This window comes from Paraburkholderia nodosa (assembly GCF_001718195.1).
Classification (GTDB): Bacteria; Pseudomonadota; Gammaproteobacteria; order Burkholderiales; family Burkholderiaceae; genus Paraburkholderia; species Paraburkholderia nodosa_A.
In genome coordinates, this window is record NZ_MCNV01000024.1 from 1 (window position 1) to 114,734 (window position 114,734).

The window sequence follows — 114,734 nt, forward strand, 5'->3', positions numbered from 1 at the left end:
GCAAAGAAAGTAGGTGCCGCCCCGCACAGGGGCAACGCATGCAGACCAGCGCGAAAGCAAGTTTCAAATATGAACAACAGGCGAAGGCACAACAACAGCCGCCGCCACAGGCGAATCAGCACCAGAAAGCGGTGCAATCCGCTTCCGCCTCTCCCCAGTAGGCGCACTCCCAAAAGCATCCCGATAGCTCTTGCTAAAGTGACAAGCCGACTGAAACCCGCAGGCCATCGTAATCTGCATGATCGACATATCGGTCTGCAGCAGCAGCTCACGCGCGCGCCGCAAGCGCAGCGTTAAATAGTAATGCGTAGGCGTCATGCCAAGATGCTCGTGAAAGAGCCGTTGCAATTGCCGCTGTGACATATTCGCAAGCCGTGCGAGCTCCTCCCGTGAAAGCGGCTCTTCGATATTGTTCTCCATAAGAGAGATGACCTCGAAGAGCGACTTGTTCGCGGACCCGAGCCGCGCGACGAGCGGCATGCGCTGCTGGGCAGACGTATCGCGCACATGCTCGACAACGAACTGCTCGGCGATCTGCGTCACGCGCGCAGTGCCCACACGTGCCGTGATGAGATGCAGCATCATGTCGAGCGGCGCGACGCCGCCGGTGCAAGTCACCCGGTCACGGTCGATGACGAAGAGCTCCTTGAGAAAACGCGTCGAAGGAAACTCCTCCTTCAGCGCCGACATGTTCTCCCAATGGATCGCGCAAGCATACCCAGCCAGCAACCCAGACTTCGCCAGCGCATAGGTACCCGTGCAAAGGCTGCCCAGCGCAACACCCATGCGCGCAAAGCGGCGCAGCGCAGCGAGATGGCCGGGCGTGGTGGCCCGCTGCACGTCGATGCCGCCGCAGACGAACACGATATCGGGTTGCCCCACGCATTCTGCCGGGCCGGTGTCGATGGAAAGCCCGTTGCTCGACGCGACCGGGCCGCCCTCCGGGCTGATGATCGACCACCTGTAAAGCGGCTGTCCGCTCAGGTAGTTAGCCATACGAAGAACTTCGATGGCGTTCGTGAACGCGATCATCGTGAAGTCGGGCAGCGGCATGAACGCGAAGTGCGCTAACGACGCTGTGCGATCCGGCAGCATGGGGGACGATTCCTTGTGATCGGTAGCCTGATGCCCAATGGAGGCCCGGTGAGGCCCGGGGGGCCGGCTACGCTACCGCAATTTTCGAATTTGGCGGGTCCAGTGTGCCATGCGGCAAAACCCTGAGTCATCTGGTCAATAAAGCCGGACGCGGGAAATAGGACGAGAGTGCGGGATTGGTGCACTGCGATGCACGATAAATAATCTGGATTGGGAAACATGGGGCACGGCGCACCGTTAGCGGGCGCTCTAACGTAGCCACTTGTGAAAAATGGACGCGAATGGCGGAAAAGGAAAAGAACGCGTCTGAATTTCGACGTTGAGCGCCAATTCGAACGACAAGAATAGAACCGTCGGTCCCCAGCCGGTCAAGCGGGTTCAAAGCCGCTCTCAAGCCAGTCGCGACGGGGCCTCCAGCCTTGCAGGAAGTCCTTCATTCATCGTCACGGAAGCCCTATGTCGAACACTCAACCTTTCTTCTCGCAAACGCTGGCGCAGCGCGATTCGGCAATCCGCAGCAGCATCCTGAAAGAACTCGAGCGGCAGCAGTCGCAGGTCGAAATGATCGCGTCGGAAAACATCGTGTCGCGCGCCGTGCTCGAGGCCCAAGGCTCGGTGCTGACCAACAAGTACGCGGAAGGTTATCCGGGCAAGCGTTATTACGGCGGCTGCGAATTCGCCGACGAGGTGGAAGCGCTTGCCATCAGCCGCATCAAGCAACTGTTCAACGCCGGCTTCGCCAACGTGCAGCCGCATTCGGGCGCGCAGGCCAACGGCTCGGTCATGCTCGCGCTCGCCAAACCGGGCGATACGGTGCTCGGCATGTCGCTCGACGCGGGCGGCCACCTGACGCACGGCGCCAGGCCGGCGCTTTCCGGCAAGTGGTTCAACGCCGTGCAGTACGGCGTGAACCGCGAAACCATGCTGATTGACTACGACCAGGTCGAAGAACTCGCGCAGCAGCACAAACCCAGCCTCATCATCGCGGGCTTTTCCGCATACCCGCGCGCACTCGACTTCGCGCGCTTTCGCGCCATTGCCGACTCGGTCGGCGCGAAGCTGATGGTGGATATGGCGCATATCGCGGGCATCATCGCGGCAGGACGCCATCAGAACCCCGTCGAGCACGCGCACGTCGTCACCTCCACCACGCACAAGACACTGCGCGGCCCGCGCGGCGGCTTCGTGCTGACCAACGACGAGGAGATCGCGAAGAAGATCAACTCGGCCGTGTTTCCCGGCCTGCAGGGCGGGCCGCTCATGCACGTGATCGCGGGCAAGGCGGTGGCGTTCGGCGAAGCGCTCGAAGCCAGCTTCAAGACCTATATCGACAGCGTGCTCGCCAATGCGAAGGCACTGGGCGAGGTGCTGAAGGCTGGCGGTGTCGACCTCGTCACGGGCGGCACCGACAACCATCTGCTGCTAGTCGATCTGCGGCCCAAGGGCCTCAAGGGCAATCAGGTCGAGCAGGCGCTGGAGCGCGCCGGCATCACCTGCAACAAGAACGGCATTCCGTTCGACGCCGAAAAGCCCACGGTGACTTCGGGCATTCGCCTCGGTACGCCCGCGGGTACGACACGCGGTTTCGGCGTGGACGAATTCCGCGAGATCGGGCGACTGATTCTCGAAGTGTTCGACGCACTGCGCACGCATCCCGAAGGCGACGCCGCCACGGAGCAGCGCGTGCGCCGCGAGATCTTCGCGCTGTGCGAACGCTTCCCGATCTATACGCAAGCCTGATTCTTCACACCACCGCCTTTCAATTCCATTCGCGAGTTTCGGAGCGGCTAATGAGCACTCTGCACGACAACAGCATCATCATCGACGGCCTGAACATTTCGAAGTTCGAACGCTCGGTGTTCGAAGACATGCGCAAGGGCGGCGTCACCGCCGTCAACTGCACGGTTTCCGTCTGGGAGGACTTCCAGAAGACCGTGGACAACATTGCGCAGATGAAGCAGCAGATTCGCGAGTACAGCGAGATCCTCACGCTCGTGCGCACGACCGACGACATTCTGCGCGCGAAGAAAGAGAACAAGACCGGCATCATCTTCGGCTTCCAGAACTCGTATGCGTTCGAGGACAACCTCGGCTATATCGAGGTGTTCAAGGAACTCGGCGTGAACGTCGTGCAACTTTGCTACAACACGCAGAATCTCGTCGGCACGGGCTGCTATGAGCCGGACGGCGGCCTCTCCGGCTACGGGCGCGAAGTGATCCAGGAAATGAACCGCGTGGGGATTCTCGTCGATCTTTCGCACGTGGGCGGCAAGACGTCGTCGGATGCGATCGCGTGCTCGAAGAAGCCGGTGACGTACTCGCACTGCTGTCCGTCGGGTCTCAAGGAACACCCGCGCAACAAGACCGACGAGCAGTTGAAGGAGATTGCCGACGCGAACGGCTTCGTGGGCGTGACGATGTTCGCACCGTTCCTCAAGAAAGGCCCGGATTCGACCGTCGAGGATTATCTGGAGGCGATCGAATACGTGGTCGATCTGATCGGCGAAGACCGCGTAGGCATCGGCACGGATTTCACGCAAGGCTACAGCACCGAATTCTTCGACTGGATCACGCACGACAAGGGCCGTTATCGTCGCCTCACGAATTTCGGCAAGGTTGTGAACCCGGAAGGCATCCGCACGATCGGCGAATTTCCGAATCTCACGGCGGCCATGCAAAAAGCCGGCTGGAGCGAGACGCGCATCAAGAAGGTCATGGGCGAGAACTGGATGCGCGTGTTCGGCGAAGTCTGGGGCGGTTGATCGCCGGGCCTGACCGTGCAGCATGGAAAGGCCATCATTACCAATAAGAAACCCTAACTAAAAACGCTCGTTGAGTCATTGGAGCCCCACGAAATGCAACCGCAACTGCCGATCGATGTCGATCCTGCCACCGGTGTCTGGACCACGGACGCGCTGCCGATGCTGTACGTGCCGCGTCACTTCTTCACTAACAACCACACAGCCGTGGAAGAGGCGCTTGGCCGCGATGCGTACGCCGAGATTCTCTACAAGGCCGGCTACAAGTCCGCGTACCACTGGTGCGCGAAGGAAGCCGAGAAGCACAGCATTGCCGGCATGGCCGTGTTCGAGCATTACCTGAAGCGTCTTTCGCAGCGCGGCTGGGGCCTCTTCACGATACGCGAAGCCGACCCGGCCACCGCGCGCGCGAAGATCGAATTGCGTCATTCGTCGTTCGTGCTCGCGCAACCGGGCAAGGAAGGCAAGCTTTGCTACATGTTCGCGGGCTGGTTCGCGGGCGCGATGGACTGGGTGAACGACACGACGGAAGGCGGAAAGAACGCGCCGCGTTCGCAATCGAAAGAAGTGCAATGCGCCGCCGAAGGCCACGCGCACTGCGTATTCGAAGTCTCGCCGATCGCCGCCTGAACGGCCGCGCGCCCCCCGCAATACAGGTCACACCGAAAGACTCGAACGCCAGAGGTCGTCTGCGATGCGCTACCCGAATCTGTTCAAACCCTTGACGCTCAATCAGCTCACGCTGCGCAACCGCATCGTCAGCACGGCCCACGCCGAGGTCTATGCGGAGCCGGGCGGCCTGCCGGGCGACCGCTATATCCGCTATTACGAAGAAAAAGCCAAGGGGGGCGTGGGCCTGGCCGTATGCGGCGGCTCGAGCCCGGTGTCGATCGACAGCCCGCAGGGCTGGTGGAAGTCGGTGAATCTCGCCACCGACAAGATCATCGATCCGCTCGCGCGTCTGGCCGAGGCCATGCACCGCCATGGCGCGAAGATCATGATCCAGGCCACCCACATGGGCCGCCGCTCCGCCTTTCACGGCGAACATTGGCCGCATTTGATGTCGCCTTCGGGTGTACGCGAGCCCGTGCACCGCGGCAACGCGAAGATCATCGAGGTGGAGGAGATCCGCCGCATCATCGGCGACTTCGCGGCGGCTGCCAAGCGCGTGAAGGACGCCGGCATGGACGGCATCGAAATCTCCGCCGCGCACCAGCATCTGATCGACCAGTTCTGGAGCCCGCGCACGAACTTCCGCACCGACGAATGGGGCGGCTCGCTCGAAAACCGTCTGCGTTTCGGCGTGGAAGTACTCAAGGCCGTGCGTGAAGCGGTGGGCAAGGACTTTTGCGTCGGCCTGCGCATGTGCGGCGACGAATTCCACGAAGACGGCCTCGATCACGAGCAGCTCAAGGAAATCGCGCAGGCGATGTCGGAAACGGGTCTCATCGATTATCTCGGCGTGATCGGCTCAGGCGCGGATACGCACAACACGCTCGCGAACTGCATGCCGCCTATGGCGCTGCCGCCGGAGCCGTTCGTGCATCTCGCGGCGGGCATCAAGTCGGTGGTCAAGCTGCCGGTCATGCATGCGCAGAGCATTCGCGACGCGGGCCAGGCCGAGCGTCTGCTCGCGAGCGGCATGGTCGATCTCGTAGGCATGACGCGCGCGCAGATCGCCGACCCGCACATGGTCATCAAGATTCGCGACGGCCGCGAAGACGAGATCAAGCAGTGCGTGGGCGCGAACTATTGCATCGACCGCCAGTACAACGGGCTCGACGTGCTGTGCGTGCAGAACGCGGCAACGTCGCGCGAAGCGACCATGCCGCACGTGATCGAAAAATCGCGCGGCCCCAAGCGCAAGGTCGTGGTGGTCGGCGCGGGCCCGGCGGGCCTGGAGGCCGCACGCGTGGCGCGGCTGCGCGGCCATGACGTCGTGCTGTTCGAGAAGAACGAGGCCGTGGGCGGCCAGATTCTGCTCGCTGCAAAAGCGCCCCAGCGCGAGCAGATGGCTGGCATCGTGCGCTGGTTCGACATGGAGACGAAACGCCTGGGCATGGATCGCCGCCTTGGCGTGACGGCCGACGAGAAAACCATCCTCGCGGAAAAGCCCGACATCATCGTGCTCGCCACGGGCGGCTCGAGCTTCACGCAGCAGGTTCCGGCCTGGGGCGTGGAAGAGGGGCTCGCCGTGAGCGCATGGGACATCCTCAGCGGCAAGGTCGAGCCGAAGCAGAACGTGCTCGTCTACGACGGCGTGAGCACGCATGCGGGCGCAGGCGTCGCCGATTTCATTTCGAGCCGCGGCTCGAAGGTCGAGATCGTGACGCCGGACGTGAAGGTCGCCGACGACGTGGGCGGCACCACGTTCCCGATCTTCTATCGCCGCCTCTATGCGCAAGGCGTGATTCACACGCCGAATTACTGGCTCGACCGTGTGTACGAAGAAGACGGCAAGAAGATCGCCGTGCTGCGCAACGAGTACACGGAGGAACAGGAAGAGCGCGCCGTCGATCAGGTGGTGATCGAAAACGGCAGCACGCCCAACGACGCCCTGTACTGGAAGCTCAAACCTGAGTCAGTCAATCGCGGGCAGGTGGACGTGCACAAGCTCTTCGCGGCCGAGGCGCAGCCTTGCCTTTCCGAAGAACTCGGCAATGGCCGCTTCCTGCTCTTCCGCGTGGGCGACTGCATCTCCCTGCACAACATTCACGGCGCGATCTACGACGCGCTGCGGCTCGCCAAGGACTTCTGAACCATGAATCCGACCTGGCTCATTACCGCGCTGCTATGGGTGTCGATGGCGGGGCTCGCATTCGCGGTCGCGAAGCGGGCCGCTTTCTGGCGGATGGGGCGTGCCGCCGCGCCTGGCTCCGTCGGCGTCGGCAAGCTGTTCAGTATCCCGAAACGTTATTTCGTCGATCTGCACCACGTGGTGGCGCGCGACCCGTACATCGCCAGGACGCACGTCGCCACCGCGGGCGGCGCCATCGCGGCGCTCGCGCTCGTGTTCGTCAACTACGGATTCGCGATCTATTCGCCATGGCTCGACAAACTGGTTTTTCTCGCGGCCCTCGCCATGCTGATCGGCGTGGTGTTCGTGTGGCGCCGCCGTCACGCGAAGGCGGTGCCGGCACGCCTCTCGCGCGGGCCCTGGAATACGCTGCCGTGGCTGCTCGGTTCGTTCGCGCTGGGCGTGGCGCTCTTCACGGTCGTACCGGCGGGCGCCATGTCGGGCGGCTTCGCGGTGCTCTGCGCGGTGCTGATCGCCGTGGGCGCGTTCGCGATGACGTTCGGCGCGGCGCGCGGCGGCCCGATGAAGCATGCCGTGGCGGGGCTGTTGCACCTCGCGTTCCATCCACGCCAGGAGCGTTTTTCGGCCACGCGCGAGGGCTGGACCGGCAACGGCACGGCCACGCCGCCCACGGCGCTGAAGCCCCCCGACATCGAAGAGAAGCAGGAATACGGCGTGGCGAAGCCCGTCGAGTTTCGCTGGAACCAGTTGCTGAGCTTCGACGCGTGCGTGCAGTGCGGCAAATGCGAGGCCGCGTGCCCCGCGTTCGCCTCGGGCCAGCCGCTCAACCCCAAGAAGCTGATTCAGGATCTCGTGGTCGGCATGGCGGGCGGCACCGATGCGGCCTATGCAGGCAGCCCCACGCCCGGCATCAAGGTCGGCCAGCATGCCGGCGCGCCGAATGCCCCGATCGTTTCAGGCCTGATCGAAGCGCAAACGCTGTGGTCCTGCACGACCTGCCGCGCCTGCGTACAGGAGTGCCCGATGCTGATCGAGCACGTGGACGCCATCGTCGATATGCGCCGCAACCAGACGCTGGTGCACGGCGAGGTACCGGGCAAAGGACCTGAGGTGCTTGCCAATCTGCGCGAAACGGGCACGGCAGGCGGCTACGACAAGGCCGCGCGCTACGACTGGTCGGTCGATCTCAACGCGCCCGTGGCGCAACCGGGCAAGCGCGTGGACGTCCTCGTGGTGGCGGGCGAGGGTGCATTCGACATGCGCTATCAGCGCACGCTGCGCGCACTCGTGACGGTGCTCAACAAGGCGGGCGTGAACTACGCGGTGCTGGGCGCGCGCGAAACCGACACAGGCGACGTAGCACGTCGCCTCGGCGACGAAGCCACATTCCAGCAGATGGCGAAGCAAATGATGACGACGCTCGCGTCGCTCAACTTCGCGCGCATCGTCACTGCCGATCCGCACGTCATGCATAGCCTGCGCAACGAGTATCGCGCGCTTGGCGGGCGTTACGAGGTGCTGCATCACACGACCTACCTCGCGGAACTCGCCGCGACCGGACGCATCGCGCCCAAGGCCGTGCAGGCGCTCGCGGAAAAGCGCACGACGTACCACGATCCCTGCTATCTGGGCCGCTACAACGGCGAGACCGAAGCACCGCGCAAGCTGCTCAGGACCATCGGCATCAAGATCGTGGAAATGGAGCGCCACGGCATGCGTGCACGCTGCTGCGGCGGTGGCGGCGGCGCGCCGCTCACCGATATCCCCGGCAAGCAGCGCATTCCCGACATCCGCATCGCCGACGCGCGCGCCGTCAATGCCGAAGTCGTCGCCGTGGGCTGCCCGCAGTGCACGGCGATGCTCGAAGGCGTCGTGGGTCCGCGCCCCGACGTGCTCGACGTGGCCGAACTCGTCGCCGCCTCGCTGGAGTGAATCGATGAATACCCTCAAACGAATCGATCCGCGCCGCCCCTTCGTCATTACGGCCGCGGGCCTCAGGCGCATCACGCTGGGCGAAGCCGGCAGCGCGGACACGAGCGATGCGCAGTGGCTCGCGCAGCACGCGCACGCAAGCGCAGCGAAGCCACGCCGCGTGGTGAGTCATCCCGATCATGTTCTGCTCGTCGTTGCGCACGCCGAACGCGGCGCGCTCGACGATCACGCGTGCCAGGCCATTGCCGCCGCCGCGCTGCTGGCCGATGCGCATACCGAAGTCGCGCTGCTCGTGTTCGGCGAGCTGAAGGACGATGCCGGGGCGCTCGGCGTGGACAAGCTGATCGAACTGCCTGGTTTCGAGCGCCGCACCTTCGCGCCGGAGAGTGCGTTGCGTGCGCTGCAGGCCTGCGCGGCGGCGCTCGCGCCGAAGCACGTGTTCCTGCCGGACAACGCCAGCGGCGACGGCGACCTCGGCCGCCGCTATGCGGCCGCCGCGGGTGCGAGCGTGGCAACTCACGTGGTCGAGATCGATGCGAAGCATGTGGGCGTGTATGAGCAGGCGAAGCGCGCGTGGGCCGCACGCTCGCTGCCGGAAGTGATCCTGCTCGCGCCGAACGCCGTCGAGGCGAAACTGCCTTTCGTCGGCGCCGGCGAACGCCTCGCGGGCGATTTCATCCGGCCGGCTACCGACCTCGCGTCGCCATACAAGGACCTCGGGCTCGAATCCATCGACGCCGCCCAGGTCGCACTCGAAGAAGCCGATTTCATCGTCTCGGCGGGCAACGGCGTGACTGACATCGCCGCGTTCGGGCGGCTCGCGGGCGCGTTCGGCGCGGCGATCGGCGCGAGCCGCGTGGCGGTGGACAACGGTCACTTCACGCGCGACAAACAGGTCGGCGCAACGGGCAAGACGGTCGAGGCGAGCGTGTATATCGCGTTCGGCATTTCGGGCGCCGTGCAGCACTTGCAGGGCATCAAGGACTGCCGCCATGTGATTGCCGTGAATCTCGACGGCAGCGCGCCGATAGCGAAGCGCGCCAACTTGACCGTGGTCGGCGACGCGCAGGGCACGATCGCCGCGCTGATCGAGCAGGTGCAAGCCGCACGCGCAAAGCGTGGCGAGGCGAGCGCCAACCGTGACGAAACGCATTCTGCAGGAGTCGCCGCATGAACGCACGCCATGATCCTCAACGTGGAATCGAGCGCATTGCGGTGCTCGTTTCGGTGGGGCGGCACCCCGTGAGCGGCGCGCCGCGTTACAGCCGCAACGACGCGCTCGCGCTCGACCTCGCGCGCACGCTGGCCGAGCGGCATCGCGCGCGTCTCGACGTGCTGCACGCAGGCGACGCCGCCGATGCCGCGCTCGCCGAATACCTCGCGCTGGGCGCGCACGAAGTGGAGGTGCTGGCCTGCACGCCTTCCGGCGACGCGGCACGGGTGCTCGCCGAGCGCGTGCGCGGCTACGACCTCGTGCTGACCGGCACGCGCGCCGAGGGCGCGCACGACAGCGGTATGCTGCCGTACGGTGTGGCGGCTGCGCTGGGCCTGCCGATCGTGGGCGGCGCGGTCGATATCGACGTCGACGTCACGACGCGCGCCGCCGTGGTGCGCCAGTTTCTGCCCAAAGGTCTGCGGCGCCGCGTGCAGACGGCGCTGCCCGCGCTGATCGCCGTGCATCCGCTCGCGAATGCCCAGCCCCGGTACGCCTATGCGCGGCTGCGCGCGGGCGCGGTACGGCCCGCGAGCGCAATGCGCGTCAGCGCAGCTGAATCGACTGACGCTTCCGCATGGACGGTTGGCCCGATCGAGCGTAAACCCGTGCGACTGGCCGCGGCGGAAAAACGCTCGGGCCACGCGCGCATGCTTTCGGCGACCACGACCGAAAGCCGGGGCGGCAACGTCGTAATTGAAGGGAGTTCGGTCGAAAAAGCACAAGTGATCCTCGCGTATTTGCGGGAGCATCAACTCATCGATTACTGATTTTGCTGGCCTGTCGGCAACGAACTGGGATGAAAAATCCGGAGCACACATGAAAGTAACGGCAGAGATTCGCGCGCTGATCGAGCGCCGCCAAGCGGGTTACAGCCTGGAGGCGCCTTTCTACCTGAGCGAGGAGATTTTTGCGCTCGATATGGAGACGATTTTCCGGCAACACTGGATCGAGGTCGCCACGGAAGCGGAAATTCCCGAACCGGGCGACTACGTGACCGTCGATCTGGCGGGCGACTCGATCCTGATCGTGCGCGACGACGACATGGAGGTACGCGCGTTCCACAACGTCTGCCGCCACCGCGGCGCGCGGCTGTGTAACGAAGAGAAGGGGTCGGTGGGCAATATCGTGTGCCCGTATCACAGCTGGACCTACAACCTCACGGGCGCGCTGATGTTCGCGGAGCACATGGGCGAGCAGTTCGACCGCTGCAAGCACAGCCTCAAGAACGTGCATGTGGAAAATCTCGCGGGCCTGATCTTCGTGTGTCTCGCCGAAGAGCCGCCCGCCGACTTCGCGGCGATGCGCGCCGAGATGGAGCCGTATCTGCGGCCGCACGACCTGGCTAGCTGCAAGGTCGCCGCGCAGGTGGACATCATCGAGAAGGGCAACTGGAAGCTCGTGATGGAAAACAATCGCGAGTGCTATCACTGCGTGGCGAATCATCCCGAGCTGACGATTTCGCTCTACGAATACGGCTTCGGCTACGCGCGCACGGACGCCAACGCGGAAGGCATGGACGCGTTCGAGCGCACCTGCAACGAGCGCGCGAAGCAGTGGGAAGCGATGGACCTGCCGTCGGTCGAAATCGAAAAGCTGCTGGATGTCACGGGTTTTCGCACGCAGCGCCTGCCGCTCGACCGCTGCGGCGAGTCCCAAACGCTGGACGCGAAGGTCGCTTCGAAGAAGCTGCTCGGCGAATTCCGCACGGCCGATCTCGGCGGCCTCTCGTTCTGGACGCAGCCGAACTCGTGGCATCACTTCATGAGCGATCACATCGTGTCGTTTTCCGTGATTCCGCTTTCCGCCGGCGAAACGCTCGTGCGCACGCGCTGGCTCGTTCACAAGGACGCGCGCGAAGGCATCGATTACGACGTGGAGAACCTCACCGCCGTGTGGAACGCGACCAACAACCAGGACCGCACGCTCGTGGAGTACTCGCAGCGCGGCGCGACGAGCAGTGCGTATGAACCGGGTCCATATTCGCCGTACACAGAAGGACTCGTTGAAAAGTTCTCGGCCTGGTATATCGGCCGCCTCGCCAGGCAGATTGGCGCATAACGCACACGCGTAAAGCAAAGAGAGCGGAGTTTGACATGATGCGAGACGCGGCCCAATTCAATCCACTCGACGCCAGCGACAGCCGGGTGACGCGCCCGGCGTTCTGGGGCGCGCTGCCCGAGCGATGGACGAGCGAGGTCGAGGAGACCCTCGTGTGCTGCCACGTATGGCAGGAAACGCACGATGTGAAGAGCTTTTTCCTGCGCTCGCCGCAGGGCCGCACGTTCTCGTTCGAGCCGGGGCAGTTCCTCACGCTCGAACTCGAGATCGACGGCGAGGCCATCAACCGGTGCTATACGATTTCGTCTTCGCCCGCACGGCCTCATACCATTTCCATTACGGTCAAGCGCGTCCCGGGCGGCAAGGTGTCGAACTGGCTGCACGACAACCTGCGGCCTGGCGTGTCGCTGCGCGTGCTCGGACCGGCCGGCGAATTCACCTGTGCGCGCCACCCCGCGCCGAAGTATCTATTCCTTTCCGCAGGGTCCGGCGTCACGCCGCTGATGTCGATGAGCCGCGCGCACCACGATCTCGCGGAGGACCGCGATATCATTTTCGTGCATAGCGCCCGCACGCCCGACGACATCATCTTCGCGCGCGAACTGGAACTGATCGCTTCGAGCCGCGCGAATTTCCGCACGTCGTTCGTTTGTGAGCGGGTGGGCGCACGCACCGATTGGTCAGGCGTGACGGGTTTTCTCTCGCTGCCGCTCCTGAAGTTGATTGCACCGGACTTCATGGAGCGCGAAATCTTCACCTGTGGGCCCGCGCCCTACATGAAAGCCGTGCGCGATCTGCTCGACGAAGCGGGTTTCGCGCGCGAACGCTATCACGAAGAGAGTTTTTCATTCGAAACGCTTACGGCGCAAGCCGAGGCGCCGGTGGAACAGCCCCCGGCGGAATCGTCGGTCGAAACGGCCAGCTTCACGGTGACCTTCGCGAAGAGCCGCCGCGAGATTCAATGCGGTGCACGACAGACCGTGCTCGATGCTGCGCGTCAGGCCGGCGTGCGCCTCGCTTCGTCGTGCAGCCAGGGCATGTGCGGAACCTGTAAGGTCAAGCTCGTTTCCGGGCAAGTGGAGATGAAGCACAGCGGCGGCATACGCCAGCGCGAAATCGATCAGGGCATGGCGCTGCTGTGCTGCTCGAAGCCGCTGTCCGACCTCGTCGTCGACAAATAGCGCGCACGTCGCGCAACGACAAGAACACGTCGTAAATCGACGTTAGCGGCAGATTGTGGCGGGCGAATCTGCATAGGCACGGGGCGCTTGCCCATATCACAGGAGATCGACCATGAAGCTGGCTGGAAAACTCTTTTGGACCGGTGTGTTATCGGCGATGGTGAGCTTGAACGCCCCGGCGTTTGCCGACGGCAAGCCGACCTTGAAGATCGGTTATGTCGAAGGCTGGGACGACAGCGTCGCGACGTCCAACGTGGCCGCACGCATCATCGAGAAACGCTACGGCTATCCGGTGCAACTCGTGCCGGTGGCCGCGGGCATCATGTGGCAAGGCGTGGCGCGTGGCGACCTCGACGCGACGCTTTCCGCCTGGCTGCCCGTCACACAGGGCGCGTACTGGGCGCAATTCAAGGACAAGGTGGTCGACCTCGGCACGAATTTCACGGGCGCGAAGATCGGCCTCGTGGTGCCCGACTACGTGAGCGCGAAGAGCATTACCGATCTCAACGCGGACAAGTCGGCGTTCGGCGGTCGCATCGTCGGCATCGACGCCGGCGCGGGCGTGATGCGCAAGACCGACGAGGCCGTCAAGCAATACGACCTCAGCTACAGCGTGATGCCGAGTTCGGGCAGCGCGATGACGGCCGAGCTGGCGCGTTCGGTGGGGACGAAGAAGCCTGTGATCGTCACGGGCTGGACGCCGCACTGGATGTTCGCCAAGTACAAGCTGCGCTTCCTCGACGATCCGAAGAACGTCTACGGCGCGGCCGAGCACGTGGACAACGTGGCCAACCCCGAGCTCGAGAAGAAGGCTCCGCAGGTGGTGACGTTCCTGAAGAACTTCCAGTGGAAGCCGGGTGAGATCGACAGCGTGATGCTTGCGATCCAGAACGGCGAAAAGCCCGACGCAGCCGCCGACACGTGGATCGCCGCGCATGGCGACCGTGTGAATGCCTGGGCGGGTACGCAGTAATCGCAGCAATCAAACGGCAGGGGGCCCGCCGCGGCCCCGCCAGATCAGCGCCCATCACGGGCCGCGCGCAGTGCGATTGTGCGCATGCAGCATGTGACCTTTCTGATGCGGCGCCGTGTCGCTTTTGCGCAAGCGTCTGTCGCAATTCGCCATCCCGGCAGGGATTTTTCTGGCAACTATGTAGACATACCGTGCGGGCCGGCGCCTGCCGTTCGAGGAGACGGAGTCGATGAAATCCCCCAAGATCGTGGTCGATGGATTATGCAAGGTGTTCGGGCCCAACCCGAAGCTTGCCCGTGAACTGCTCGCGAAGGGCGCGACGAAAGACGAGTTGTTCGCGAAGACCGGCTATGTGCTCGGCGTGAACAATGCGTCGTTCGAGGTGCACGAGGGCGAGATTTTCGTGCTGATGGGCCTGTCCGGCTCGGGCAAGTCCACGCTGATCCGGCTCATCAACCGGCTCGTGGAACCCACCGCCGGCAAGGTCGTCATCGACGGGCGCGATATCGCGGCCGTGCGCCGCTCTGAGCTGGTCTCGCTGCGCCGCACCGACATGAGCATGGTGTTCCAGTCGTTCGCGCTCATGCCGCAGCGCAGTGTGCTTGCGAATGCCGCGTTCGGCCTCGAAGTGGCGGGCGTGGGCCGCAAGGAGCGCGAGCGGCGCGCGCTGGCCGTGCTGGAACAGGTCGGCCTCGCGGCGTTTGCGCAGAAGCTGCCCGCCGAGCTTTCGGGCGGCATGCAGCAGCGCGTGGGCCTCGCTCGCGCGCTCGCGGTGAATCCTTCGCTCATGATCATGGACGAAGCATTCTCCGCGCTCGATCCGCTCAAGCGCAAGGAAATGCAGAACGTGCTGCTGCAACTGCAGAAAGAGCAGCGCCGCACGATCATGTTCGTTTCGCACGACCTCGAAGAGGCGCTGCGCATCGGCAGCCGTATCGCCATCATGGAAGGCGGACGCATCGTGCAGATCGGCACGCCGCAGGAAATCATCAGCAACCCCGCCGATGATTATGTGCGCGCGTTCTTCGACGGCGTGGACACGAGCCGCTACCTCACCGCCGGCGACCTCATGCAGCGCGAAGCCGTGCCGGTCATCCGCACGCTCGACGCGAAGAGCGTGGCCTCGTCGCTCAACGGCAGCGCCAACTATGCGTTCGTGCTGGACGCCCAGCGCCGCATCAGCGGTTGCGTCACGCGCGATGCGATCGGCGCCGCGCAGCCGTCGCTGAAGAAAGTCGAATGCATCACGCTTGGCACGCCGCTGGAGCAGGTGGTCTCGCGCGTGTGCGCGAACACGACGGCGCTGCCCGTGGTCGACGACGAAGGACGCTATTGCGGCTCCATCGATCAGGCCGCCGTGCTGAAGGTCATTACGCGAAATCGAGGTGCCGCCCATGTCTGAGATCATTCCCGTCGGCCAGTGGGTCGATCAGTCGGTTCACTATCTGCTCGACCACGACGCCAACAGCTTCGACGCCGTCGGCAAGGCAATCGAGGGCTTCGCGGCGTTCGTCGAGCACGGCCTGCAGGCCATTCCCATGTGGGCGCTCATGGCGTTCTTCATCGCGATCGGCCTGTGGCGCGTGGGCTGGCGCTTCGCGATCTTCGCCACCTGCTCGCTATTGCTGATCTACGCAACCGGCTTTTGGGATCAGACCGTCGTGACGCTCGGCCTCACGCTCTCGTCAACGGTGATCAGCCTCGTGATCGGTATTCCGCTTGGCATCTGGACGGCGAAGAGCAAGCTCGTGCAAACCATCGTGCGGCCCATTCTCGACCTGATGCAGACCATGCCGGCCTTCGTCTATCTGATTCCCGCCGCGATGCTGTTCGGTCTCGGCCGCGTGCCGGGCATTCTGTCCACGGTGATCTTCGCCATGCCGCCTGCCGTTCGTCTCACGAGTCTCGGCATCAAGCACGTGAACCGCGAGATCGTCGAAGCAGGGCAGGCGTTCGGCTGCACGCCGTGGCAGCTGCTGTACAAGGTGCAGTTTCCGAACGCGCTGCCGTCCATTATGCAGGGCGTGAACCAGACCATCATGATGGCGCTTTCCATGGTCATCATCGCTTCGATGGTGGGCGCGGGCGGTCTCGGCAACGACGTGCTCGCAAGCATTCAGCGGCTGGATATTGGCCTCGGCTTCGAAAGCGGACTTTCCGTCGTGCTGCTCGCCATCATCCTTGACCGGATTACGGAGAGCTTTGGCCGGGCGCCGGGCGCGGTGAAAGCGCCGCTGTTCTCCGGACTGAAGCAACTGATGCGAGTGCGTCCCGCAGTCGTAGAGGCGTAAGCGTTGAAGTAACACGATCAACCGTCGTTCCCGAGGAGCGCAATGTGACGATCGACATCGCCGTGCCCGAGCCCGAAACGCGCACGGCATCGTCTCTCAGACATTTCGGTTTCCTGACGTTGCAGAACTTCTCGATGATCGCGTTTTCGAGTGCGGTCGAGGTTCTGCGCATGGCGAACTACGTGGGGCGCGCGGACCATTACCGCTGGTCGATCTACTCGCTCGATGGCGCACCGGCCCGAGCAAGCAACGGCATCACCGTGCGCCCCGCGCAGGCGCTCGACCCGGCGTGCCTGCCCGACGTGCTGATTGTGTGCGGCGGCATACGCATACGCGAAATCATGAGCGACGGCGTGTGCGCCACGCTCGCCATGGTGGCGCAGCAGGGCGTGCCGCTCGGCGGCATCTGCACCGGTGCTTATGCGCTGATGGCGAGCGGGTTGCTGGATGGCTATCGTTGCGCCGTGCATTGGGAGGATCTTACGGTCCTGCATGAAGAGTTTCCGCGTGTGCGTTTCGCCGATGAGCTGTTTGTGGTCGATCGCGACCGCCTTACTTGCACGGGCGGCACCGCGCCGCTTGATCTGATGCTCGAACTCGTTGGTGCGAGTCTTGGGCAGAGTCTTGCCGCTAAGGTGTCCGAACAGTTCATTCTCGAGCGGATTCGCAGCTCGACGGATCTGCAGCCTATTCCCGTGGATGCGCGTGTGGGTTTTTCGCGTGCCGAGTTGGTGGAGGTCGTGCGGTTGATGGAGGCTAATATCAAGGAGCCTCTGTCGCTGGAGGAACTCGCGCGGCTCGTTCGGCTTTCGCAACGGCATTTGCAGCGGATGTTCAAGGCGTATCTCAACGTTTCGCCGACGCATTATTACTTGACGTTGCGCCTGAAGCGCGCGCGAGAGCTGTTGCGGACTACCGATACTTCGATTTCTCGTGTGACCGCTATTTGTGGGTTTAATTCACCCTGCCATTTTAGTAAGGCGTATCGGGTGCAGTTTGGGCATGCGCCGAGTCATGAGCGGCGCGGCGCTGATTGATCGGATTTTTTTGTTTTTTGGGCCTTTCCTTGTTTTCGCGGCGGTATGCCTGGGTTGCCCCTGTGCGGGGCGGCACCTACTTTCTTTGCGGCGGCAAAGAAAGTAGGCAAAGAAAGCCGCTCAAACCGCCAGCGCCTGCCACAGTTCACATCTCGACGTACATGGTGAATGGCTCCGGAGCGTCTGTCACCTCTCGCCCCCAAACGGAGTGACAAGGCGCTCATCCTTCCGGCGGCGCTGCGCGCGCCGAAGGGCATAACCTAAAACCAGTGGGGCACATGAGTTCTCGCGAATGCTCACGCGTGCCCGCTGGTTTCCCATGCAAACCACACCGCAGCGCGCGTAGCGAGCAGCGGGATGAATGAGCGCCTTGTCACCAACTTGGGTGGTGCGAGGTGACAGACGCTCCGGAGCCATTCACCATGTACGGCGAGATGTGAACTGTGGCAGGCATTAGCGGTTTGAGCGGCTTTCTTTGCCTACTTTCTTTGCCGCCGCAAAGAAAGTAGGTGCCGCCCCGCACAGGGGCAACCCAGGCATACCGCCGCGAAAACAAGGAAAGGCCCAAAAAAGCGCCCAACCGGCAAAAAAAGTCAATGCAACGAACCACTAACACCCACCTCGGCAAGCGCAGCACCCCCCTGCAATAGCGCATCGAGATCCGCCAACTGCACCGCATCCTGCCCACTACGTTGCGCACGAAACATAACCGGCGGCACCCCGAACTGCTTGCGAAACTCACGCCCAAGATGCGAAGCATCCGAAAACCCGCAACTAGAAGCAATATCAGCAACGGTGCGATCCGAACTCGTGAGTAACCAGGCGGCCGTCCGCAGACGCAACGCATTGGCAAACGCGCGCGGACTCTTCCCCGTCTCCGCCTTGAAAAGGCGTTCGAGTTGCCGCGGCGAGAGGTTCAGCTTGCAGGCCAGTTCTTCCAGCGGCACGTTGCGGCCAACCTGCTGCTCCATCAGCAGTACGGCGCGCTTCACCTTCGGGTGCGTGGCAGGCTCGAGACCGGGCGGATGAGGCTGAGGTGCATTGCCCTTTTGCATTTCGCCGACCAGCAAAATGCGCAGCGCCTTCTGCACAGTCGCATGATCGAAGTGGCGCAGCAAAATGGCAGCGGCGACGTCGATCGACGCGCGGCCGCCCGAGCAGGTAATGCGGCGCCGGTCGATCGCGAACAGACGGTCGGCGACGATGGCATCGGCATTGACGTTGGGGAAGCGCTCGATGAAGTCCCAATAGTGGAACCAGCTCACGCAAATACGGTGACCATCGAGCACGCCGGCGCGCATGAGCGCGAAAACGCCTGTGCAGATCCCGACGACTGTCGTCTCGCCGCCGGCCGCGCGACGGATGTACTGAAGCGTCGCTTCGCTGGCGTGCGGGCCGGAGTGCAGCAGTCCGCCCACGACCACGAGATAGTCGACCGGTTCGGCTTCGGCGAAGGTTTCCCAAGGCGCGATCTGGATGCCGCAACTCGCACGCACGGGTGCGAGCGTTTCGCCGATCACGCGCCACGAGCAGCGCACGGGCTTGCTGTAGTCGCCTTCGTCGGCAGACAGACGCAGCATGTCGACGAAACCCGAGAACGCGGTCAGCGTGAAGTTCGGCAGCAGCACGATGCCGAAACGGATGCGCTCCTTGGGAGCGGCGTCGATGGAAACGGCGGTGGCGAGTGTGTCGGACATGGAGGCACAGGAAAGCGACGATGCGGTTTTAGCCAAGCTTCCCCGATAAGGCCCCGAGGCGCTTGTCCGTTTCCGACATCGATCTTCGCAAAAGCGAAGTTTTGAAGGAATACACGCAGCATGGCGGGGCGGTTCCGCCGCTCTGGCGCGTTCATTCTAGCGGCGGCGCCGCCGCTTTGGTCAACTCCCTAGCGGGCACACGCCCCACGCTGCCCCTGTCCACGAGGCCTGCTGTCATGCCGCGCACCGCAACCGTCGAACTCAACAAACGCGCCTGTCACGGCGACGCCGAAGCCGCGCTCGCCCTGCTGGAGCAGAGCATGGCGCGCGGACACGGGCGTATCGGGCTGCTGCGCTATCTGCAGGCGCGTTGCGTGGGCGCGCCGCTCGCGCAGCGGCATCACGACTATGCAGAGCGGGTGGCGAGCAGGATGAGCGAGGGCGCGTTCGCGGCGCTGGCGGCACAGGCGCAGCGCCGCTACAGCATGGCGGCGTGAACGCTCATACGCTTGCTTACAGTACGACGGTGCGGCCGTCGTTGATGAAGACCCGGCGCTCGAGAAATACGCGCACGGCGCGCGCGAGCGTCACGCATTCCACGTCTCGGCCGACGGCCAGCAGGCGCTCGGGGTTCAGCGAGTGGTCCACCCGCTGCACTTCCTGCTCGATGATCGGGCCTTCGTCGAGATCGTCGGTGACGAAGTGCGCCGTCGCGCCGATCAGCTTGACCCCGCGCACGTGCGCCTGGTGATACGGGCGCGCGCCCTTGAAGCCGGGCAGGAAGGAATGGTGGATGTTGATGGCGCGGCCGGCCAGCCTCCGACTCGTTTCGTCTGAAAGAATCTGCATGTAGCGCGCGAGAATCAGCAGTTCCGAACCGGTCGAATCGAACAAGTCGAGGATGGCGGCTTCCTGTTCACGCCGCGTTTCAGGCGTGACGGGGAGATAGTGAAACGGCAGGTCATGCTGTTTTGCGAGCGGCTCGAAATCGCGGTGATTCGAGGCAATGCCCGCAATGTCCATCTGCAGCTCGCCCATGCGCCAGCGAAACAGCAGGTCGGCGAGGCAGTGTTCGAGCTTGGACACCATGATGAGCACTTTGGGACGCACCCGCAGGTCGTGAATGGCCCAGGTCATTTCGTGCTTGCGCGCGACGCTCGCGAACTCGTCCCGCAGGCCCGCGAGATCGAAGCGCTCGCCCGCGCCGGGCTGCATGACCTCGTGAAAGACGCAGCGCAGGAAGAAGCGCGTGCTGATGTCGTCGTCGAACACCGTGAGCTCGTCGATATAGCCGCGGTGCGCGTCGAGAAAGCCGGCGACCGCGGCAACCTGCCCCGCGGCGGCGGGGCAGGATAGCGTGAGCACGTAGCGGTGCTGCGGGTCTTCGGTGGGCATGCGCGTTCTCCTCGTGTCGTGGTGCGCCCGCTGCATCTTGCGCGTCGTGCGGGGGCGCTGGCTTGATGGCGCAAGTAAGCCACCAATCGGCATGCCGCACATAGAACCCACGCGCTGTATCGAGAGAATGAATACGCCAACCCAACGCCAAACCTGCACCAGCAACAAGAAGGTCGTTTTTGCCCCTATGGCTGTCGCGTTCCTCCTATCCGCCGCTTTTTTCTCCGGCAAGCATGGGCTGCGGCGATACGGGAGCGGAGATGGAGAGTTATCTGGGTCTGCAGGCTAGGGCGTTGAACGGGCAGTGTGCCGCGCTTTTTCGCGTGCGCACATCGGTCACCGATGTGTATATGTCGGTGAGCCGCTCAAACTACGGCAACGACGAACGGGCCGTGGTCGAAGTCGACTGCGCGCGCTTCCTGAGGCTCTGGCGTGCCGACCCGCGCAGCGAGCACGCCGGGCTCGCAGACGGCAATCCGCAAATATGGCGTGCCGACCCGCGCTTCGAACTGGCGGCCGAAGGTTTCAGTTTCGGCGAAGAAGATCCGGTGCCGCTTGCGGAAGTCAGTTGCCCGGCGAGCGCCGCCGTGCCGTATGTTGCGTTCACCGATGGCGTGATGCGGACCCTCTGGCTAGCCGCTTACTCAGCGAAGTCCTTTCCGGTGGAATGCGGCGTGAAAGACGCCGAGGCGCTGCAGCGCCTGGCTGGCACGCCTGGCAGCCGCTGGTTCAGCGTTGCCGAACTCGTTCCGCCGCAAGCCGCTCGAGCCCGTAAATGACGCGATAGCGTCAGTGTGCGAGCGCCCACATGAGCGACACGGAGAAGGCGCCCACCACGACGGACGCGCAGCGCTGGAAGAACGCGGGACGAATGAACGGTGCACGACCGTTGCGCGGCGCGGCGCCAATGGCGATCCACGTCAGGCCGATGGGAATCAGCAAGACCGCGAAGATCGCCATGGCCTGGGACCACGTCATGACGCTCGCGAACGCCGCGGGCGGGAAAATCGAGCCCGCGAACAAAATGGCCTTGGGATTGAGCACCGTGGCGCTGAACAGCGTGCGCGTGCTCACTACGCCCCTGGCCGAGGTTTCGATCGAGTTGGCCGTGAACCAGAGGCGCAAGGCGAGCCACGCCAGATAGAGGCTGCTGGCCACACGCAGCACCTTCGGCAGCCAGCCCAGCGAATGCGATGCATGGGTGAAGCAAAGCCCCCAGACGGTAATCGACACCAGGTAGCCGGCCAGTTCGGCTGCGGTCAGATGCGCGGAGCGGCGCAGGCCCTGCCGCAACCCGGCGGCAGCGAGCAGCGTGTTGGTCGGCCCCGGCATGAGCAGCACGATCGCACAGCCCGAGACCATCAGCCCGATGGTGGAAATGGAAAGCATGGGAGCGACTGGGGAATAGGGTGTTCGGATGATTGAAAGCCGACTGTAGGGCGTTATGGCAGCCAGTGACGAAAACTGTCCTGCGGCGCCCGCATTCTACGGCTTGCGCCGATATATGCCTATTTCAGCCGGGTTCGATGCGCTAAACCATCGGCCGATATTCGTGATGTTGAGAGCGGCATCTGCTTTGTCCAAATGCGTGCTTATGCCACGCGCCTAAATTATTGATTTCAATGCATCTCTTGATGCGTAACAAATCATTTCAAAATATTTCTTGTTTCACCCTAAATAATTCGCGACGCCCGCCGTTAAAGCACGCACGAGAACTTTGCCCAGAAAATTTTGCGGGTCGAGGAAAAATAAACATACGCCGTTCGGGGTCGAGAGCCCGCACGCTGCGGCCGCTATCGTCAACCCCTATGCCTGATTTGTCGTGGACCATGCCCGTGGCGCGCTGGTCCTTCTGGTCTTCCGCATCGGAAAGTGTGCCTGAGGTTGCGTTCGTCGATCCGATGATGCGCCGCCGCCTGAGCGCGCTTTCGCGGATGGCGCTGAAGGTGGCGGGCGACTGCGTCGATGCGCAAACCAGGCCGCGCCTGGTCTTCGCATCACGGCACGGCGAGTTGCGCCGCACGACGGACATTCTGCGCGACATCGAAGCACACAAGCCCGTTTCACCGAACGCCTTCAGCCTTTCCGTGCTCAATGCGATGACGGGGCTGTTCGGCATCGTGCGCGGCGACCGTTCGCCGGCTACGGCCCTCTCGGCAGGGGCACAGACGCTGGGCTACGCGCTGCTCGAAGGCCATGCGCTGCATACGGAAGACCCCGAAAGCCCGGTCCTGGTCGTCTACGCCGACGAACCCGCCGACGCGCGCTACGGCACGGTCGAGCAGGAAGTGCAGCGCGGCGCGTTCGCGTTGCTGCTCGATGCGAGCGAGGCGCCGCAAGGCCGGCTCGCGTGCTCCATCGCGGAAAACAAGCCGGGCTCGGCAGCACAGGCACGCCAATTCGCTACGCAAAGTGAAGCGCTGCATCACTGCCTGAGCGGCGGCGAAAGCGCCGCGTGGCAGGGCAGCGGCGGCACATGGCAATGGAGCTGGCATGTCGGCTCGGCTTGATTATGGCTGGCGGCTCTTCGCCACCGGCTTCAGTCTCGCGTTTTTCGGCGCGTGCGGGCTGCTCTTCTCGGTGATCGTCTTTCCGCTCGCAGCGGTCTGGCCGCATCGCGCTTCGCGGCAGCGCGCGGTTACCACCGTCATTCACTGGTTTTTCCGCTCGCTCGTGGCCGCCTTGCAGCGCGCGGGCGTCATGAAGCTCGACGTGGCCGGCGCGAACGCGCTGCGCTCGGGCGCACCCGCCATCGTTGTCGCGAACCATCCCACCTATCTCGATGTGGTGGTGCTGCTCGCGCTCACGCCTTCGGCCTGTTGCGTCGTGAAGAACGCGCACTGGCGCAACCCGTGCTTCTGGGGCATCGTGCGCGCGGCCGAGTACGTGAGCAACGCCGATCCCACAGGCTTCGTGCAGGACTGCGCGCGCCAGCTCGCGAACGGCTACAGCATGATCATTTTTCCCGAAGGCTCACGCAGCCCCGCGCCGAATCGCCTGCATGCGTTCTCGCGCGGCTTCGCGCATACGGCGCTCGAGGCCGGCGCGCCGGTTCTGCCTGTGCTCATGCACTGCGATCCGCCCGCCTTCACCAAGCAGATGCGCTGGTATCACGTTCCGCAGCGGCCCTTCCGCATGAGCGTGAACGTGCTGGCGCCCATCGGCATCCAGCCGCTCGCGCCGCGCGACATGCCTTCCGCACTCGCCGCGCGCAACGTTACGCGCACCATCGAGGCGCAAATCACACAGCACCTGTTTGACTATGGATACTTTAAAACTGGAAATTAAGCGGCTCCTGATCGAGGCGCTCGATCTCGAGCATCTCACGCCCGCCGATATCGACGACGACGCGCCGCTGTTCGACACCGACGGCGTGGGGCTCGACTCGATCGACGCACTGGAGATCGGCATCGTGCTGCGCCAGCGCTATCAACTGACCATCAACGCCGACGACGAAAACGTGCGCGGCTACTTCCGGTCGATCAACACGCTCGCGGCGCTCGTCGCGGGGCACACAAACGAAAACGAGGCGCTGGAAGCCACTGCAGGGAAAGGGGATTGAATCATGAACGAAGCTGAAATTCTCGACCGTATCCGCGAGATCTTTCACGAGAACTTCGATATCGATCCGGCGCGCGTCACGCCGGAGGCGCACCTGTTCGAGGAACTGGATCTGGACAGCATCGATGCCGTCGATCTGGCCATCAAGCTCCAGGAAATGACGGGCCGCCGCATCAAGCCGGAAGAGTTCAAGCAGGTGCGCACCGTGGGCGACGTGATCGTCGCGGTCGAGACGCTGCTCGTGACCCAGGCTTGAGGCGATTCGTGACGGTTCTTCGCGGGCAAGGCGCGGCTGAGCCTGCCGGTGCAGGTGAAAGCGACGCAGCAGCTGGCCGGGCACGCAGCAAGTGGCGGTTGCTGGCCAGTCTCGCCTACCCGGTCGTGATCCTCTGCGCGTGGCGCTGGGATTCGCCGCGCTTCGTGGGCTTGCTGCTGCTCGTTCTGCTCTGGATGCAGCGCGTGGCCGGCACGGGCGCGCTCGCGGCAACGCTGCGCAAGCTCACGCCGGTGGACTGGGCCGTTGCCGTCATGCTCAATGTCGCCTCGGTGGCGATCGTCATTACCAATAGCGAACGGCTCATGCGCCTGTATCCTTCGCTCGTGAATATCGGGCTGCTCGTCGCCTTCGGCGCGACCCTCGTGAAGGGCCCGTCGATGGTCGAAAAATTCGCACGCCTGACCTATCCCGATCCGCCCGCGCACATCGTGCGCTATACGCACCGCGTCACGCAGCTCTGGTGTATTTTCTTCGCTTTGAACAGTGCGTTTTCTGCCTGGACGGCGCTTGCCTGGCCCACGCGCGCCTGGTCGCTCTACAACGGCATGCTCTCCTATCTGATCATCGGTGCGCTGCTCGCCGGCGAGTTCGTCTGGCGCAAATGGATCATGCTGCCGCGTGCTGCGCGACGGGAGGCGGTGTGATCGCATTGCACGAGCTTCTCGTGACGCGTTGCCGCGCGCCGCGCAGCGTCGTTTGCGTCGATGGCGCGAACGTAACGGACTTCGATACGTTCCGTGCGCATGCGCTCGGCATCGCTGAGCGCCTGCGCACGCGGCCGGGCCTGCGCTTCGCGCTCTGGAGCGACGACCCGTATCTGTTCGCCTGCGCTTTGTTCGGTCTGCTTGCGGTCGGCAAGGTGCCCGTGATTCCGGCGAACGCGACGCCGGGCTATCTCGCCGAACTGAGCGACGCGTACGACGCGGTGCTCGACGAAAACGAGCTTGCCGCCTGGTGTGCCGATACCCCTGCGGTTCAACCCGTCGAGCCCGGCATGGCGATCGACGCGAACGCATTGCTCACGCTCTTCACGTCGGGCAGCAGCGGCACGCCGAAGCCCGTACACAAGACGCTCGCGCAGTTCGACGCGGAAGTGCATACGCTCGAAGCCGCGTGGGGCACGCTGCTGGGCGACGCGGCCGTGCTCGCGAGCGTGCCGCATCACCACATTTACGGGTTACTGTTCCGCGTCTTCTGGCCGCTGGCCGCGGGCAGGCCGTTCGCCCGCGCGACCTGTGCCGACCCGGCTCAATTGCAGGCGCGTATCGCCGAATGTTCGGCGCACTGTGCCGCGACTGTCGTCGTCTCGACGCCTGCACAGCTCTCGCGCTGGCCCGATCTGCCGGGGTTCGCGACGCTCGCTGCGCAGCCGCGCGCGTTTTTCTCGTCGGGCGGCCCGCTGCCGCTCGACACGGCGAAGCAATATGCCGCCACGTTCGGCGCCGCGCCGCTGGAGATCTACGGCAGTACGGAAACGGGCGGCATCGCCTGGCGCAGACAAACCGAAGCGCAAGCGTGGACGCCCATGCCGGGCATCGCCGTGCGCGCGGCCGCAGCGGAAGAGGGCGGCGCGCTCGAAGTGCGCTCGCCGCACCTCGGCCACGACGGCTGGCATCGCACCGACGACAAGGCCGCGTTCGATGAATACGGCCGCTTCGTGCTGCAAGGGCGGCTCGACCGCGTGGTCAAGCTCGACGGCAAGCGTGTGTCGCTCAGCGAGATGGAGAGCAAACTGCTGCTGCATCCCGGCGTTGCCGAAGTGAGGGCGGTACTGCTCGAAGGCGGCTCGCGCGAGCGCATCGGCGCGCTCGTGGTGCTCACCGCAGAGGGCCGCGAAACGCTGCGCCGCGACGGCCGCGTTCTGCTCCTGAAAGCATTGCGCCGCCATCTCGCCGCCTGGTTCGACACTGTCGTTCTGCCGCGCCACTGGCGCATTCATCGCGCGCTGCCAGCCGACTCGCGCGGCAAGGTTCAGGCACAAGCGGTTGCCCGCGCGTTCGCGGCCAGCGAAGAAGGGTTCGAGCTGCTCGCTCAATGGGACGACGCAGAAGGGCGGGCATTCGAATTACGCGTGCCGCACACGCTCGTTCATTTCGCGGGCCACTTTCCGGGCCTGCCGATTCTGCCGGGTGTCGTGCAGGTGGACTGGGCGATGCGTTTCGCACGCGACTGGGTGCCCGGCGTGCGCGCGCTCGCCTCGATCGATCAACTGAAATTCACCATGCCGGTGCCGCCGGGCGCGCTGCTCAAGCTCGTGCTCAAGCACGACGCCGCGCGCCGGCGCATAGCGTTCGCGTGGGGCGTCGGCGAGCGTGACTGCGCGTCCGGCGCTTTCGTATACAGGGAGCCCGCATGAGCCTCGCGGCCTGTATCGTCATTCCGATCTACAACCACAAGGACGCGATCGGCGGCACCGTGGCGAACCTGATCGTCCACGGCCTGCCGCTCATCGTCGTGGACGACGGCAGCGACGAAGCCACCCAGCAGGTGCTGGCGGACCTCGCGCGCCGCTACGCCGGCAAGCTCACGCTGCGGCGCCTGCCCGTGAACGGCGGCAAGGGCGCGGCGGTGATGGCGGGGCTGCGCGTCGCGCGCGACGCCGGCTATACGCACGCGCTGCAGATCGACGCCGACGGCCAGCACGACGCCGCGGACGTCCCGCGCTTTCTCGCCGCCGCGCAGGCCAATCCGCGCGCGGTCGTGATCGGCCAGCCCGTGTACGACGAGAGTGTGCCGAAAGCGCGCCTCTATGGGCGCTATCTGACCCACGTCTGGGTGTGGATCGAGACGCTCTCGTTCACGATTCGCGATTCGATGTGCGGCTTTCGCCTCTATCCGCTCGACCTCGCGTGCGCGCTGATCGACAGCGTGAAGCTGCCCGAGCGCATGGACTTCGACATCGAGATTCTCGTGCGCCTGCACTGGCGGCGCGTGGCGTTCGTCTCGATTCCGACCGCCGTCACCTACGCGGCCGATGGCGTCTCGCATTTCGACGTGCTGTGGGACAACGTGCGTATCAGTCGCAGCCATACGCGGCTCGTCGCAGGCATGCTCGCGCGTCTGCCGCTGCTGCTCGTGCATAAGGTCTTGCCGCAGGTTCTGGCACGGACGGCGGCTGCGGGCGACGGCAACGACCCGTGGTGGCGCACTGCCGAACGCGGCAGCCGGCTCGGCATGGCGCTGCTCGCCTGGAGTTGCGGCCTGTTCGGGCGGCGCTTCACCGCGCTTTGGCTGCATCCGATCGTCGCGTACTTCCTCGTGACGGGCCGCCCCGCACGGGACGCCTCGCGGCGCTATTTCGACCGGCTGCAGCAGTGTTCTCCGGAGCGCGAGACGCCGCGCCCCGGCTGGTTCACGGCCTACCGCCATATGCTCTCGTTCGCGCAATCGGGCTTCGACAAGCTGGCCGCCTGGACGGGGCGCGTCGGTCCGGCCGACGTGGAGATCGACGACCCACGCGCGTTCGACGCGTTGATCGCGAGCGGCCGCGGCGCGCTCGTGATCGGCTCGCATCACGGCAACCTCGAAATGGCGCGGGCGCTGGCCGTGCGCGGCGCGCAGACGAAGGTGACGGCCATCGTCTACACGGAGCACGCGAAACGCTTCAACAGCGTGCTGGCTACCGCCCATCACGATTTCGCGCAGCATCTCGTGCCGGTGAGCGACTTCGGCCCGCAAACGGCGCTGATGATGCAGGAGCGCATCGAGCGCGGCGAGCTGCTCGTCATCGTCGGCGACCGCACGCCTGCGCGCGAAACGGGCCGTACCACCGAGGCGCAATTCCTCGGCGAGACCGCCGCGTTTGCTCAGGGACCCTATGTATTGGCGCATGCGCTCGCGTGCCCCGTTTATCTGTTGTTCTGCCTGAAAGAGCGCACGGGCTACCGGCTTTACTTCGAGCCGTTCGCCGAGCGTATCGAGCTGCCGCGGCGTGGCCGCGCCGAGCATATTGCGGCATGGGCGCAGCGCTTCGCGTCGCGCCTCGAACACTATTGCCGCAAGGCGCCTTACCAATGGTTCAACTTCTACGATTTCTGGGCGCGCCCCAGTGGGGGAGCGAATGGCAGAGACTGACCTGAAGGATGCCGGAGTCAAGGCGGATGCCGTGGTATTCGGCGGCCGCCATTTGACGATCGAGGACGTCGTGGCGGTGGCGCGTGGCGGCGCCGCCGTGCGGCTCAACGATGACCCGGCCTGGCGCGAACGCATCGCGCGCGGCGCGGAGTTTTTGCGCCGCCATCTCGAAGCCGGTGCGACCGTGTACGGTGTCAATACGGGCTACGGCGACGCCTGCGTCGTCGACGTGCCGATGGCGCTCGTCGAGGCCCTGCCGCTGCAGCTCACGCGCTATCACGGCTGCGGCATGGGCGAGTATCTCGACGACGCCTCGGCGCTCGCCGTGATCGCCGCGCGTCTGAATTCGCTGGCGTTCGGGCTTTCGGGCGTGCGACCGGTGCTGCTCGAACGTCTCGCCGATCTCATCAATCATCGCGTGTTGCCGCGGATTCCCGCCGAAGGCTCGGTGGGCGCAAGCGGCGACCTCACGCCGCTTTCGTATGTCGCAGCGGCGCTGGTTGGCGAGCGCGGCGTGCAGTTTCGCGGCGCGCCCTGCGAGGCACGCGACGCGTGGTTCGCGCTTGGCCGCGAACCGCTCACGCTCGCGCCCAAGGAAGGCCTCGCGCTGATGAACGGCACGGCGGTCATGACGGGCCTCGCCTGTCTCGCGTTCACGCGCGCGGCGCAGCTCTCGCGCCTCGCCGCGCGCCTCACCGCGCTCGCAACTGTAGCGCTCGACGGGCGAGCCGCGCATTTCGACGCGTTCATCTTCGAAGCCAAGCCGCACGCCGGGCAGGGCGAAGCGGCGGCCTGGATCCGCGCTGACCTGGCCGGCCGACCGGACACGCCGGGCCACCGCTTGCAGGACCGCTATTCGATCCGTTGCGCGCCGCATGTAATCGGCGTCGCGAACGACGCGCTCACGTGGATGCGCCGCGACATCGAGAACGAACTGAACAGCGCCAACGACAATCCGCTGATCGATCCCGACGGCGAGCGCGTGCTGCACGGCGGCAACTTCTACGGCGGCCATATTGCGTTCGCCATGGACGGCCTCAAGACGGCCGTGGCGAATCTTGCCGACCTGATGGACCGGCAGTTCGCCTTGCTCGTCGACGACAAGTTCAACAACGGCCTGCCGCGCAACCTCACGGGCGCGACGAGTGCGCGCGCGCCGATCAATCACGGCTTCAAGGCCGTGCAGATTTCGTCGTCGGCGTGGACGGCGGAGGCGCTCAAGCACACGATGCCCGCGAGCGTGTTCTCCCGTTCGACGGAAGCACACAATCAGGACAAGGTGAGCATGGGGACGATCGCGGCGCGCGACTGCTTGCGCGTGCTGCAACTCACGGAGCAGGTCGCGGCTGCCCACGCGCTCGCCACCGTGCAGGCCGCGCGACTGCGTCTGCGCGGCAATGCCGAGACCGTCATTCCCGAGCCGCTTGCCGCATTCATGGAAGACGTGGCCGCGACGTCGCCATTCGTCGACGAGGACCGTGCGCTCGAACACGAACTGCGCGCCATGACGGAGCGAATCGCAACCGGCGAATTCCTCGGGCCGAACGCGGAGGGCAGGCCATGAGCGAATCACGCAAGGTTGCGCCGATGTTGAGCGCGAGCGCGAATGTGGAAGTTCCGTTCCATGACGTGGACGCGATGAATGTCTGCTGGCACGGCCACTATCTGAAGTATTTCGAGTTCGGCCGCGCGGCGCTGCTGCGCAAGTTCGACTACGACTATCGCGAGATGCAGGCGTCCGGCTACGTGTGGCCCGTGGTCGAAGCGCATCTGAAGTATGTGCGGCCCGCCGTTTATGGGCAGCAGCTCGAAGTCTGCGCACATCTGCTCGAGTACGAAAATCGCCTGAAAATCGGCTACGAAGTCTACGATCGCGATTCGCGCACGCGGCTCACGAAGGGCTACACGATCCAGGTCGCCGTGAGCGCCGCCACGCAGGAGCTGCAGTTCGTCTCGCCGCCTGTCGTGTTCGAAAAGCTGGAGCGTGCATGGGCGCGTTGAAACGATGCGCGGCGGTGGCCGCACTGCTTGCGCTTCAGTCGATGTGGATGCCGGCGCAGGCCGCGACGGTACCTGCGAACGTGAGCACGGACGCCGGCGACGCGGCACTCGTCTCGCAGATCGCGTCGCGTCTTGCGCGCGCGAACGGCGTGCGTGCGCATTTCACGCAAACGCAGACGCTTGCCGCGATGAAAGCCCCGCTCGTCAGCACGGGCTCGCTGCTGTTCTTTCGCGAGCGCGGCGTGATCTGGCAGGTCGAAACGCCGTACAGGAAAACGTGGGTCATGCGCGACAGCGGTGTCACCGTGATCGATGCCAACGGTCAACCCGATCAGCGCACCCGGAACGGCGGCGCGCAGGGCGCGCGCGGTGCGGCAGAGATTGCGAAGATGATGCGGGCGATGCTCGGCGGCGACCTGAGCGGGTTGTACTCGCAATTCGACGTAGCGGCGCGCGGCACGCCTTCGCAATGGCAGATGCGCCTCGTGCCGCGCCAGCCGCAGATCGCGCAGGCGCTGCGCGGCATCGAGATGGAAGGCGGCGACTTCCTGCGCAGCTTGCGCATCACGTTCGCCAACGGCGACGTCACGCAGTATGACTTTAGCGGCAGCGCGCAGGTGTCCGAACTCTTGCCCGCCGACCAGAAACTTTTCGGAACGCCATAGTGAGTTCCTCGGAGCTTCGCACCGCAACCCAGCCGTGGCGGCAGTGGACGCTGCGCGCCATGTGGCTGCTGCTCTCGCTCGCGGCGGCGCTGTATTGCGCCTGGCGCTTTGCGGGGCCGACGCCCCTGCAGACGAACCTGCTCGCACTGCTGCCGGCAACCGAGGCCGACCCCGTGGCCGAAGAGGCCGTGGACCAGCTCGCGAGCGCGCTCGGCAACCGCGCCGTGCTGCTCGTGTCGAGCAGCGACGCGGCGCACGCGAAAGCGGCAGCGGGCCAACTGGGCGCGGTGCTGAGCGCGAGCCACGCGTTCGCTTCGGTGACGGCACAAGTTCCGCCATTCGACTTCGGCCGCATTGCGCGTTTCTACCTGCCATACCGCTTTGGCCTGCTCACGGCGCAAGACCGTGTGCTTGCGTCCGGGAGCACCGAAACGCTGCGCGGCGCGCTCGCCGAGCGCCTCTATGGCCTGCCGAACACGGGTCTCGCAACGTCGCTCGCCGACGATCCGTTCGGCTGGCTTCAGCACTGGCTCGCAGGGCTGCCGCTCGCGGCATCGAATCTCAGCATCGAGGACGGTTTCCTCGTTGCGCATCGCGGCAACACCACGAGCGTGCTCGTGATCGGCACGCTGCCTGGGTCTGCCTACGAATCCGACGTTCAACGGGGCGTGCTGCTTGCCGTCGCAAACGGCGAAGCGGCGCTCAAGACGTCGTGGCCCGACGTCACGGTCGCGCGCACGGGCGCCGTGTTCTATGCCGAGTCTGCGCGGCGCGCTTCGGAGCGCGATGTGCATGTGATCGGCATCGTTTCGGCCGTGGGCATCGCGCTGCTCATGCTCCGGATCTTCCGCTCGCCTCGGCTGATCCTGCTCGGTTTCGTTTCCACCGCGCTCGGCATCGTGTGCGCGCTCGCGGCCACGATGCTCGTCTTCGGCAAGCTGCATCTGCTGACGCTCGTGTTCGGCGCGAGCCTGATCGGCGAGGCGGTCGATTACTCCATTCAGTACTTCGTCGTCTACCTCGGCACGCGGCACGGCTGGGATTCGCGGCGCGGCGCGCGGGAGGTGCTGCCCGCGCTCACGGTGGCGCTCAGCACGAGCCTGCTTGGCTACGCCATTCTGACGTTCGCGCCGTTTCCGGCGCTCAGGCAGATCGCGTGCTTCGCCATCGTCGGCATCTTCACGGCTTTCGCTTCTGTTGTCTGGCTGCTGCCGAGCCTCTTGACGCAGCCCGCGCGCCGCAGTCCGCATACGCTCTTCGCGGTGGCCGCGGCCTCGCTCGCGAAATGGCAGGCGCTGATCGGCGGCCGTCGCGCGTGGGGCGTCGCGCTGGCGCTCGTTGTCATCGCCGTGCCGGGCTGGCTGCAACTGCGCAGCGATGACGACATTCATCTACTGATCCAACGGGATCCGGCGCTCGTCGCGCAGGAGCGCGTGGTGTCTAGCGCGGTGGGGGCCGACAACAGCGCGCAGTTCTTCGTCGTGCGCGGCGCGTCGCCCGAGGCCGTGCTCGAGCGCACCGACGCGTTGTGCGCGCGGCTCGGCACGCTCACGGGCGCGTCCGCGCTGAGCGGCTGGCAATCGGTGACATCGTTCGTGCCGTCCGAAGCGCGGCAGCGGGCCGATCGCGCGCTGCTCGGCGCGCATGTGTTCGCCGATCCCGCCGCCTTGCGCTCGCTGCTGGGCGCAGCGGGCTTTCGTGACGAGGTGGCGCAAACGTGGCTCGATGCCTGGGCGCACTCGCGCGCTTCCATGCTGCACGTGGACGACTGGCTTGCCGAACCCTGGTCGCAGCCGTTCCGCCACTTGTGGCTCGGCCGTTCCGCGAGCACGCCCGGTGCATTCGCGGCGATCGTGATTCCGCAGGGTGTGTCCGCTGCGAACGCACCTGCGCTGCTCGACGTCGCGCACGCGTTGCCCGGCGTGAGCTTCGTCGACAAGGCGGCGAGCGTGTCGCGGCTCTTCGGCGTGTATCGACAGGACGGCGCGATCTGGCTCGCGGGCGCGCTCACGCTCGTGCTCGCGCTGCTGATGTTCCGCTATGGCTGGCGCGGGGCCATCGCGGTCGCGCTGCCGGTGTGGCTCGCCATCGGCGTCACGCTCGCAGCGTTCGGCTATGCGCACGTGCGCATCAATCTCTTCAACATGCTGGCGCTGATGCTCGTGCTCGGCGTGGGTGCGAACTATGCCGTCTTTCTGCGCGAAGGCGCGATGCGCGCTGCCGCCGATCGCGGCGCCGTATGGACGGGGGTGCTGCTGTCCGCCGCGACCACGCTGCTCTCGTTCGGCATGCTCGGCATGAGTTCCATGCCCGCGCTCAAGAGCTTCGGCGCCACCCTGTCGCTCGGCATCATGGTGTCCGTCATGCTCGCGCCTATCGGCATAAGCGGAACAAGCGGCATGCCCACGAATCAACGGAGAAAGGCCTGATGGCGCTCCCTGTCTATTTGCATGCGCTCGGCATGGTCAACGCGCTAGGCGACGATGTACCTGCGATCGTCGCAGCGCTCGCGCGCGGCGAGGCGCCCGGCATGGGGCCGATCGCGACACGCACCGGTACGGCGTTCGCGGGCAGCGTGAAGGCGCCGCTCGACATCGCGCCGCCCGCATCGCTCGCCTGCTACGACTGCCGCAATAACCGGCTTCTGCTCGCCGCACTGGCACAGGTCCGCAGCGCCATCGAAGCCGCGCGCGAACGCTTTGGCGCGGGCCGTATCGGCGTCGTGCTGGGTACGAGCACGTCGGGCATCAGCGCCGCGGAAACGATGTTCACGCAGCCTGCGCATCAAGAAGCCGCTTCGACGTTCGACTACCGCCAGATGGAGATCGGCACGGCCGCGCCATTCGCCGCCGCGGCGCTCGATCTGCGCGGCCCGGCGTACACGATCTCCACGGCGTGCACGTCGAGCGCGAAGGCATTCGTCGCAGCGCGCCGTCTGCTGCGGGCGAACCTGTGCGATGCCGTCGTCGTGGGCGGCGTCGATTCGCTTTGCGAGCTCACGCTGCAAGGCTTCGCCTCGCTCGAATCGACGAGCCCCGTGCGAACCAACCCGATGAGCGCGCAGCGTCGCGGCATCAACATCGGCGAAGGCGCGGCGGTGTTCCTGATGACCCGCGAGGAAGGGCCGGTGATGCTCGCGGGCGCGGGCGAGTCGAGCGACGCCCACCATATTTCCGCGCCCGACCCGCAGGGCACGGGCGGCGAACTCGCATTGCGCGCGGCCCTCGCCGACGCGGGCATCGGCGCGGCCGCGATCGGCTACGTCAACCTGCACGCAACGGCCACGATCAAGAACGACCAGATGGAAGCGCATCTGATGGCGCGCGTGTTCCCCGACGGCGTGGCCGCGAGCGGCACGAAGCCGCTCACGGGCCATACGCTCGGCGCGGCGGGCGCGAGCGAACTGGGCCTGGCATGGCTCGCGCTCGCTCGCGACGACGTCGCGCTGCCGCGCCATCTGTGGGACGGACAAGCCGACCCGGCGCTGCCCGCGCTCGACCTGATCGAAGACGTGCGGCATTTGCCGCGCAACGGCGTGCGCCAATACGTGATGAGCAACTCTTTCGCGTTTGGCGGCAGCAACGTTTCACTCATACTCGGACGGTGATCGAGGCCATGAATTCCGGTCTTTCCTCCCCGACGGATGCGTTCCCGCCGATCGAGGCGATCATCCCGCACCGTGGCACGATGCTGCTGCTCGACTCGGTCGCCGCCTGCAGCGACGAATCGCTCACGGCGCTCGCCCGCGTGCGCGCCGATGCATGGTATGCCGACGAGCAGGGCGCGATGCCCGCGTGGATCGGCATCGAACTGATGGCGCAGGCGATCGCGGCCCACGTCGGCCTGTTGTCGATGCGCGATGGCAAGCCCGCGCGCCCAGGCGTGCTGCTCGGCACGCGCCGCTATGAGGCGGCGCAAGGGGCTTTCGCAGGCGGCGCGCCGCTCAGCGTGACCGTCAACGAACTGCTGCGCAGCGAAGAAGGCCACGGCGCGTACGGCTGCACCATCAGTCAGGATGGCAAACTATTCGCCGAGGCCACCGTGAAGGTGTATCAGCCGCGCGATTTTCAGACTTTCATCGAGGAGAATTCCAGATCATGAGCCGGCGTGTTCTTGTCACCGGCGCGAGCCGCGGCATTGGTCGCGCGATCGCCTATCATCTCGCCGCGGACGGCTTTGCCGTCACCGTGCATTGCCGCACGGGCCGCAACGAAGCGGATGCCGTCACGGCGGGCATCGTCGCACAGGGCGGCGCGGCCAGCGTGCTGCAGTTCGACGTGCGCGACCGCACCGCATGCCGCGCGGCGCTCGAAGAAGACGTGGCGGCACACGGCGCCTACTACGGCATCGTCTGCTGCGCGGGCGTGACGCGCGACGCCGCGTTCCCCGCACTGACCGACGAAGACTGGGACATCGTGCTCGAAACTGGCCTCGACGCGTTCTACAACGTCGTCCATCCGCTCGTCATGCCGATGGTGCGTGCGCGCAAGGGCGGCCGGATCGTGACGGTGGCGTCCGTGTCGGGCGTGACAGGCAATCGCGGGCAGGTCAACTACAGTGCCGCCAAGGCGGGGCTGATCGGCGCGACGAAGGCGCTCGCGGTGGAACTGGCCACCCGCAACATCACAGTCAACAGCGTCGCGCCCGGGCTCGTCGATACGGGCATGCTCGACGACGTGCCGCTCGAACACGCGCTCAAGGCCGTGCCGATGAATCGCGTGGGGCAGCCCGCCGAAGTCGCGGCCGTGGTCGGCTTCCTCATGTCCGACGCGGCGTCTTATGTCACGCGCCAGGTCATCGGCGTCAACGGCGGGATGGTCTGATGAAGCGCGTCGTCATTACCGGCATGGGCGGCGTGACCGCGCTCGGCGATCAGTGGGCGCAGGTCGAAGCCGCGCTCAAGGGCGGCGTCAACGCCGTCAAGCGCGTGCACGACTGGGACTATATCGAGGCGCTGCATACGCGCCTCGCGTGCCCGCTGCCGGCGTTCACTGCGCCTGACTATTACCCGCGCAAGAAAACGCGTTCGATGGGCCCGGTCTCGCTCTACGCCGTGCGTGCGAGCGAGCACGCGCTGGCCGACGCGGGCCTGCTCGACGATGCGTCGATCAAGGACGGCCGCATGGGGGTGGCGTACGGGTCCTCGGCGGGCTCGGTCGAGCCGGTGCGCGCGTTCGGCAAGATGCTCGAAACGGGCTCGATGAGCGATGTGACGTCGAACAGCTACGTGCAGATGATGCCGCACACCACGGCCGTGAACGTGAGCCTCTTCTGGGACCTCAAGGGGCGCATCGTGCCGACGTCGTGCGCGTGCGCTTCGGGCAGCCAGGCAATCGGCTACGCCTACGAGATGATCGCGAACGGCAAACAGACGCTGATGCTCGCGGGCGGCGCCGAGGAACTCTCGGGGCCCGGCGTGGCGGTGTTCGACATGCTCTATGCCACGAGCACGCGCAACGACGAGCCGCAACTCACGCCACGTCCGTTCGATGCCGCGCGCGACGGGCTCGTGGTGGGCGAGGGCGCGGCGACGCTCGTGCTCGAGGAATACGAGCATGCCGTGGCGCGCGGCGCGCGCATTCATGCGGAAGTGGTGGGCTTCGGCTGCAATTCGGATGGCGCGCATATCACGCAGCCCACGGCGGCGACGATGGCGGTCGCGATGCGTCAGGCACTCGACGACGCGCAGTTGGCCCCCGAAGCGATCGCGTATGTGAATGCGCACGGCACCTCCACGGATCGCGGCGACGTGGCCGAAAGCCAGGCCACGGCGGAGACCTTCGGCGCGCGCATGCCGATCAGCTCGCTCAAGAGCTATATCGGCCATACGCTCGGTGCCTGCGGCGCGATCGAGGCGTGGTGGACGATCGAGATGATGAAGCGCAACTGGTACGCGCCCACGCTCAACCTGACCCAGGTCGATCCGGCCTGCGCGCCGCTCGACTACATCCGGGGCGAGCCGCGCACGATAGACGCCGAACACGTCATGAGCAACAATTTCGCGTTCGGTGGCGTTAACACGTCGCTGATCTTCCGGCGCGCGCGTTGAGCATGCGGACATCGCTATCAGCGCGCTGCTTGCAGCGCGTCGTCGTGACGGGCATGGGCATCGTCTCGTGCCTCGGCAATACGCTCGACGGCGTTTCCTCGCGCTTGCGCGACGGACGCGGCGGCATCACGCGCGTTCAGGCGTGGCGCGACCGTGGTTTCGCGAGCCAGGTGGCGGCCGTGGCTTCGGTTGCGGGCGAAACGCCGTTCGAGCGCAAGGCCGAACGCTTCATGGGCGACACGGCGCGCTTCGCCTGCCACGCCGCACACAGCGCCATCGCCGATGCCGCTCTCGACGCACACGCGCTGCTCAGCCCTCGGGCCGGCGCGGTGGTGGGCTCGGGCGTCGGAACGATGTCCGCGTACGACGCGGCCATGGAAAGCGCGAACACCCGAGGTGTCGACCGCGTGCCGCCCTATACGGTGCCGCAGGCGATGAGCAGCACGACATCGGCGAATCTTGCGCACGTGTTCGGAATGGAAGGCGTCACGTATTCGCCTTCGTCGGCGTGCACGACTTCCGCGCTCGCGATCGGCCAGGCCATGCAGCTGATCCAGACGGGCCGCCAGGACATCGTGCTCGCGGGCGGCGCCGAAGGCTTGCACGACAACATGACGCTGATGTTCGACGCGATGGGCGCACTCTCGCGCGGGTTCAACGACACGCCCGAACGGGCGTCGAGGCCTTATGACGCGCAGCGCGACGGCTTCGTGATCGGCTCGGGCGCAGGCATCCTCGTGCTCGAATCGCTCGCGCATGCGCAGGCGCGCAACGCGCGCATCTACGCGGAGCTGACCGGCTACGGCCAGTGCACCGACGGTGCGCGGATGGTCGCGCCGCAGGCGGCCGGCATTGCGCGCGCAATGCGCGAGGCGCTCGCCGAGGCCGGCTGCCGCCCGGACTACATCAACACTCATGCGCCTTCGACGCCATCGGGCGATATCGAGGAGCTGCTCGCGTTGCGCACCGTGTTTGGCGGCGAGGTGCCTGCGTTCTCCTCGACGAAGGCGCTCAGCGGCCATCCGCTCGGCGCGTGCGGTGCGCACGAAGCCATTTACACGCTGCTGATGATGCGCGATCGCCGGATTGCGGGTGCCGTGGGCATCGAAGCGCTCGATGCGGCTGCCGCCGGCATGCCGCTCGTGCGTGAAACGCGCGACGCACGCATCGATACGGCGATGTCGGTTTCATTCGGGTTCGGCGGCAGTTGCGCCAGCCTGGTGTTTCGCGCCTGGAATGCAGTCTGAAGTTTCGGGCAACCCTGAAGATAATGAGGATTCCAATGAAAAAGACTTACCTCACGCTGAGCATGGCCGCGATCGTCAGCCTGACGTTGGCCGCTTGCGGATCGCAGCGCCTCACGCTGCCGATCCAGCCCGCAGCTTCGCTCTCGACGGCGAAAGCCGCGTCCAGCGCGGACCCCGCCGCGAAAATCGCCGTGTATTTCGGTGCGCAGCCGCATCCGGAAGTGGTGCGCCACGTCGGTGATGCCTCGCACTCCTTGCGTGTCGCCCGCGCGACCGACGGCGCCGAGGCCAGCTGCAACAAGGTGCTCGCCATGGCACTCGACAAGCTGCGCGCGGACGCCCACAACAAGGGCGCCAACGCCGTCATCAACGTGACCACGCGCTTTCACGGCAGCGAAACCGGGTCGGCCACCGAATACACATGCGGCGTGAGCCAGAGTGCAGCGGCCATCGCCGTCACAGGCGACCTCGTGGTGCTGCAAGCGAACTGAACCAACGGAGAAAAGCAATGAAGAAACTGTGGATGTTCGCCGCGCTGTGCGCGGCCTTCGCGACGTCGCACGCCTACGCACGCAATACCGTCGACACCTATTCGGTGGATGTGGCGCTGCAGAGCGAGCCCGGCAAGGTGAGCGACGACATTGCGTTGTACTTTGCGGGCCAACCGCATCCGGCGGTGAAGAAGACGCTGGGTCAGTTCTCCACGAACAAGAAGACGAACGCATTTGGCAAGAGCGACGAAGCGGCCTGCCAGCACGTGTTCCTTTCGGCCGTGCAGGAGCTGCAGGAACGCGCGCGCAAGGAAGGCGGCAACGCGGTCATCAACATCAAGAGCAACTACAAGAACGAACTGCGCGAGAGTGCCACGGAGTTCACCTGCGGCGCGGGCGCGATGATCGCCGGCGTGGCGCTCGTCGGCGACGTGGTGACGCTCAAGGGCGGCAAGTAACCCGCAGCAGGCGGCGGCGGGCGACCCGGCTCACGCCGCCTTCATGCCGCCTTCACGGCGGCTACGTTGACCAGGGTTTCGCGCCGCTTCCCGGGCTTGGGATGATGCAGGCCGAGGCGCTCGAAGAGACCGAAATCGGCGGCACGGCTCCACCACAGATAGGGCAGCGAAACATTGCGCTCCGAAAAACGGAAACCCGCTGCGCGAATCATTTCGAGGTAGCCGTTGGCGCTCTTCTGCACGTGCATGGGATGGCGGAACAGCAGGCGGATGACCCACGAGCGGATATAAGCCTCAGTGGATTCGGCGAAGAGCAGCACGCCGCCCGGCTTGAGCACGCGGTGGAATTCCGCGAGCGCGCGTTCCTGCTCGACGAGGTGATGGAAAGTCTGGTGGCAGAAGACGATGTCCGCGCTGGCCGTGGGTAACGGCAGGCTCGCGCAATCGCCGTGCAGCAGTTCGAACGCGGTTTGCGTCTGCAATTCGTCCTGACAGGTGCGCGCGGCACGCGCCGCCAGTTCGAGCGACGCCTCGTGATAGTCGACCCCGACGATGCGGCGCGGGCGGAAAGCCTCGGCCAGCAGGCGGAACGACTTGCCCTGGCCGCAGCCGACATCGACGATTTCGGGCGCGTCGGGCAACGGCACGTCGACGAGCCGCTTGAGGTCGTTGATCGCCACGCGCAGCACGTGGTGCTCCCACGTATGGGTGCGGAGAAACCAGATACCGAAGGCCGTTTCCGGGACGAACGGCACGTAATTTGATTCGGAAACCGACATATTTTTTCACCCGTTGCGAATGCGGTCATGGACGCGAATGGGCATTGTAAATGCAAGGGCGCAGCGAGGGGTGTCAGAATCACGGTTTCGCGCAGCAAAGTGCGCTTGCATTGGGCATACAGTCGTAACAGGACGTGACAGGACGTAACAGAGCGCGTCAGGACGCAGAGAAGGGAAAGGACTATGGAAAAGAGCATTGGAGAAGCCGTTACGCCGTCCACGCGACGCGAAACCGTCGACGTGGCGATCATCGGCGCGGGCCCCTCGGGCGCGGTCGCTGCGGCCCTATTGCGCAAGGCCGGACGCTCGGTGCTCGTACTGGAGCGCCAGCATTTCCCGCGCTTTTCGATCGGCGAGAGCCTCTTGCCGCAAAGCATGGCGTACCTGGAAGAGGCCGGCATGCTGCAGGCGGTGGTGGAAGCCGGCTTTCAGTACAAGAATGGCGCGCATTTCGTGTGGCGCGACGAGGTATCGTCGTACGACTTCCGCGACAAACACTCAGAGGGCTGGGGCACGACCTACCAGGTCGAGCGCGCGAAGTTCGACGATCTGTTGATCGGCTGCGCCGCGAAGCAGGGCGCCGAGGTGCGCTTCGGCCACACGGTGACGGGCATGCGCACGGGCGACGCGCCGGTGCTGGAGGCGATCGACGAAAACCAGGCGCGCTATGAAGTGCACGCGCGTTTCGTGCTCGACGCGAGCGGATTTGGCCGCGTGCTACCGCGCCTCCTGGATTTGGAGGCGCCCACCGGCATGCCGACGCGTGCCGCGATCTTCAGCCACGTGCGCGACGGGCTGCCGCTTGACGTCTTCGACCGCAACAAGATTTGCATCGCGACACACCCCGAGCACCGCGACGTCTGGTTCTGGATGATCCCGCTCGCGGGCGGGCGCTCGTCGGTGGGCTGTGTTGCCGATGCCGCTTTCCTCGACATGCCGCAAGCGGAACGCGAGGCGCGGCTGCGCGCGCTCATTCGCGAGGAGCCGACACTGAACCGTCTGATCGGCGACGCGCCGTTTCTCATGCCGGTGAACCAGATTGGCGGTTATTCGGCCAACGTCGAACGATTGCATGGCCCGGGCTTCGCGCTGCTCGGCAACGCGGGCGAGTTTCTTGACCCGGTGTTTTCTTCGGGCGTCACCATCGCGCTGCGTTCGGCGCACCTGGCCGTGAAGGTACTCGAGCGCGCGCTCGGCGGCGCGGCCGTGGACTGGCAGGCCGAATACGACGTGCCGCTGCGCAAGGGGATCGACACGTTCCGCGCCTTCGTCGAGCGCTGGTACACGGGCGAGCTGCAGGACATCATTTACTACCCGCGCCAAACACCCTTGATCCGTCGGATGATCAGCTCGGTGCTGGCGGGCTACGCGTGGGACGAGAGCAACCCTTATGTAGCGGAGCCCGTGCGCAGACTCACTTCGCTGCATGAGGCGTGCAAGCTGTCGTTGTAACGAGCGAAGAGGGGCGCACTGGGTTGGTCCTGCAGCGGGACGCGGGACCAACCAGGTTATCGCGGTTTCACTGGCCCGGTGGAGGAACCGCGCCTAGCTGGATCATCAGCCCGAGCGTGTCCATGAGGAGGCGGGTTTCCTTGATCCTGCCGTCCTGAAAACGGTCGATGACCATGCCCCAGACCTTGACGGCGCGCCCCGTAGCGTCCACGCCGAGGAACGCTCCCCTGTGCGTGCCCGTCCACTCGAAGCGGGTCAGCACGCGGTCGCCTTCCGTGAGTTGTTCCTCGACGCGCCAATGCATGTCCGGGAACGCGGCTCGCATCCCTCGTACGACCTCCTTGAGGCCCTCGATACCGGGACCCTGGCTGGGGAACGGCACCTGCTCGACCATGTCCTCCCAGAAAAACCGCTCTGCGGCGTCGATCTGCCCTTGATTCAGGACTTCCTCGATAAACGCGCGAACCCTATCGCTTGTTTCATGCATGGAATGAACGTCTCCTGGTTGGCGAAATTGGGAAGTGAAAGCCGGTTGCTGCAGAGTAGACGGCCAAGCGCGACGACGTGCGTCGGAGTCACGCGAGAACGTGCGGTGGCGCACATTTCCAGGTTTGACTGTCAATGACTTTCATCAGGCTACGTGGCCGATGGCTGTGTTGCCTGTGAGCTTCGCGCGCCGGCGGATGGCATTCACCTCTTTGGGCGTCAGCCCGAGCGAAGCCAGAAACGCTGCATGCGAGTCGGGGTTTTCTGCCTCGAACTCTGCATGCCACCTGTCCATCTCCGCATCGTCGAAGCCGGCGCTACGCAGCATCGCAACCCACGCGTCTTTGCCACGCTTCTTTCCTCTCCGACGAAACGATGGTTGCGCGAGCAACGTCGCAATTGCGTTCTGACGCTGTTTGAGACGCGCGATTTCCTCCGTTAGCACCATCAAATGCGTTTCAAGGATCTGGGCGGCTGCGTCTGCCTCGTTCGCGAGGACGTCGCGTATTGCGGCTAGTGGTAATCCGGCGGCCCGGTACGCGCAGATTGCGCGTAGACGTTCGCGTTGCGTCTCATCGTAGAGCCGGTAGCCCGCGGTGCTGCGTGCGACCGGCACTAGCAAGCCCAGCGTTTCATAGTGCAGCAGCGAGGAACGCGAGAGTCCCGCCTCGCGTGCCAGTCGTCCGAGAGTGAAACGAGCGAGACGTGTCATGACGGCAAGGGAAGTCTATCGGGTGAGAGAAAGAACAAGCGCGCTTCGGGCCGGTTCAGCTTGGCGGGCGAATAGTACGCGGCGACAAGCGCGCGGCAATCGCCGGAAAAGGCTGGTGCGTGTGCGAGAAACTCATCGAACGTGTGCAATGAATCCGATGCGCCCGCATGCGCCATCAGCCGGACCAAGGCTTCCGTAATTGTACGGTGGTATCGGCCCGGCGCGCCGAGATGCGTGGCGTATTGCGCGATACCGGCACAGGTGCGCTCGATCGCCTGGTCCAGCGGGAAGCGCTGCAGGTGTATCCACGCCACGCGCAGATGATTGCGATGATTGAACGCGGCCGGTGGCAACCTGCAGCTTAGAAAGGCTTCGAGGAAGGCGTCGTCGGTGAGATCGCGGGCGGTTTCCATTTCGATCGATACCCTGTCCGTTGAACAGGGTATCGATCGTGAAGGTGACTACGGTAGTCGAGTCAAGCGCCTTCGTGCCGCTTCGGCTCACTGGTGCCGTCGAACGCTCAGGCTCAATGTGTTGCATGAGGCGTGAAAGGCCTTCTAGCCCATCGAAAGGGGCGCATGGCGGCTTGTTGGTTGCAAGCGCCTCATGTCTGGTCTGAGGGAGCGATGAAGCATTATGTCAAGCGGCTCTCGACTAAAAATCGGTATAGGTCTCGCCAAGAATGTCGGCCTCAACGGCACCACTATATTTAACGCCGGAGACTGAAACGGTTTCGTGCTTTTTCGAGTCATGCCAATTCGTACCCGCAAAGCGATGGACCTTGGCGTTTTGACTATGCTCCCCCTTATGAGGCTTGAACGCCGGATTGCCCTTGATCGCGTTCTCGATCGCGGCCGCCAATCAAAAATTGCCGAAGAACCCGCGCGCCGCGACCATGCAGAACGGCGCGACGATGTCGGCGTGGTAGACCTGAAGCACTGCGGAAAGCCCACCATCCGTTGCACCACCCTGAACCGCCTGCGCGGCGACTGCCGCCTTGGCCTGAGCGAAGCCAGCTTTGACCGCGGCAAACGGATCGTTCGCGCCTGGCGCCGAGTCGACGTCGAGCACGCTGGTCAGGCCCGGCGCGACGTTGGCGTGCTTCCAGTAGGCCTGCTCGATCGCCGCATTGAAAAAGAACACCATCGGGTCGAGGTGGCCGCCGCATAGCAGCACGGGCGAGTGCGGCACCCAGTTGCGCAGATCGTTGCGCCTGAACGCCTGGCGCAGCGGCTGGGCCGGGCTCGCAGCGGGGGCCATCGCGGCGGTCGGCGTGGGAAAGGCGCCATCGGGATTGGCGATGGCGTCTTCGAGCATGCTCAGGCGATAGGCATTGCGCACGAGATTCGCGGTGCCGAATCCCATCGCGAAGAGCGGCGTCAATTCAGCGGGCGCCAGGGGCGGCGCGAGAGGCGGCGTCAACGAAGCGAACTGTGGCGCAGGCGGCGTGCTGCTGAAGAGCTGCGTTGCGGGCAGTTTGCCTTTGGCGAATAGCGTGTCCATTGACGTGACGCTCGGCAGCAGGTTCTCTATCCCAGGGGCATAGGGCGCCTCAAAAAAGTCGCCCGGCTTGCGATAGATATTGCCGTAGGCGTGCTGGTAGCTCGTGGTCACCAGCACCGTAAAGATCGTCGAGCCGAGGTCGACCTCGCCCTGGACGAGGGCATCCGCCATGGCGCCCAGCGCATACGGACCCGAGCCCGGCGCGGAAGCCGTGACGTTGATGCCGGCCGCCTGCAGCGCGCGGTGGGTCGCGAGCGCCACGTAGCCGCCTTGCGAATATCCAGTGACGAACAGCTTGCCGTTCTCACGCGTCTTGTTTGCCGGGTCGGGAAGGGCCATGGCGAATCGGGCCGCGCGCAATGAGTCGATCATGTCGGCGGATTGCTGGTCGCCGTTCAGATAGGGGTGATACGGCAAGGGGGAGCCCGAGTAGCCGGCATAGTTGCTAGCCACGACGAGATAACCTTGCGCCGCGTAGATCGCCGCCACCGCAATGCCTTCGCCCGCGCCGTCACCGTTGGCCGGGTCCGCTTGAGTAATGTCGGCGATGTTGTAGTTCCGGTAGGTCGTAGTGCCGTGTGCGTACAGCATGAGCGGACGCGGCCCCGTACACGAGGCGCCGCCGCCGGGGATCATCAGCGCGGCGCTCGACATGGTGGGTTCGCCTGCGCCGCCTATCGTGAGGTAGCGGAAGTACTTGATTTCGATGTCGCAGCGCGGCGTGCCGGCGACTTGCAGCAATTGCTGACCCGTTGCGTTCGTGTTTAGCAGTTTCGTGAAGTCGCTTGCGCTCAGGCGCAAGCTTGTTCTCTGCTCGACTAGCTGGCCGCGGAAAAAACAACTCAAGCCGCTGCATGTCGAGGCGGCCTGCACGACAACACTGGCACTCGACAAAAGGAAAGTCAGCAGTAGCCAACCCGTCTTAAGCATCGCTCCTCGCATTTCACGCTCCGTTTTTGCTGGTGTTCGGAAAATGGGGCTGCCTTGCAGAGTGAAACGAGTATAGGTAAACGAATTCGGCATTTGCTACTGGTTGTGGGAACAATTTTCCAGTGAAGTGCTTGATGAAGAGTGTGCGCAGGTGTTTTCCGGATGATTGGGATCCTATGTAATAAAACGTCTATTGTTCATAAAATAAAAGGCGAATTGCGATCCGACGGGCTACTATCTACTCAGAAGGATCACACATTCAACTACCAGGAGATTGGCAATGCCTCTCGTTTTCTCGAACATCAAGACAGACTGGGACAATGCGGTCGCATTAGGCGGAATCCTCCCCGCGGCAGCTACCTACGATGACGCGACAGACGAAGGCGGCACCCTTATTTACTTGCCATTCGAGATTCAGAACGAGGAATATCACATCACCGTACCGCTTGCGAATGGTGGCGTGGCGAATTCCTGCCACGTAACCGCAGAGCGGCCGGCACCCATTCATCTCGATACCAAAAAAGGGAAGAAAGCCGGGACGACATACACCGTGAAGAACAAGCCGAGCGCGTATTACGATTTTGTTATTAGTGGGGGGGCGGTGCCGAATGTCGTGTTTTCGCACACAAGCAAAGTCGAGATCCTCGGAAAGGGGCCTCAGAAAGTCTTCAGTGCTAGTTTTACAGGCGTCCTGACCAACGCGGTGCAGGATATCATGCGCGCCTTTGCGCTACATATGCTCAGCCTCGGATCGGCGCACGCAACGCCGGGCTGACATTCAGATCGAAGCGAGCGATTTCGGACGTATCGCTTTCCCTTTGGCGTAGCGCCGGGCGTCCTTGCGTCGCCGACCGCGCCCTACGGCACAAGCGTAGTTACCTGCCCCGGCTGCACCACTTTGATCACGCCGCCCCAAATGCAAACGAGCGTACCTTGAGCATCCAGCGCCGGCATGGCGCCCAGCGTAACGGTTGGCGCGCCGCCGGGAATCCACGGCGACGGTGTAGCCGGAACGCAGGGCATCGGCGTAAACACACCCGGCGCCGCGGCGGTCGCGGCGATCACTGTGGGATTCGCCGGGCTTTGGCACAGCGCGAACGGCGTGATATTGGCGATGGGAATCGAGTCGGCAATCGTCGCGGCGGGCACGCCGCTCACTAGCACGCGATTGACGGGGAGAACGTTCAGCGTGCCCGGCGCGCCGCCGAACGAGCATTGCAATGTGGCACCGGCGCAGACTTGCGGACTGGTCATGATGTACCTCCTTGTGCGTTGCCTGCGCGAGAATCAGGCCGAAGACGGATTGGCGAGCGACTGCCACCATTGTTTCCAGCGCGGCAGCGGCTTGCCGTCCGCCGCTAGCGGGCGGTTGTCGTCGGTATAACGTTTCGCCGCTTCGAGCGGTTTTCCGGCACTGAACGGCTGCCGCAGAGCGAGGCAACCATTCGGATGGAATCGTTGCAAGACCCCATGCAGCTTGCCGTTGCGGTAATGCGCTTCTTCGAGCAGCGTGCCGTCGGCCAGCCAGGTGCGCGATACGCCGTGCAGCACGCCGTTCGCGTAGTGCTCCTCGCGCTGGATCTTTCCATCGGGGTGGTAGAAAAGCGCCTTGCCGTCGAGCTTTCCGTTCGCATACTGCACTTGCGCTGAGGAATTGCCCTCAGGATAGAAATAGGTAGCCGGGCCGCTGAGCACGCCGTTAGCGTAACGCATCATCGCGACGGGGCGTCCTTCCGTCTCGATGCGCACGGGGCCGTGCAGCGCGCCGCCCAGCGTCGCGCCTTCAATGCGCGTGTCGTCGCGTTCTATCGTGACCGGTCGAATCGTCTCCATGCTCGCCTCAGTTGATCTTCACGATGCCGCCCTTGACCACCAGCATGCCGCCGCCGTCCACCGTCTGCTGTACGGCGCCCTTGTTCGTCACGCTCTGCGCCTCGTTCGAAAGCGTGCCGTCCGACTTGTTGGTCAGCGACGTCCCGGCCTGATTCGTGAGCGACACGGCGGCCTGATTCGTCAGCGACGCGTCGCTCTTCGCCGTGAGGTTGCCCGTGCTCTGCAGCGTTAGCGTGCCGCTCACCTTGATGGTGAGGTTGCCGTCCACAGTGAGCGTCATGTTGCCCGTCACTGTCTGATCGAGATTGCCGCCCACGGTCCGCGTCTCGTTGCCGCCGGCTTTCACAGTGCGTGCGCCTTTGATGTCGACGGTTTCGTCGCCCGTCTTGACGGTCGTGATGCGGTTGCCCTGTTCGACCGTGAGCGTATCGTTGCCTTCCTTGATCGTATGCGCGCGGTCGTTCTTGATCGTGCTCGTTTCGTTGTGGTCTATGGTCCACGTCGCGTCGTTGATCACCTTGGCGTTCAGGTCCTTTTGCGCCTGCAGGAAGATTTCCTCGCTGTCCTGTTTGTCTTCGAAACGCAATTCGTTGAAACCGTTGCCGCCTTTCGAGGTATTCGTCTTGATGCCGGATTGCGTCTGGTTGTCGGGCAGCGTATAAGGCGGCAGGTTCGCGCCGTTATACACGCTGCCCGTAATGAGCGGCCGGTCTGGATCGCCGTCGATGAAAGTCACCACGACTTCGTCGCCCACGCGCGGCATGAACTGCATGCCAAAGCGCTTGCTCGCCCATGGCTGTGCCACGCGAATCCAGCACGAACTCTGTTCGTCGTTCTGGCCGTCGCGGTCCCAGTGAAACTGAACCTTCACGCGGCCGTACTGATCCGTCCACAACTCCTCGCCGCTCTTGCCCACCACCGTCGCGGTCTGCGTGGGCATGAAGGGGCGCGGCGTCATACGCGCGGGCCGCCATGTCGTCGCGAACGGAAACGCTTCGAAGCGGTTGCGATAACGGTTGTGGTCGGCTTCGTGAATCACGCTGCGTACGACCCATTCGATGTTGGCGTCGCTCGATTCGTGATCGGCCAGCGTAAAGCGGCAACCCGGCGCCAGCGCGCGGCAGTCGCTTTCGCCAATGAGGATTCGTGTGGGTGCACGCAGCGCGTCTACGCGGTGCCTGGAGAGCGTGGAGCCATCGCCACTGGTGGCATAGCGCCCTGGGTACTCGTACACGCTATGCCCGTTCGACGCCGCCTGTGCCTGCGAATAGAGCTGCGCGGTCGGCGTCTCCCACGCGTAGTCGGTATGCGAGAAGAGCCCGGTGGCCGTCTCTTCGACGACCTCGCAATGGACGATCTGCGTCGATTCGCGTGTGCCGCTCGTGCCGCCTGTGTAGTGCAGTGTTGCGTCGCCGGGCAAGGGCGTGAAGGCGTCGTTGCTGTCGGCAATGACGAGCGTATGGCTGCCCGTATCGTGGCGGAAGAAATAGAACCAGCCTTCCTCTTCGCAAAGGCGGCTCACGAACGCAAAATCCGATTCCGCGTACTGCACGCACCATTCGCGCGTAGCCGGCGTGCCCGTGATGGAGATGGAGTAGTCCGTCAAGCTGTGCCCCCCGAATACGGCCTGGATGATCTCCTGCGCGTTTTTGCCCTGAAATATGCGGTTGTTTCGCGAGAGGGTGAGCAGCCACAACCACGAACGCAGTTCCAGGGTGAAGTGGCTGGCATCTATCGTCGAGGGCAGCTGCGCGGCGCGCGTGCAAACGGCGTCGATGAGCCGAGGCGATTCGCCCCACGCGAGCGAGAGCGTTGCATGGTTGGCCGTCATGCCCGAGAGCGCGGGCGGCGGCAATCCGCCGTGAGCGTGCAGCGTCAGCGTGGTGGGAGCGTCCAGTGCCTCGCGCGCTTCGAAGCTGGCGGGAAAGAGGGTGCTGAACGCGTTGCCGGTGAGGCTGATGCGCGCATCGGTGTCGGCGGAGATGGGGCGGTTCATCGCGAGGGTAGTGTTTCGTGGCCGGTGGTGTGCATCGTCATTCGAGCGCCCACTGCGCGAGCGTGCCGACCAGCTCGTTCATCAGCACGTTGTCGATCTCGCGCGCACCACCCGCGGCGCGGCAGCGCGCGAGCACGGCGTCGATGATCCTGCTGTCGAAGGCGAACTGTTTGCCCGTTGCATCGCGGTACCGCATGCGCAGTTGTTCGAGCTTCTTTTCGATGATGGCGCGCAGCACCGTGTCGTCGAGCGCCGCATAAGGCACGGCGGTCATGCGCGCGAGAAACGCCGGGCGAAACGCGTGCAGCAGTTCTTCGTGCAGCCGCCGCGCAAAGGCGTCGGTGGCAAGCGTTGCGGCAGGCGTATTGAGCAGCAATTCGGCGCCGACGTTGCTGGTGGCGAGGATCACCGTGTTGCGAAAATCCACCACGAGCCCGGTGCCGTCTTCCATGACGCCCTTGTCGAAGACGTTGTAGAAGGCTTCGAGCACGTCGACATGCGCTTTTTCGATTTCGTCGAGCAGGACGACGCTATAAGGGCGCCTGCGCACCGCCTCGGTGAGCTGGCCGCCGCTCGCATAGCCCACATAGCCCGGCGGCGCGCCGCGCAGCTGCGAGACGGCATGCGCTTCCTGATACGCGGCGAGGTCGATCACGATGAGATTGCGCTCGCCGCCATAGAGTGCATCCGCAAGGGCGTAGGCCGTCTCTGTCTTGCCGACCCCCGTTGGTCCCACGAGCAGGAAAACGCCTACCGGGCGCAACGGGTCGGCGAGCCCCGCGCGCCAGGCCTGGATGCGCATGGCGATGCGGTCGAGCGCCCCGTCTTGCCCCACGATACGCTGCGCGAGACGGCCCTTGAGCGTGCGCACGGCGTGCGCTTCGTCGGCGAGCATCTTGCCCACGGGAATGCCGGTCCAGCTTGCGATCACGGCGGCGATGGTTTTCGAGTCCACGCAAACCGGCACCATGGGGTCGTCGTCGCGAATCGCTTCGAGGCCGCTTTCGAGGCGCGCCAGTTCGGCGGCGAGGTCTTCGCGCGGGTCCGCGGCCTCGTTGTTCTCGTTCGCGTCCGCGTTCTCTGGCGGTTCGTGCGTGCCTTCGTTGAAAGCATCGCGAGGCGCCGCGTCGAGGGCGGCCAGACTCGCGCGTACCGCGAGAATCTCACGCACGGTAGCGGCTTCGTCACGCCAGCGTCCCTCAAGCGTCTCGACGAGCGTGGCGTTGTGCGCATGTTCGGCTTCGAGCGCGGCGAGACGCTGCGTGTGATTCGCGCCGAGTACCGTTTCCGTGCGCAGGCGCAGCAGCTCGTCGTCGAGCGCGCGCTGCCGGTGCCTGGCCGCTTCGAGTTGCGGCGGCGTGTCGTGCTGCGCCAGCGCCACGCGCGCGCAAGCGGTATCGAGCACGGCGATCGCCTTGTCGGGCAACTGGCGCGCGGAGATGTACCGGTGCGAGAGTTTCACCGCATCGACGATGGCGGCGTCGAGGATCGTCACGTTGTGATGCGCTTCGAACTTTTGCGCCAGCGCGCGCAGCATCGCGATGGCCGTCGGCTCGTCGGGCGCCTCGATCTGCACGAGCTGGAAGCGCCGCGCGAGCGCGGGGTCGCGCTCGAAGTACTTCTTGTATTCGAGCCACGTCGTGGCCGCGATCGTGCGCAGCTCGCCGCGCGCAAGGGCGGGCTTGAGCAGATTGGCGGCGTCGCTGCCGCCTTCCGCGCCGCCTGCGCCGATCATCGTATGTGCCTCGTCGATGAAGAGCACCACCGGTCGTGGCGAGTGCCGCGCTTCATCGATCACGGCGCGCAGACGCCGCTCGAACTCGCCTTTCAGGCCCGCACCCGCCTGCAGCAGCGCGAGGTCGAGCATGCGCAGCGAGACTTCCGCAAGCGGCGGCGGCACGTCGCCCGCCGCGATGCGCAGCGCGAGACCTTCGACCACGGCCGTCTTGCCCACGCCCGGCGCGCCCACGAGCAACGGGTTGTTCTGTCGCCGCCGCAACAGGATGTCGAGCGTTTGGCGAATCTCCGCATTGCGTCCGATGATCGGGTCGATGCGTCCGGCCCGCGCTTCGGCGGTGAGGTCGAGCGTGTATTGGTCGAGCAGGGCGGGCGCTGGCGCCTCGGGCTTGAGGGCACCGGTCAGCACGGGAAGGCTCGCGCTGTCGTCCATGGCCGCTTCGAGCGGTGCGATCGGCAATGTCGACGCAAGCGGCGACATCGCTTCGATAGGCGCGAGCCAGACACTCATATTGGCGCGCAGCGCGGCGCTCGCCACGCGCAGCAGCGTGGGCGCCCCATGCACGGCGCGTGCGCGCAGCGTGTCGTTTTCGAGCAGGGCGATAAACAGCGTCGCCGCGCGCACGCGCGGTTGCTGGAGCACGACGGTGGATTGCACGAGCGCGTCCTGGAGCCACACGAGCAGGTCGGGCGAGAACGACGGCATGCCCGTGTTGCCGCGCTTGAAGCGCGCGATCGTCATGCGGATCTCGGCGCCGAGCGCGGCGCGGTCCACGCCGAAGTGCGGCAGCACGCACGCGAGATCGCCGCCCTCGGGTTCGGCGAGCGCGAGCAGCCAGTGTTCGATTTCGACCACGAAATGTGTTTCGCGCAGGCATTGCTGCGCGGCGCGTTCGAGGGCTTCGCGCGGCTCGCGCTCGAGGCGCGCAACGAGCGTCTTGAGATCGAGCGTCACGGCCCGGTACGCCCCGGAACGTCTTCGGGCGCGAGGCGCGTGAGGCGCGCGGGCGCCGATTCCGCGGCGCCGGCCCAGGCGGTCCAGCCGAGCCTCGGCGGCGCGTGCCGCGAGAGGCGCGCGCGCGGCAATTCGCCCGCGGCGAGCTGCAGTTCGAGATGCACCTTGAGTTCGGCGCCGAACCATTCGGCGGCCAGCGAATTCAGTGCTTCGTGAGCGGGCGCGCTGGGCAGGAAGGCTTCGTACTGCGCACGCCTGAGCGGACCCAGCCGCACGCGTATGCCCTGGTGTTCGTCCCAGATCCTCGTGCCCGCGACGGCATCCTGACCGAGCCGCCGGTTGCGTCCACCGGAGCCGATCGCCGTGCGGCTCGCCGGAGGCAGCGTGCGCCAGCCGCCTTCGAACGGCGTCGAGCGCACGTGCACGCGGAAATGATGCAGCACCATGACGTCGAAACCCGCGATCGAGCGTCGACGGTTCGCGAAGAGGCCCGCGCGCGCCAGCACGGCGCGCAGGTCGAGCGGCTCGGGCGGTATTGCGGCTTCCTGCCCCGCGCGGTTGTACGAGGCGCGCGAGTTCAGCGAGGCGTTGCCCGTCAGCGCGCGCAGCACGACATCGGCCGAGCGCTGCATCGTGGCGGGCAGCGGCTCGGCGCTGCGGTACTTGCGCTGTGCACGATAGAGCAGCGCCAGCAGCCGGTGCTGGAAGATGTCGAGATACGCCGCCGCCGAGCGGTCCTTGCGGCGCAGACGGTCCTGCAGCCATTCCTGCCATGCACCGGGTAAGGGGCCGTTCGGGCCGCCGAGCGCGAACGCGTTGACCTGGAGCTGGGGCGGTCCCGCATGTCCGGAGTGTGCGGATGCTTCTTCGCCCGCCTGAGGCGCAAAGGCGAGCGAGCGCGGTAAGCCGCGCCGCAATGGCCCGAGCGCGCTCGCCGGAAACGCGGGAGACAGATTGCCGCTCAACGCGAGCGCTTCCTGGCCGGGGTCGAGCCCGGTGCCGAGCGGCTGCGCGTGCGGCTGCAACAACTCGAGCAGGCGCACGGCCTGCGTGAATTCGAACGCGTGCGGTTCGTCGAACAGCCGCTGCGTCAGAGAACGAGCGGGCTGCCCATCGTCGGCCGCCATGTGCGGATCTCCCGACCGTCGCGCACGAGCGAGGTCTGTACGAAACGGTTGACGCTCGCATAGAGCGAGAAAAATTGCGCGAGCACGCCGGAAAAGAGCACGGTGCTCGCGCCGACAAAGCTCGCTTCGTCGAGTTCGATTCGCACGCCGAGTCCGTTGCGCCAGCCGCGCCAACGGTCCGTACCGACATGCGCGACGATGGGTTCGCTCGACACGGCCACGAGCCCCGCGATCTGGCGCTGCGACGGGGCATGCGCGCCGAGATTGTGGAGCATCAGCATTTCGCGCAGCGACTGCAGCGCCTGCGGGCCTTCCACGATCGACGTGTGATTGAGCACGAGTTGCGACACGAGGCGCCAGCGCGACGTGCCGTCGAGCGCGGCCACGATCTGCGGCGTGGGCCGATGCGCAATGCGCACGCTCGCCACGGGGCCCGGCACTTCGAACGACAGCGCGGCGCCCGGGGCGAGCCGGTGGGCCAGATGACGATTGGTACACAGTAGATCCGCAGTGAGCGTGCGCGCTGCGGGCGCGGAGGGATTGAAGCGCGTATCGACGAATGTGAGCATGACATCGCTGCCGGGACGTGACGGATGCAGCCCGCTCACGCGCCGCGCGTACCAGTACACAGCCGAATCCGCGCCGTGCATCGAGCCGTACCAGGGCGGCACGTCCGTGACCGTGCGGCCCGCCACGGCGCGCACGTTGCGCACGGCGTAGATCTCGGTGCTCGATTCGCGGTGCGCGTCGGGGCTCACGCGCATTTCACGCGCCGTCCCGTCGGGCCGCAAGGGTTCGGAGGTGCGCGCGAACAGATTGAGCGCGCTCGCGCAGCCGAGCTGGATATCCTGCGTATGCAGCGTGAAGCGCCCGCGCGGGGCGGCCGTGAAGCCGATCACGAGATCGAGGCTGTCGAGTGCATCCGCAGGCGGCTTGAACGGCAGATCGAAGAACGCGAACTTCTCGGGAAAGGCGAAGTACTCGACGAGCAGTCGGCAGGCCGGATGCGCACCGTCTTCGAGCGGCAGCAGCGCGTCTTCCTCGTCGAAGCCAACCGGGGAGGGCAGGCCGCGTTGCGCCTGCAACGTACCCTCGGGGGTCTGCAGCCAGGTGGCGGCGCTGTGTGCGCCGAGCAGGTCGTAGAGCGCGGCGGAGGTGACGGGCGACCCCGTGAGGCGCACGCGCAAGCGCTCGATCGGCAGCGCGCCCAGCTTGTGCGGCCCGATGCCCCGCAGCGTGAGCCGCAGCGCCGACTGCAGCGACGCATTGCCGGTGAGCGCCTGGGCTTCCTCCGCGTCGAGCAACTGGGCGGCGGCGAGGGTGATCGGCCAGAGCGTCACGTCGCTGCACGTGCGCCAGTGGATCGTCGCGCCGCTCGCGTCCACGTGCATGAGGGTCGTGTCGCGCGGCACGCGATAGCCCGCGGCGATGCTGCCTTGCGTCGGATCGGGCTCGAACTGCACGATCGTCATGGAAGGCACCGGCCGCGACGCGTAGGGATAAAACTGTTCGAGAAGGCCGTCCGTGAGCGTGGTGTATTCGTCGTCGAGCGTGCGCTGGAGGCGAGCGGTTAGCACCGCGAAGCTTTCGATCAGGCGTTCGACGTTCGGATCGGCGCTCTCGCCGGGGCCGAGTTCGAGCCGCCGGGCGATCTTCGGATAACGCTGCGCAAAGCCTTCGCTCGCGCGGCGCAGATAAGTCAGCTCGCGCTGGTAGTAGTCGAGCAGTTGCGCATCAAGCGAGTCGTTCATCGACGATCCCGATGGACTGCGTTTCGCCATCCTGCCCGGCGACATAGGTGACGACGTGCTCCACGCCGTCGCTGCCGCGCAGCGTTCCCCGAATGCGCAGGCACAGCCGCCATGGCGCGGCGGCGTCCGCTTCGATTTTCACGCGCGGCTCGCGAAGGCGCGGCTCGAACGCGCGGATCGCCTCGACCACTTCGCGCTCGATCACCGCCCGGTCCTCCGCGCGTGCCGCGCTTTGGCCGCTCCAGTCGGGCAGGCCGTAAAGCAGGACGTCCGGCGCGCGCGGCAGGCGTGGCGTGCCGCGGCGCGTGTTGAGAAGGCGCAGCAACTCCGCGCGCACCGACGCGCGCAAGCCGGCCGCGTCCAGTGTGCGCGCGGCGAGCTCGTCGACGGACTCGTGCGCGTCGAAGGGCGCGTCGTCGGCCAGCCGCTCGAAGAGCGGCATGGGCGCGATGGCGATGAAGGCGCGGACGTTCGCCATAGGCGGTGCGCGCTAGGCTGCTGCCTTCACGACCTTGTTCGCGGCCAGGTCCCACGTCGTGGCCGCGGTGCCTTCCTTGGTGGCGTCGTCCTTCTGCGCGGTGAGTTCCCACTTGATCTTCGTGAAGTTCAGCGAGAGGGTTTCCACGGGCTTGCCACCCGCGCCGCCCGACACGCTCACGTTGCTCAGCACGACGTTGTTCAGCGTATAGGTGATGAACGGCATGATCTTGCCGTCGCTTTCGGCGGCGTTGCGGCCCACCACGATGGTCGCGCTCGCGATGGCCTTGCCGGAGCAGCAATATTCGTTGAGCGTGGGCGTGGCGACGTCGACGAACTTCGTCACGGTGAATTCGCCGAGATGGGGCTTGCCCGAGGTGCGCTCCGAGTTGCTGACGTCGTTGGTGACCTGCATCGCCACGTTGTGGCTGTACGACATCAACTCGATCTTGTCGGTATAGCCTTCCAGCGTGCACTCGCCTTTGATGTCGCTGCCGAGGTCGAGAATGATCGAATCCATGGTTTGCTGCTCCCGAAGCAGTAAAGAACCGCGCGGGCCGCGTGCGCGGCGCCAGGCGCGTTCAGGGACCAGGGGCGCTCATGCGCCGCCTGGCCGTCGTCTGTTCATCGAATCGCTTTTTTGCGGGTGGATCAGGCGGCCGCCGGCGGCGGCAGCGTCGCCACGAGCCGTATCGAGGCAGTGAGTTCCTCGAGCTGGAAGTGCGGCCGCAGGAATACCGTCGCGCGGTACGCGCCGGGTTTGCCCGGCACATCTGTCACGTCCACGCGCGCCTCGCGCAGCGGATACTGGGCCTTGATTTCCTGTGGCGCGTTGTCGTTCACGAGCACGTAGTCGGCAATCCACGTGTTGAGATAGGCGCGCACGTTATCGCGCGTCATGAAACTGCCGACCTTGTCGCGCATGATCGCCTTGATGTAGTGCGCAAAGCGCGACGCCGCGAGGATATACGGCAGCATGGCCGAAATGCGCGCGTTTGCCGTGGCCTCGGGCGTGTTGTAGAGCGCCGGCTTGCAGGCAGTCTGGCCGCCGAAGAACACCGCGAGCCCTTCGTTCTTCTTGTGCACGAGTGCAATGAAGCCGAGCGAATCGAGCTCCTTTTCGCGGCGGTCGGTGATTGCCACTTCCGTGGGGCACTTCATGGCCTTGTCGCCCGAAGCCGTCTGGAAGATATGGTCCGGCAGGCGCTCGACCGCGCCGCCGCCTTCCACGCCGCGAATCGCGGCGCACCAGCTGTACTGCGCGAACGCGTTGGTGATCCGTTGCGCGAGGGCATAGGCGGAGTTGCCCCACAGGTACTTCGAGTGGTCGGTGCCGTCGACATCTTCGAAGAAGTTCATGCCCTCCACCGGATTGCTGTCCGGATGATAAGGACGCCGCATCAGGATGTGCGGGAGCGTGAGCGCAACATAGCGCGAGTCTTCGCTCTTGCGGAATTCGCGCCAGCGGGCCATGTCGATCGTCTCGAAGACCTTCGAGAGATCGCGCGGCACGCCCAGCTCCGTGAAGCTCGACATGTCGAACAGCTGCGGGTGTGCCGCCGAAATGAACGGCGCGTGCGCGGCAGCGGCCACGGAGGCGAGCTTTTCGAGCAGGCTCACGTCAGGCGTCTGGCGCGTGAAGTAGTAGTCGCCCACCAGCACGCTGAAGGGAAAACCGCCGAACGTGCCGTATTCCTCTTCGTAGATCTTCTTGAAGAGCGCGCTCGTGTCGACGTCGATGGCCTTCTCGAGATCGTTCTGCAGGTCTTTCTTCGAAGCGTTCAACAGGCGCAGTTTCAGGCGCGTGCCCGTTTCGGAGCCCTTCACCAGAAAATGCAGTCCGCGCCACGACGACTCCAGCGCCTGCATGTCGGGGTGATGCAGCACCTCGTTGAGTTGCTCGCTGATCAGCTCGTCGATCTTGCGGATGTGATCGTTGATCATCGCCACCGTGTCGCGGCTGATGGTCATGTTCTTGTCGAGCACCTGCAGCGCGAACTCGGCGAGCAGCTCGCGCGCGTGCTGCTGCTGCTCCTCGTATTGCGCCATGCGTCCTTCGTGCACGATGCGGTCGAGCAGCGTGACCGTACCCGCCTGCGCGGTCGCGGCGGCCTGTATATCGGACATGATTGTCTCCTCGCGTTGGGCTTAGCTGGCCGGCGTGTCACTGGAAGGGCTGGCGGGTGCAGCGGCGTCGCCCGCGGGCGGCGGCAGCTGCGCAGTCGGCGTGTCCAGCGGGTGGGCCGAGCGGATTTCGCTCAACCCCTTCGGGTCATGGACCACTTCCTGGAGCAGCTTGTCCAGTTCGTCGTTGCCGTCGAGCTTGGTGAGGAGGTCGCGCAGGCGCAGCCGCGCGTCGTAGAGCTGTTTGAGCGGGCCGATCTGCTGGACGATGCTCACAGGATCGAAGTCGTCGATATGCTCGAACTTCAGGTCGACGTTGATCTTGCTGCTGTCGGCAGCGAGCGTGTTGTCGACCTGCAGCGTCACGCGCGGCCCGATCGACTTCATCACGTCGTTGAAATTGTCGCGGTCGATGTCGACGAAGCGGCGCTCCGTCATTTTCGGCAACGGCTCGACAGGCTTGCCGGACAAGTCGGCAAGGATGCCCACGACGAGCGGCAGTTCACGCTTTTCGATGGCATTGCCCGTTTCGACGTCGTACGTGATCTGGACACGCGGCGGTCGGTTCCGTTCGAACCAGTGCTGGGTACTGTCGGCCATGGTCACCTCGGTGGCGGTCGTTCTTCTATTGCATTGTGTAACGGGAGAGATGCACGTTTGTCGTCAATCTAGCCTTTTCATGATGCGTTTTCTTTAAGACGACAATGCCCCGCAAAACGTAATTAAACGATTGCCAGGTGTATTCCCGGTCCTTCAGAAAAAGCACAGCTAAAGCATGCCCCGGATTCGTCAGACGAGAGCATTCACGGCGTCAGGCGTTCGCGCTGCGTGCGGCTTAACCTTGTCCTTCGTCGCGCACGTCGTGAAGATAGACGGTCACGACTTTAGGACAGTAAACGCGGAATTTCAAAGTATATTTACGGCGCATAGACTCATTTCCTTTCAAGTTTATTTGCGCATTGTTTTTGAATTGATCGATTAGAAAATCGTTATTGCAATTTTGCGTGGGGCGCTTGTAGACTACGCGCGAAACAGCTTGCGCTGCAGAACATGCGCCTTGATTAGAAATACGAACTAGCATGAGCTATCCTGCGCGCGGGCAGGAGGCATCGCGGACAAGAGGCGACGCACACAATGGGGATTGCGCAGTGATCACCACGTTATTCGCCGGCGCGTCGCGCGCCGCGAAGCCGTGCGGCTGGCGTGCCGCCGCGCTGGCGTTCGCGCTCGCGCAGGTGCTCGCGGCGTGTTCGTCGCTGCCCAAGGTACAGGTAGATACCCTGGCCATTGCCGTCTCCACTCAGGCGAATCAGGACACGCCCATTGCCGTGGACGCCGTGCTCGTGCGCAATCAGCAACTGCTCGACGCGTTGCTCGGCCTGCCTTCGGCGAAGTGGTTCGCTCAGCGCGATCAATGGCGCCGCGATCATCCCGAAGACATCACGGTCGTGTCGTTCGAAGTCGTGCCGGGTCAACAGATCGCAGCGGCGCCGTTTCCGTTTGGCGGCAAGCGGGGCGCAGGCGTGGTGGTGTTCGCCGACTACCAGACTCCGGGCGCGCACCGCGTGAGGCTCGATACGGGGCCCGCTCACGCGCTGCTGCTGCTCGGCGACCAGGATCTGAGCGTGCAGGCCGCACATTGAGCAGCCAAACGGTGTGACGCAACGGTGTCATGTAGTGGCGCGCCAACACTGAACGACGAAACGTTTAGCGATAGAAAGCAAACACATCATGCGTACTTCGTTTCCCGATCCGGTCTGCTGGTTCGACGGCATGCCCTTGCTGCCGCAACATTTCCAGACCCAGGCGCTGCACGCGTCGGGGCACGCCGCCTTGCTCGCCGGCGCCGCGCGCGCGCATTACTGGGGCGTGCTCTCTCTGGAGCACGACGCCGCGGGGCTCGCCCAGGGGCTCGTGCGCATCAGCGCGCTCGAGGCGATTCTGGCCGACGGCCTCGCCATTCGCCACACGCCGCACGATCCCGTGCTGGAGATCGACGTAAGCCACGCGTTCAGCGCGCCGGACGAGGAAGTCACGATCTATCTCGCGGTACCACCGCTGTATCGCGGCGGGCAGCTCGATCCGCAGGCCGGGCGCTACACCCAGCGCGAGAGTCCGGATGTTCCCGATCTTGTCTCGGGTGGCGAGCCGGCTTCGATCACGACGTGGACGCCGCGGCTGCATCTCATGACGGATCTCGGCCGTCACGAATTCGACCGCCTGCCGGTCATGCGCGTGAGGCAGCAGGGCGGCGGCGTGGCGATTGCGGACTACGCGCCGCCTTGTCCGTTCGTGCGCGCCGACTCGGTGCTCGGGCAACGCGTCATGCAGCTGCTGCTGCGCGTGCGCGAAAAGTGCGTGTTCCTGGCCGGACGTCTGCAGGCCGCGCAACGCGCGGAAGAGCGCGACGATTCGGCCCAGATCGAGCGCCAGCTTTGCGCGCTCTGGAGCCGTCTGCCCGAAGTGGAGGCGACGCTCGTCACCGGCATCGCGCATCCCGCCGAACTGTATCGCGCCGTTGCGGGCATGACAGGCGCGCTCGCGGCGCTGCGTCCCGCGCGCGGCGTGCCCGCCTTCGCGACGTTCGATTACATGGCGCTGCTCGCGTCGTTCGAGCCGCTGCTCGCGTGGGCGGACGAAGCGCTCGCGACAATCCGCCAGGGGTATCGCGTACGCGCGTTCACCGAGGAAGGCGGCAGTTTCTGGATTGCGCCGCCGTTCGAAAGTGGCGGCAACGTGGCGCGCGAACTCGTGATCGGTTTGCGCATGCCGCCCGACGCGGGCGAGCACGACGCGAGCGTGTGGCTCGATCATGCCGTCGTCGCGTCGCGGCCCTACGTGCCCACGCTCGCGCGCCAACGCATGCGCGGCCTCGCGCGCCGGCGGCTCGCGCGCGAGGAGCGCGCGGCCTACGCGACGGGCGACGACACGACGCTCTTCGCGGTGGCCGTGGAGGATGCGTGGTTCGACCGCGCCCAGCCGTTGTGCATCGAAGTCCGTACGACCGTACCGGGTCGCGCGCCCTGGGCGGTGCAACTCTTCACGCCCACGGGCGACGCCGCCGACGACGCACGCCAGGGGGGAGCCGATCATGCTTGATGCCAGCGACCCGACCGACGAGCGCCTGCCGCTCATGCGCGCGTTCGTCGTGGCGTTCGCGTTTGCGGAGAACGCGCGCTTGCGCGCGGTTGCGCAGGCGGCGAATGCAGCCAGCGCCGCGAATGCCGCGAGCGCAGAGACGCCCGCCGATCCCCAGCGCGATGCCGACGCGCTCGCCACGCAACTGCAGTCCGCCACACGCAAGCTCGCGCGCGATGCGATGGCCTGGACCGGCGCGGCGGCCGAAGCGGACATCGCCGCCGCGCAGTACGCCTATGTCGCGCTGCTCGACGAATTGCTGCTGTTTTCGGCGTGGAATGGCGCGAGCGCATGGGAAACGCATCCGCTCGAAGCGCGCATTTTCGGCACGCGTGCGGCGGGCGAGCGCATTCCGGCCGCCATCGAAACCTTGCTTGCGCAGCGCGATCCGGCGCAGCGCGATCTCGCCAACGTCTATCTCGCCTGCCTCACGCTAGGCTTTCGTGGCCGCCTGCGCGGCGAGGCGGGCGCCTTGCGTCACGACCAGTTGCGCCACGCGCTGTTCGCGTTCGCCATGCAGCGCGACCCCGAGCCCGACCGGCTTGGCGCGCCGCTCGAACGCGCCGCGCTGGCGCCGCGCGAAACCCGTCTGCTCACGCAGATGTTTCCAGACCGCGCACGGCTCGCGCTATTCGTGGGCGGCGGATTCGCGGTGCTGCTCGGTATCTCACAGTTGCTGTGGCTCTACGCGACGGCGCCCGTGCGGCCATCGCTCGAACAGTTCGAAACGGTCTCGTTGGCGCAAGGGCGTCCGGCGCAGGCGAGCCATACGAGTACCACGGGCATGGTGCTGCCGCGCGCACGGACGGTGCGCAGGCTGCGTCCGGCGGTTCCGCCAGGCGACGTTCAGGCTGCCATGCCGCAAAGTCAGGACATGCCCGCGGCGGCTACGGTCTCCACGACGCCGCCCGCCACGCTCGCACTCGCCGCACGGCGCATCGTCACGGTGAGCGCGCAGAACGCCGACGAAGGCAGCGAAGACAGCGAAGACAGCCCGGACGCCACGCCACGCGGAGCACGGCCATGACGACCACACTCGTAGTCGTCCTGATCGTCCTCATCGCGCTGTTGATCGTGGGGCTCGCGGCCGTGCTCGTCATGCGCTGGCTGCGTGGGCGCGACGAACGCAGGCCACTGCGCAACTTCTCCGCGATGATGCGCACGGCGCACAACGCGATGGGCGTGCACGATCCATACTCGGTGCCGCGCGTGCTGGCCACGGGCGCACCGGCGGCGCTCGACGCGCTGGCGCTCAGCTGGCGCCTCACGCCCGTTGGCGAGCCGGCGTGGTTCGGCAGGCTTTGGCACGACGCCGAAGGCATTCTGATCGCCGAGCCGGGCGAGTCGCTCGGTGCGCGTGCGGCCGCCGAACGCCGGCGCGGCTCGACCGGCGGGCGCTTGCTGCGCGGTCTGCTGCGCAACCGGCCGGGCCGGCCGCTCGACGCGCTCGTGTGGGTGATCGCGCTCGATACGCTCATCGACGAAAACGGGACCGCGCGCGCGGACACCGACGCGGCGCTCGAAGCCTCGCGCACAGTGCTCGCGCTGCAGCGTCAACTGGGCCAGATGCTGCCGCTCTACGTGGTGGTGACGGGCTGCGACGCGCTGCCGGGCTTCGATGCGCTCGCGGCCAGGCTGCGCCGCGAACGCATCGAAACGCCGCTGGGCTGGGCCTCGCCGTATGCGCCGCGGCGCGCCTTCGAAGCCGCGTGGGTGGACGAAGCCTTCGCCGACATGAGCCGCGCGCTCGCGGCGACGGTCACCGAAATGGGCACGCTCGACGGCGCGCTGGACGGCGACGTCTTCCTGTTGCCGCAGCGCATCGACACCCTGCGCGAGCCGTTGCGCGAGCACATCGAGCCCACCTTGCGCGGCGCAGCCGACGGCACCGCGCCGCTCCTGCGCGGCATCTGGTGCGTGGGTGCGATGCCGCAGGCGCAGGAGCGCGAGGAGCCCGCCATCACGAACGCGGCGCGCAGGGAGGCGCGCGCCGCAGCGGCGCCGGCATTCGCGTCGCGCCTGTGGCACGACTTGCTGATGCCGGGGCAGGGGCTCGCGCTCGCCATTCCGCGCGTGCTGGCGCTGCGCATGCGTCGCTACCGTATCGCCACGTTCGCAGCGATCGCGTTGGGCGTGTGCTGGTGCGTGGGCCTGGGCGTCGCCACCTGGCACGTGCGCAGCGACGCACGTTTGCTCGCGAGCAGTTACGACGCGCTCGCGCTCGCCAGCGTCGCCTGGCACGAAACGGGCACGAGCAGCAGCGAAACGGCGGCGGCGAACGCGCTGGGCAGCGCGGCGAACGCCTTCGTCAAGGTGCCGCGTTGGCAGCTCGCCACGCCGTTCATGCCGCTGTCGTATTTCGGCCTGCGCCGCCGGCTCGACGACGCGCAATACCACGTGCTGAGCGGGCTCGTGTTCTCGCCGCTGCGCGCGCGGCTCGTCAGCCGTCTCGCAGAACTGAACTGCGACGGCGCCAACGAGTCGGGCGACAACGCGAGCCTCGTGGCCGCCGCGCGGCGTCCCCAGGACCTGCCCGAGTACACGCAGGGCACACGGCTCGTCACGAACGCGGCGCAGACCGAGCGGCTGATCACGAACTACAACGAACTAGTGGAACGCGATTCGGGCAACACCGTGATGCTCGCTCAACTCATGCGCGGTGCGGTGGGCGTGAGCTTTTCCCCCGATCATGTGGCCGACCGTGCGGGGCTGGACGACGCCATACGTGCGACTGCAGTGGAAGGCGGCGAACTGTCGTTCGACGGCACCGAGGCGCGCGCCGCGCACGCACGGGCGAGCGTGTGCTTCGAGGAGACCTTCGATCGCTGGTTCGACGACATCTATCAGGACTCCTCGCTCACGACGAACGCCGCGCAAATCCAGGCCATGCTCGCCGATCTCAAGGCGCCCGGCGCCGTGCCGACCACCGCCTCGCTCTCCGAACTGGCCACGCGCATCGACACGCTCGCAACCCAGGTCGACACCGCGGACCACGGCTGGGCGGGCACACATGGCCAGGAACTCGTGCCGGGGCTCACGGCGACCTTCGACACGGCAAAGGGGCTGCGCCTGATCGGCGCGACGCCGGTGGCGAGCGTGCTGGAGCACGAACAGAGCGAACAAAGCGCGTTCGCGGCGCGCTGGCTCGCGAGCGGCAACCTGCCTGGCGTGCTGGCCTCCAATCCCACCACAGGGCTGCAACTGGCGCCGGACCTGCTGCCGCTGCGCGACGCGTTGCGCACGCTGCTCGGCCAGTCGTTCGTCGCGGGCGAAGGCAGCGCGACGGCCGAAATTCGCGGCGTGGATGCCGGCTCGGCGCAGCGCGCGCTGGCGATCCTGCCCGCCTACAAGCAATACTCCGCAGGGCTTCTTGCGCAGGCGCCCGAAGCGTGGCGCGGCGCGCTGCTCGCCGCGGCGGGCAATGCGACCGTGCACAGCATGGTGGCCGCACTGTCGGCACCCGTTGCAACAGCGGCAACATCGGGCGGCGGCGCGCGCAACGTCGCCTACGCGCCGCAGACGCAGGGCGCGTCCTTCGACATGCTGCGCAAGAATGCGACCGATCTCGTGGAAGCGTTCGACTCGCTCGGCCGCGCCGATCTCGCGCAAGCCGTCGCCCTGCGCGTGAGCGATGCCGCGCTCGATGTGCTGCGCTCGACCGATGTCCAGTTGCAATCGCTCGAACCGTTCCGCCCGCTGCGCGGCGACTTCTCGGCGTGGAACGGCAACGCCGGCGGGTCGATGCGCGCATTCGGCGCCGCTACGCCCGAAGCGCTGCAAACCTACCTTGCCGCGCAGTCGAGTGCGGTGGCGGACACGGCCACGTTAGCGTCGAGCGCGCTCGACTGGCTGACCACGCAGAATCCGCCGCTCTCCGCTGCGGACGCTCGGCTCGTGGCGCGCTGGAAGGCGCTCTTCGCGGACCTCGCGCAATACCGCGCGCGCAGCCCGGCGAGCGCACTGGTGGCGGTGCCGTCGATCATCTCCAACCAGCTCGACAAGATGGACCTCGACACCTGCAGCGCTTCGCTCGCGCAGGTGGACGTGCCGGGCTCGGGCGATATCGTTGCGAGCGCGGGCATGCGGCTCGTCTCGTCGGCGCGCGAACGCTGCTACCGGCTGCAGATCGGCACCGGCGGGGAGGCCTACGAACAGTTGCGCAACTATTTTGCGCGCTACCTGGCCGGCCGCTTCCCGTTCTCAGCGGATGCAAACGCCCAGGCCGCCGACCTGCGCCAGACGGCGGCCTTCGTGGCGCTGCTCGACGCGAAGCTCGCGGACGCGCAACGCGGCATGAGCGCCGCGGTGGCGAGCGGCGGCCCGCAAGCGGGCGCGCAGCAGTTTCTGGCGAAGCTCGCGCGCGCTAAGCCCTGGCTCGACGCGCTGGTGGCGCGCGGCGCTGACGGGGCGCTCGTGGGTGTGGACGTGGCGGTGGATTGGCGTATCGATCGCGCCGACGAAGCCGGTGCGGACCAGGTCATCCAGTGGTCGCTCGCGAGCGGCAGCCAGACGCTCGCCTGGCCCGCCGCGGCGGGAACGCCGCTGCGCTGGGCGCCGGGCCAGCCCGCCGCGCTGAGCCTGCGCTGGGCGAAAGACGGCCCGTGGCGGCCCATGCAGGACGCGTCGCAGCCGACGCTCTCGGTCGACGGCGAAGCGGCCACATGGGCGGCAAACGACACGTGGTCGCTATTGCGCCTCGTGCGCCTGCATGCGGTGCCGGACGACGGCGTCGATACCGGCACGGGCGCGGGCAACGCGCCTATGGTGCTGAGCGTGCCGGTGCGCGACCGCAACGGCGGCACGCAAACGGCGCGCATGTTCATGCGTGTGGGCATGACGGGCGCGTCGAAAACGGCGCTCGCGTGGCCTGACCTGCCGTATGCGGCGCCGGGCTACAGCGCATACGGCAGCCCAGCGTTCACCTATGGACCGTATCCGTCGAGCACACAAGCGGGGCGCGGATGAACCCGGCATTCGACATCGAAGCACTCGTTCAACCGATACCGGGGGGCGCGCCGGCCGGCGTTTCGCTCCTGCACGACGCCGCCTTCGACGCGATCAAGGCGGCGCGACGCGAGGACGATCCGGCATTGCCTGCGGGCATCTGGCAAACCGCGCTCAAGGTCGCGGACTGGGCCGCCGTGGAAGCGGGCTGCGAGGACCTCCTCGCGCGCCGTAGCAAGGATTTGACGCTCGCTGCATGGCTGGGCGAGAGCTGGCTGCATCGATACGGATGTGTTGCCTTGCCGGATTGCTTCGTCTTGCTGAGTGAATTGTGTGTGCGCTATTGGGACGACATTCATCCGTTGCCGCGCGATGGCGATTTGGGCTTTCGGGCCGCGCCGCTCGCCTGGGTGGCCCAGCAGTTCCCGACCTTGCTCGGTGGGCGGATCGCGTTGTGCGCGGGGCCGGATGGATCTGCGCTGACGCTTGCGCGCTGGCAGGGTGCGCAGCGCGAGGCGGTGGCGGTGAAGGACCGCAAAGACGTGCCGGCCGCGAAGCGCGAGGAGGCTGCACGCGTGGCGCAGGCGTTGGCTCAGGCTGCGCATGCGGCGGAGCCTGCCGCGTTGCGCGATCAGTTGCAGGCGCTGCGCGCGGCGCGTGGGCCTATTGCGAGACTCGATGCATGGTGCACCGAGCGGCTCGGCGCGGAGGCGCCGTCGTTCGGGGTGCTGCTGGAAACGCTGGAACGCATGGAGAGCGTCTTGCGCGACTGGCTCACGACGCATCCCGAGTGGGAGGACGTACCAATGGTTGACGTTGCAACGATTCGGGAGAATGCGGTTGTCGAGCCTGCAATGATTCAGGTTGCTGCGGCTGTAGGGGTGCCGGAGCCGGCTGTGCCGAGGAGACTGGATGCGCCGCAGTCGCGTGATGAGGCGTATCGGTTGCTCGCTATCGTGGCGGACTATCTCATGCGCTATGAGCCGCATAGTCCTGTGCCTTATATGCTCAAGCGGGCGCTTGATTGGGGCGGGAAACCGTTGCCCGAGTTGCTCGCCGAGTTGATGGCCGGTGAGCGTGGCAGGGCGCTGGGGGCGGCGCTTGGGTTGTTGCCTGAGAGTGGACAAACGCAGTAGGCGAGGCGTGTCCCCGATTCATGATTGGAGATGACCGAAATGTCCAAATATGCTGCCCAGATCATCATCAATGTCCTGTCTGGTAACAACGACGGCACCATTCTGAACGGAACCCAATCGATCGTGGCCAAGGGCGTTAGCCAAGGGGTGCCGACTTACGTCTTTACGGCAAACACGGATAGCCCGCAAGCGGTGTCCCAGGCGGCGGCTAACCTGATGCAGCCGTGGCGCCTCTATATACGCGGTCACGGATCCGTTTCGAGGCAAACGCTGGGCGGGGTGGACGCTGCGCTGTTAGCCCAGTACCTTTCGCAATGCGGACTGGCCGGCAACTTGCCGGCCATCGTTTCGGTCACGGCTTGCAGGCTGGCATTGGGAAAGGATCAGGCGAAGGACCAGATTCCGTACGTTGCCTCCGGAAACAGCTACGTTGGCGACCTGCACCGGATTCTCGGTCAAACACACGGAATCTACGTGAGCGCGAGCGGACGCACGATGAACAATGCGGTGATCAATCAGGGGGCGCGCATCGGAAGGAAACTCACGAAGAATCCGGTCACAAACCAGCGGCACCCCAATCAGCTCTTTTCCAAGGTCGTCTTCTATTGGGACGAGCAACGCGCGCAGCGCTTCGGATTTGCACGCACGGAAATGGATATCGACGAAGACGCGGACTATATGGATATCGATGAGGACATGATGGACATAGGCTAGGGCCGCCAGGCCTCGCCCTCAGGGAAGGTGTGCTTCTCGAGTGAGTCCAGCTTCATTTCGATGCTATACCCAGGCTTCTGAGGCGGCATATAACGCCCATTCCGAATCACAACAGGATCAACAAAATGCTCATGCAAATGATCGACATACTCGAGCACGCGCTTCTCCAGCGAACCCGAAACACACAAGTAATCGAACAGTGAAATATGCTGCACATACTCACACAGCCCAACGCCGCCCGCATGCGGACAAACGGGCACACCAAACTTCGCCGCCATCAGCAAAACGACGATGACTTCGTTAAGTCCACCTAACCGACAAGCATCCACCTGACAAAAATCGATCGCCTGCGCCTGCAACAGCTGCTTGAACATCACGCGATTGTGACAGTGTTCACCCGTGGCAACCCCAATCGACCCCAAACGCCGGCGAATCTCCGCATGGCCGAGAATATCGTCGGGGCTCGTCGGCTCCTCGATCCACCACGGATCGAATTCCGCGAGCCGCCGCATGTTCGCCACCGCTTCGTCCACGTCCCATACCTGGTTGGCGTCCATCATCAGCTTCAGGTTTTCGCCGATCTCCTCACGCAGAATGCGCGCGCGCCGCACGTCTTCGTCGAGATTGCCGCCCACTTTCTGCTTGAAATGCGTCCAGCCAAGCGCGACGCCTTCCCGTGCGAGGCGCCGGATCTTGTCGTCGTCGTAGCCCAGCCAGCCGGCCGAAGTCGTATAGGCGGGGTAGCCCTGCGCGAGCATTTCCACTTCGCGCGCGCCCTTGGTCTTCGCGTGGCGATGCAGAATGGCCAACGCTTCGTAAGGCGTAATCGCATCGGTCACGTAGCGAAAATCCAGGCAGCGTACGAGTTCCTCCGGACTCATGTCCGCGAGCAGTTTCCATACGGGCTTGCCAACCGATTTGGCCCACAGGTCCCACACCGCATTGACGACTGCCGCCGTTGCCAGATGAATCGCGCCCTTGTCGGGGCCGATCCAACGTAGTTGGCTATCCGAAGTAAATGCGCGCCAGAATGCGCCCATGTTCGCAGTAATGTCTTCGAGCCGCTTGCCGACGATGAGCGGCGCTAGCGCGTTGACCGCCGTCACGCAGATTTCATTACCGCGTCCGATCGTGAACGTGAGCCCGTGCCCTGTGAATCTGTCTGGAGAATCGGTTTCGAGCGTGACGTAAGTGGCGGAGTAGTCCGGCGCGGCATTCATGGCGTCGGAACCGTCGAGCGAACGCGAAGTGGGAAAGCGGATGTCGCGAACGGATAGCTTGCTGATCGTAGTCATTCGAACTCCCCGGTGAAGGGACGGCTTTCGGTAGGGGAAAACCAGACGTTTGCACGCGTTGACAACGCTGAATCTGCTACCTAGCATGCTAGCATGTCTTCTTAAAATCAAGCGTGCCGTGAACTCTTCATCCGAAATGGCGAGTGTTGGCGATCCTTATGTCGCACTGCAAAAGATTAGAGGCGGCGAGCGCGGCAGCCTGACCGATGCAGTCGAGCACGCACTGAGAGAAGCGATTGTGACGCTCGCGCTGGAACCCGGGATGATGATCGACAAGATGGCGGTCTGCGAACGCATGGGCGTGTCGCGCTTTCCGGTTTCCGCCGCGCTCGCGAAGCTCGCGCATGCGGGTCTCGTCGAAGTTTTGCCGCAGCGCGGCACGCGCGTCAAACCGATCGCGCTCGACGATATTCGCCAGCATCTGTTCATTCGCAGCGCGCTCGAAGTCGAAACGGTGCGCGGAGTCGCGCGCATGAAGGACCGTGCCACGATCGACGCACTGGCAGCCAATCTCGATGAGCAGCGCAAGATTGCCGGTAATGGCCAGCGTCTCGAGTTTCATGAGCTCGATCTGGCGTTTCATGAAATCCTGTTAGACGCGGTGAATCTGCCGCGCGTGAAAGAGATCGTCGCGGTGTCGCGCAACGCGCTGGACCGCGCGAGGCAACTGCTGGCGAGTCCCGAGCGTCTCGTGCACACGCTCGAGGAGCACGAAAGGATTTTCGAAGCCATTCGCGCCGGCCGTGCCGACGCAGCGGCCAAAGCAATGCACGACCATCTCGATCAGGTCATCGAGGAATTGCGCCGGTCCGCGAAAGAACGGCCAGATCTCTTTGCACCTTGAGCACTTTGGTCGTACGTCGAGCAATGCTCATCCTTCAACCCCCTTTGTGCAGCGCTGCAAGCCACGCCGCGCACGCAATCAAGAGGCCCCGGTAATGTGTCTGGCTTTTCTTCGCGGATCAGCGCCATGACGCCGCTCATCTCCGTCAACAAGCTGAGCAAGAGTTTTCCCGGCGTGAGAGCGCTTCACGAAGTGCAATTCGATCTCATGGCGGGCGAAGTGCACGCGCTGATGGGCGAGAACGGCGCGGGCAAGTCGACCCTGATGAAGATTCTCGCGGGCGTGTATACGCGCGACTCGGGCGACATTCTCTACGATGGCAAGCCTGTCGCGTTCGCGAGTCCGGGCGAGGCCCAGGCCGTGGGCGTCGGCATCATTCATCAGGAACTCCAGCTGATGAATCATTTGACCGTCGCGCAGAACATGTTCATCGGCCGCGAACCGCGCGGGCGCCTCGGGCTCTTTCTCGACGAAGACAAGCTCAATGCGCAGGCGCGCGAGATTCTCGCCCGCATGCACGTGCACCTCGATCCGCGCACCGTGGTCGGCTCGCTCACGGTGGCAAGCCAGCAGATGGTCGAAATCGCCAAGGCGCTGTCGTTCGATTCGCGCGTGCTCATCATGGACGAGCCGACTTCCGCGCTCAACGACGCGGAAATCGCCGAGCTTTTCCGCATCATTCGCCAGTTGAAAGAGCGGGGCGTGGGCATTGTCTACATCTCGCACAAGATGGATGAGCTCAAGCAGATCGCCGATCGCGTCACCGTGCTGCGCGATGGCGAGTACGTCGCCACCGTCGCCGCCGCCGATACGAGCGTGCAGGCCATCATCGGCATGATGGTCGGCAGAACGCTCGCCGATGTTCCACCGTACCAGGGGCCGGCGCACCAGGGCGAAGTCGCGCTCGACGTGAAGCATCTGAACGCGGGCCCGCTCGTGCGGGATGTGAGCTTCACGTTGCGCAAAGGCGAAATACTGGGCTTTGCGGGACTCATGGGCGCCGGCCGCACTGAGGTCGCGCGCGCCGTGTTCGGCGCGGACCCGGTCGAATCCGGCGACATCTTCGTGAAAGGCGCGAAGGTATCGATCAAAACGCCGAGCGATGCGGTCGCGCACAGCATCGGGTATCTCTCCGAGGACCGCAAGCGCTTTGGTCTCGCGACCGGCATGGACGTCGAATCGAACATCGTGATGTCCAATCTCGGCAAGTTCCTCTCGCTGAACGTGTTTCTGCGTCGCATGCAAATCCGCAAGACGGCGGCGCATTTCATCAGTCTGCTCGCCATCCGCACGCCTTCCGCTACGCAGCCGGTGCGTCTGCTGTCGGGCGGCAACCAGCAGAAGATCGTCATTGCGAAGTGGCTGGAGCGCGACTGCGACGTGCTTTTCTTCGACGAGCCCACGCGCGGCATCGATGTCGGCGCGAAAAGCGAGATCTACAAGCTGTTGCGGGCGCTCGCCGAACAAGGCAAGGCGATCGTGATGATCTCGTCGGAACTTCCGGAAATCCTGCGCATGAGCGACCGGATCGTTGTGATGTGCGAAGGCCGTATCACTGGCGAACTCTCCGCCAGCGAGGCGACCCAGGAGCGCATCATGCATCTCGCGACCCAGCGCGAAACCCTGCAAGCGGCATGAGCCTCAAGAGGTCGAATCCATGACTATGCAATCGGATACTGCGGCGCTGACCGACCAGAAACGGTCGTCCGGCATCAAGGCGCGCATTTTCTCGCCCACTGCGCTGCAGAAAATGCTCGCGTTCGCGAGCCTGATCCTGCTGCTGATCTTTTTCAGCTTCGCTTCGCCTGCCTTCATGCAGATGGACAACATCCTCGGCATTCTGCAGGCCACCGCCGTGAACGGCGTGCTCGCCATTGCCAGCACGTTCGTCATCATCACGGGCGGCATCGATTTGTCGGTTGGCACGCTGATGACCTTTACCGCGGTGATTTGCGGCGTTTTCCTGACCTACTGGCATTTGCCGATGTGGATCGGCGTACTGGCGGCAATCGGCACGGGGGCGGTGTGCGGCACCATTTCCGGCACGCTCACGGCGAAGATGAAGATCCCGCCGTTCATCGCCACGCTGGGCATGATGCTGCTGCTCAAGGGGCTCTCGCTCGTCGTCTCGTCCGACAAGCCGATCTATTTCACCGACACCGAAAACTTCTACATGATTTCGCAGGACTCGCTGATCGGCTATTTTCTGCCCAGCGTGCCCGTACCGAACGCCGTGTTGATTCTGTTCGTGCTAGCCATTGTGAGCTCGATCACGCTGAACCGAACGGCGCTCGGACGCTATACGTTCGCGCTCGGCAGCAACGAAGAGGCCGTGCGCCTTTCAGGCGTGAATGTCGATCGCTGGAAGATCGCCATTTATGGCCTTGGCGGCGCGATTTGCGGCATTGCGGGACTCTTGATCGCTTCGCGCCTGAACTCGGCGCAACCGGCACTTGGCCAGGGCTACGAGCTGGAAGCCATTGCGGCCGTGGTGATCGGCGGCACGTCGCTGAGCGGCGGCTCGGGCACGATACTCGGCACCATCATCGGCGCGTTCATCATGAGTGTGCTGACCAATGGCTTGCGCATCATGTCGGTCGCACAGGAATGGCAGATCGTGGTGACGGGTCTCATCATCATCCTCGCGGTTTACGCGGATATCCTGCGCCGCAAGAAGACTTAGAAGAGGAGACGGAAGAAGCACGGAGAGAACGGGGAGTAAAACAAGGCTCCCTCAACGGCTGGAGGTCTATGGCCCACCTTAGGAGGAGAAATGTCATGTTGAAAAGAAAACTGATCAGTGCCGTAATCGGAGTGGGCGCGCTCGTGGGCACGTCCAGCTTGGCCTATGCCGAGGAACCCTACATTCCGATCATTTCGAAGGGCTTTCAGCATCAGTTCTGGCAGGCCGTGAAATCCGGCGCGGAACAGTCGGCGACGGCGAACAACGTCAGGATCACGTTCGAAGGCCCTGAAACCGAGGCCATGGTCGACAAGCAGATCGACATGCTTTCGGCCGCGCTCGCCAAGAAACCGCAGGCGCTCGGCATCGCCGCGCTCGACAGCAAGGCCGCCGTTCCGCTGCTCAAACGCGCGCAGTCCAGCAAGATCCCTGTGATCGCGTTCGACTCGGGCGTCGACAGCGATATTCCGCTCACGACCTGCGCCACGGACAACCTCGCCGCCGCCGCGCTCGCCGCCGACAAGATGGCGGAGATGATCGGCAATTCCGGCGAAGTCGGCGTGATCGTGCATGACCAGACGAGCCGCACGGGTATCGACCGCCGCGACGGCTTCGTCAACGAGATAAAGACGAAGCACACGGGCATCAAGATCGTTTCCGTGCAGTACGGCGCGGGCGACCACCTGAAGTCGGCGGAAATCGCCAAGGCCATGATTCAGGCGAACCCGAACCTCAAGGGCATTTTCGGCGCCAATGAAGGCTCGGCGGAAGGCGCGGCGATCGGCGTGAAGGAGTCGGGCAAGAAGCTGGTGCTGATTGGCTTCGACTCGGGCAAGGAGCAGAAGGAGGCCATCATGTCCGGCCTGATGGCGGGCGCGATTACGCAGAACCCGGTCGGTATCGGCAAGTGCGTCGTCGATTCCGCGGCGAAGGCGTTGAAGGGCGAAACACTGCCCAAGAAAATCGACACGGGCTTTTACTGGTACGACAAGACCAATATGAACGACCCGAAGATCGCGGCGGTGCTTTACAACTGATTGATATCGGTGTGAGTCATGTGCAGGGAGAAAGGAAGAGCTGAGGCTCTTCCTTTTCGTTTTACGCGTCTGCGGCGCACTTCACTCGGAAACCGCCGCCCCAGCCGGCGAGCGCCGGGGAGTACGCGAACCGTCTTTCGAAGCGAACACGTAGTAGGTCAGCGCTGTCGCGACGAGGCCAACCATCCACGAGACATCGGCGCCGCCGACGATCGACGCCAGCGGGCCGTGGAAAAAGCTCTCCGCCATGAACGGCACCTGCACCGCAATGCCGAAGAGATAAATGGCGATGGCCTTGAAGTTGAAGGAGCCATACACGCCGCCGTGGCTGCTCACGATTTCCGCGACGCGATAACGCCGGTTGTTGATCAGATAAAAGTCGACCAGATTGATCGCGACCCACGGCGCGAGGACGATGCGCATGGCAAAGATCGCCGTCAGGAAGATCGCGATGAAATTGCTCGAGGCCCACAACGCCGTGACGGTAGAGGCGACCAGCAGCGCGCTCGAAAAGACGATGCGCACCGCGCGGCCAGGCACCCAGTCGGGGCGGAAGGTCTGTGCGGCGGTAATGAACGACAGCACCCCGCCATACAGATTCATGCCGTTGTGGCCAATGATGTTGACCAGGAAGAGGAAGATCAGCACATAGCCGAACATGCCCGTTTGCGTGCGGATGGCTTGCATGGCGTCGATGGAATGACCGGTGCTGACCGCGAGCACGCCAAAGAGAAACGCGAAGATGGTGCCGAGCGAGGTGCCGAAATACGTGAACGCAAAGGTCTTCGCAAAGCCCGCCGAGGTCGGCAGGTAGCGCGAATAGTCGGACGTGTAGGGCGCGAAGCTGATTTGCCAGACGGCGCACAGCCCGAACATCGCGAACCAGTTCGACACGTCGAAATGACCCTGCTGCAGGATTTGCGCGTCAAGACCGGGGGCCATCATGATCATGCCGATCAGGAGCGCGCCGCCCATGAACCACGCGCCAATCTTGTTGAAGCGGTGAATGAAGTGATAGCCGATCACGCCGACGAGCGTCGCGAGAATCGCGCCGAGCACGGTGCCTACCGGCACGGGCACCGCGGGCGCGGCGGTGTGAAGCGTCTTGCCCGCGAGGATGATGTTCGAGACGAAGAAGCCGAGATAGATCAGCGTGGTGAAGCTGACCACGAGCAGCGAGCCATAGCGGCCGAATTGCGCGCGGCTTTGAATCATCTGCGGCACGCCGACGAGCGGGCCTTGCGCAGAGGTGAGGGCGTGAAAAATGGCGCCAAAGAATTGCCCGGCGACGATGGCGAGAATCGCGCTCATCACGTCGAGGTGAAAGACCAGGACCGAAGTCGCGCCGGATATCACCGCGAGTGGCGCGACATTCGTGCAGAACCACAACGTGAACAAATCGACTGGCTTGCCATGCCGATGCTCGGGAGCGACATACTCGATCGAGTTGCTTTCAATGGTCAGAACGCTGTTGTCGTTCGCCGGGTTTTTCATAGTGTCTCCATCTTTATTGCACAGGCCGAGCCACGCCACGAAGGTGGCGCGGCATGGCCTTGAACGGCTTTGAAGCGGCTTTGGAACGGCTTTGAAGCGGTGCAGCGGGGAACGGATCAGCGCATCACGAACGGATCGCTGATCGGTTCGTCCGAGGTGCGCAGCCACACGGACTTCGTCGTCGTGTATTCGAGCGCGGCAGCCATGCCGCCCTCGCGGCCGTGCCCGGAAAGCCCGAAGCCGCCGAACGGCACGAGCGGCGACACCGCCCGATAGGTGTTGATCCAGACGATCCCCGAGCGCACGCGCCGCGAAACGCGATGTGCCCGCGTGAGGTTGGTGGTGAAGATGCCCGCCGCGAGTCCGTAGGCGGTGCTGTTCGCCTTCTCGATGGCTTCCTGTTCGGAAGCGAACGTATCCACCGAAAGCACGGGGCCGAACAACTCCGTCGTGATGCTGTGCGCGTTGCTCACGCCCGAGCAGTCCAGAATTGTCGGCGCGTAGTAGTAGCCGTCGCGCGCCAGCGCCTTGCCGCCCGCGAGCACCTTCGCCCCCTGGCTCACGGAACTCGCGACGATCTTCTCGATGTTGCGCAGTTGCCTTTCGGTGCAGAGCGGCCCGTATTCCGTCGTCATCTCGTTGGGCGAACCCACGCGAATGCGCGAGACGCGTTCGACAAGCAACGCGAGGAATTCGTCCTTGACGGATGCCTCGATCAAAAGACGCGAGCCCGCCACGCAGCTTTGGCCGCTTGCCGCAAAAATCGCCGCGACTTGCGCATTCACCGCGCTCTGGATATCGGTATCGGCGAACACGATGAATGGCGACTTGCCGCCCAGTTCGAGCGAGACCTTCGCAAGATTGTTCGAGGTGTTCCTGACGATATGCCGCGCGGTTTCGGGGCCGCCCGTGAAGGCCACCTTGTCCACCCTGGGATGGCTGCTGAGCACCGCGCCGCATTCCGGCCCGAAGCCGGTGATCACGTTGACGACGCCCGGCGGAAATCCGGCCTCGTGCACGAGCCGCGCGAATTCGAGCAACGGGCCGGGCGCTTCCTCGGAAGCCTTCAGAACGACCGTGCAACCGGCGGCGAGCGCCGGCCCGACCTTCACGGCGGAAAGAAACAACTGGCTGTTCCATGGAACGATGGCGGCGACCACGCCGACGGGCTGCCGTTCGAGCCAGACCTGCATGTCCGGCTTGTCGACGGGAATGTGGCTGCCTTCGATCTTGTCGGCGATTCCCGCGTAGTAGCGGTAGTATTCGGCCACATAAGCGATCTGGCTCGACGTCTCGCGAATGATCTTGCCGGTGTCGTTCGTTTCAATTTCAGCGAGCCGCGGCGCAGCCTTTTCGACGAGCCCGGCCAGCTTGTGCAACAGCTTGCCGCGCGCCGAGGCGGTGAGGCCGGCCCACGCGGAATCGGTCAACGCGCGGTTGGCCGCTTCGACGGCGCGGTTGACCTGCTCCGTGCGCGCTTCGGGCATTTGCGTCCACACGTTGCCCGTGGCCGGGTTCACGCTGTCGAACGTCGCGGCGCCCGGTTCGAACTGGCCGTCGATATACAGCTGAAAATGAAAGTCCATGGAATCCGCCCCTTACCTGAATGCAGGCATGACGTCGTTGATCATGCGCTCGAGTGACGCCTTCTTGCGCTCGAAGCTCATGCCCGTATCGATCCAGAACGAGTACTCGTCGAAGCCCAGTTTCTCGTAGGCCCGCAGACGCCCGATCACTTCCTCGGGCGTGCCGATGACGTTGTTCTTGCGCATCGCCTCGGGCGTATAGAACGGGTGAGCGGCGATCTCTTCCTTCGTGAGGGGCTTGATCATGCCGCGGCTCACAGGGCGCTCATTCTTGAACCACGCGCCGAAGTAGTTGTAGAACGTGTTCACTTCGTCGGCGGCGATCTGCGCGTCGTCCTCGCTGCTCGCCACGTACGTGTGGCGCAGCAGCATGATCTGCGGGCGCGGCACGTTGCTGAACTTCTCGCACGCGGCGTTGAAGTGGCCGACGAGCTTCTCGACCTCTTCGTCGCCGAAATGCAGCGGCGTGACCTGCACGTTGCAACCGTTGGACACGGCAAATTCGTGGCTGTTCGGGTCGCGCGCGGCCACCCAGATCGGCGGATGCGGGCGCTGCAGCGGCAACGGCGACGACGTCGTCGAGGGGAATTTCCAGAACTCGCCTTCGTGCGCGTAATCGCCTTCCCACAGCTTTTTCACGGCGGGAATGAGTTCGCGCATGCGTTGGCCCGCGCCCCACGCGTCGAGCCCCGGCATCAGGCGTTCGTACTCGAACGAGTATGCGCCTCGTGCAATGCCCAGATCCAGACGGCCGTTCGAGATGATGTCGGTCATCGCGGCTTCGCCGGCGAGCTTGATCGGGTGCCAGAAGGGCGCAATGACCGTGCCCGTGCCGAGCCTCACGTTCTTCGTCTTGTTGGCGAGGTCCGCGATGTTGAGGAACGGATTGGGCGCGATCGTGAAGTCCATGGCGTGGTGCTCGCCGGTCCAGATCGCATGCATGCCGCCGCGATCGGCGATCTGGCACAGCTCGATCATTTCGTCATACAACTGCTTCTGACTGGTCTGATCGGAGACGCGCTCCATGTGAACGAAAAGTGAGAATCGCATGATGGAACCTTTCAGGAATGAAGCGGGCGGACTGTGCCGTTGCTATGGTCGCCGAAGTACATCCCGTAGCTCTTCAGTTCGCTTTCCTTGCGGTAGCGCTGGAGCATGCTGGCGAGTGCGCTGTCCTGGAACGCTTGCGTTTGCACGTCTTCCAGACTAACGAATTGTGCCGAGGCGTCGCCCGCTGCGGCGAGTTCATCCGGCGCGCTGCACAGGAACGAGATGTACTGATAATGGGTTTCGGTATTGTTGTAGACCGAATAGATGAAGCTTGCCGATGCATCGGGCTGGTACTTCGTGAAGATCTCGGCGAGCGCCTTGTCGGCGCCTTCCTTGCCGATCTCTTTCGAAGGCAGGCCCCATTTGCCGTCTGCGTTTTTCACGAGCAGCACCTTGTCCTCGCGCGCGATGATCGCGCTCACGATGACTTTCGGACCCGCGATGACTTCCGCCGATACCCTGGCCGGCGTGAAATAACCGCCGCGATAGTAGCCGAGGCCAGCGAACCCCGCGGAATGAAACGCCTCGACCCGGCCGACGATCAGCGCGTGGTCGCCCGCGTCGATCACGGCGTGCGTCGTGCAGTCGAACCAGGCGCTGACGTCGCCAATGAGCGGGTTGCGGTTGGCGCTCAATTGCCAGTTCACGTTGGCGAAGCGGTCGTCGCTCGGCCGCGCGAACGTGTTGGACAAATCCTTTTGTCCTTCCGCGAGGATGTTGATGGCGAAGTGGCCCGCAGTGGAAAACGTCTGGTAATTGCTCGACGTCTTCGCAATGCTCACCAGCAGCAGCGCGGGGTCGAGCGAAACGGACGAAAACGAATTGGCGGTGAAGCCGAGCGGCTTGCCGTCGTCCGTCGCGGTCGTCACGATCGTCACGCCCGTCATGAACGCGCCGAACGCGTCGCGCAGCTCGCGCGTGTTGATCTTCGCGGCTTGCGGGTTAACTACCTGGCTCGTGTCTTGGCTCATTTCACACTTCCACTTCGTGGTTTTCCGCCTGCGGCTCCGTCTGCAACCAGGCACGCAGCGCGCGATTGACTTCGTCGGGCGCGGTGAGGTTCACCATGTGGCGTTCGTTTTCGATCACCACGGCCGTGCCGTTGTGCGCGGCTTGCGCCATCTGTCTCGCCATCTGCGGCGTCGAGTTCGGATCGTCGGCGCCGGTCAGGACGAGAGCAGGGCAGCGAATCGTCTGCCAGCCGTCGGCGTACACGTCGTCGCCGCCCGCGAACGCCGTGTAGGCCGTCGCGTAGCCCGCAAGGTTCACCGACTTCAGCCACGACTCGACCTTTTGCGCCGCCACTTGCTGGGCTTCGTCCGCGTTGAACCAGCGTCGCAGCGGCGTATCCACGTCGATGGTGCCCGAGCGCAACTCGGCGGCGCGCTGCAGCACGGCTTCGCGCGCCGCTTCGGTACGCCGGTACACACCGTTCAGGACTGCCACACGCTTGACCAGATCGGGACGCGTGACCGCGACGCCAGCCGCGATCAACGAACCCATCGAGTGCCCCGCCAGATTGACGGGACCCCCGTGCAGCGCCTCGACGAAACTGGTTGCCCACTCAACGAACTGCGGCAAGCCGGCACCCGCTTCGAGCGCATCGCTTCGACCGTGGCCCGGCATGTCGACCGAGATCACGCGGAATTCGGCCGAGAGGTCTTCGATCTGCGGATACCACGCGCTCGCCTGCATGCCCACGCCGTGAATCAGCACGAGCGGTTCGCCCGCGCCTTGCTCCAGATAGTGCGCGACGCGCTTATTTGACAGCTGCAGGGTTCTTGACGTCATTTCCGAGCTCTGCGAGGTCTTTGTAGCGATCGCCAATGCGGTGATGCGGGCGGCCACCCGTTGCGGCGCCAATAGCGACCACGAGTTCGTCGGCGGCTGGTGCATCGGCAATCGAGAACTGGAGCGTGAGATAGTGCGAGCGGCGGCCTTCGTCGTTCTTGTCCATCATCGGGATGAGCAGCGGCGCATTGGCCGGGCCACGCGTGTTGTTGAACGCGAGATACGACTTCGCGCCCACCGCCGAGCGATAGATATTGCCGAAGTGCAGGGTGTGGATGAGCGCGGACGCATGCTCCAGTTCGCCCGCAAGACCGACGATGGCGCTCTTGCCGAACGCTTCGACCGCTTCGCCCGAACCGGCTTCGTCGAGGATGAGCTTCGTGAGGTGCTCGCTCAGTTGCGGCGCGATTGCGCGAATCTCGGGCGAGAGGTCTTCCACGTACCCGCGGCCCGCCCACGGGTTCTTGATCACCGCGACCGCGCCGATCATTTTCAGCGGCTTCGCAGCGGCCTTGTCGCCGTCTACGAAGACGTTCTCGACATGGAGGATGGATTTGCGAATCAGGCTCATGGCAACTTCCTTCGTACGTTGATTGTGTGAAGCATTTTGGTATACCATGTTACGGCATGCCATGAGTGTTAACCCGATAGCTCACTGTGAACCCCTCTGCCAAGGGATTGCCGCTTTTTCTTGATGAATCCGACGATGAAAAACGAGGAGGAGAGATGACTGCATACTGGATTGCACATGTCACCGTGCTGGACGCCGCGAAGTACAAGGACTACACGGACATCGCGCCGCTGGCGTTCAAGAAGTTCGGCGCCGTATTCCTCGCGCGCGGTGGTGCGGCGCAGGTGCTGGAAGGCGAGTCGTTCGCGCGGCACGTCGTGATCCGGTTCCCCGATATGCAAACGGCGCTCGACTGCTACCACTCGCCGGAGTATCAGGCGGCCAAGGCGAAGCGCGATGGCCATTGCGTGGCGCAGATCTCGATCGTCGAGGGGCTGGAGAACTGACCGGGCCGTTGCGGAGGGGCGCAAAAGGGGCAAAGCGCAGGCAGAAGGAAAGCTGGGCGTCAGTTGCGTCATAATATGGCATTCCATGTCCGCGTCCTTGTGCGCGGGCTTTCGTCCTTCTCCTGTTGCCGCCTATGCAAGACCTCAAAATCGATCGCAATGCCAAGACCCTGCGTGAGCTCACGCTCGACAAACTGCGCGGCGCGATAGTCCAGGGGTATTTCCGGCCGGGCACGCGCCTCGTCGAACGCACGCTGTGCGACGAGCTTGGCGTGAGCCGCACGGTGGTGCGCGAGGTGCTTAGGCATCTCGAGACCGAGGGGCTCGTCGAGACCGTCGCGCGGCAGGGGCCGATCGTGGCGCGGCTCGATCCCACGCAAGTGGGCGAGATCTACGAGTTGCGCGGATTGCTCGAAGCCAATGCTGCCCGGGCCTGCGCCGAGAACGCCACGCCCGAAGTCGTGCAGCGGCTGCGCGCGATCCGCGCGATCATCGAGGATGCGTTCGAAAAGCGCGACCTGCCGCGCGTGGTGGAGCACACCGAGCGCTTCTATGAAACGCTGTTCGAAGCCGCCAACAAGCAGGTGTCGCTCACGGTCGTCAAAACGCTCAACGCGCGTATCAACCGCTTGCGCGCGTTGACTATCGCGATGCCGGGGCGCGGCGGCGACTCCAATCGAGAGATGAACCTGCTGCTCGACGCCATCGAGCGGCGCGACGGCGAAGCGGCCTCCGCGGCGTCGTTCGCGCATATCAAGCGCGTCTCCGAGCTGGCGCTATCGGCGCTCGCCCAGCAGAACGAAGGTCTCAGCGACGCCTGACGCTCTAGCTGACCCGCCAGCCTAAAAAGGCCGCCGGCACACGCTGGCGGCCTTTTCTTTTGTCTGCTCAATTCAGGTCGATCGGGCGCAGCCGAAAGCATGCCAGCGCGCCCGCGAGCGATCTCATGGTATTCCATAATACGCAATAGTTTGTTGTGGGCCATAAGATGGCATACCATAATCTCATCGAACGCGAACTCCGGCGATTTTCCGTATCGGCTGAGTCGCCGGATGGAGCATGAATTCCATGAAGCCTGCTTTCGCCTCCGAACATGGCGTCTCGCGCGCGCAGCGCGGTCGAACCGCGGGCACGTGCTACAGCGTGTACGCGCCGCAATCGAGCGCCGCGTGCGAAACCGTGGTGCTGATCCATGGCGTCGGCATGAATCAGAGCGTGTGGGCGCCGCAGATCGATGCGTTGTCCGAATCGTTTCGCGTCGTCGCCTACGACATGCTGGGTCACGGCGAGAGCGCGCTGCCGAGCGCACAGCCCACGCTCGACGAATACGCCGCGCAGCTCGAGTCGCTGCTCGATGCCATCCAGGTCGAGCGCGCGCACGTGGTGGGGCATTCGATGGGCGCGCTCGTCGCGCTCGAATTCGCGCTGCTCAATGCGTCGCGCACGTTGAGCGTCGTTGCGCTGAACGCGGTGTACGACCGCACGCCGGCGCAGCGCGAAGCGGTGATGACGCGCGCGGCGAGTCTCGGCGAAGCGCCGGCCGCAAGCGGCGTGGACGCGACGCTCTCGCGCTGGTTCGGCCACCCGATCCCGGGGCATCTGACCCAGGCGGCGCAAGCGGTGCGTGCGCTGCTGCTCGCCGTCGATCCCGTGGGCTACGCGCGCACGTACCGTCTTTTCGCATCTTCCGACGCCGCGCACGTGGGCCGTCTCGCGAATCTGGAGGTACCCGCGCTCTTTCTCACCGGCGAGTGCGATCCGAATTCGAGCGCGCAGATGTCGCACGCAATGGCGTCCGTCGCGCCGCGCGCCCGCGCGGAAGTCATTGCGAACGCGCGCCACATGATGAACGTCACCGACCCGGAACGCGTCAACGCAAGCCTGCTCGCGTTCCTGGCCGTTGCGTCGGCGACGCAGGCAGCCAATACCGCAGCAAACACAGGAGAACGCCATGGCTGAGCCGATGACTGCCCAACCCGCGCAACCGGCTTTCGATATCGCCGAATTTCGCCGCGCGCTGGGCGCGTTCGTGACGGGCGTGACCGTCGTCACGACGATCCAGCCCGACGGATCGCCGCGCGGCTTCACGGCCAACTCGTTCACCTCGGTGTCGCTCGACCCGCCGCTCATTCTGGTGTGCATCGCCAAGACGGCGTCGAGCTATGCGGTGTTCTCGCAAACGGGCCGCTTCGCGGTGAGCGTGCTCGCCGAAGACCAGCAGCAAGTTTCGGGCGTGTTCGCCTCGAAGGCCGCCGACAAGTTCGCGCAAGTGCCCTGGAGCGCGCGCAAAACGGGTGCGCCCGTGATGGACGGCGCGGCGGCGAGCTTCGACTGCACGACGCATGAAGTCGTCGACGCAGGCGACCACATCATCCTGATCGGCCGCGTGGTGGACGTCGTGCAAACGAGTTCGACGCCGCTTGGCTACTGCCGCGGCGCGTACGTGAACTTCAGTCTCTCGCAGGATGCGCTGGCTGCAGCCGGCGTGCGCGCGAAAGTGGGCGCGATTCTCGAGCATCGCGACGACCTCGTGCTCATCGACACGCCCGAAGGCGTGGCGTTGCCGACGGGCGTCAAGCTCGAACCGGCCAGCGACGCGGCGAGCCTGCGCGGCGTCCTCGCGAAGCTCGGCCTGCGCGCCCATCTCGACTTTCTGTTCGCCGTGTTCGAAGACGGCAGCGGCAAAGGGCCGAGCGAGCATATCTACTACCGCGGCCGCGTGATTCACAACGGCTCGCCCTGGCTCGACAGCAGCATCCGCATCGTGCCGCTCTCGCAGATTCCTTGGGACGAATTGAGCGACGACGCCGTGCGCTCGATGCTCGAACGGTATGTGCGCGAACGCAAGCAGGACGCATTCGGCATCTACGTGGGCGACAGCGAAGCCGGCACCGTGCAGCCGCTCGCCCTCGCGCATTGACGGCACGGCACCGAACACAACCATGAAGAAGCCGGCGCGTCTTCCCGCAGCCGGCCTGACGAAGCGACAACCAACCGTATCCCCGGAGATAGCCATGAGCAGCAGAAGCACCTCGTTTTTCGCGCCGATGTTCATTGCGTGCGCAGCGACACTCGCAGCAGCACCCGCACTGGCCGCGGACCCCATCGTCTTCACGAGTTGGGGCGGCACCACGCAATCGTCGCAACAGAAGGATTGGGCGCAGCCGTTCACGCAGGCGAGCGGCATCACCGTGCTGATGGACGGCCCGACCGACTACGGCAAGCTCAAGGCGATGGTCGACAGCGGCAACGTGAGCTGGGACGTCGTGGACGTGGAGGGCGACTTCGCCTATGCCGCGCAGAAGGCCGGACTGATCGAGCCGATCGACTATTCGGTGGTGAAGAAGGACGAGCTGGACCCGCGCTTCGCGTCGCAGGCCGCGGTGGGCAGCTTCTATTACTCGTTCGTGCTCGGCTACAACAAGGCGAAATACACGGGCGCGCAGCCGCAAGCCTGGGCTGACCTGTTCGACACCAAGCGCTTCCCGGGCAAGCGCACGTTCTACAAGTGGTCGGCGCCGGGCGTGCTCGAAATCGCGCTGCTCGCCGACGGCGTGCCGCCCAACAAGCTCTATCCGCTCGACCTCGACCGCGCGTTCAAGAAGCTCGACACGATCAAGAGCGACATCGTGTGGTGGAGCGGCGGCGCGCAGTCGCAGCAGCTGCTCGCATCGGGCGAGGCGCCGATCGGCATGTTCTGGAACGGCCGCCTGCACGCGCTCGCGCAAACCGGCGTGCCCGTCGGCATTTCGTGGGACCAGAACCTCACCGCCGCCGACATGCTCGTGATCCCGAAGGGCGCGAAGCACCGCGACGCGGCGATGAAGTATCTCGCCGCAGCGACGAGCCCGCAGGCCCAGGCCAAATTCGCGGCCGATACCGGTTACGCGCCGATCAACGTGAAGTCGGCCGCGCTGATGTCGCCGGCCATGGCGAAGACGCTGCCCGATCAATACAAGGCATCGCAGATCAATCTCGACATGAAGTACTGGGCCGAGAACCGCGATGCGATTGCGAAGCGCTGGTACGCGTGGCAATCGAAGTAAGCGAGTCCCGTCGTCGCGAACCGGTTCAAAAGGAAACACCATGCCTAACGTATTGAGTACCGTCGCGCAACCAGCCGCGGCGGCCACGCGCAAACGGCGCGACTGGCGCAGCATGCGGCTGCTGGCGCCCGCCATGCTGCTGCTCGTGATCTTCTTCCTGCTGCCGGTGCTCTCGCTGCTGCTGCGCAGCGTGCTGGAGCCGACGCCGGGTCTGCACAACTACCAGCAGTTGCTCGGCTCGACCACGTATTTGCGCGTGTTCGGCAATACGTTCCTCGTGGCGACGGTCGTGACGCTCGTCACGCTGCTCGTCGGCTTTCCGATGGCGTGGCTGCTCGCCATCGCGCCGCGCAAGGTCAGCGCCGTGTTCTTCGCGATCCTGCTGCTGTCGATGTGGACCAACCTGCTCGCACGGACCTTCGCGTGGATGGTGCTGTTGCAGGAAACGGGGCCGATCAACCGTATGCTGATGGCGATCGGCGTGATCCATGAGCCGCTCTCGCTCGTCAACAACTTGACGGGAGTCACGATCGGCATGACCTACATCATGCTGCCGTTTCTCGTCATGCCGCTGCACGCCACGCTGCGCAGCATCGACCCGTCGACGCTGCGCGCCGCCGCCGTGTGCGGTGCGAGCCGCTGGCAGGCCTTCTGGCGAATTCTCGTGCCGCTCGCCATGCCGGGCGTCGCCTCGGGCGCGCTCATGGTGTTCGTGATGGCGCTGGGCTACTTCGTCACGCCCGCGCTGCTGGGCGGACCTTCGTACATGATGCTCGCGGAACTCATCGCGCAGCTCGTGCAGGAACTCTTGAACTGGGGCCTCGCCGGCGCCGCCGCATTCGTGCTGCTCGCCGTGACGCTCTCGCTCTATGCGCTGCAACTGCGCTTTACGCGCAACGCGCGCGCAAGTCTCGGAGGGCGCTGACATGTTGCTCGATTTCGATCGCCTGGGCGCGTTGCGCTGGATGTTGCTGGCCGTGGGCGGGGCCGTCGCGCTGTTTCTCCTGCTGCCGATCGTCTTTATCGTCGCGCTCTCGTTCGGCGACTCGCAGTGGCTCATCTTTCCAGCGCCGGGCTGGACGCTCGAATGGTACCGGCAGCTCTTCACCGATGCGGGCTGGATCGACTCGCTGCTCACGAGCGCGAAGCTCGCCGTGATCGTCACGGTGCTTTCCGTCGCCATCGGTTTTCTCGCTTCGCTTGCGCTCGTACGCGGCAAGTTTCGCGGGCGCGGCGCGGTGCAGGCCTTCTTCATCACGCCGATGGTGCTGCCGGTCGTGGTGCTTGCCGTCGCGCTCTATGCGTTCTTCCTGCGCGTCGGCATGAACGGCACGATGACGGGTTTCGTGATCGGCCACCTGATCATCGCCTTGCCGTTCTCGATCATCTCGATCAGCAATTCGCTCGCGAGCTTCGACACGTCACTGGAAGACGCTGCGCTCATTTGCGGCGCCTCACCGCTGATGGTGAAGCTGAAGGTCACGCTGCCGGCCATCCGGCTCGGGCTCTACGCCGCGGCGATCTTTTCGTTCCTCGCATCGTGGGACGAGGTGGTCGTGTCGATCTTCATGTCGAGCCCGACGCTGCAGACGCTGCCCGTGCGGATCTGGTCCACGCTGCGCCAGGACCTGACGCCCGTCGTTGCAGCGGCGTCTTCGCTGCTCGTCGCGTTGACAACGTTATTGATGCTGGCGGGCGCTCTCGTGCGCCGCGGCCGCTAATCGAGGTAAACAAGCCATGACTGCTTTCCTGCAAATCCAGCGCCTGCGCAAGACCTACGACGACGTCGTCGCCATCGACCAGGTGTCGCTCGATGTGCGCAAGGGCGAATTCATGACCTTCCTCGGACCGTCGGGGTCGGGCAAGAGCACGACGCTCTATATCGTCGCGGGCTTTCAGGAGCCCACGGAAGGGCGCGTGCTGCTCGACGGCAAGCCGCTGCTGGCGGTGGCGCCCAACAAGCGCAACATCGGCATGGTGTTTCAGCGCTATACGCTCTTTCCGCATCTCACGGTGGGCGAGAACGTGGCGTTTCCGCTGCGCGTGCGCCGCCGCCCCGAAGCCGAGGTCAAGGCGAAAGTGGAAAAGATGCTCAAGCTCGTGCATCTTTCCGAGTGCCGCGACCGCATGCCCGCACAGCTCTCGGGCGGGCAACAGCAACGCGTGGCGATTGCGCGCGCACTGGCCTACGATCCGCCCGTGCTGCTGATGGACGAACCGCTCTCGGCGCTCGACAAGAAGCTGCGCGAGGAAATCCAGCTCGAATTGCGCCGCATTCACCAGGAGACGGGCGTGACGATTCTCTACGTCACGCACGACCAGGAAGAAGCGCTGCGCCTCTCCGACCGCATCGCCGTGTTCAACAAAGGCCGCATCGAGCAGGTCGGCACGGGCGAGGAGCTTTACGCGAACCCGGCTTCGCGCTTTGTTGCGAGCTTCATCGGCAATTCGAATTTCCTGCCCGTGAAGGTGACGAAGACCAGCGAAGGCCGCATGAACGGCGTGTTCCCGAATGGCCATGAAATCGCATCGGACGCGTTCAATCCGTCACTCGCCGCCGGCGACGACGGCACGCTGATGATCCGCCCGGAGCAGATGCGCCTCAGCTCGCTGCAAGGCGCAAACGGCACGACAGGCTTGCCCGTAACGGTGCGCGACGTCACCTATCTCGGCGACGCCATGCACTACGCGGTAGCCACGCCCTGGCAGCAGGAGATCTCGATTCGCATGCCGGCGGCGCATCGCCACGACGGCGGGATCATGATCGGCACGCAGGCGCTCGTCGACTGGGACGCGCGCGACGTGCGCCTGTTCGCGCAAGCGTGATGGCGGCTGTCATGAGTGACGCACTGCCATCGCTGCGGGTCGAACGCCCCACGGCCACCTTGCGGGAACTCGCGCTCGAAAAAATGCGCACGGCCATTCTGGAGGCGCACTTTCATCCAGGCGAGCGGCTGGTCGAGCGCTCGCTGTGCGAAATTCTCGGCGTGAGCCGCACCGTTGTGCGGGAAGTTTTGCGGCATCTGGAAACGGAGGGTCTCGTCGACTCGATTCCGAACCAGGGGCCGATCGTCGCCGTGCTCGACTTCGAGACGGCGGCGGAGATCTACGAAATACGCGCACTCCTTGAAGGCGAAGCCGCCATGGCGTGCGCGCAGCATGCTGACGAGAGCATCGTCGCGGATCTCGCCGGCTTCATCGACCGGATCCAGGCGGCCTTCGAAGCGCAGGACCATCATGCCGTGCGAGCACTCACCACGGCCTTCTACGAGCGCATGTTCATTGCCGGGCAAAAGCGCGTGGCCTGGGAGACCGTGCAGTCGTTGACGGCGCGCATCAACCGCTTGCGGGCCCTGACAATCGCTTCCGATGACCGCGGCCGCCAGGCTGTCGATGAAATGCACCGCATCCTGAGCGCCATTCAAGCCGGCAACGCGACCGGCGCACGCGAGGCCGCGATCGCGCACGTGGACAGAGTGGCCGAGATTGCGCGCAAGCTGCTGGCGGAGGGGCACGAGCACGCGTCGTGGCGCCAGGCAGGATAACGCAGCCTGGCTGTACTGACTATTGGCGTGCTCTGCCTGAGTGGGCCATCAACTTTTTATGCATCGAAGGAAAGTCACGTGGAATTGAAGACCCTGTTGAAAGACGCGGCGCTGTTGCGCCATCAAGCCTATATCGATGGGCAATGGTGCAAGGCCGACTCGGGCGCGAGCTTCGACGTGTTCGACCCGGCGACGGGCGCGTCGCTCGGCAGCGTGCCTTTGATGGGAGAAGCCGAAACGACGCGAGCCATCGAGGCGGCCAATGCCGCGTGGCCGGCGTGGCGCGTGCGCACGGCCAAGGAGCGTGCGGCAGTCATGCGCCGCTGGTACGACCTGATGATCGAGCACGCCGACGATCTCGCGCTGATCCTGACCGCGGAACAGGGCAAGCCGCTCGCGGAAGCGAAAGGCGAGATCGCCTACGGCGCGTCGTTCATCGAGTGGTTCGCCGAGGAAGGCAAACGCGTGGCGGGCGACACGCTAGCGACGCCCGCTTCGGACAAGCGGCTCGTTGTCATCAAGGAGCCGATCGGCGTTTGCGCCGCCATCACGCCGTGGAATTTCCCCACGGCCATGATTACCCGCAAGGTGGGCCCGGCGCTCGCGGCAGGCTGCCCGATCGTCGTGAAACCTGCGGAAGCCACGCCGTTCTCCGCGCTCGCATTGGCGGTGCTGGCGGAGCGGGCCGGCGTGCCCAGGGGCGTGCTCAACGTCGTCACTGGCGATCCCAAGGCGATTGGCGGCGCGATGACCAGCAGTCCCGTGGTTCGCAAGCTGTCGTTTACCGGTTCGACGGGCGTCGGGAGATTGCTGATGGCGCAAAGCGCGCCCACAGTGAAGAAGGTGACGCTCGAACTCGGCGGCAACGCGCCGTTCATCGTGTTCGACGACGCGGATCTCGATGCCGCGGTGGAAGGCGCCATCGCCTCGAAGTACCGCAACAACGGGCAAACGTGCGTCTGTACGAATCGCTTCTACGTGCATGAGCGCGTGTACGACGCGTTCGCCGCGAAGCTCGCGACAGCCGTTAAGGGGCTGAAGGTCGGGCACGGTACGGAGGGCGGCGTCACGCTCGGACCGCTCATCAACGAGGCAGCGGTCAGAAAGGTCGAAGCGCATATCGCCGATGCAGTGGACAAAGGCGCGACGCTCGCCACGGGCGGCAAGCGCCACACGCTCGGCTACGGCTTCTTCGAGCCCACGGTGCTGACCGGCGTCACCGCGCAAATGGATGTAGCGAGAGAAGAGACGTTCGGCCCGCTCGCGCCGCTGTTCCGTTTCTCGAGCGACGAAGAAGTGGTGAAGCTCGCCAACGACACGGAGTTCGGCCTCGCCGCCTACTTCTACAGCCGCGATATCGGCCGTATCTGGCGCGTGGCCGAGCAACTCGAATACGGCATGGTGGGCATCAATACCGGATTGATCTCGAACGAGGTCGCGCCGTTCGGCGGCGTCAAGCAATCGGGTCTGGGCCGGGAGGGGTCGCACTACGGCATCGATGATTATCTCGTCATCAAGTACCTGTGCATGGCGGTTTGATCGCCGGATTCACACAAAAAAGAATGGGGACACGCCGCCATGAATACGTCGTCATCAAGCAGCGCCGAGGTCGCGCTGGAACGCGCGCAAAGCGAAGCGGACTACCGCTTCGATCCCGCTTCCGTTGCGATACCCACTCGCGTGACGGTGCGAGTCGTCGCGATCTGCCTTGCGATGATCCTTGCCGAAGGCTATGACGTCGCGATTTACGGGGCGGTGCTGCCCATGCTCACGCATGGCACCGACTGGTCCTTGTCGGCGCTGCAACTCGGCGCGATCGCAAGCTGCTCGCTGGCGGGCATGATGATCGGCGCCATGGGTGCGGGCACGCTCAGCGACATGATCGGCCGGCGCCGCATGCTGCTCGGCAGTGCGGCGCTTTTCTCCGCGATGATGGCGGCCGCCGCGCTCGCGCCCACGCCAGCCTGGTTCGTCGTCGCGCGGATCGTGGGCGGACTCGGGCTTGGCGGCGTCGTGCCGACCGCGGCGGCGCTCACGGTCGAATACTCGCCGCCTGGGCGCCGTTCTTTCAACTATGCCTTGATTTACACGGGATATTCGCTGGGCGGCATTCTGGTCGCGCTGCTCGCGATGAACTGGTTGCCGACGCACGGCTGGCGGTTGCTGTTCGGTGTGGGCGCCGCGCCGCTCATCCTCGTGGCGCTCACGGCGCGCCATTTGCCGGAGTCGCTGGAGTTCCTGCTGGCGAGAAACCGCATCGCAGAGGCACGCGGCGTTGCACAAGCGCTCGGCATTCGACATTCGGCGCTAGAGAACGAAACCGGGGCGCGGGCCGTGCACGCTATGAATGCTGAAAAAGCCGCGCCGATTCGCGCGCTCTTCGACGCGTCCACCGTGCGCGCCACCCTGGCGTTCTGGATCGCGATGTTCATGGGCTTGCTTTTGCTCTACGGTCTGAGCACCTGGCTGCCGCAACTCATGCGCAAGGCCGGCTTCCCGCTCGGATCGAGCCTTGCATTGCTGGTGGTACTCAATTCAACCGCGGCTTTGGGCTCGCTGCTTGGTGGCGCGGTGGCCGACCGCCTGGGTTCGAAGTGCGTGGTCAGCGTGCTCTACCTGCTCGCCGCAGCCAGCCTGTGCGCACTGCCGTTCGCCCATGGCACGCTGCAAACCTATGTGCTCGTGGGCATTGCCGGGGTAGGCACGATCGGCAACACGATGCTGCTTGGCGCGTACATCACGCGCTACTATCCGCCCCGCAACCGGGCGACGGGCATTGGCTGGGCGCTGGGAATAGGGCGTTTCGGCGCAATCGCCGGGCCGCTGATCGGCGGCGCGCTGGCACAGGCGGGCGCGCCGCTGCCGTGGAACTTCTACGCATTTGCGGGCGCGGGCCTCGCAGCGGCGCTTGCTGTGCTTGCCGTTCCCAGGCAGGTTGCAGATAGCGAGTAACTCAATGCTGAAAGTGAAAAGCGGAGACCGGATTCAATATCCGGTCTCCGCTTTTTTTACCGCTTCAATCGTGCGCGTTGCGCCTTGCCCTATGCCACTGCCATTCCGCTCGTCGCGGCAATCGCCCATTGCGGCGCATCCTGCAACGCAACGGGGCGCAGGAAGCGCTCGATGGCCGCATAACCGACCGAGGTGGTTTGCGGCTGCGTCGAAGCGGGCCACGGGCCGCCATGCTGCTGCGCATCGCACACGGCAACGCCCGTCGGCACGCCGCCGAACAGCACGCGACCTGCGATACGTTGCGCAGCGACTGCGAGCGCACGATTTTCCGGCGTATCGGCTTGCGCGCCCCACAGCGTGACCGTGAGCGAACCTTCGACCGCGGCGAGCACGTCGAGCGTCTGCGCTTCGTCACGCACCTTCACGATCAGCGCGGCCGGGCCGAACATCTCTTCGTGCAGCGCCGCGTTGGCGATGAACGTCTGCGCGTCGGTTTCGAACAGACGCGGCGCGGGCGCTGCGGATTGCTCGTCGTCTGCCGGTGCGGCCAGACGCACGCGCACGCCCGCCTGGCTCGCGATATGCGCCGCGGCGCCTTCGAAACCGTGGCGCATGGCGGACGTGAGCATGGCATGCGGCTTTTGCGCGGACAACGCTTGCGCCAGCGCCTGTGCGAAGCGCTCGCCGTCGGCGTCGTCGCGCACGACGATCAACCCGGGGCTCGTGCAGAACTGGCCGCAGCCCATCGTGATCGAAGCGGCGAGGGTGGCGGCGGGCGTATCGACGCCTTCCGCAAGGGCTTGCGGCAGCACGACGAGCGGATTGATCGAGCCGAGTTCCCCATAAAACGGAATCGGCCGGCGACGCGCATTGGCCGCGCGCCACAGGGCCACGCCGCCCTGATACGAACCCGTGAACGCCACCGCCGCGACATCGGCGTGACCGACGAGATGCACGGCCGCTTCGCGCGACGCCTGATCGACGAACGCGATCACGCCTTCGGGCAGGCCTTGTTCGCGCAGCACCCGCGCGGCGAGCGCATGCACGCGGCGCGACAGTTCGGGATGGCCCGAGTGCGGCTTGACGATCACCGTGCAACCCGCGGCGAGCGCCGAGGCCGTATCGCCGCCGAGCACCGAGAACGCGAACGGGAAATTGCTCGCCGAGAACATCGCCACCGGCCCGAGCGGCAGTTGCACGCGCGTGAGGTGCGGGCGGCCTGCTGGCGGCGCGCCGGGAACGGCCGCGTCGTCGACGTGGCGATTGGCGATGCCTGCTTCCACGCGCTCGGCAAAGCCGCGCAGTTGAAACGCGGTGCGCGCGAGTTCGCCATTCAAACGCGCGGCGCCAAGCGACGTTTCTTCGTCCGCAATGGCGACGAGCTGCGCGGCGTCGCGTTCGAGCGCGTCGGCGAGGCCGCGCAGCAGGGCGCTGCGCACGGCACGCGAAGCCGCGCCGTAAAGGGCCTGTGCTTCACGCGCGAGCGCGGCGGCTTCGTCGATACGCGCGAAAGACGCGTTGTTTTCTGTCTGCATTCCGAATTCACTCCAGATTAAAAAAGACCGCGCTCGGCGAGATTGGTATAAAGAGCGCGCACGCCGAACGTCCACGGTTCGATTTCGGTGCAAAGGCGCACGGTGTTGACGATGGCGCCAAGCGGCGGCGCGCTGATCGTGACCCGGTCGCCAAGGTGATGCGTGAAGCCGCCGCCGGGCGCGTCGCGGTCCTTGATCGGCGAGAACATCGTGCCGAGGAACAGCATGAAACCGTCCGGATACTGATGGTGGCGGCCCCATGCCTGCGAAACGAGGTCGAGCGGATCGCGGCTGATTTCCTGCATGTGGCTCACGCCTTCGAGCAGGAAGTTGTCGTCGGCGCCTTCCACGCGAAGCGAGACGCTGGTGGTACGAACCGCGTCGAGCGTGAAGCCTTCATCGAACAGACGAATGAACGGACCGATTGCGCACGAGCCGTTGTTGTCCTTGCATTTGCCGAGCAGCAGGGCCGAGCGGCCTTCGATGTCGCGCAAATTGACGTCGTTGCCGAGCGTCGCCCCGACCACCTCGCCGCGGCTGTTGACCGCGAGCACGACCTCGGGCTCGGGGTTATTCCACGCCGAGGCGGGATGCAGGCCGATATCGGCGCCGAAGCCCACGGAGGACATCGGCTGGGACTTCGAGAACACCTCGGCGTCCGGCCCAATACCGACTTCCATGTATTGCGACCACGCACCACGGCGCTGAAGTTCTTCCTTCAGCTTGATCGCGGCCTCGGACCCCGGCTTGATTTTCGAAAGATCGGCGCCGATCAGCTTCGTGATTTCGGTGCGCACGTCCTGGGCTTTGGCGGGATCGCCACCGGCCTGTTCTTCGATCACGCGTTCCAGAAGACTCACGGCGAACGTCACGCCACACGCCTTGATGGCCTGCAGATCACAGGGCGCGAGCAGCCAGGGGCGATCCGCGGGGCGATCGCCCGTGAAGCTGTGTTCGAGCAGCGCCTCGGCCGTGCCCAGCGGCTCGCCTGGCGTATGCCGCACGACATCGAGCAGATCGTCGTATTCGAACAAGTCGGCCGTGGTGGGGGCCACCTGCGAAATATCGAAGACCATGCCGCCGCGCACCACGACGACGCACGGCCCGTCACCCTCCGGCGTGGGCCGCCAGACACGGCCGACGAGCAGCGCGCTATCGAGATCGTGCGGGAGATAAGCGGATGTTGAGGACATGGCGGGCGTTCCGGATTGAGCGTGGCGACACGCATCGTAGGGCGGATGCGCGTGCGCGTCCAAAGGAACGCCTCTTTGTCCAACTGGCTGGACGATCGGCCGCCGCGGAAGAATGACCCGGCGACGGCCCGTAATGCGGGTTAGAACAGGTGCTTGATGCCGGCCGACACCGCAACCTGATTCGAGGTTGTCGAGGGCGAGAGATAGCCGATGTCCGCGACTGCCTGGCGGCCCCACGAATCGACCCCGCTCGCATGCTGGTAGGCAGCCGTCACATACAGCTCGGTGGCTTTCGAGAGCGAGTAGCCGGTGCCCAGATTCCACTGCTCGTAGCGCGCGCCGCCCGTACCGTTCAGGTTGCCGCCGTTCGTGTAATCGAACGAAGTGCCGACGCGCAGGAAGGGCGTGACCTGGTAGCGCACGCTCGCCCCCACCGTATTGAACGAGGCCGTGCCATGGTAGTTCTGCGTGTTCAGCGCGGCAGTGGCGCCGAGATCGCGGTATTGCGTGTTCGACCAGGCGAGGCCCAGGATGGCGGAGCCGATCGTCCAGGTCGAGGCCACGGCGACCGTCTGTTGCGTGCGGGCGGACGCGAATCCCGAGATGGACGGGTTCGATGCCGGCGTCGTGGCGGACCCGGCGGAGCCGAGATTGTTGCCGGTGGCACTCGCATTCGCATTGGTGCCATAGAGCGAAGTGTTCGGATTGCGCGCGTTGATGATCGATGCCGCGACGGCAACGCTCGGCCCGGTATAGCTGAAGCCCGCGGACCAATACTGATTCTGCGTGAAGTTGCCGGCTATTCCGCCCAGGCTGTACAGCGCGCCGAACCGGAATCCTCCAAAGGAGTCCGAACTGTACTTGACCGCGTTGTTGATGCGGTGCGTGAAATTCAGATTGTCATAGTCGGCCGGATGGATCGCGAGGTTGCCGAAGTACCAGGCATAGAGCAGCGGCGACACATAATCCACCGCGGCGTCCGACTGACGCCCGAGCGATGCGGTACCGTAGTTGGGCGCGGTGACCCCGATCCAGGCCTGACGGCCGAACAGGGTGCCGCCCTGGCCGAGCGTGCCATTGCTGACGCTGAAGCCGCTTTCGAGCACGAACAGCGTCTTCACGCTGCCGCCCAGATCTTCGATGCCTTTCAGGCCCCAGCGGCTCGAACTCGGGCCCGAGGTGCCGCTGTCGAACTGGGCGACCTGCCCGCCGCCTGTGGGCTTGCCACCGGCAGGCGTTGCCGCCGTCTGAACGTTGTTCGTGTACGTCACGTTGCCCGTGACGATCCCGTAGAGCGTCACGCTGCTTTGGGCATAGGCGGCGACGGGCGACAGTGCGATGGTAGTGAGCGCGAGAAGTGTTTTTTTCATGGTTGTGGGCTTGTCAAGCCGTGGTCGAGGCTAAGGCATCGGAAACATCGAAAGAGTTAATGCGGGAAGTAGTCGGGCAGGCGATAGCCCCGGTAGGTCGGGTTGCGCAGGATTGCCGCGCGGAATTCATCTGAACGATAGGCCGCGACGATATCGGCCGTTTCCTGCGAATTACGGTTCGCCGATTTGACGACCACTTGATTCACGTAAGGTGAGCGCATTTGCTCGAGTGCCAGTGCTTCGGTCAGACGGTGCCCGCTGGAAATGGCGAAGTTGCCCTGGATGGCTGCGAAATCGACGTCTTCGAGCGCACGCGGCGCCTGTGCGGTTTCGAGCGGGACGATGCGAATGCCGGCGGGATTGGCGACCACGTCACGCTCCGAAACATCCACGGGATTGGGATTCTCGCGAATGCGGATCCAGCCAATCTCTTGAAGAATCTTGAGCGCGCGTTCGAGGTTGACGGGGTCGTTTGGCACAGCGACCGTTGCGCCGGCCTTCACCTCGGAGAGCGAATGGTGGCGGGTCGAGTAGAGGCCCATGGGGGGCGTCGGCACTTGCACGACGCTGACAAGGTCGGTGCCGTTCCGGTCGTTGTATGCCTTCAGATAGACGCTGTGCTGCATCACGTCGGCGGCGATTTCGCCGTGCCACACAGCCTGGTTCGCTTCAAGCCCAGTGCTGAAGTTCACGTACTGGATGGTGTAACCCTTGCGCTTGAGTTGTGGCTCGACGCCTTCCCGGAATTCGTCGGCATACGGTCCGGGAACAAAGCCGACTCGCAGCACGTGCGCGGCATTTTCGGCGGCGTGGGCAGCCGGCGATGGCAGCGCAAACAGCGTGATAATGGAGAATAACGTTTGGATAACTAATCGATGTCGCATGATGTGTGACTTGATGGTTTGGAAAGGCCGATTATGGTTGGGCCCTTTGCGGACGGCCAATATTTAATCGAGATTTACATATCGGCCACGCGCAGGGATTACGAGGCGGCGTGGTTATCTTTAGCGGGAATTAGAAGCGCAGGATTCGATGGTTTTCACGCTGCCGCGCGGCTTATAACATTGGCTTCTTTCTATCTATTGCCGAGGCAGCCACGCATGAACGCACGCCGCAACTTCATTCGAATCTCAGCCGCAGCCGCTGCGCTCGCCGCGTTGCCGGTGCTCGGCGCGCTTCCCGCGCGCGCGGCCAGCGCATCGCGTACGTTGCGCGTAGGCAATCAGAAAGGTTATCTGAGTTTGCTGAAAGGACGCGGAACGCTGGAGAAACGGCTTGCTCCCCTCGGCGTCGCGGTCACATGGACAGAGTTCGATGCAGGCCCGGTGCAACTCGAAGCCCTCAACGTAGGCTCGATCGACTTTGGCGACGTGGGCGAGGCGCCGCCCATCTTCGCGCAGGCGGCCGGTGCGCCGCTCGCTTATGTCGCGGCCACGGTGCCGCGGCCGCAGGCGGAAGCGGTGCTCGTGCCGCACGCCTCGGCCATTCGCAGCGTGACTGATCTCAAGGGCAAGACCATCGCGCTCAATCGCGGCAGCAACGTCCATTATTTCCTCGTCAAGCTGCTGCAGGCGCACAACATTCAGTATGGTGACGTGAAAATCGTGTTCCTGGCGCCCGCGGACGCGCGCGCGGCGTTCGAGCGCGGCGCCATCGATGCGTGGGTAATCTGGGATCCGTTTCTCGCCGCCGCGCAAAAGACCCTCGATGCGCGCATTCTCGCCGATGCGAGCGGCGTGGTCGGCAACCGCGCCTACTATTTTTCGTCGCTCAGCTACGCAAAACAGAACCCGGATGTCATCAAGATCCTCATCGACGAATTGAGCCAGATCGATCAGTGGGGGCAGGCCAACCGGGCCGCGCTCGCCACGCAGCTTGCGCAAGTATGGGGCTTGCCGAACGACGTGGTCAGCGAGGCGATCGGGCGCGCGCAGTTCGGCACGGGGCCGATCACGAAAGCCATCCTCGCCGAGCAGCAGCAAATCGCCAATACCTTCTTCGACCTCAAGCTGATTCCGAAGCGCGTGAACGTGCTCGAAGCGGCAGCGCCAGGCATCGTTTAGCGTGACGATTTTTCATCAGCCCCGGCCGCTCCCGCGCGCCGGGGCTTTCTCACAGCTCACAAGCCCAGCGCGCGGCGCGCCGCCATGGTACGCAACAAGCTGTTGGACGGCGCGTGAATGCGCGCGCACTGCACGTTGCGGTGATGGCGCTCGAGCGGATTGTGCCGCGCGATCCCATGATTGCCCGCGAGTTCGAGCGCGATATCCACGGCCTGAATCGCATTGTCCACCACGTTATGTTTGACGACGGCGGACAACTCGGCGGGCGCCGTACCTGCGTCGATCGCGTCGGCATGGGTGCGCAGCAGCCAGTCGTTGCTCGCCAGCAGCATCTCGATGCGTCCCATGCTTTCCTGCACGATGGGAACGGTGGCGAGCGCCGCCCCGCCTAGCGCGGCAGGCTTGCGCCCGGTGAGGAAAGCAAGCAGCCAGTCGCGCGCGGCGCGCGCCGCGCCGTCGTAGACCGTTCCGACCAGACTGAAGTACCACGCCGTGGCGTGCGGATCGCGCTGCACGCCGAGATGGGCCGGTCTCAAGCCGACGACATCGTCGACGGCAATCGCCACGTCCGTGAACACCACGTCGTGGCTTGCGCTCGCCCGCATGCCGAGCGGGTCCCAGGTCTCTACGATGCGCACGCCCGCCGCCTCGCGGGGGACGAGAAAATGGCCTAGACGCGGCTCGGGTTCGTCGGTGCGTGCAAGCACGTTGATCCACGTGAGCAGGGGTGCGCCCGTGACATAGAGTTTGTGTCCCGTGATGCGCCACGAGGCGCCTTCGCGGTGCGCGAGCGTGTTTGGCAGGCCGCCGTGCGAGGGCGAACCGAGCGCGGGCTCGACCTGGGCCGCGTTGACGAGCGCGCGGCCTTCCACGCTCGCCCGCGTGAGGCGCTGCGCGAGCGCTGCGGGCCAGTTTCCCGTTTGCTCGCGCGCGTCGTGCACGATCATGGCGTGCTGGCTGTAGTGCATCGAGAGAATGAGCGCGACCGATGGATCGCCATAGGCGATTTCGGCGACGATCGCACGCGCCACCGCGAGCCCCGCGCCGAAGCCACCGTCGCTGCGGGCAATATTCGCGCGCAGCAGGCCCGCTTCGCGCAATGCGCGGAATTGCCCGAGCGGCGCGGTGGCATTGCGGTCATGCTCGTCGGCCAGGGCGGCAAACGCGCGGCCGAGCAGCGCCGCGCGCTCGATCAGCGCGGCGGCCTGGTCCTCGTCGCGCGCGAGCGCGGCGTCCGGAGTGAATGCGTTCACGGTGCTCTCCCTGGGCAATTAGCGTTCGCCGCCCGGCGCACGCGGGTCCTGCGTGGTGCCATGGCGCACGAGGCGTCCGAAGAACGGGTGACCGGGGTCGTTGAACCCCGGTGTCGAGGGATGGCCGCTCGCCACGAGCGAATCGACAAATGCTTCGTCATCCTCATCGAGACGATACTGTAGCGCGGGCAGATAGTCGCGCCATTGCGCTTCGGTGCGCGGTCCAGCGATCGCCGAAGTGATATAGCGGCTATTGAGCACCCAGGCCAGCGCGAATTGCGCGGCGGTGAGGCTGCGCTCCTTTGCATGCGCCTCTACGCGCCGCGCAAGCTCGATCGTTTCGGCGCGCCATTCGGTCTCGCTCAGGCGGCGGTCTTGCCGTCCCGCGCGCGTGTCGGCTCCGGGCTGGGCACCGGGCTCGTACTTGCCGGTCAGCACGCCACGCGCGAGCGGGCTGTATGAGATCACGCCAAGTCCATAGTGCCAGGCGGCGCTCAACTGCTCCGCCTCGACCTGGCGATTGGCCAGGTTGTAGAGCGGCTGGCTCGCAACGGGCCGCGGCACGCCCAGCAGATCGGCCACGCGGCTGAATTCGGCAATGCGCCAGGCGCGATGATTCGACAGCCCGTAGTGTCTCAGCTTGCCTGCCGCGATCAGATCGCCCAGCGCACGCACGGTTTCCTCGACTGGTGTGTGGTGGTCCTCGCGATGCAGATACACGAGGTCCAGATAATCGGTATCGAGCCGCCCGAGACTCGCTTCGACCGCGCGGATCACGTGCTTGCGCGACGCGCCGGCCGCGTTGATCTCGCGCGGGTTGCCAACGGGGTTGCCGAACTTCGTGGCGAGCACCCAGCGGTCGCGTTGTCGCGCGATATGCCGGCCCACCACGCGCTCCGACTCGCCCTGGTGGTAGACGTCGGCGGTATCGATCGAATTCACGCCTTGCTCCTGCGCGGCTTCGATGATGCGTTCGGCCGTGGCGTCGTCGGTTGGTCCGCCGAACATCATCGTGCCGAGCGTCAGCGTGGATATTTTCAGGCCGCTATGGCCCAGTTGCCGGTAGTCCATGGATTTTCCTTGAGTCATTCAAACAGTGCGACGTGAGCGCGCTCACCGCGACAGCCAGACATCGGCGAAACTCGCGGCCGTGCCGTCGGGTGAAATGGCGTGGTCGCGCACACGCTTCGAGGCGAGCGTCACCCACTGCGGCGACACGAGATTCAGGTCCGGCAGATCGTGCTCCAGAATGCGCTGGATCTGCACGAACTGCTGCTTGCGCTTCGTTTCGTCGCTTTCCCGCGCAGCCTGCGCAAACAGGCCGTCGACTTGCGGGTTGCTGTAGTGCGAGCCGTTGGTGAAGGGCACGCCGGCGCGAAAGTTGTCGGTCGTGTACAAACGCGCTACGCCCACCACCGGATCGAACAGATTGCTCATGCCATTCACGGTGAAATCGAATTGCCGGTCGGTATAGACGCGCTTCAAATACGCCGCGAGATCCTGATTGCGGATCGTCACAGCGATCCCCACGCGGGCGAGCGCCGACTTGATGTATTCGCCCGTGCGGGCGGGCAGGTCGCCGATGGGCAGCGGGTCGAGCGTGAGCGCAAAGCGTGTGCCGTCCGCCTTGCGCGGATGACCGGCCTCGTCGAGCAGACGGTTGGCGCGCGCGATGTCGAACGGGTAGGGCGCGGGTGCCGCGTCATAGTAGGGGTTCGACGGCATCAGCGGGCTCGCGGTGGGCGTCGCGTAGCCGTAGTAGATGACCCTGCGGATCACTTCGCGATCGATCGCCGAGGCAATCGCCTGACGCACCTTCAAGGACTTGAGCACCGGATTGTCGAGATTGAACTCGATGCGCGCCACGCCCGCCTGAAACTCGTAGCCGCGTGTCTCGATGCCGAGCTTTGGATTGGCCTTGAGGCGGTCGAGGTCGGCGAGCGGCACGGGCGTATCGCCGCCGAGATCGACCGAGCCGTCCTCGAACGCCACCGCGCGCGCGGCGGGGTCGGCGATGATCTTCACGATGATGCGGTCCAGATACGGCTTGCCGGCGGTCCAGTAGTCGTCATTGCGCGCATATTCGATGTAGCTGCCGCGCACCCACTTGACGAAGCGAAACGGTCCGGTGCCGATCGGCGCGTTGTTGGCCGGATTCGCGAGCACGTCCTTGCCTTCATAGAGGTGCTTCGGCAGGATCGGCGTTTCCGAAGCCGAGAACGCGCGTATCAACCATGGCGTCGGCTCGCTGAGCGTCAGCACGACCGTATAGGGGTCCGGCGTGGCGATCGCGGTGACGTTCGCGAAGGTGGTGCGCGCTCGCGGATGCACGCGGCGCAGCGTTTCGATCGACCATGCAACGTCGGCCGAGGTAAACGGCGCGCCGTCGTGCCATTTCACGCCGTGCCGCAGATGAAACACATAGAGGCGGCCGCCGTCCTCGATCTCCCATGAGGTGGCGAGCAGCGGCTTGGGCTTGAGATCGAAGTCGTAGTCGAGCAAGCCTTCAATCACTTTCGGGCTGACCTTGAGGACATTCACTGCCGTCGTTGCGACATCCACGAGCGCAGTAGGCTCCGGCGTCACCACGAAATTGAGCGTGCCGCCGCGCGTTTGTGCGTGCGCGGCAACGTGAGCGGCCACGCTCGCCATGACGAGGAGCATGAGAACGACACGGCGTGGCGCCGTGCGCAGGAGGTGAGCGATCATCGGTTCGGCAACAGACGATAAGAGGAAATGGACGCTGGCAGGCAGCGCCGCTTTGGTTATCCTGCGAGCACGCCGGCACGCTCCGCGCGGCGGGCCAGCGCCGCCTCGAGCGGCGCCGGATCGACCCATTGCGCGAAGTCGAAATCGTCCGCGATAAAGCCCTGCTCAAAGAGAAAGCGCTTGAAGTGCGCGAGCGCGTCGAGCGCTGCGGCATCGAGTCCGATCGCGAGTTGCCGGTGCAGGCCCGCGCCATACGCGCGTGTCACCCAGTGCTCGGCGCTGCGCACTTCGCGGGCGACATAGCGCGTGACTTCGCCGGGATGCGCGCCAGCCCACGCGGCCGCGTCGAGCGTGCGAACCAGCACGCGTTCGACGAGATCGGGGCGTTCGCGCAGCAGTTGCGCATCGACCGTGAGCGGGCGCGGCGTACCGTTGTTGGCGTGCGCCCGCCGATCGGGATGCGCGCTGATGTCGACCAGCACGCGCGCGCCGAGCACGTTGGCGATATCGAGGCCCGTCGCACCCTTGACGAACACTACGTCGGCCTCGCCGCGCAGCAGCGCAGCCGCCTCGCGGGAAAACTCGTGAGCGCGCTGCGCATCGAGCCATTCGCCGAGCGGTGCCGAGTCGTCCGGTTTTGCGTGGGCGAGGCCACGGGGTGCATGCGGCAGATCCACGAGTTCGACCTCGGCTGACGAGACGCCGATGGCTTCGAGCAGCGTATGAAAGCCACGCAAAGCCGTGGCACGATGGAAATCGACGACGCCAGCGGCGGCATTGATCGGTAATCCGAAGCGGCGCCCCGCGAGCGAAGCGCGCGTGGGCGTGAGGTGCGAATCGAGCGTGATGAGCGCCTGGAACTCATCGACCCAGCTCAAACCGATGAGCCGTGTATCGCTGCCTTGCGCCCGCGCCCATAGCGCCGGTATGTTGCCGCCCTGGCGAAACGACCACGGCTGCGTATGCGTGAAGTGCGAGCGGCGAATGGCCGGGTCGTCGGCGTCCTGCAATGCCTTCACTTCGATGCCGTCGGCAGCGAATTCTTCCTGCAGCAATCCTTGCTGGGCGGCAATGCCGAATGGCGTCGGCGCAGGGCAACGGGTGTACCAGAGCAGCGTCATCAAGATTCCTCGGTGGCGAACAAGGCGCATTGCGCACGATCTCTGCGCGGGCGGCATGGAACAATCGATTATCGGCAAGCGCTTGCGGCGAGGTCAAAGAACGAATCGTGAAATAGGTTCGTGCGCGGAAGTGATTTACTTTGGCCGCAACCCCGTGCTGCCCGATTGCGCGAACCGCCGGCCAACGCAGAGATGCGAATAACAAAATGCGAATTCCGTGGTTAGTCGCGGGCAGTGCGCTCCCTATACTTTTCCTTTTGGCAAGACGCCCCGTGGCCGCCCGGGAATCAAACAATTCGCGGGCCTGACAAAAAGGAAAACTCAATGTCCGCTCTTCCCACTCAACTTCCGGTGCGCGCTCGCGCGGCCAGTCTGTCGTTGCAGGATGCGCTCGCCGACTTGCCTGCGCTCGCGAATGAAATCGGCAAAGAGGCGGCTGCGCGCGAAGGGCGTCGCGAATTGCCTTTCGAGGGCTTCGACGCATTCCGGCGCTCGGGGCTGGGACGCCTCCGGCTGCCGGTCGAATGGGGCGGCCTGGGTGGCTCGCTCGTGGACGAATTCGACGTGATCGCCACGCTGGCCGCGGCCGACAGCAATCTCGCCCACGCGCTGCGGATTCACTACGACCAGACCGAAGCGCTGCTGCTGTCGGCTCGCACGCCGTTCAACGATCTGCAGATCCAGCGCGTGATCGACGGCGCGATTTTCGGCGGCGCCTCGACCGAACTGGGGACGTCGCGTCCGGGCGAATACACCACGGCGCTTCGGCGCGACGGCGAGCATTACCGGCTCGACGGCCGCAAATACTATTCGACCGGCACGGCCTTTTCCGACTACGCGCGCCTGAGCGTGCTGAACGACGAGGGGCAACCGGTGGTGGCGATCGTGCCGGTGCGGCGCGAAGGACTCACGGTGCTCGACGACTGGGACGGCATGGGGCAGCGCATGACGGCGAGCGGCAGTCTCGTGTTCGAGAACCTGCTGGTGCGTGCGGACGAAATCACCGAACGCGGCTTGGCCACGCTCGCCGGCCGTCATGGCGGCGCGCTGCGACAACTCCACCTGGTGGCGGTGGCCGCCGGCATCGTTCGCAACGTGGTCGCGGATGCGAAGCGCTACGTGGTGGAGCATGGGCGCCCCGTACTGCACAGCACGGCGCCCTCCGCACGCGAGGATGCCTTCATTCAGCAGGTCGTCGGCACGCTCTCCGCGCACAGCCATGCGATCGACGCGCTGGTGCGCGAGAACGCCCGCACGCTCGATCGATCGGCGCAGGCGATCCGCGCGGGTGCGCCGGACGCGGATCAGCTCGTGCTGGAAGGCGCACTGGCGACGGCGCGCACGCAACTCGTGGTGAGCAAGCTGGCGCTCGAAGCCGCCGAGCGCCTGTTCGAAGCCGGCGGAGCTTCGGCCACTTCGCGCGCGCACAATTTCGACCGGCACTGGCGCAACCTGCGCACGATCTTCAGTCACAACCCTCTGCTGCACAAAGCGCGCGTCGTGGGCGACTACGCCCTGAACGGCGTGACGACTCACCTCACCGAAGGCCGCGTTTTTTGAAACCCACGATCGAGGGAGTGTCCAAAGAATGAGCCGAATTTCGTCGCGCCGCCTGCATCTGAACGTCAATATCCTGCATTCGGGCTTCGTGCCATCGGCGTGGCGTCTCGCCGATGCCGATCCCCGCGCATTCGTGGACGTGGCGCACTATGTGCGGGTCGCGCAACTCGCTGAAAGCGCGAAATTCGATGCGGTCTTTCTTGCCGACAACGCGGCGATCATCGACCAGATCGACTTCCGTCCGATCACGGCGCTCGAGCCCACGGTGCTGCTCGCCAGCATTGCGGCGGCGACCACGCTCATCGGCGTGATTGGCACGGCTTCCACGAGCTACAACGAGCCGTACAACATCGCGCGTCGCTTCGCCACGCTCGATCATGTCAGCCGTGGCCGTGCGGGCTGGAACGTCGTGACGACGGCCGATTTGCCGTCGGCGCGCAATTTCGGCCACGCTACGGTGCCCGATCACGCACAGCGCTATGCGCGGGCCGCGGAGTTCACGGAACTCGTCAAGGCCCTCTGGGACAGCTGGGACGACGACGCCTTTATCGGCGACAAGGCGAGCGGCCGTTTCATCGACGTGACGAAGGTGCGGCCCGTTGCGCACGAAGGGCGCTTTTTCAGGGTGCAGGGGCCGCTGAATCTTCCGCGTACACCTCAAGGTCATCCTGTGCTCGTGCAGGCCGGTGGGTCGGGGGATGGCCGCGATCTCGCGGCGCGTCATGCCGAGGCCGTATTCTCCGCTTCGCAATCGTTCGAGGAATCGGTGGCGTACCGGCGCGACCTCAATGCGCGCGCCGCAGCATACGGGCGCCCGCAGGGCGTGAAGGTGCTCGCGGGCCTCACGACGATCATCGGCGCAACCGAAGCCGAGGCGCTGCGGCGGCGCGACGAACTCGTCGAGCAGATTCCCTGGCGCTACAGCCTCACGCGTCTGGCCGGCACACTGGGCCTTTCACCCGATCAGCTCGACCTCGACGCGCGCCTGCCGGATAACCTCGCGCTACCCAACGGCGGCAATGGCAATCACACGTTTTTCCATGCCACGATCGCCGAGGCGCGGCGAGGCGGCCACACGGTGCGCGAGTTGATCCGCGCGCTCGCGGGCGGCGGCGGTCATCGCGTGATCGTCGGCACACCTGAGCAGATCGCCAACGATATCGAGCACTGGTTCAAGGGCGAGGCCGCCGACGGCTTCAACCTCATGCCGGACGCGCTGCCGGACGGGCTGGAGGCGTTCGTTGACGGCGTAGTGCCGATCCTGCAACGGCGTGGGCTCTTTCGAACCGAATACGAAGGCAATACCTTGCGCTCGCATCTCGGGCTCGAGCGGCCTGCCGTGGGCGTGGCGGCGATTGGCGAGGAGCTTCAGCGCGTCTGACGTGGGGCGCGCGCGGCGCGCTTCGGGCGCCGCGAGCATGCCACTCAGCGGCGCAGGCCGGCCTCGCGCAGCAAAGGCAGCACGCGTTCGCCAAAAAAGTCGAGGTCGGGCTGAAAATCGTAAAAGCTCAGTTGCACGCCGTCGACGCCTGCCGCGTGAAGCTCGATGATCTTGTCGGCCACCTCTTCAGGCGAGCCCACGATCGCGATGTTGCCGCCCACCGCGCGTGAGGCGGCCTTCGCACGATCTTCGAAACCGCCGCGCCAGGCATGTGCGTCGCTGTCGAAACGGTGAAAACTTCCCTCGTCGGCATGTGCGACGATGGCATCGTGATAGGCGCGTGCCTCGGCGGACGTCTCGCGGCAGATCACCATCGGGTTGATGAGCGTGCGCACCTCGCGCCCATACGCGCGCGCCGCGGCCTTCACGCGCGCGGTGTGCGCGGGCAGCGCTTCCAGCGCGCGATCGATCTGCGGTCCCGCCGGGCTCGTGATGAACACCACGTCGGAGTAGCGCGCGGCGAAGTCGATCCCCGCGTCGGAGCCCGTCGCGTTGATGAGCAGCGGGCGCCCATAGCGCGGCTTGGGCGTGACGTACGCGCCTTGCAGGCGCCAGCTCGAAATTTCAGGCTCGAAACTGAAGTTGTCCGGTTGCGCCCACAACTGCTGCACGGCGTCGAGAAATTCGGCCGCCATCTCATAGCGCCGGTCGTGCTCGATGCGGTTCCAGCCAAACATTTCGTGTTCGACGGCGCGGTGCCCCGTCACCACGTTGACGCCCCAGCGTCCGCGCGAGATGTGGTCGAGTGTAGCCGTGAACTTCGCGAAATGCAGCGGGTGCCAAGGCCCGTAGAGCACATGGGTCGTGGCGGCCAGGATGATGCGCTCGGTGCGCGCGGTCAGCGCCGCCAGCGTCATGAACGAGTCGAGCGCATGGCCGTCGAACACGCCGCCATAGCCGCCTTTCGGCAGCCATTGCGACAGGGCGAAAACGAGATCGAATCCGAGCGCTTCGCACTTCTGCACGAGCGCGGCGTTGTAGTCGAACGACCAGTCCGTACCGCGCGGCAGCGTCGATGCGCTCCAGCCGCCAGCCTGGATCGGCAGGAACAGCCCCAGCATGAGCGGCTGCGCGAATGCACGCGCCACGGGACTATCGGAGAAGGCGGCGGGGGAGGCTACAGGCACGAAGGGCGTCGACGCCACGGAGGAAGTGCGCGGCTCGGCCACGGGAATTTCGCTCAAGACAGACACCTTGGAGGTCGTTGCGGCGCGGGGCGCCGTGCTAGTCGATTGGTCGATCCATTGATTAAACACGTGCCGCTCGCGAATAACAAAGAAGCTTTTCTGCTTTCCAATTGCGTTGTCGCGCTGCTGCTTCGGCGCGGCGGGTCATATGGATAGCAGCATCGCTTGGTTAGCGCGCGAAGAGGCCGTTGCTACGATTGCAGCACTGTCGCCACGGCGCGAATTTCCCGGCTCGCGCAGATCGCAACGTTTAGCCTCTCGTAGCTTCACTGATATCGGAACGCATCAGCATGTCACGTTTGACCCGTCGTGAGTTTCTCATTGCAAGCGGCGCGGCCGCCGCCGCCGCGGGGTTGCCCGTGCTTGCGCGCGCCCAGGACGCCATCGCGCGCAAGCGCGGTGGCACGTTGAACGTGCTGATCAATCCCGAGCCGCCCGTGCTGGTATCGATCTTCCAGACCACGGGACCGGCGCTCGCCGCAAGCTCGAAGGTGCTGGAAGGACTCCTTGCTTATGACTTCGACCTGAAGCCACAACCGCAACTGGCCACCGCCTGGAGCGTGAGCCCCGACGGTCTGCGCTACACCTTCAGGCTGCGTCAGAACGTGCGCTGGCACGATGGCCAGCCGTTCACTTCCGCGGACGTGGCGTTTTCGGTCGATTTGCTCAAAGCGATACATCCGCGCGGACGCAGTACCTTTGCTAACGTGACGCAAGTGCAGACGCCCGACGCGAGCACGGCCATCATCGAATTGTCGAAGCCCGCGCCATTTCTGCTCAAGGCGCTCTCGGCGGGCGAGTCGCCGATCGTGCCGAAGCATCTGTACGCCACGGGTGACCCGCTCACGAACCCGCACAACAACGCGCCGATTGGCACCGGGCCGTTCCGCTTCAAGTCGTGGACGCGCGGCGCGAGCATTGTCTACGAGCGCAATCCCGACTACTGGGACGCTGGCAAGCCGTATGTCGATGCGCTCGTCTACAAGGTCATTCCCGATCCGGCCGCGCGCTCGGCGGCGTTCGAAACCGGCGCGCTCGATCTGGGCGGCGAGAACCCCGTGCCGCTCACCGACTTGCCGCGCCTCACGCAATTACCGCAGCTCGTGACGGAAACGCGTGGCTACCGCTTCCTCGAGCCTTTGGCCGAGATCGATTTCAATCTCGATCATCCGGTGTTGAAGGACCCACGCGTGCGCCAGGCCATCGCGCACGCCATCAATGCGCAGGTCGTGCAGAAGACCGTGGCCTACGGTTATGCGGACGTCTCGCCCACGCCCATCACGCCCGCCTCGCCGTATCACGATGCGCAGATCACGCCCTACGCGTTCGACCCGCATGCGGCCGAGGCGTTGCTCGATGCGGCGGGCAAGCCGCGCGGCGCGGATGGCGTGCGCTTCAAGCTGACGCACGATTACCTGCCGTATGGCGACATGTACCAGCGCCAGGCCGGCTACGTGAAATCGGCGCTCGCGCGCGTGGGGATCGACGTCACGGTGCGCTCGCAGGATCTGCCGTCTTTTCTCAAGCGTGTCTACGCCGACCGCCAGTTCGATTTCACGAGCATCGGCGTCAACACGCTGTTCGATCCGGCCGTGGGCGTGCAGCGCCTGTATTGGTCTAAGAATATCCGCCCCGGCGTGCCGTTCTCGAATGCGCCGCATTACAGCAGCGCGGAAGCGGACCGTCTGCTCGAAGCGGCGTCGGTCGAAATCGACGAAAGCCGCCGCGTGAGCCTCTACAAGCAGTTCCAGCAAACCGTTTACCGCGATCTGCCGATCCTCAATCTCGTCGCGCCGCGCATGGTCACGCTCGCCAACCGGCGTGTGCACGATCACACGGTGAGCGCGCAGGGCCTGGAAGGCAACTTCGCCGATGTGTGGCTGAGTGCCTGAGCGCGTGCCAAACGCGCATCGCACCCTCGACGGAGCCCAACGATGAGCCGAAGCGCCCGCTGGCAAACGATCCTGCGCCGCACTGCCTGGCAGGCGGTGCCCACGGTGCTGGGCATCGTGATCCTCAACTTCTTCCTGCTCAAGCTGATGCCGGGCGACGCCGCCGACGTGATCGCCGGCGAAGCCGGCTCCGCGACGACGGAAACGATGACGATGCTGCGCGCGAAGTTCGGGCTCGACCAGCCCTTGCTGGTGCAGCTCGGGACGTACCTGAAGCATCTCGCGCATTTCAGCCTTGGCTACTCGCCGCGTTACGACATGCCCGTGATGCAGCTGATTCTTTCGCGCTTGCCCAACACTTTGCTGCTGATGGGCGTGGCGCTGTCGCTCGCGCTCGTCGTCGGCGTGGCGCTCGGCGCCGTGATGGCGCACTGGGCCGGCAAGTGGCCCGACCGCGTGCTGTCGGTGTTCGCGCTGCTGTTCTATTCGACGCCTGGATTCTGGATCGGCCTGCTCGCCATCATTCTGTTCGCGGTCCGGCTAGGGTGGCTGCCGAGCGGCGGCAACATCACGATCGGGGCGGACCTGCACGGCTTCGCCTACGTCGCCGATGTCGCGAGGCACGTGTTGCTGCCCGCGGCGACGCTCGCCACCTTCTTCGTCGCGATCTACGCGCGCATTACGCGTGCCGCGATGATCGAAGTGCAGCGCCAGGACTTCGTGCGCACGGCGCACGCGAAAGGTCTGCATCCGTGGCGCGTGACCTTGCGGCACGTGCTGCGTAACGCGCTGATGCCGCTCACCACGCTCGTGGGGCTGCATTTCGGCACGCTGCTTGGCGGCGCGGCGGTAACGGAGACGGTATTCAGCTGGCCGGGGCTGGGCCGCCTTGCACTCGACGCGGTGCTGGCGCGCGACTTCAGCGTGCTGCTCGGCGTGCTGCTGCTGTCGTCGCTGCTCGTCATCGTCGCGAACGTCGTGGTCGATCTGCTGCAAGCATGGCTCGATCCGCGCATAGGCTAACGGAGGAACCGCAATGAGTTTCGAATCGCCGGATCTGCCGGTTGACGCACGACGTGCGGCCGCGCGCCAGGGTTCGCCGTGGCGGCGACAGTTGGCGTTCGCGCTGCTTGGCCGCCGCGGCGCCGAGCGCGACAGCGCGCCCGTGCGCCGTGCCGGGCACGCTTTCTGGCGCGCGTTGCTGCGCAACCCCTCGGCCTGCGCTGGCCTTGTGCTGCTCGGGGCATTTGTCGTGCTCGCCGTGCTCGCGCCGCGGCTCTACCCGGGCGATCCGCTCGACATGGTGGGCGGCCCGTTCGAATGGCCGGGCAGCGACCCGCAATTCTGGCTGGGCACCGATTCGCTCGGGCGCGACGTCGCAGCCGGCATCGCGCATGGCGCGCGCGTTTCGCTGCTGATCGGCGCGGCCTCGGCAGGCATCGGACTCGTGATCGGCACGCTCGTGGGTGCCACCGGCGGCTATTTCGGAGGCCTGATCGACGACGCGCTGGTGCGTCTCACCGAGCTGTTCCAGACCGTGCCGTCCTTTCTGCTGGTGATCGTGCTCGTAGCGATCGGGCGGCCCAACGTGGTGGTGATCGCGCTCGCCATTGGCGTTGCCTCGTGGCCCACGGTCGCGCGGATCGTGCGCGCGGAATTCCGCACGCTGCGGCGCTCTGACTTCGTGCTTGCGGCGCGCAGCCAGGGATTCAGCAACACGCGCATCATCTTCGGCGAAATCCTGCCCAATGCGCTGCCGCCCGTGATCGTCACGGCTTCGGTGATGGTGGCAAGCGCGATCCTCATCGAATCGTCGTTGTCGTTCCTCGGCATGGGCGACCCCAATGTGATGAGCTGGGGGGCGATGATCGGCGCCGGTCGCGATTCGCTGCGCACGGCGTGGTATCTCACGGCGATTCCCGGCGCGGCCATCGTCCTCGCGGTGCTCGCCCTCAATCTGCTCGGCGACGGCCTGACCGAAGCCCTCAATCCGCGGCAGCGGCAACGACCGTAAAGGTGCCACGTGAGCCAACTGCTGGAAGTACGCGATTTGCGCGTGAGTTTTGGGGCGCACGATGCGGTGCGCGGCGTGAGCTTCGACATCGCGGCGGGAGAGATACTCGCGTTGGTGGGCGAGTCGGGCAGCGGCAAGTCCGCCACGGCGCTTTCGCTCATGCAGCTCGTTCCCGAGCCAGGACGCGTCACGGGTAGCGTGCGCTTCGAAGGACGCGAGCTGCTGGGCTTGCCGCGCGGGGCGGTGCGCGATCTGCGCGGCAAACAGATCTCGATGATCTTTCAGGAGCCGATGACCTCGCTGAACCCCGTGCTCAGCGTGGGCGCGCAGATCGTGGAGACGCTGCGTCAGCACGAGGCGCTGTCGCGCCGGGCCGCTCGCGCGCGTGCCGTCGAGCTGCTCGATCTCGTGCGCATTGCCGAGCCGCAGCGCCGCTTCGACGACTATCCGCACGAGCTATCGGGCGGCCAGCGGCAGCGCGTGATGATTGCGATGGCCGTGGCGTGCCGCCCGCGTCTGCTGATCGCCGACGAACCCACGACCGCACTCGACGTGACGATCCAGGCGCGCATCCTCGAACTGCTCGACGCGCTGCGCCGGGAGCTGTCGATGTCGCTCCTGCTGATCACGCACGACCTGGGCGTCGTGGCCGATCATGCGGACCGCGTGGCGGTAATGCTGGCCGGGCGCAAGGTAGAAGAAGCGCCGACGGCGGATCTCTTCGCGCGCCCGCGCCACGCCTACACGCGAGGGCTCCTCGGCGCTTCGCTCAATCTCGCCGACGATCTGCACTACCGCTCGTGGACCTTGCCGGAAATCCGCCACACGGCACCGGCCGGTCGCGTGGATCGCACCGACGAGGAGGCGGGCTTCGTGGTGGTGCCGCGCAAGGTGCCCGAGTGTACGGCCTCGGGCCTTCAGACGACGGACGCCGCGCCGCTGCTCGCCGTACGCGACCTGCGCGTGGCGTACCCGCAGCGCCATGGCGCGCCGGCACTTCGCGCCGTCGACGGTGTCTCGTTCGAGATTGGCCGGGGCGAGTCGGTCGGGCTCGTGGGCGAGTCGGGCTGCGGCAAGTCCACGCTTTCGCGTGCGATCATGCGCCTCGTGCCGGTTGCGGGCGGATCGATCGCGCTTGACGGCACGGAACTCGTCCCGCTCCGCGAGCGCGCGTTGCGGCCGTTACGGCGCAAGGTGCAGATGGTCTTTCAGGATCCCTATGCGTCGCTGAACCCGCGTCGCACCGTGGGCGACATTCTCGAAACCGTGCTGGCTGTGAATGGGGTTGGCGAAGCGGCGGCGCGCCGCGTGCGTGTGCGCTCGGTGCTCGAACGCGTGGGCCTTCCCGCGGCGGCGCTCGCGCGCTTTCCGCATGAATTCTCGGGCGGCCAGCGTCAGCGCATCGGTATTGCGCGCGCGCTCGTGCTCGAACCCGCATTGCTGATCTGCGACGAGCCGGTGTCGGCGCTGGATGTCTCGATCCAGGCGCAAATCCTCAATCTGCTCGTCGAACTCAAGCGCGAGCTGGGGCTTTCCATGCTCTTCATTTCGCACGATCTTTCGGTCGTGCGCTACATCGCCGACCGTGTGCACGTGATGCAACAGGGCAAGATCGTCGAGAGCGGCGACCATCAGGACATCTGGCGCGCACCGTGCCATCCGTATACGCGTGCGCTGCTCGCTGCGATTCCAGGGCGCGAGCTGGAGGCCGAAGCGGCCTGAAGCGCGGGGTAGTGGGGCAGCGATCAGCTGCGATTCCGGTTTGGGTGCTTCAATGTGTATTGCACCGCCTTTGCCGGTTGACCGAGGCGATTCACGATGCCGAGCTCCGATCCACTACCGATGCTGGCCCCTATGACGAACCGTACCGAAATCAAGGCCCTCGTATTCGACGTCTTCGGCACCGTCGTGGACTGGCGACGCGGCGTCGCGAGGGAAGCCGCCGCTTTTCTGCAACGCCACGCGCCTCATCTCGACGCTTTCGAGTTCGCCGACACCTGGCGCCGCGAGTATTCGCCTGCCATGGAGGAAATCCGCAGCGGCCGCCAGCCCTACGTGCGCCTCGACGTGCTGCATCGCGAGAATCTCGTGAAGGTGCTGGCGCGCAGCGGTATTGCCGCAGCGACGGACGCCGAGATCGACGAACTCAACCTGGCCTGGCATCGCCTCGATCCATGGCCCGACTCGGTCGAGGCGCTGAATCGTCTGAAACGCCGCTTCATCATCGCTCCCTTGTCGAACGGCAACATCCGGCTCATGGTGGACATTGCGAGGCGCGCCGGCCTGCCATGGGATGCCATTCTCGGTGCCGAAGTGGTGCGCGCTTACAAGCCGTCGCCGCAGGTGTACACGGAAACGGCGGACATTCTGGGTCTCGCGCCCGCCGAAGTATGCCTCGTCGCGGCGCATAACGGCGACCTGGCCGCGGCGCGCCGGCTTGGCCTTTCGACCGCCTTCGTCGTGCGGCGGACCGAGCACGGTCCCGATCAGAAAACAGACCTGAAAGCGGAGCAGGCCTGGGATTTCGTGGTGAACGATTTAAACGAGCTTGCGAGTCAGCTCGATGCCTCGATAGATTGAGGTTTTAAAGGGCATTGTCAAAGCACACGGGCAAGCAGACACCGAGGCGTCTGCCTGCCCGTACTCAGATCGCCGCTGGCGCGGCGTTCACGTTGCGAGCGATCGTCGCGTTAGAAGCGATGGCGGATACCCACGGTCGCCACGGCTTGCGAGTTCGAATCCGAAGCGGAAACACCCATGATGTCCGCGTGAATCTTGCCCTCGCCGTCCACGACACGCTGATACGCGGCTTCGGCGTACAGGTCGGTGCGCTTCGACAGCGCGTAGTCGCCTTGCAGCGTGAACTGATGGAACTTCGGATTCACGCCGTCCAGGCTCGCGTCCGTGTACGTATAAGCGCCCGACACCGTGATTGCGGGCGTGAACGCATAGCGGCCATTGAGTTCAAAGTTGCTGAAGCGCGCGCTGTTGCCGGCGAACGATGTCGTCGCACCCGCGTTCGAAGAGTTGATGGCCGTGAGGTTGCTCAGCTGCGTTTGCGTGAACACGAAGCCCACGTTGGCTGCGCCGAAAGCGTAGTTCAGGCCGGCGCCATACGTGCGCTGACGCGATGCGGTGAAGGTGGCGTCGTCGCTGACCGCGCCGCTGCTGTTGATCGTCGACCCCGAGTTGTTTAGCTGAAGATAGCCCGCACCCGCTTTGAGACCGCCGAACGAGTATGTGGCGCCGACGCTGTATGCGCGGTTGTTCGCGAAGCCGCCCGCGGCGTTCGAGAAGCCGTACAGCGCATTGAACTTGAGGCCGCCGTAGTTCACGCTTTGGTACTTGAGCGAATTGCTCACGCGGAACGAGTTGTTGAGGTTGTCGTTGTCGTACGGGTGCGCGGCGAGCGTGCCGCCGTACTGCGTGCCGTTCAGCGACAGTCCGCCCAGGTTGTCGACCACGCTGTCGTACTGACGACCCAGCGTGACCGCGCCGGCCTGCTCGCTCGAAAGGCCGATAAACGCCTGGCGGCCGAACATGCGGCTGCCTTGCTTCGCCGCGCCCGTCGAAATGCTGAAGCCGTTCTCGAGCACGAAAATCGTCTTGAGGCCGCCGCCCAGGTCTTCGCTACCGCGCAGGCCCCAACGGCTGCCGTTGAGCGCGCCGCTCGACTGTTGCACGTTCGAGCTGCCCGACTGGTTGCTCGTGTACAGGACGCCCGCGTCGATCAAACCGTAAAGCGTGACCGAGCTTTGTGCGTGTGCGGCGCTCGCGAAAGAGGCTGCGGCGACTGCGAGGGCGGAAAGGGTGTACTTTTTCATCGTAACTCCATTGCTTTGTTATTCACTCGAAAGCGAGCGAGCGCGGAGCATAACGCGATATCCGGAATGATTTTCAGGAGTTGTGGCATGCATGCGACGATTATTGGCTAACATTTCCTTACCTGTTCCAGACCATTACATCGGCAGCCTGGTAGATCGAAATATGCGGTAAAACAAGGAGCTTTATGCATGCCCATGCGCTGGTCCAAACGCGCTATTTATCGCATTTTTATCGTAATTTCTGGAAAGATTTTGCGATCCATATTCCTGATTATTACCGTGAATGAATAACGCGAAGAAATACGCGTTGTTCCACGTTTCAAATCGACCGCACCGTTCGTTATCGTGGTTCCCGGCGACCTGGTGCGACGGAACTGCGCGGGAGCGGCTGAGGTAAAATACGGCCTTGATTCCTCATCCATGCATTCGGGCGCGAGCGCCCCCGCGTTCCCATGACTGACACCATCGTCGCGCTGCTCGCCCAGGCGAAGCAGCATTTCACCGCCGGCCGCATCGACGCCGCGGAGCACGACCTGCAATCGATCCTGCAAGCGCATCCTGATCACGCGGGCGCACTGGAAGCGATGTCATTTGTCTACGCAACGCGCGAGGATTACGCGGGCGCCGCCGAATTCGCCTGGCGCGCGGCACAACCGGCCGCAACGCCTCAGGAGCAGTTGCAGCAGGCCGCACGCATTTGCCAGCTCGCGCAGCGTCACACCGAGGCCGTCGCGCTCTACGAACGCCAGCTGGCGCTCGCGCCCGATCACGTCGAAGCGCTGCATGGCGCGGCCATGTCGCTCATCCAGCTGGAGGAGGCCGAGGCCGCACTCGCGTATCTCGGGCGTCTGGCGCGCCGGTATCCGCGTTCGGCGGAAGTGCACTACAACCGCGGCACGCTGCTCGGCGAGCTGGGCCGGTACGACGAGGAACTCGACGCGTATCGGCGGGCAATCGAACTCAAGCCGAATTTCGTCGCCGCCTACGTGAACCTGGGCGTCGCGTTGCGCGACCTGCATCGCTTCGACGACGCGCTGCGCCAGTTCAAGAAGGCCTTGTCGATCGACACGAACGACGCCGGTGCGCGCACCAATCGCGCACAGACCAATCTACTGCTCGGCGAATTCGAGCACGGCTGGCGCGAATACGAATGGCGCTGGCGCGACGGTACGATGACGCACGATTTCCCCGACGCGACGCAGTGGAAGGGCCAGCCGCTCGCG

The 114,734-nt window shown here is 65.0% G+C and carries 102 protein-coding genes and 1 pseudogene (1 of these 103 running past the window's edge); 65 read left to right on the forward strand and 38 right to left on the reverse strand.

Translation table 11 applies throughout. From position 1 onward, the window contains the following. Positions 1–63 precede the first annotated feature (63 nt). Complete coding sequence (locus BFD71_RS29980; RefSeq protein ID WP_256094981.1) at positions 64–1,134, reverse strand: GlxA family transcriptional regulator; 1,071 nt, start codon at positions 1,132–1,134, stop codon at positions 64–66. 417 nt (positions 1,135–1,551) lie between these two features. Here BFD71_RS29980 and BFD71_RS29985 point away from each other — a divergent pair, with 417 nt between their 5' ends. From BFD71_RS29985 to BFD71_RS30045, 13 genes and pseudogenes are all read left to right on the forward strand, one after another. Then, entirely contained in the window at positions 1,552–2,835 is a 1,284-nt protein-coding gene (locus BFD71_RS29985) for a serine hydroxymethyltransferase (protein ID WP_069267934.1), read from the forward strand. 50 nt (positions 2,836–2,885) lie between these two features. Beyond that, positions 2,886–3,857: a dipeptidase gene (locus BFD71_RS29990; protein WP_069267935.1), complete on the forward strand. Its 972-nt coding sequence runs from the start codon at positions 2,886–2,888 to the stop codon at positions 3,855–3,857. Positions 3,858–3,950: 93 nt separating this feature from the next. Next, the gene (locus BFD71_RS29995) at positions 3,951–4,484 is read left to right on the forward strand and encodes a DUF5943 domain-containing protein (protein WP_069267936.1); all 534 of its coding nucleotides are present in this window, start codon (positions 3,951–3,953) and stop codon (positions 4,482–4,484) included. A 64-nt stretch (positions 4,485–4,548) separates the two neighbouring features. After that, the gene (locus tag BFD71_RS30000; protein WP_069267937.1) at positions 4,549–6,612 is read left to right on the forward strand and encodes an NADH:flavin oxidoreductase; all 2,064 of its coding nucleotides are present in this window, start codon (positions 4,549–4,551) and stop codon (positions 6,610–6,612) included. A 3-nt stretch (positions 6,613–6,615) separates the two neighbouring features. Further along, complete coding sequence (locus BFD71_RS30005) at positions 6,616–8,544, forward strand: (Fe-S)-binding protein (RefSeq protein WP_069267938.1); 1,929 nt, start codon at positions 6,616–6,618, stop codon at positions 8,542–8,544. A gap of 4 nt (positions 8,545–8,548) precedes the next feature. After that, positions 8,549–9,718 (forward strand): electron transfer flavoprotein subunit alpha/FixB family protein, encoded by a 1,170-nt coding sequence (locus tag BFD71_RS30010; protein WP_069267939.1) that lies wholly within the window; start codon positions 8,549–8,551, stop codon positions 9,716–9,718. After that, entirely contained in the window at positions 9,715–10,527 is an 813-nt protein-coding gene (locus BFD71_RS30015; RefSeq protein WP_069267940.1) for a drug:proton antiporter, read from the forward strand. Before BFD71_RS30010 ends, BFD71_RS30015 begins: the two co-directional genes overlap by 4 nt. A gap of 49 nt (positions 10,528–10,576) precedes the next feature. Beyond that, a complete protein-coding gene (locus tag BFD71_RS30020; RefSeq protein ID WP_069267941.1) occupies positions 10,577–11,818 on the forward strand; it encodes an aromatic ring-hydroxylating oxygenase subunit alpha in 1,242 nt (413 codons plus the stop codon). 35 nt (positions 11,819–11,853) lie between these two features. Next, positions 11,854–12,999: a hybrid-cluster NAD(P)-dependent oxidoreductase gene (locus BFD71_RS30025; protein WP_069267942.1), complete on the forward strand. Its 1,146-nt coding sequence runs from the start codon at positions 11,854–11,856 to the stop codon at positions 12,997–12,999. Positions 13,000–13,111: 112 nt separating this feature from the next. Continuing rightward, a complete protein-coding gene (locus BFD71_RS30030) occupies positions 13,112–13,972 on the forward strand; it encodes a glycine betaine ABC transporter substrate-binding protein (RefSeq protein ID WP_069267943.1) in 861 nt (286 codons plus the stop codon). A gap of 116 nt (positions 13,973–14,088) precedes the next feature. Further along, a pseudogene (locus BFD71_RS30035) lies at positions 14,089–15,374 on the forward strand (quaternary amine ABC transporter ATP-binding protein); the annotation flags it as partial. After that, positions 15,367–16,263 (forward strand): choline ABC transporter permease subunit, encoded by an 897-nt coding sequence (gene choW / locus BFD71_RS30040; protein WP_069267945.1) that lies wholly within the window; start codon positions 15,367–15,369, stop codon positions 16,261–16,263. The pseudogene BFD71_RS30035 and the gene choW, both read left to right, overlap by 8 nt. Before the next feature lie 44 nt (positions 16,264–16,307). Then, positions 16,308–17,300: a GlxA family transcriptional regulator gene (locus BFD71_RS30045; protein ID WP_069267946.1), complete on the forward strand. Its 993-nt coding sequence runs from the start codon at positions 16,308–16,310 to the stop codon at positions 17,298–17,300. A gap of 593 nt (positions 17,301–17,893) precedes the next feature. Here the strand turns inward: BFD71_RS30045 and BFD71_RS30050 are convergent. Continuing rightward, the gene (locus tag BFD71_RS30050) at positions 17,894–18,997 is read right to left on the reverse strand and encodes a GlxA family transcriptional regulator (RefSeq protein ID WP_069267947.1); all 1,104 of its coding nucleotides are present in this window, start codon (positions 18,995–18,997) and stop codon (positions 17,894–17,896) included. A 236-nt stretch (positions 18,998–19,233) separates the two neighbouring features. Between BFD71_RS30050 and BFD71_RS30055 the strand changes: the two genes are divergently transcribed. After that, on the forward strand, positions 19,234–19,494 hold the full coding sequence (locus BFD71_RS30055) for a hypothetical protein (RefSeq protein ID WP_069267948.1): 261 nt from the start codon (positions 19,234–19,236) through the stop codon (positions 19,492–19,494). A 16-nt stretch (positions 19,495–19,510) separates the two neighbouring features. Here BFD71_RS30055 and purU read toward each other — a convergent pair whose 3' ends face one another. Continuing rightward, positions 19,511–20,392 carry a formyltetrahydrofolate deformylase gene (gene purU / locus BFD71_RS30060; RefSeq protein ID WP_069267949.1) on the reverse strand — a complete coding sequence of 294 codons (882 nt, stop codon included), beginning with the start codon at positions 20,390–20,392 and terminating at the stop codon, positions 19,511–19,513. A gap of 260 nt (positions 20,393–20,652) precedes the next feature. Between purU and BFD71_RS30065 the strand changes: the two genes are divergently transcribed. Beyond that, positions 20,653–21,171: a plasmid fertility inhibition factor family protein gene (locus BFD71_RS30065; protein WP_141710852.1), complete on the forward strand. Its 519-nt coding sequence runs from the start codon at positions 20,653–20,655 to the stop codon at positions 21,169–21,171. A 10-nt stretch (positions 21,172–21,181) separates the two neighbouring features. Here BFD71_RS30065 and BFD71_RS30070 read toward each other — a convergent pair whose 3' ends face one another. Next, a complete protein-coding gene (locus tag BFD71_RS30070; protein ID WP_069267951.1) occupies positions 21,182–21,781 on the reverse strand; it encodes a LysE family translocator in 600 nt (199 codons plus the stop codon). Positions 21,782–22,200: 419 nt separating this feature from the next. On the opposite strand from BFD71_RS30070, the gene BFD71_RS30075 reads away from it, so the two are divergent. The 18 genes from BFD71_RS30075 to BFD71_RS30160 are packed head-to-tail and all read left to right on the forward strand — an operon-like array spanning position 22,201 to position 39,215. After that, positions 22,201–22,902, forward strand: coding sequence for a beta-ketoacyl synthase chain length factor (locus BFD71_RS30075; protein ID WP_069267952.1), 702 nt, complete (start codon positions 22,201–22,203; stop codon positions 22,900–22,902). After that, positions 22,886–23,680, forward strand: coding sequence for a lysophospholipid acyltransferase family protein (locus BFD71_RS30080; RefSeq protein ID WP_069267953.1), 795 nt, complete (start codon positions 22,886–22,888; stop codon positions 23,678–23,680). Before BFD71_RS30075 ends, BFD71_RS30080 begins: the two co-directional genes overlap by 17 nt. Continuing rightward, positions 23,655–23,954 (forward strand): phosphopantetheine-binding protein, encoded by a 300-nt coding sequence (locus BFD71_RS30085; protein ID WP_069267954.1) that lies wholly within the window; start codon positions 23,655–23,657, stop codon positions 23,952–23,954. Before BFD71_RS30080 ends, BFD71_RS30085 begins: the two co-directional genes overlap by 26 nt. Positions 23,955–23,957: 3 nt before the next feature. Then, entirely contained in the window at positions 23,958–24,209 is a 252-nt protein-coding gene (locus BFD71_RS30090) for an acyl carrier protein (protein WP_069267955.1), read from the forward strand. Positions 24,210–24,217: 8 nt separating this feature from the next. Further along, positions 24,218–24,874, forward strand: coding sequence for a hypothetical protein (locus tag BFD71_RS30095; protein ID WP_069267956.1), 657 nt, complete (start codon positions 24,218–24,220; stop codon positions 24,872–24,874). Next, positions 24,871–26,586 carry an AMP-binding protein gene (locus BFD71_RS30100; RefSeq protein ID WP_069268036.1) on the forward strand — a complete coding sequence of 572 codons (1,716 nt, stop codon included), beginning with the start codon at positions 24,871–24,873 and terminating at the stop codon, positions 26,584–26,586. Before BFD71_RS30095 ends, BFD71_RS30100 begins: the two co-directional genes overlap by 4 nt. After that, the gene (locus BFD71_RS30105; protein ID WP_069267957.1) at positions 26,583–28,304 is read left to right on the forward strand and encodes a glycosyltransferase family 2 protein; all 1,722 of its coding nucleotides are present in this window, start codon (positions 26,583–26,585) and stop codon (positions 28,302–28,304) included. Before BFD71_RS30100 ends, BFD71_RS30105 begins: the two co-directional genes overlap by 4 nt. Continuing rightward, the gene (locus BFD71_RS30110; protein ID WP_069267958.1) at positions 28,291–29,868 is read left to right on the forward strand and encodes an HAL/PAL/TAL family ammonia-lyase; all 1,578 of its coding nucleotides are present in this window, start codon (positions 28,291–28,293) and stop codon (positions 29,866–29,868) included. Before BFD71_RS30105 ends, BFD71_RS30110 begins: the two co-directional genes overlap by 14 nt. Then, positions 29,865–30,305: an acyl-CoA thioesterase gene (locus tag BFD71_RS30115; RefSeq protein WP_069267959.1), complete on the forward strand. Its 441-nt coding sequence runs from the start codon at positions 29,865–29,867 to the stop codon at positions 30,303–30,305. Before BFD71_RS30110 ends, BFD71_RS30115 begins: the two co-directional genes overlap by 4 nt. Then, a complete protein-coding gene (locus tag BFD71_RS30120; protein WP_069267960.1) occupies positions 30,293–30,970 on the forward strand; it encodes an outer membrane lipoprotein carrier protein LolA in 678 nt (225 codons plus the stop codon). The genes BFD71_RS30115 and BFD71_RS30120 overlap by 13 nt, the downstream gene beginning before the upstream one ends. A gap of 59 nt (positions 30,971–31,029) precedes the next feature. Beyond that, positions 31,030–33,399 carry an MMPL family transporter gene (locus tag BFD71_RS30125; protein ID WP_069268037.1) on the forward strand — a complete coding sequence of 790 codons (2,370 nt, stop codon included), beginning with the start codon at positions 31,030–31,032 and terminating at the stop codon, positions 33,397–33,399. Next, positions 33,396–34,577: a beta-ketoacyl-[acyl-carrier-protein] synthase family protein gene (locus BFD71_RS30130; protein WP_083245553.1), complete on the forward strand. Its 1,182-nt coding sequence runs from the start codon at positions 33,396–33,398 to the stop codon at positions 34,575–34,577. Before BFD71_RS30125 ends, BFD71_RS30130 begins: the two co-directional genes overlap by 4 nt. Before the next feature lie 8 nt (positions 34,578–34,585). Further along, positions 34,586–35,071, forward strand: a complete 486-nt coding sequence (locus BFD71_RS30135; RefSeq protein WP_069267962.1) for a hotdog family protein — start codon at positions 34,586–34,588, stop codon at positions 35,069–35,071. Further along, positions 35,068–35,793: a 3-ketoacyl-ACP reductase FabG2 gene (locus BFD71_RS30140; protein WP_069267963.1), complete on the forward strand. Its 726-nt coding sequence runs from the start codon at positions 35,068–35,070 to the stop codon at positions 35,791–35,793. The genes BFD71_RS30135 and BFD71_RS30140 overlap by 4 nt, the downstream gene beginning before the upstream one ends. Then, a complete protein-coding gene (locus BFD71_RS30145) occupies positions 35,793–37,019 on the forward strand; it encodes a beta-ketoacyl-ACP synthase (protein ID WP_069267964.1) in 1,227 nt (408 codons plus the stop codon). Before BFD71_RS30140 ends, BFD71_RS30145 begins: the two co-directional genes overlap by 1 nt. Before the next feature lie 2 nt (positions 37,020–37,021). After that, positions 37,022–38,266, forward strand: coding sequence for a beta-ketoacyl synthase N-terminal-like domain-containing protein (locus tag BFD71_RS30150; RefSeq protein ID WP_069267965.1), 1,245 nt, complete (start codon positions 37,022–37,024; stop codon positions 38,264–38,266). A 35-nt stretch (positions 38,267–38,301) separates the two neighbouring features. Further along, a complete protein-coding gene (locus BFD71_RS30155; RefSeq protein WP_069267966.1) occupies positions 38,302–38,757 on the forward strand; it encodes a signal peptidase in 456 nt (151 codons plus the stop codon). 17 nt (positions 38,758–38,774) lie between these two features. After that, on the forward strand, positions 38,775–39,215 hold the full coding sequence (locus tag BFD71_RS30160; RefSeq protein ID WP_069267967.1) for an excinuclease ABC subunit A: 441 nt from the start codon (positions 38,775–38,777) through the stop codon (positions 39,213–39,215). Between the two features lie 41 nt (positions 39,216–39,256). On the opposite strand, the gene BFD71_RS30165 is transcribed toward BFD71_RS30160, so the two are convergent. Continuing rightward, positions 39,257–39,994, reverse strand: coding sequence for a class I SAM-dependent methyltransferase (locus tag BFD71_RS30165; protein ID WP_069267968.1), 738 nt, complete (start codon positions 39,992–39,994; stop codon positions 39,257–39,259). A gap of 183 nt (positions 39,995–40,177) precedes the next feature. Between BFD71_RS30165 and BFD71_RS30170 the strand changes: the two genes are divergently transcribed. Then, positions 40,178–41,446, forward strand: a complete 1,269-nt coding sequence (locus tag BFD71_RS30170) for an NAD(P)/FAD-dependent oxidoreductase (protein WP_069267969.1) — start codon at positions 40,178–40,180, stop codon at positions 41,444–41,446. 67 nt (positions 41,447–41,513) lie between these two features. Here the strand turns inward: BFD71_RS30170 and BFD71_RS30175 are convergent, their stop codons facing one another. The 5 genes from BFD71_RS30175 to BFD71_RS30195 form a co-directional block, all read right to left on the reverse strand. Beyond that, complete coding sequence (locus BFD71_RS30175) at positions 41,514–41,933, reverse strand: ester cyclase (protein ID WP_069267970.1); 420 nt, start codon at positions 41,931–41,933, stop codon at positions 41,514–41,516. A 144-nt stretch (positions 41,934–42,077) separates the two neighbouring features. Further along, entirely contained in the window at positions 42,078–42,644 is a 567-nt protein-coding gene (locus BFD71_RS30180) for a MerR family transcriptional regulator (RefSeq protein ID WP_069267971.1), read from the reverse strand. After that, a complete protein-coding gene (locus tag BFD71_RS30185; RefSeq protein ID WP_083245546.1) occupies positions 42,641–43,057 on the reverse strand; it encodes a hypothetical protein in 417 nt (138 codons plus the stop codon). The genes BFD71_RS30180 and BFD71_RS30185 overlap by 4 nt, the downstream gene beginning before the upstream one ends. Before the next feature lie 241 nt (positions 43,058–43,298). Beyond that, on the reverse strand, positions 43,299–43,505 hold the full coding sequence (locus tag BFD71_RS30190) for a hypothetical protein (protein WP_069267973.1): 207 nt from the start codon (positions 43,503–43,505) through the stop codon (positions 43,299–43,301). Next, positions 43,506–45,089: an alpha/beta hydrolase family protein gene (locus tag BFD71_RS30195; protein ID WP_069267974.1), complete on the reverse strand. Its 1,584-nt coding sequence runs from the start codon at positions 45,087–45,089 to the stop codon at positions 43,506–43,508. A 268-nt stretch (positions 45,090–45,357) separates the two neighbouring features. On the opposite strand from BFD71_RS30195, the gene BFD71_RS30200 reads away from it, so the two are divergent. Then, on the forward strand, positions 45,358–45,852 hold the full coding sequence (locus tag BFD71_RS30200; protein ID WP_069267975.1) for a hypothetical protein: 495 nt from the start codon (positions 45,358–45,360) through the stop codon (positions 45,850–45,852). 83 nt (positions 45,853–45,935) lie between these two features. Here the strand turns inward: BFD71_RS30200 and BFD71_RS30205 are convergent, their stop codons facing one another. The 11 genes from BFD71_RS30205 to BFD71_RS40880 all read right to left on the reverse strand — a co-directional run bounded on the left by BFD71_RS30205 (position 45,936) and on the right by BFD71_RS40880 (position 58,158). After that, a complete protein-coding gene (locus tag BFD71_RS30205; protein ID WP_069267976.1) occupies positions 45,936–46,331 on the reverse strand; it encodes a DUF4280 domain-containing protein in 396 nt (131 codons plus the stop codon). A gap of 33 nt (positions 46,332–46,364) precedes the next feature. Further along, positions 46,365–46,910, reverse strand: coding sequence for a toxin-antitoxin system YwqK family antitoxin (locus BFD71_RS30210; RefSeq protein ID WP_069267977.1), 546 nt, complete (start codon positions 46,908–46,910; stop codon positions 46,365–46,367). A 7-nt stretch (positions 46,911–46,917) separates the two neighbouring features. Continuing rightward, positions 46,918–48,906: a type VI secretion system Vgr family protein gene (locus tag BFD71_RS30215; RefSeq protein ID WP_069267978.1), complete on the reverse strand. Its 1,989-nt coding sequence runs from the start codon at positions 48,904–48,906 to the stop codon at positions 46,918–46,920. A 37-nt stretch (positions 48,907–48,943) separates the two neighbouring features. After that, a complete protein-coding gene (gene tssH, locus BFD71_RS30220) occupies positions 48,944–51,598 on the reverse strand; it encodes a type VI secretion system ATPase TssH (RefSeq protein WP_069267979.1) in 2,655 nt (884 codons plus the stop codon). Then, positions 51,595–52,725, reverse strand: coding sequence for a type VI secretion system baseplate subunit TssG (gene tssG, locus BFD71_RS41800; protein ID WP_069267980.1), 1,131 nt, complete (start codon positions 52,723–52,725; stop codon positions 51,595–51,597). The genes tssH and tssG overlap by 4 nt, the downstream gene beginning before the upstream one ends. Beyond that, positions 52,689–54,476: a type VI secretion system baseplate subunit TssF gene (gene tssF / locus BFD71_RS30230; protein ID WP_069267981.1), complete on the reverse strand. Its 1,788-nt coding sequence runs from the start codon at positions 54,474–54,476 to the stop codon at positions 52,689–52,691. The genes tssG and tssF overlap by 37 nt, the downstream gene beginning before the upstream one ends. Continuing rightward, positions 54,460–54,954: a type VI secretion system baseplate subunit TssE gene (gene tssE / locus BFD71_RS30235; protein WP_083245547.1), complete on the reverse strand. Its 495-nt coding sequence runs from the start codon at positions 54,952–54,954 to the stop codon at positions 54,460–54,462. Before tssE ends, tssF begins: the two co-directional genes overlap by 17 nt. 12 nt (positions 54,955–54,966) lie before the next feature. Further along, positions 54,967–55,473, reverse strand: coding sequence for an Hcp family type VI secretion system effector (locus BFD71_RS30240; protein ID WP_069267982.1), 507 nt, complete (start codon positions 55,471–55,473; stop codon positions 54,967–54,969). A 131-nt stretch (positions 55,474–55,604) separates the two neighbouring features. Next, positions 55,605–57,080 (reverse strand): type VI secretion system contractile sheath large subunit, encoded by a 1,476-nt coding sequence (tssC, locus tag BFD71_RS30245; RefSeq protein WP_069267983.1) that lies wholly within the window; start codon positions 57,078–57,080, stop codon positions 55,605–55,607. Positions 57,081–57,101: 21 nt separating this feature from the next. Continuing rightward, entirely contained in the window at positions 57,102–57,677 is a 576-nt protein-coding gene (gene tssB, locus BFD71_RS30250) for a type VI secretion system contractile sheath small subunit (RefSeq protein WP_069267984.1), read from the reverse strand. Positions 57,678–57,912: 235 nt separating this feature from the next. Continuing rightward, complete coding sequence (locus BFD71_RS40880) at positions 57,913–58,158, reverse strand: hypothetical protein (protein WP_141710855.1); 246 nt, start codon at positions 58,156–58,158, stop codon at positions 57,913–57,915. A 67-nt stretch (positions 58,159–58,225) separates the two neighbouring features. Between BFD71_RS40880 and BFD71_RS30255 the strand changes: the two genes are divergently transcribed. The 6 genes from BFD71_RS30255 (at position 58,226) to BFD71_RS30280 (ending at position 67,009) form a co-directional block, all read left to right on the forward strand. Beyond that, positions 58,226–58,720 (forward strand): hypothetical protein, encoded by a 495-nt coding sequence (locus BFD71_RS30255; protein ID WP_083245548.1) that lies wholly within the window; start codon positions 58,226–58,228, stop codon positions 58,718–58,720. 88 nt (positions 58,721–58,808) lie between these two features. After that, a complete protein-coding gene (tssK, locus tag BFD71_RS30260; protein ID WP_069267985.1) occupies positions 58,809–60,176 on the forward strand; it encodes a type VI secretion system baseplate subunit TssK in 1,368 nt (455 codons plus the stop codon). Further along, the gene (locus BFD71_RS30265; protein ID WP_069267986.1) at positions 60,169–61,242 is read left to right on the forward strand and encodes a DotU family type IV/VI secretion system protein; all 1,074 of its coding nucleotides are present in this window, start codon (positions 60,169–60,171) and stop codon (positions 61,240–61,242) included. The genes tssK and BFD71_RS30265 overlap by 8 nt, the downstream gene beginning before the upstream one ends. After that, the gene (locus tag BFD71_RS30270; protein WP_069267987.1) at positions 61,239–65,180 is read left to right on the forward strand and encodes a type VI secretion system protein; all 3,942 of its coding nucleotides are present in this window, start codon (positions 61,239–61,241) and stop codon (positions 65,178–65,180) included. Before BFD71_RS30265 ends, BFD71_RS30270 begins: the two co-directional genes overlap by 4 nt. After that, a complete protein-coding gene (gene tssA / locus BFD71_RS30275) occupies positions 65,177–66,295 on the forward strand; it encodes a type VI secretion system protein TssA (RefSeq protein ID WP_069267988.1) in 1,119 nt (372 codons plus the stop codon). The genes BFD71_RS30270 and tssA overlap by 4 nt, the downstream gene beginning before the upstream one ends. 30 nt (positions 66,296–66,325) lie before the next feature. Continuing rightward, complete coding sequence (locus BFD71_RS30280) at positions 66,326–67,009, forward strand: C80 family cysteine peptidase (RefSeq protein WP_176732977.1); 684 nt, start codon at positions 66,326–66,328, stop codon at positions 67,007–67,009. Here the strand turns inward: BFD71_RS30280 and BFD71_RS30285 are convergent. Then, positions 67,006–68,304: an L-fuconate dehydratase gene (locus tag BFD71_RS30285; protein ID WP_069267989.1), complete on the reverse strand. Its 1,299-nt coding sequence runs from the start codon at positions 68,302–68,304 to the stop codon at positions 67,006–67,008. The genes BFD71_RS30280 and BFD71_RS30285 overlap by 4 nt on opposite strands. An 85-nt stretch (positions 68,305–68,389) precedes the next feature. Here BFD71_RS30285 and BFD71_RS30290 point away from each other — a divergent pair, with 85 nt between their 5' ends. The 4 genes from BFD71_RS30290 to BFD71_RS30305 all read left to right on the forward strand — a co-directional run bounded on the left by BFD71_RS30290 (position 68,390) and on the right by BFD71_RS30305 (position 72,868). Further along, the gene (locus tag BFD71_RS30290) at positions 68,390–69,148 is read left to right on the forward strand and encodes a GntR family transcriptional regulator (protein WP_069267990.1); all 759 of its coding nucleotides are present in this window, start codon (positions 68,390–68,392) and stop codon (positions 69,146–69,148) included. 126 nt (positions 69,149–69,274) lie between these two features. After that, entirely contained in the window at positions 69,275–70,786 is a 1,512-nt protein-coding gene (locus BFD71_RS30295) for a sugar ABC transporter ATP-binding protein (protein ID WP_069267991.1), read from the forward strand. 19 nt (positions 70,787–70,805) lie between these two features. Continuing rightward, positions 70,806–71,831, forward strand: coding sequence for an ABC transporter permease (locus BFD71_RS30300; RefSeq protein ID WP_069267992.1), 1,026 nt, complete (start codon positions 70,806–70,808; stop codon positions 71,829–71,831). Between the two features lie 95 nt (positions 71,832–71,926). Then, positions 71,927–72,868, forward strand: a complete 942-nt coding sequence (locus tag BFD71_RS30305; RefSeq protein ID WP_069267993.1) for an ABC transporter substrate-binding protein — start codon at positions 71,927–71,929, stop codon at positions 72,866–72,868. Between the two features lie 81 nt (positions 72,869–72,949). Here BFD71_RS30305 and BFD71_RS30310 read toward each other — a convergent pair whose 3' ends face one another. The 6 genes from BFD71_RS30310 to BFD71_RS30335 all read right to left on the reverse strand — a co-directional run bounded on the left by BFD71_RS30310 (position 72,950) and on the right by BFD71_RS30335 (position 79,360). Then, entirely contained in the window at positions 72,950–74,362 is a 1,413-nt protein-coding gene (locus BFD71_RS30310; protein ID WP_069267994.1) for a purine-cytosine permease family protein, read from the reverse strand. 116 nt (positions 74,363–74,478) lie between these two features. Continuing rightward, the gene (locus tag BFD71_RS30315; RefSeq protein WP_069267995.1) at positions 74,479–75,948 is read right to left on the reverse strand and encodes an aldehyde dehydrogenase; all 1,470 of its coding nucleotides are present in this window, start codon (positions 75,946–75,948) and stop codon (positions 74,479–74,481) included. Between the two features lie 12 nt (positions 75,949–75,960). Next, positions 75,961–76,998: an LLM class flavin-dependent oxidoreductase gene (locus tag BFD71_RS30320; RefSeq protein WP_069267996.1), complete on the reverse strand. Its 1,038-nt coding sequence runs from the start codon at positions 76,996–76,998 to the stop codon at positions 75,961–75,963. Between the two features lie 11 nt (positions 76,999–77,009). Then, a complete protein-coding gene (locus BFD71_RS30325) occupies positions 77,010–77,969 on the reverse strand; it encodes a flavin reductase (RefSeq protein ID WP_069267997.1) in 960 nt (319 codons plus the stop codon). Between the two features lies 1 nt (position 77,970). Next, positions 77,971–78,789 carry an alpha/beta fold hydrolase gene (locus BFD71_RS30330; RefSeq protein WP_069267998.1) on the reverse strand — a complete coding sequence of 273 codons (819 nt, stop codon included), beginning with the start codon at positions 78,787–78,789 and terminating at the stop codon, positions 77,971–77,973. Next, positions 78,758–79,360 (reverse strand): amino acid synthesis family protein, encoded by a 603-nt coding sequence (locus BFD71_RS30335; protein WP_069267999.1) that lies wholly within the window; start codon positions 79,358–79,360, stop codon positions 78,758–78,760. The genes BFD71_RS30330 and BFD71_RS30335 overlap by 32 nt, the downstream gene beginning before the upstream one ends. Positions 79,361–79,515: 155 nt before the next feature. On the opposite strand from BFD71_RS30335, the gene BFD71_RS30340 reads away from it, so the two are divergent. The 11 genes from BFD71_RS30340 to BFD71_RS30390 all read left to right on the forward strand — a co-directional run bounded on the left by BFD71_RS30340 (position 79,516) and on the right by BFD71_RS30390 (position 90,349). Then, positions 79,516–79,806, forward strand: coding sequence for a DUF1330 domain-containing protein (locus BFD71_RS30340; RefSeq protein WP_069268000.1), 291 nt, complete (start codon positions 79,516–79,518; stop codon positions 79,804–79,806). Positions 79,807–79,940: 134 nt separating this feature from the next. Further along, positions 79,941–80,627 (forward strand): GntR family transcriptional regulator, encoded by a 687-nt coding sequence (locus BFD71_RS30345; RefSeq protein WP_069268001.1) that lies wholly within the window; start codon positions 79,941–79,943, stop codon positions 80,625–80,627. A 247-nt stretch (positions 80,628–80,874) separates the two neighbouring features. Continuing rightward, complete coding sequence (locus tag BFD71_RS30350; RefSeq protein WP_069268002.1) at positions 80,875–81,765, forward strand: alpha/beta fold hydrolase; 891 nt, start codon at positions 80,875–80,877, stop codon at positions 81,763–81,765. Then, positions 81,758–82,726, forward strand: a complete 969-nt coding sequence (locus tag BFD71_RS30355) for a flavin reductase (protein ID WP_069268003.1) — start codon at positions 81,758–81,760, stop codon at positions 82,724–82,726. The genes BFD71_RS30350 and BFD71_RS30355 overlap by 8 nt, the downstream gene beginning before the upstream one ends. A 94-nt stretch (positions 82,727–82,820) precedes the next feature. Then, positions 82,821–83,852, forward strand: a complete 1,032-nt coding sequence (locus BFD71_RS30360) for an ABC transporter substrate-binding protein (protein ID WP_069268004.1) — start codon at positions 82,821–82,823, stop codon at positions 83,850–83,852. 40 nt (positions 83,853–83,892) lie between these two features. Then, positions 83,893–84,777, forward strand: a complete 885-nt coding sequence (locus BFD71_RS30365) for an ABC transporter permease (RefSeq protein WP_069268005.1) — start codon at positions 83,893–83,895, stop codon at positions 84,775–84,777. A gap of 1 nt (position 84,778) precedes the next feature. Further along, entirely contained in the window at positions 84,779–85,573 is a 795-nt protein-coding gene (locus BFD71_RS30370; protein ID WP_069268006.1) for an ABC transporter permease, read from the forward strand. A gap of 16 nt (positions 85,574–85,589) precedes the next feature. Further along, positions 85,590–86,678: an ABC transporter ATP-binding protein gene (locus BFD71_RS30375; protein ID WP_069268007.1), complete on the forward strand. Its 1,089-nt coding sequence runs from the start codon at positions 85,590–85,592 to the stop codon at positions 86,676–86,678. Between the two features lie 11 nt (positions 86,679–86,689). Next, entirely contained in the window at positions 86,690–87,397 is a 708-nt protein-coding gene (locus tag BFD71_RS30380; RefSeq protein WP_069268008.1) for a GntR family transcriptional regulator, read from the forward strand. A gap of 78 nt (positions 87,398–87,475) precedes the next feature. Next, positions 87,476–88,936 carry an NAD-dependent succinate-semialdehyde dehydrogenase gene (locus BFD71_RS30385; protein WP_069268009.1) on the forward strand — a complete coding sequence of 487 codons (1,461 nt, stop codon included), beginning with the start codon at positions 87,476–87,478 and terminating at the stop codon, positions 88,934–88,936. Between the two features lie 39 nt (positions 88,937–88,975). After that, complete coding sequence (locus BFD71_RS30390; RefSeq protein ID WP_083245550.1) at positions 88,976–90,349, forward strand: MFS transporter; 1,374 nt, start codon at positions 88,976–88,978, stop codon at positions 90,347–90,349. Between the two features lie 89 nt (positions 90,350–90,438). Here BFD71_RS30390 and BFD71_RS30395 read toward each other — a convergent pair whose 3' ends face one another. The 4 genes from BFD71_RS30395 to BFD71_RS30410 all read right to left on the reverse strand — a co-directional run bounded on the left by BFD71_RS30395 (position 90,439) and on the right by BFD71_RS30410 (position 95,331). Then, complete coding sequence (locus BFD71_RS30395) at positions 90,439–91,884, reverse strand: aldehyde dehydrogenase (NADP(+)) (protein WP_069268010.1); 1,446 nt, start codon at positions 91,882–91,884, stop codon at positions 90,439–90,441. A gap of 17 nt (positions 91,885–91,901) precedes the next feature. After that, complete coding sequence (locus BFD71_RS30400; RefSeq protein ID WP_069268011.1) at positions 91,902–93,077, reverse strand: fumarylacetoacetate hydrolase family protein; 1,176 nt, start codon at positions 93,075–93,077, stop codon at positions 91,902–91,904. A gap of 140 nt (positions 93,078–93,217) precedes the next feature. Then, positions 93,218–94,447, reverse strand: coding sequence for a porin (locus tag BFD71_RS30405; RefSeq protein WP_069268012.1), 1,230 nt, complete (start codon positions 94,445–94,447; stop codon positions 93,218–93,220). A gap of 56 nt (positions 94,448–94,503) precedes the next feature. Further along, a complete protein-coding gene (locus BFD71_RS30410) occupies positions 94,504–95,331 on the reverse strand; it encodes a MetQ/NlpA family ABC transporter substrate-binding protein (protein ID WP_069268042.1) in 828 nt (275 codons plus the stop codon). 216 nt (positions 95,332–95,547) lie between these two features. On the opposite strand from BFD71_RS30410, the gene BFD71_RS30415 reads away from it, so the two are divergent. After that, complete coding sequence (locus BFD71_RS30415; protein WP_069268013.1) at positions 95,548–96,510, forward strand: sulfonate ABC transporter substrate-binding protein; 963 nt, start codon at positions 95,548–95,550, stop codon at positions 96,508–96,510. A 56-nt stretch (positions 96,511–96,566) separates the two neighbouring features. Here BFD71_RS30415 and BFD71_RS30420 read toward each other — a convergent pair whose 3' ends face one another. From BFD71_RS30420 to BFD71_RS30435, 4 genes are read right to left on the reverse strand one after another with little or no spacing between them, the layout of a single operon-like run. After that, the gene (locus BFD71_RS30420) at positions 96,567–97,763 is read right to left on the reverse strand and encodes an acyl-CoA dehydrogenase family protein (RefSeq protein ID WP_218108681.1); all 1,197 of its coding nucleotides are present in this window, start codon (positions 97,761–97,763) and stop codon (positions 96,567–96,569) included. An 18-nt stretch (positions 97,764–97,781) separates the two neighbouring features. Beyond that, entirely contained in the window at positions 97,782–98,834 is a 1,053-nt protein-coding gene (locus tag BFD71_RS30425) for an aldo/keto reductase (RefSeq protein WP_069268014.1), read from the reverse strand. A 42-nt stretch (positions 98,835–98,876) separates the two neighbouring features. After that, positions 98,877–100,472, reverse strand: coding sequence for an ABC transporter substrate-binding protein (locus BFD71_RS30430; protein WP_069268015.1), 1,596 nt, complete (start codon positions 100,470–100,472; stop codon positions 98,877–98,879). A 56-nt stretch (positions 100,473–100,528) separates the two neighbouring features. After that, positions 100,529–101,593, reverse strand: coding sequence for an ABC transporter substrate-binding protein (locus BFD71_RS30435; RefSeq protein ID WP_069268016.1), 1,065 nt, complete (start codon positions 101,591–101,593; stop codon positions 100,529–100,531). A 324-nt stretch (positions 101,594–101,917) separates the two neighbouring features. Between BFD71_RS30435 and BFD71_RS30440 the strand changes: the two genes are divergently transcribed. Beyond that, positions 101,918–103,153 (forward strand): acyl-CoA dehydrogenase family protein, encoded by a 1,236-nt coding sequence (locus BFD71_RS30440; RefSeq protein ID WP_069268017.1) that lies wholly within the window; start codon positions 101,918–101,920, stop codon positions 103,151–103,153. Between the two features lie 28 nt (positions 103,154–103,181). Continuing rightward, entirely contained in the window at positions 103,182–104,534 is a 1,353-nt protein-coding gene (locus BFD71_RS30445) for an LLM class flavin-dependent oxidoreductase (RefSeq protein ID WP_069268018.1), read from the forward strand. 44 nt (positions 104,535–104,578) lie between these two features. Here the strand turns inward: BFD71_RS30445 and BFD71_RS30450 are convergent, their stop codons facing one another. Continuing rightward, positions 104,579–105,778 (reverse strand): LLM class flavin-dependent oxidoreductase, encoded by a 1,200-nt coding sequence (locus BFD71_RS30450; protein ID WP_069268019.1) that lies wholly within the window; start codon positions 105,776–105,778, stop codon positions 104,579–104,581. Positions 105,779–106,071: 293 nt separating this feature from the next. Here BFD71_RS30450 and BFD71_RS30455 point away from each other — a divergent pair, with 293 nt between their 5' ends. The 5 genes from BFD71_RS30455 (at position 106,072) to BFD71_RS30475 (ending at position 112,267) form a co-directional block, all read left to right on the forward strand. Next, positions 106,072–107,673 (forward strand): ABC transporter substrate-binding protein, encoded by a 1,602-nt coding sequence (locus BFD71_RS30455; protein ID WP_069268020.1) that lies wholly within the window; start codon positions 106,072–106,074, stop codon positions 107,671–107,673. A gap of 42 nt (positions 107,674–107,715) precedes the next feature. Beyond that, positions 107,716–108,696, forward strand: a complete 981-nt coding sequence (locus BFD71_RS30460; RefSeq protein WP_069268021.1) for an ABC transporter permease — start codon at positions 107,716–107,718, stop codon at positions 108,694–108,696. A gap of 13 nt (positions 108,697–108,709) precedes the next feature. Further along, positions 108,710–109,687, forward strand: a complete 978-nt coding sequence (locus BFD71_RS30465; protein ID WP_069268022.1) for an ABC transporter permease — start codon at positions 108,710–108,712, stop codon at positions 109,685–109,687. Between the two features lie 9 nt (positions 109,688–109,696). After that, positions 109,697–111,409, forward strand: a complete 1,713-nt coding sequence (locus BFD71_RS30470) for an ABC transporter ATP-binding protein (RefSeq protein ID WP_069268023.1) — start codon at positions 109,697–109,699, stop codon at positions 111,407–111,409. A gap of 132 nt (positions 111,410–111,541) precedes the next feature. Further along, positions 111,542–112,267: a haloacid dehalogenase type II gene (locus tag BFD71_RS30475; RefSeq protein WP_141710857.1), complete on the forward strand. Its 726-nt coding sequence runs from the start codon at positions 111,542–111,544 to the stop codon at positions 112,265–112,267. Positions 112,268–112,377: 110 nt separating this feature from the next. On the opposite strand, the gene BFD71_RS30480 is transcribed toward BFD71_RS30475, so the two are convergent. Continuing rightward, positions 112,378–113,511 (reverse strand): porin, encoded by a 1,134-nt coding sequence (locus tag BFD71_RS30480; RefSeq protein WP_069268025.1) that lies wholly within the window; start codon positions 113,509–113,511, stop codon positions 112,378–112,380. Between the two features lie 452 nt (positions 113,512–113,963). Between BFD71_RS30480 and BFD71_RS30485 the strand changes: the two genes are divergently transcribed. Further along, a protein-coding gene (locus tag BFD71_RS30485) for a tetratricopeptide repeat protein (RefSeq protein ID WP_069268026.1) crosses the window boundary here: on the forward strand, positions 113,964–114,734 show its beginning. 813 nt of this gene lie beyond the right edge of the window; only the first 771 of its 1,584 coding nucleotides appear in the window; its start codon is at positions 113,964–113,966; its stop codon lies beyond the right edge, outside the window.

Excerpts from the sequence above, each read along its gene's own strand:
- BFD71_RS30345 (WP_069268001.1), top strand. The coding sequence starts at position 79,941 with ATGCAAGACCTCAAAATCGATCGCAATGCCAAGACCCTGCGTGAGCTC.
- BFD71_RS30125 (WP_069268037.1), top strand. The coding sequence starts at position 31,030 with ATGTGGCTGCTGCTCTCGCTCGCGGCGGCGCTGTATTGCGCCTGGCGC.
- BFD71_RS30285 (WP_069267989.1), bottom strand. The coding sequence starts at position 68,304 with ATGACTACGATCAGCAAGCTATCCGTTCGCGACATCCGCTTTCCCACT.
- BFD71_RS30080 (WP_069267953.1), top strand. The coding sequence starts at position 22,886 with ATGTCGGCTCGGCTTGATTATGGCTGGCGGCTCTTCGCCACCGGCTTC.
- BFD71_RS30410 (WP_069268042.1), bottom strand. The coding sequence starts at position 95,331 with ATGCGACATCGATTAGTTATCCAAACGTTATTCTCCATTATCACGCTG.
- BFD71_RS40880 (WP_141710855.1), bottom strand. The coding sequence starts at position 58,158 with ATGCTAGTTCGTATTTCTAATCAAGGCGCATGTTCTGCAGCGCAAGCT.
- BFD71_RS30305 (WP_069267993.1), top strand. The coding sequence starts at position 71,927 with ATGTTGAAAAGAAAACTGATCAGTGCCGTAATCGGAGTGGGCGCGCTC.
- BFD71_RS30475 (WP_141710857.1), top strand. The coding sequence starts at position 111,542 with ATGACGAACCGTACCGAAATCAAGGCCCTCGTATTCGACGTCTTCGGC.
- BFD71_RS30015 (WP_069267940.1), top strand. The coding sequence starts at position 9,715 with ATGAACGCACGCCATGATCCTCAACGTGGAATCGAGCGCATTGCGGTG.
- BFD71_RS30215 (WP_069267978.1), bottom strand. The coding sequence starts at position 48,906 with ATGAACCGCCCCATCTCCGCCGACACCGATGCGCGCATCAGCCTCACC.
- BFD71_RS30070 (WP_069267951.1), bottom strand. The coding sequence starts at position 21,781 with ATGCTTTCCATTTCCACCATCGGGCTGATGGTCTCGGGCTGTGCGATC.
- purU (WP_069267949.1), bottom strand. The coding sequence starts at position 20,392 with ATGCCCACCGAAGACCCGCAGCACCGCTACGTGCTCACGCTATCCTGC.
- BFD71_RS30200 (WP_069267975.1), top strand. The coding sequence starts at position 45,358 with ATGCCTCTCGTTTTCTCGAACATCAAGACAGACTGGGACAATGCGGTC.
- BFD71_RS30335 (WP_069267999.1), bottom strand. The coding sequence starts at position 79,360 with ATGAGCCTGATTCGCAAATCCATCCTCCATGTCGAGAACGTCTTCGTA.
- BFD71_RS30030 (WP_069267943.1), top strand. The coding sequence starts at position 13,112 with ATGAAGCTGGCTGGAAAACTCTTTTGGACCGGTGTGTTATCGGCGATG.
- BFD71_RS30390 (WP_083245550.1), top strand. The coding sequence starts at position 88,976 with ATGAATACGTCGTCATCAAGCAGCGCCGAGGTCGCGCTGGAACGCGCG.
- BFD71_RS30010 (WP_069267939.1), top strand. The coding sequence starts at position 8,549 with ATGAATACCCTCAAACGAATCGATCCGCGCCGCCCCTTCGTCATTACG.
- tssG (WP_069267980.1), bottom strand. The coding sequence starts at position 52,725 with ATGGCGGCCGACGATGGGCAGCCCGCTCGTTCTCTGACGCAGCGGCTG.
- BFD71_RS30120 (WP_069267960.1), top strand. The coding sequence starts at position 30,293 with ATGGGCGCGTTGAAACGATGCGCGGCGGTGGCCGCACTGCTTGCGCTT.
- BFD71_RS30460 (WP_069268021.1), top strand. The coding sequence starts at position 107,716 with ATGAGCCGAAGCGCCCGCTGGCAAACGATCCTGCGCCGCACTGCCTGG.
- BFD71_RS30320 (WP_069267996.1), bottom strand. The coding sequence starts at position 76,998 with ATGCGATTCTCACTTTTCGTTCACATGGAGCGCGTCTCCGATCAGACC.
- BFD71_RS30480 (WP_069268025.1), bottom strand. The coding sequence starts at position 113,511 with ATGAAAAAGTACACCCTTTCCGCCCTCGCAGTCGCCGCAGCCTCTTTC.
- BFD71_RS30180 (WP_069267971.1), bottom strand. The coding sequence starts at position 42,644 with ATGACACGTCTCGCTCGTTTCACTCTCGGACGACTGGCACGCGAGGCG.
- choW (WP_069267945.1), top strand. The coding sequence starts at position 15,367 with ATGTCTGAGATCATTCCCGTCGGCCAGTGGGTCGATCAGTCGGTTCAC.
- BFD71_RS30205 (WP_069267976.1), bottom strand. The coding sequence starts at position 46,331 with ATGACCAGTCCGCAAGTCTGCGCCGGTGCCACATTGCAATGCTCGTTC.
- BFD71_RS30325 (WP_069267997.1), bottom strand. The coding sequence starts at position 77,969 with ATGAGCCAAGACACGAGCCAGGTAGTTAACCCGCAAGCCGCGAAGATC.
- BFD71_RS30375 (WP_069268007.1), top strand. The coding sequence starts at position 85,590 with ATGACTGCTTTCCTGCAAATCCAGCGCCTGCGCAAGACCTACGACGAC.
- BFD71_RS30165 (WP_069267968.1), bottom strand. The coding sequence starts at position 39,994 with ATGTCGGTTTCCGAATCAAATTACGTGCCGTTCGTCCCGGAAACGGCC.
- BFD71_RS30465 (WP_069268022.1), top strand. The coding sequence starts at position 108,710 with ATGAGTTTCGAATCGCCGGATCTGCCGGTTGACGCACGACGTGCGGCC.
- BFD71_RS30175 (WP_069267970.1), bottom strand. The coding sequence starts at position 41,933 with ATGCATGAAACAAGCGATAGGGTTCGCGCGTTTATCGAGGAAGTCCTG.
- BFD71_RS30055 (WP_069267948.1), top strand. The coding sequence starts at position 19,234 with ATGCCGCGCACCGCAACCGTCGAACTCAACAAACGCGCCTGTCACGGC.
- BFD71_RS30170 (WP_069267969.1), top strand. The coding sequence starts at position 40,178 with ATGGAAAAGAGCATTGGAGAAGCCGTTACGCCGTCCACGCGACGCGAA.
- BFD71_RS30280 (WP_176732977.1), top strand. The coding sequence starts at position 66,326 with ATGACCGAAATGTCCAAATATGCTGCCCAGATCATCATCAATGTCCTG.
- BFD71_RS30160 (WP_069267967.1), top strand. The coding sequence starts at position 38,775 with ATGAAGAAACTGTGGATGTTCGCCGCGCTGTGCGCGGCCTTCGCGACG.
- BFD71_RS30355 (WP_069268003.1), top strand. The coding sequence starts at position 81,758 with ATGGCTGAGCCGATGACTGCCCAACCCGCGCAACCGGCTTTCGATATC.
- BFD71_RS30085 (WP_069267954.1), top strand. The coding sequence starts at position 23,655 with ATGGATACTTTAAAACTGGAAATTAAGCGGCTCCTGATCGAGGCGCTC.
- BFD71_RS30240 (WP_069267982.1), bottom strand. The coding sequence starts at position 55,473 with ATGGATTCGATCATTCTCGACCTCGGCAGCGACATCAAAGGCGAGTGC.
- BFD71_RS30050 (WP_069267947.1), bottom strand. The coding sequence starts at position 18,997 with ATGTCCGACACACTCGCCACCGCCGTTTCCATCGACGCCGCTCCCAAG.
- BFD71_RS30090 (WP_069267955.1), top strand. The coding sequence starts at position 23,958 with ATGAACGAAGCTGAAATTCTCGACCGTATCCGCGAGATCTTTCACGAG.
- tssB (WP_069267984.1), bottom strand. The coding sequence starts at position 57,677 with ATGGCCGACAGTACCCAGCACTGGTTCGAACGGAACCGACCGCCGCGT.
- BFD71_RS30300 (WP_069267992.1), top strand. The coding sequence starts at position 70,806 with ATGACTATGCAATCGGATACTGCGGCGCTGACCGACCAGAAACGGTCG.
- BFD71_RS30135 (WP_069267962.1), top strand. The coding sequence starts at position 34,586 with ATGAATTCCGGTCTTTCCTCCCCGACGGATGCGTTCCCGCCGATCGAG.
- BFD71_RS30265 (WP_069267986.1), top strand. The coding sequence starts at position 60,169 with ATGCTTGATGCCAGCGACCCGACCGACGAGCGCCTGCCGCTCATGCGC.
- BFD71_RS30000 (WP_069267937.1), top strand. The coding sequence starts at position 4,549 with ATGCGCTACCCGAATCTGTTCAAACCCTTGACGCTCAATCAGCTCACG.
- BFD71_RS30155 (WP_069267966.1), top strand. The coding sequence starts at position 38,302 with ATGAAAAAGACTTACCTCACGCTGAGCATGGCCGCGATCGTCAGCCTG.
- BFD71_RS30415 (WP_069268013.1), top strand. The coding sequence starts at position 95,548 with ATGAACGCACGCCGCAACTTCATTCGAATCTCAGCCGCAGCCGCTGCG.
- BFD71_RS30445 (WP_069268018.1), top strand. The coding sequence starts at position 103,182 with ATGAGCCGAATTTCGTCGCGCCGCCTGCATCTGAACGTCAATATCCTG.
- BFD71_RS30075 (WP_069267952.1), top strand. The coding sequence starts at position 22,201 with ATGCCTGATTTGTCGTGGACCATGCCCGTGGCGCGCTGGTCCTTCTGG.
- BFD71_RS30430 (WP_069268015.1), bottom strand. The coding sequence starts at position 100,472 with ATGATCGCTCACCTCCTGCGCACGGCGCCACGCCGTGTCGTTCTCATG.
- BFD71_RS30425 (WP_069268014.1), bottom strand. The coding sequence starts at position 98,834 with ATGGACTACCGGCAACTGGGCCATAGCGGCCTGAAAATATCCACGCTG.
- BFD71_RS30005 (WP_069267938.1), top strand. The coding sequence starts at position 6,616 with ATGAATCCGACCTGGCTCATTACCGCGCTGCTATGGGTGTCGATGGCG.
- BFD71_RS30020 (WP_069267941.1), top strand. The coding sequence starts at position 10,577 with ATGAAAGTAACGGCAGAGATTCGCGCGCTGATCGAGCGCCGCCAAGCG.
- BFD71_RS30365 (WP_069268005.1), top strand. The coding sequence starts at position 83,893 with ATGCCTAACGTATTGAGTACCGTCGCGCAACCAGCCGCGGCGGCCACG.
- BFD71_RS29985 (WP_069267934.1), top strand. The coding sequence starts at position 1,552 with ATGTCGAACACTCAACCTTTCTTCTCGCAAACGCTGGCGCAGCGCGAT.
- BFD71_RS30435 (WP_069268016.1), bottom strand. The coding sequence starts at position 101,593 with ATGACGCTGCTCTGGTACACCCGTTGCCCTGCGCCGACGCCATTCGGC.
- BFD71_RS30145 (WP_069267964.1), top strand. The coding sequence starts at position 35,793 with ATGAAGCGCGTCGTCATTACCGGCATGGGCGGCGTGACCGCGCTCGGC.
- BFD71_RS29995 (WP_069267936.1), top strand. The coding sequence starts at position 3,951 with ATGCAACCGCAACTGCCGATCGATGTCGATCCTGCCACCGGTGTCTGG.
- tssA (WP_069267988.1), top strand. The coding sequence starts at position 65,177 with ATGAACCCGGCATTCGACATCGAAGCACTCGTTCAACCGATACCGGGG.
- BFD71_RS30360 (WP_069268004.1), top strand. The coding sequence starts at position 82,821 with ATGAGCAGCAGAAGCACCTCGTTTTTCGCGCCGATGTTCATTGCGTGC.
- tssC (WP_069267983.1), bottom strand. The coding sequence starts at position 57,080 with ATGTCCGATATACAGGCCGCCGCGACCGCGCAGGCGGGTACGGTCACG.
- tssF (WP_069267981.1), bottom strand. The coding sequence starts at position 54,476 with ATGAACGACTCGCTTGATGCGCAACTGCTCGACTACTACCAGCGCGAG.
- BFD71_RS30395 (WP_069268010.1), bottom strand. The coding sequence starts at position 91,884 with ATGCAGACAGAAAACAACGCGTCTTTCGCGCGTATCGACGAAGCCGCC.
- BFD71_RS30455 (WP_069268020.1), top strand. The coding sequence starts at position 106,072 with ATGTCACGTTTGACCCGTCGTGAGTTTCTCATTGCAAGCGGCGCGGCC.
- BFD71_RS30340 (WP_069268000.1), top strand. The coding sequence starts at position 79,516 with ATGACTGCATACTGGATTGCACATGTCACCGTGCTGGACGCCGCGAAG.
- BFD71_RS30330 (WP_069267998.1), bottom strand. The coding sequence starts at position 78,789 with ATGACGTCAAGAACCCTGCAGCTGTCAAATAAGCGCGTCGCGCACTAT.
- BFD71_RS30195 (WP_069267974.1), bottom strand. The coding sequence starts at position 45,089 with ATGCGAGGAGCGATGCTTAAGACGGGTTGGCTACTGCTGACTTTCCTT.
- BFD71_RS30270 (WP_069267987.1), top strand. The coding sequence starts at position 61,239 with ATGACGACCACACTCGTAGTCGTCCTGATCGTCCTCATCGCGCTGTTG.
- BFD71_RS30350 (WP_069268002.1), top strand. The coding sequence starts at position 80,875 with ATGAAGCCTGCTTTCGCCTCCGAACATGGCGTCTCGCGCGCGCAGCGC.
- BFD71_RS30115 (WP_069267959.1), top strand. The coding sequence starts at position 29,865 with ATGAGCGAATCACGCAAGGTTGCGCCGATGTTGAGCGCGAGCGCGAAT.
- BFD71_RS30140 (WP_069267963.1), top strand. The coding sequence starts at position 35,068 with ATGAGCCGGCGTGTTCTTGTCACCGGCGCGAGCCGCGGCATTGGTCGC.
- BFD71_RS30210 (WP_069267977.1), bottom strand. The coding sequence starts at position 46,910 with ATGGAGACGATTCGACCGGTCACGATAGAACGCGACGACACGCGCATT.
- BFD71_RS30110 (WP_069267958.1), top strand. The coding sequence starts at position 28,291 with ATGGCAGAGACTGACCTGAAGGATGCCGGAGTCAAGGCGGATGCCGTG.
- BFD71_RS30290 (WP_069267990.1), top strand. The coding sequence starts at position 68,390 with ATGCTAGCATGTCTTCTTAAAATCAAGCGTGCCGTGAACTCTTCATCC.
- BFD71_RS30405 (WP_069268012.1), bottom strand. The coding sequence starts at position 94,447 with ATGAAAAAAACACTTCTCGCGCTCACTACCATCGCACTGTCGCCCGTC.
- BFD71_RS30065 (WP_141710852.1), top strand. The coding sequence starts at position 20,653 with ATGGAGAGTTATCTGGGTCTGCAGGCTAGGGCGTTGAACGGGCAGTGT.
- BFD71_RS29990 (WP_069267935.1), top strand. The coding sequence starts at position 2,886 with ATGAGCACTCTGCACGACAACAGCATCATCATCGACGGCCTGAACATT.
- BFD71_RS30370 (WP_069268006.1), top strand. The coding sequence starts at position 84,779 with ATGTTGCTCGATTTCGATCGCCTGGGCGCGTTGCGCTGGATGTTGCTG.
- BFD71_RS30380 (WP_069268008.1), top strand. The coding sequence starts at position 86,690 with ATGAGTGACGCACTGCCATCGCTGCGGGTCGAACGCCCCACGGCCACC.
- BFD71_RS30185 (WP_083245546.1), bottom strand. The coding sequence starts at position 43,057 with ATGGAAACCGCCCGCGATCTCACCGACGACGCCTTCCTCGAAGCCTTT.
- tssK (WP_069267985.1), top strand. The coding sequence starts at position 58,809 with ATGCGTACTTCGTTTCCCGATCCGGTCTGCTGGTTCGACGGCATGCCC.
- BFD71_RS30150 (WP_069267965.1), top strand. The coding sequence starts at position 37,022 with ATGCGGACATCGCTATCAGCGCGCTGCTTGCAGCGCGTCGTCGTGACG.
- BFD71_RS30295 (WP_069267991.1), top strand. The coding sequence starts at position 69,275 with ATGACGCCGCTCATCTCCGTCAACAAGCTGAGCAAGAGTTTTCCCGGC.
- BFD71_RS30440 (WP_069268017.1), top strand. The coding sequence starts at position 101,918 with ATGTCCGCTCTTCCCACTCAACTTCCGGTGCGCGCTCGCGCGGCCAGT.
- BFD71_RS30105 (WP_069267957.1), top strand. The coding sequence starts at position 26,583 with ATGAGCCTCGCGGCCTGTATCGTCATTCCGATCTACAACCACAAGGAC.
- BFD71_RS30315 (WP_069267995.1), bottom strand. The coding sequence starts at position 75,948 with ATGGACTTTCATTTTCAGCTGTATATCGACGGCCAGTTCGAACCGGGC.
- BFD71_RS30025 (WP_069267942.1), top strand. The coding sequence starts at position 11,854 with ATGATGCGAGACGCGGCCCAATTCAATCCACTCGACGCCAGCGACAGC.
- BFD71_RS30310 (WP_069267994.1), bottom strand. The coding sequence starts at position 74,362 with ATGAAAAACCCGGCGAACGACAACAGCGTTCTGACCATTGAAAGCAAC.
- BFD71_RS30400 (WP_069268011.1), bottom strand. The coding sequence starts at position 93,077 with ATGTCCTCAACATCCGCTTATCTCCCGCACGATCTCGATAGCGCGCTG.
- tssE (WP_083245547.1), bottom strand. The coding sequence starts at position 54,954 with ATGGCGAACGTCCGCGCCTTCATCGCCATCGCGCCCATGCCGCTCTTC.